Origin of the sequence: Ochrobactrum sp. MYb379 (assembly GCF_037479515.1) — a bacterium.
In the GTDB taxonomy this organism is placed as follows: domain Bacteria; phylum Pseudomonadota; class Alphaproteobacteria; order Rhizobiales; family Rhizobiaceae; genus Brucella.
Window position 1 is genome coordinate 1 of sequence record NZ_JBBGYW010000015.1, and the last position, 89,348, is coordinate 89,348.

Genomic DNA, 89,348 nt, shown 5'->3' on the forward strand with positions numbered 1-89,348 from the left:
CCGCAATGGTTCGCACTTAATAACGCGGGGTGGAGCAGCCCGGTAGCTCGTCAGGCTCATAACCTGAAGGCCGCAGGTTCAAATCCTGCCCCCGCAACCAAATAAAACGAATAATTCTTAATCAATTCAAATAGTTGGCTGATTTTTTTGTCTTCTAAAAAAATCCCAAAATCCATAAAATCTTATTTTATAAGTTATAACAGTGCCTTAGCTAAAATAGGTTCAAATCGAGGGTAATGAACCACGCAACCACATACAACCCTTAATGACCGTGATGCGCGGGCAGGGGCAATCCAAAAAGTGCAAACCTACGACATTCCCGCCAAATTTGCTCCTGATCCATATATTCTCCTAAGCGTCCGCCTACTTAGTCCTCTTTCATCAAGACAGCGCCGGTTACGGATGAATACGATAAATACGTATTGCATTTCGCGCTACAATTCATTATCTTCGGGATAAGGAGATCATCATGGCCACCACCGTCGAACGTAAGGAATACCCGATCTCGATGCGCCTGCCGGAGGCTGACGTCGCGATGATTGATCGCGCGGCCACATTGCGCGGCCGCTCACGCACTGATTTCGTGCGGGATGCTGCCGTGCGCGCCGCCGAGGAGGTCGTGATGGAGCAAGGGTTGATACGCATGAGTCCCGAAGGGTTCGCCGATTTCATGGATGTGCTGTCCCGCCCTGCGGTGCCGGTTCCGGAAATCGTGGAGTTGTCCAAGCGGACCGCGCCTTGGGAACCCGAATACGTCGCAAAGCGGTGAGTTGTGTCAGTATCGGCTCCTGAACCGCTTACTGAAGCACACGACGTATCGCAGTTCTCTTGTGGCAAGCCCACGCTCGACCATTGGCTTAGGACCCGTGCGCTCTCAAATCAGCAAAAGGGCTTCACGGCGGTTCTCGTGGTTCACGAAGCTGGGCGTGTTGTCGGCTATTATGGTCTGGCGCCAACGGCCGTGGTCCCTGCGATCCTGCCGCGCTCAGTTCGAACCGGGCAGCCACCCAATCCAGTTCCTTGCCTGCTTCTCGGTCAACTGGCTACTGATACGGGCTGGGCTGGGCACGGGATTGGCACTGGTCTCGTGAAGCATGCCCTTCAACGCTGCGTACAGGCGTCCACTCTGATCGGCGGTCGTGCTCTGATGGTCAACGCAGTCGATGAAGAGGCAATGCAGTTCTGGCAGCGCCGCGGTTTTGTCCCCAGCAAAGATGATCCCCTTGTGCTGTTTCGCTCGATCGCCGACATCACGGCCTCGCTCAGTGACCAAGGGCTTTCGAGTACGTAGGAAGGCACGCCATTGCACCGACACGTCCATGCCGACTACGCCCCAACCCGATCTTGGGAACAGTTCGAAGAATTGTGTGCCAACATATTCCAGTCGGCATGGCGGGATCCAGCTCTCGTCCGTCATGGACGGGTCGGCCAGCGCCAGAGCGGGGTCGATATCGTCGCTCGGAACGGCGCGCTCTATCCCATCGGCCTGCAGTGCAAAAAGCGCAAGCGCTGGCCCGTCAGCAGGATCACAACCGCCCAAATAGACACGGAAGTCGCTGGAGCTTTAGCCCTCTCGCCTGCACTCAAGGCTTTCTACATTCTGACAACCGCACCAGATGGACTTGCCCTGATTTAGTGGAGAGTTTCTGTCACTAATTTCCGGTTCATGGCCTCGAACTGGATCGGGGATTTATATCCAAGGGCAGAATGTCTGCGCACAGGATTATAGAAGCCGTCAATGTATTCGCCAATGGCTTTGATTGCATCCTTACGTGTGTAGAACACAGTTCGCCATATCAGTTTTGACTTGATCGTTTTTAAGACGGTTTCCACCATCGAATTATCGTAACAATTTCCTTTGCCGCTCATGGATGGAAGCATGCTGTGCGCTTCGAGAATTCTGCGATACTCATAACTGGCATATTGGCTTCCCCTGTCCGAATGCTGGATCAAGCCCGGCCTTGGTTGCCGGATTGCAATGGCCTTCTTCAAAGCACAGATGGCAAGGACCTTTTTCATCCGGTCCCGTGCTTCCCAGCCAATGATGCGACGAGAATAAAGATCGGCAACAATTACCAGACACATCCATCCTTTTGCGGTCCATATGTAACTGATATCGACACCCCATTTCTGATCCGGTCCATCACAGTTAAAGTCCTGATCCAGCAGATTGGGAGCGACAGGCTCACCATGATTGCCGTCGGTCGTGCGTTTGAAGCGCGTTTTCTGCCGGGCTTTCAAATCATTTTCACGCATCAGTCTCGCCGTGTGGTGACGTCCTACTCGAATACCTTCTTCATTCAGTTCAACACGCATTCGAGGGCTGCCATAGGTTTCACGTGATAGCGCAAACTGATTGCGAATATAGGCCAGGATAATCATGTCATCAAGCTGACGGCGACTGGGGCGCCGATGCTTCCATGCATAATAACCGCTGATGCTGACGCCTGCAAAAGTACACAGCCGCGACAGAGACATGTGGACCTTCTCCGTATCGATGAAAGCAAACTTCATCGACTTGTCTCCCGAGCGAAGAAGGCCGTCGCATATTTTTTTTAGTAGATCGCGTTGCTGGCGCAGGAGTTCGTTTTCTTTGCGAAGGCGAGCAAGTTCCTGGCTCATGTCCTCATGCGGACCAGAGAGCAAATCTTGCTCAGCAAAAATGCGACGCCAGCGGTCAAGCGTTGACTTGCCAATGCCTAGGTCGGCCGCGACCGATGAAATGCTGCGACCACTCGTCGTTAAAATACGAACAGCTTCGCGCTTGAAATCTTCTGTAAATTCTCGCTGCTTCAATTCTAAGTCTCCTGTCAATCTTGTCTAACAGAAGCCCTCCACTTTTGAAGGGGAAGTCCATTGAGCAATTGGTTGATTCCGTTGTTCTTTCGCTGAAGAAAGATCCAGTTTAAGTTTGAAATTGCTCAGACCTTTTCACAGTTTTTCCAGCGCTTGCTGAACGCGCAGACAATCACCTTATCAAAATGCTTGCAAGTTGACTTTGCATGAGATTAAACATGACTATGAGAGTCTTGTTTATTTGGAAAATGTGTCGTGATTGTTCTAGCCAGGCTGATGAGCATTTGGAGCGTATGCGCCCAATTACAGGCAACTTTGGCCAGTAAATGTCAATTTTCCCTGCTGGTATCAGGAAGGTTTTCTGATTGAGTTGGGATATTCAGGAGCTGTTTCGGCGCCACGCAAAGGGAATTGCGCACTCGTTGCGCCGAAAAGGCGTGGACTCGGAAACCGCAGCCGATCTTACACAAGACACATTCGTAAAAGTACTTGCGTCGCAGCCTTTTGACGGAGCGCCAAGGCATAATCCGAAGGCTTACCTGTATCGCATTGCGGCAAACTTGAGTGTCGATCAGGTGCGCCATGAGCGTGTGCTGGTTCGCGTGCATCTGTCAGATGACGATTTCATGGCAATCGCTGATCCTACGCCTTCAGCGGAAACCATTGTCTATGATCGCCAGAAGCTCCGGCTTGTCGATGAGGCGCTTGCGGAGTTGCCGCGCAGGGTAAGAGAAGCCTTCGAACTCCACCGTATGGGTGGTTTGACGGTTACAGAAGTTGCCAAACGGCTTGAAATGTCAACGACACGAACGTGGGTTTTGATCAGGGATGCTTACGAGCATCTGGAAGATCGGCTCAACGGGTTTTAACCAGATCGCAAAAACATCTTCTCGAACCAATTGGCTCCGTATAGGGATGTATTTGCATGGGTGATTGTAAATAGGCCCCATTTTGGATGATGAATGAACGAAGTATCGGAAGAGCGCAGATTGTTTCGTGAGGCAGCGGATTTGGCTATCCGTCTGCAAAACGATGCTGCCAATCCTGTTTCCGTTGATATCGTCCGCAGCTGGATCAGCCGTAGCCCAGCGCATGAAGATGCCTGGCGACGGGTAGCAACCCTACACGGCATGACTGGAAAGATACTAACGGATCGTCAGCGCGCGAAAACTGGCCCTAATCGGCGTAGTTTTATGGCGGGTGGCCTCGCAGCGCTGACTGTGGGCGGGATAGGATCATTAACTTTGCCGGGCCTGATCTTAAAAGCGCAGGCTGATCATCTGACTTCAGTTGGTGAAATAAAGACCGTTCCACTTTCAGATGGAAGCGTCGTAACACTCGGACCCGACAGTGCAATCGGGGTTGATTATACAGAAAAGTTGCGTCGCATCAGTCTTTTGGCCGGCATGGCTTATTTTGAGGTGGTGCCGGATAATGCGCGACCATTCATGGTGGAAAGCGCCTCTTTTAAGGCCAAAACACAAGCTGCGGCATTCGATTTTTCCAATGATGCGGATGTCATCTCAGTGTCCGTTGATCAGGGACTTATTGATATTACAGCCCCCGGCTTTCCTGCTGATGGAATAAAGCAGCTCGGCGCTGGCGAATGGCTTCAATTTGATCCGAACAATTCCACTCTGAACAGAGGAAATCTGGAGAATGCGCAGGTCGCTGCCTGGCGCAAAGGGATGATTGTCGCGGAGAAAGAAACAGTAGCCGCGCTCGTTGCTAAAATCGCGCGCTGGCAGTCCGGTAAAGTTATTATCGCAGATCGTTCTCTTGGATCGAAAATCGTCAGCGGCGTTTTTGACCTTAATGATCCAGTTCGGGCACTGGAGGCGGTCGTGCGTCCTTTCGGTGCGAAACTACGTCAAGTTGCCCCATTTTTGACGGTGATCTCCTCCGTTTAAAAAACTTGAGAAAAATTGGAAAATTTTCTGTCGCTATCCGTAATACACATTGAGGGCCGCGGAATACCCGCGATTTAACCCATGATATGTGAATAGCGGAGCGGTTTGGCGATGGGGCAAAAGTCTCGGATCAGAAATTTTAGCAATACGAGCCATAGACTGCTCGTTCTTGGACTTTTAGCGACAACGACACCAATCATTGTCGTTCCGACCAGCATAAATGCCTATGCTCAAACGACATATTCGGTTCAGGCTGGATCGTTAAGCCGTGCATTATCAAATTTTGGCAGCCAGTCCGGCACACAGATTTCCTATGAAGCGTCTATCGTTCAGGGAAAGAAATCGCCCGGCGTCCAGAAGGCCGCGACCAGAGAGCAGGCGATTGCGCAATTGCTGCGGGGAACTGGTCTTACCTATTCGTTCACAGATGCGTCATCCGTTGTTATCTCGCAGCCGTCATCATCCAGCACCGGCGCGGTGCCAGAGGGCACGACTGTTCTCAATACGATTACGGTTGCGGGCGGCAATGGGTCGACGACCGAAGGCACAAATTCTTATACGACCGGCTCAATGTCGACGGCAACGAAACTGCCAATGTCGATACGCGAGACGCCGCAGTCAGTTTCTGTTGTCACGCGCAAAATGATTGATGACAAAGACTATCAGACACTCGATCAAGCCATGGCCGACACGCCCGGCGTCACCACAAAAATCGGTGCGTCCAGTGTGCGCCATGAATACTGGTCGCGCGGTCTGGAAATCGATAATATCCAATATGATGGCGTTTCAAACAATGTTCACTATTTTGCCCGCGACAGCGATGGCCAGGACGATCTGGATATGTATGACCGGGTTGAGGTCATTAAGGGTGCGGCTGGTCTGACGACTGGTGCTGGTAATCCTGCCGGTGCGATCAATCTCGTGCGCAAGCGTCCTCTCGATGAGGAGAAGCTGACAGTCACAACACGCGCCTCTTCATGGGGCAATGGACGTGCAGTGGTTGACTACTCCAAACCGCTTAATGAAGCAAAAACCGTCCGTGCCCGTATCGTCGGAGCATTCGGAGGTGGTGATAGCTACAAAGATTATTACTCCAACCGTGACGGCATGTTTTACGCGACTATTGATGCCGATCTGACAGAAGATACCACGTTAAATATCGGCTACAGTTATCAGAACCAAAAAATCGACGGGTTTGACTGGGGCGGTTTGCCAGCGCGTCCAGACGGTTCTTTTTATGATGAGTTCAGCCCGTCGACATTCCTTGGCAATGACTGGGACTATTTGTATCGTCGTCAGAATACCTTGTTTCTTGATCTGGAACATCGCTTTGACAACGGCTGGAAGCTAAGTTTCGACGGGCGCGGTGCGTGGTCAAGAGCTGACATGCGCGGTGGTTATACCTGGTGGATCGGTGACGATCTCTGGTTCTATCCAGGTCGCTTCCCTTACGCGAATGATGTTTATTCGTTCGACGTCAATGCGTCAGGACCGATCGAAATCTTCGGCAGAGATCACGACTTTGTCTTTGGTGTCAATGGCTCAAGAACAAACCTCTGGGTTGGTGTCTCAAACTATGCGTCATCTATCATGGATCCGACCACCTGGGATCCGGGTGCAGAACCTGCACCTGAAGATATTGCTTTGACCAGTGGGAGTGATGAAAAGACAGACCAGATTGGCGGATATGCTTCGGCACGATTTAGCCTTACAGACGATCTTAAGCTGATTGCCGGCGGCCGCATATCATGGTGGAAGTGGGACAAGGAACAGACCTCTTACACAAATGGCGCGACAAGCAGCTCTGATTACAGTGCGAACGCAAACTTCGTTCCTTATGTCGGTCTTGTTTATGATGTCACATCTGACCTTACTGCCTACGCAAGTTACACCGGCATTTTCAAGCCGCAGAACTATTATGGGCGCAACGGTGACCTGCTGAAGCCAATTGAGGGAACGAACCTCGAAGCTGGCGTCAAGGCGGACCTCTTCAACGGACAGCTTTCTGCTACTGCCGCAGTGTTCCGCACGATGCGCGACAATGTGGGGCAAAGGATTATCGGGATTTCCTATTGTAATCCGCTATCGAGCAGTTGCTATGAAGGTGTTGACGGTGTCGAGAGCAAGGGCATTGAGCTTGAGCTGCGCGGTGCAATTACTCAACACTGGAATATCATGGCCGGTTACACCTATGCGGTTTCCAAATATACGGAAGGAAGCATGGATGGTCAGCGCTTCAACACGACCCAGTCTCCTGAAAACGTATTCAAGCTCTATACGTCCTATTCTTTGCTTGAAGACAAGCTGACGCTCGGCGGTGGTGTGCGCGCGCAGAGCAAGATTTATTCCAAGACTGCAACTGTCGATCTGGAGCAGGGCGCATTCGCAGTCGCCGATGTGATGGCCAAATATAATATTAGTGACAAAACGGCTATCCAGTTCAACGTCAACAATCTCTTTGACAAGCGTTACTATACGTCAATCGATCCGACGGTGGGGCTGAACAACTGGATGGGCGCACCGCGCGAGTTCAGGCTGAACCTCAAGCATACGTTCTGATTTGGTGCCTGATGCAGCTTGCTGCATCACCCACAACCTGACTTTGGCATGATGAAGCTCATACGACTGATATGTCTGATACTGATGGGATGCGGAGCTTATAGCTCCGCTTTCGCGGATGGTGTTTTTCCAGTTGTGGTCAAACATGCGCTCGGATCGACGGTGATCGAGAAATCTCCGAAACGCATTATCACTATCGGCTGGAGCGGAGAAGACTCTGTTCTGGCCCTTGGTGTGACTCCAATCGCGATGCCACGATATACGACGTTCCCGAGCGGTATTTTCCCGTGGAACGAGGGAAAGTTGTCAGCAACACCAACGCTCCTTAACTTCGGCATGGATTATGAAGCCATTGCCGCGCTCAAGCCGGATCTTATCCTCGGCGTGTATTCCGGTATCAATGCAATATCCTACCAACGGCTTTCGTCTATCGCACCCACGGTAGCTTACCGTTCCGGCCCATGGCGCGCGGACTGGCGTGAACAGACGACGATCATTGGTGAGGCGCTCGGTAAACAAGGTGAAGCGGAAAAGCTTGTTAAGGGTGCGAATGATTATCTTGTCGCTCTCGGAAAGTCCCACCCGGAGCTTGCAGGCAAGACATTCACTTTTGGCACCTTTTTTCCGGGCTCTGGCAATCTCGTCGTTTATCTTCCATCTGATCCACGTGTCGCGGCCCTCCGTCTCATGGGGTTAGAGCTTTCATCAGGGGTGGAAGCACTTGGCAAAGAATATCCGGACGAGTTTTCAACTGGCGTCAGTCTCGAAACTCTCGACAGCATCGACGCGGATATTCTCATCTTATGGTTTGGCGACACCGCACGCGCTTCGCTGGAAACTCAACCGCTGTTTCAAGCGCTCAGCTCTGTTCAGCGCGGTTCTTATGTAGCGCTGGAAGACCCGATCGAAGTGTGGGCGACATCGGCACTGAGTGTTTCATCCATACCCTATGGTTTTCAACGGTTTGCAACGCGGCTGGCTAGTGCTGCAAGAATAACAAAGGATTAGATCATTGAACGCGCGCGCTGCAATTCAAACCACAACAGAAACCGAGACTGATCCCGTACCTTACGCCTATGATTGTTTCTGGGCGGATGTTGTCTCTTTGCAAGAGATCACGCCATCAATGACAAGGTTTGTTTTCAAGATACATGACGGGGATCGCTTTGTTCCAAGCCGATGTCCTGACGAATGGGTCAGGCTGAGTTTTAAGCCAAATGCCGAAACGCCTCTGTCGCTGCAAGTTCGTGACGGGAACGGTAAATGGCGATGGCCTGAGGGAGCAGAGCCATGCCCGGATCGGCCTTATACGGTTCGTCGCTGGGATGGTTCTCGTCACGAGATGACAGTTGATATTGTGGCACATGCCAGCGGCTTGGCAACAGAATGGGCCAAGTCAGCCCGTCCGGGCGATCGTGTCGGTATTTGTAACCCTGCAGGTCGCTTTCGCTTGCCGAAACAGACAGACTGGGTGCTGATGGTCACCGATATTACCGGGTTGCCCGCTGTTGCACGCGTAGCAGAGGAATTACCGCAAGGGATTAAGGCATATTTTCATGTTGAGTTACTGTCGGATGCCGACAAGCAATCGCTCCAGACACAGGCTGACCTTGACCTTACGTGGCACATTCTGGATGTTGAAAAGACAGGGAAAGCACACACGAAATTGGCGACTATTGCTGCCGAAATTACGACATTACCAGCGGGAAACGGCTATATTTATATCGCCGGTGAAGCGCAGATGGTGTCACAGAGCCGCAAGCATTTTCGAGACGCACTTGGCTTTGATAAAAACCGCATCGAGGCGATTGGCTATTGGATAGAGGGTCAGTCGCGCGGATGACGCGAAACAGCATAAGGTCGGTGCGGATGATACAATTTGGTTCTATTGTTTCCATTTTGGAAGAAGTAAGCTTCGTCACCCCCCGCTAATCAAGGCGACGATTTTTAGACATAGTGCACCTCAACTTCACATTCTGAAATGAGGCTATCGTGATCGACAATCGTACCGCTCCTTATGCAATCTTCCTTCTGCGTCTTGCACTTGGCATTCTCTTTCTGGCCCATGCCGGACTGAAAATTTTCGTTTTCACGCCTGCTGGCACTGCTGCTTTCTTCGGATCACTCGGTCTTCCTGGCTGGTTTGCTTATGTCACCATTCTCTGGGAACTGGTCGGCGCAGTCGCGCTGATCCTGGGCATTTTCCCACGTATTGCAGCTGTAGCCCTTATCCCAATCCTTCTCGGCGCTATCTATACCGTTCATGGTGCAGCAGGCTTCTTCTTCACCAATCCAAATGGCGGCTGGGAATTCATCGCACTCTGGATTGCTGGCCTTGCAGCCGTCGCACTCGGTGGAAATGGCGCATATGCTCTTAAACCGGGCAAATAAGTGACATCACCACGGGGCACCGCCCCGTGGTTCCAAACGGTTTTTAGGGATGGATACCATGCTGGTAGACGGAAAATGGACAGAAGACTGGCAGCCAGTTCAGGCCAAAGATGAAAAAGGCGGATTTGTTCGTCAGATTTCTGGCTTTCGCAATTGGGTTACACCCGATGGCAGCGCCGGTCCGACTGGCGAAGCAGGCTTTAAGGCCGAAGCGGGCCGTTACCATTTATATGTCGCCTATATCTGTCCATGGGCTTCTCGCACGCTGATCGGCCGCAAGCTCAAAGGTCTGGAAGACGTCATCTCCCTTTCCGTTGTCGAGCCTGCGCTGACTGATCAGGGCTGGCGATTTGGCGACTATCCCGGTTCCGACCGCGACAGCCTGAACCATGCCACCTTCATGCATGAGATCTACACAAAAGCCGATCCACATTATACCGGTCGCGCGACGGTTCCCGTGTTGTGGGACAAGCAGAAGAACACCATCGTCAACAATGAATCCGCCGATATTCTGCGTATGCTCAATTCCGGCTTTGGCGATCTCGCACGCAACACAATCGACCTTTATCCGGAAGCTCTGCGCGCTGATATCGATGCTCTGAATGAATATATCTATCCGCGTCTCAACAACGGTGTTTATCGGGCAGGCTTTGCCACCACGCAAATCGCCTATGACGAAGCCTTTCACGATGTGTTCACAACGCTCAATGAATTGGAAGTAAAGCTCGCAGACAAAGGCCCGTTTCTGTTTGGTAATCAACTGACTGAGACCGATATTAGGCTGTTTGTAACACTCGTGCGGTTTGATGCGGCCTATTTCAGCCTGTTCAAGTGTAACTTACGCCGTATCGCTGACTATCCGGCGCTGCAAGCATGGCTGATGCGCGTTCTGGAAATTCCCGGCATCCGTGAGACGGTCAATATCGACCATATCAAGCGTGGCTATTATTCCATCAAGGCACTCAACCCAACAGGCATCGTGCCCGTTGGGCCTGATCTGCCAGGCCTCGCTCCTGTCAAAATTTGAAAGATAACGTCATGGATTCGCTGATTATCTTTCTGCATGGTGTCGGAAGCCGCGGTGCCGATATGGCGCCGCTCGGAGAATATTGGTCACAGGCATTGCCGGGTGCCTCTTTTGCTGCACCAGATGCGCCCTATCCCTTTGATCAGGGTGGTGCAGGCCGACAATGGTTTAGCGTAAGTGGTGTAACGCAAGAAAACCGCGCGCGGCGGATTGTGGACGCCCGTCAGGCTTTTGACGAAACATTGCAGACGATCATGACGGCAAAGGGCTTTGTTGATAAGCCGCAACGTGTAGCACTTGTGGGCTTTTCCCAAGGATCGATTATGGCGCTCGATACACTGGTGACAGGCCGCTGGCCATTGGGTGCTGTTGTCGCATTTTCCGGGCGGCTCGCATCGCCTAAGCCTTTTAAGCCGTCACTTTCAACAGCTACGCTGCTTATACATGGTGGTGCTGATCCCGTCATTCCGCCAAGTGAATCTCAACACGCCCATGAGCAACTCAGCGAAATCGGCGTTAACTCGACGTGCCATATTCTGCCGGGCATTGGGCACACAATCTCTGCCGAGGGCGCCACTCTTGCAGTCAGTTTTCTAAAGCAAATTCTGCATCTTGGATAATTTCCAAATTCAGCTATTTTCACGCTTACAAGCTCGAATAATAGCTGAATTGGAAGTAATTATGGATCGGCTCGATTGTGAGCGCATGTTCGTCGCGGTGCTTGATACGGGCAGCTTTTCCGCAGCCGCCCAACGATTAGAAACAAGCAGCGGTCAGGCATCCAAACTTGTATCGAAGCTTGAGGTTGATCTTGGTGTTCAGTTAATCAGACGGACGACGCGTGCATTGTCACCGACAGAAGTAGGCTTTGCCTATTACGAGCGAATGAAAGGCTTACTACAGGATTTCGATGCGCTCGATGCCTCCGTTCGCAATGCTTCCGGCGCTCCTACTGGCCGCATCAGGCTAACCGCTCCCATGTCCTTTGGCACATTGCGTCTGACGCCGGTTCTTCTCGATTTCGCGCAGTCTTTCCCCGATATTCAGATCGACGTCAGCTTTTCAGACAGGATCGCCAGCCTCGTCGATGAAAATTTTGACATTGGCGTTCGGATCGGCAAGCCACTCGATAGCAGCCTGATAGCGCGACGAATTTGCGATACGCGTTTGGTTCTGGTGGCGTCAGAGTCCTACATCGACAAGCACGGATCGCCACAGGAGCCCCGTGATCTGATTTCGCATAATTGCATCATTGATACCAATTTTCGCGAACCATTTGTGTGGAGATTTGCACCTTCTCCCGAAGGCGAACCACGTGCAGTGAATATTGCTGGAAAGTTGCAATTTTCAAATGGCGAAGCCTGCCTTCAAGCAGCAATAGCCGGGCTTGGAATTGCCCATGTTCCAAGCTTTATTGCTGGCCCGTTCATTCGCGAGGGCCGCGTGCGGCAGCTTTTAAAGACATATGAAGATAAGCCGCTTGGGATTCACGCGGTTTACCCTCCGGCGAGGCATCTCGCGCTTAAAGTGCGTGCGCTTGTCGATTATCTCGCAGACCGCTTTCGCGGCCTACCGAATTGGGATCAGGGTTGGTAGTTTTGTTGAACAGCAAGGATGTATCTGTGACTAACTTCTCTTTGGTTCAGAAATAGTTTGGGCTGCGTTCTGAATCAGTGGTCCAAAGCTTTCGCTAAATTTTTCAGGTGTCCATTCCTGTAAGCTCCCGGCCACGTGAATAGCTCCGACCGGCGCTCCCTTCCAATCCATGATGGGCGCGCCAATAACAACCTCATGGCTGAGCAACTGCCTGCACAGAAGAGAGTGTCCCCGTTCGCGTGTGGCGCGAACATAGTTCATCACACCTTCCAAATCCCTTACAGTATGCGGTGTAAATGGGGTCATGTCAGAGCGGCTGACAATATCTGCAATGTTGTCGTCTGACAGTCGCGAGAGAATTGCTACCCCGCCAGCCGTGCAATAGGTCGGGACAGCATTACCAACAATGGTTGCACTAAAGACCTCATGTTTTGAGGGCATACGCAACGCGTAGATAACGCGAACATCGTCAAAAAGAGAGAGATCAACACGCTCGCTTACGCGGCGACGCAGCTCCAGCATGACTGGATTAGCTCGCTGTAACATCGGGTTGAGGCGCAAAAGATCATGAGTCATGTCAAGCACACGCAGCCCCGGCAAATAACCGCGATCATCGGGGTCACGAGCCAGCATGTTCAGTGCAAGAAGTGTGTGAATAATGCGCTGTGCTGCACTTCTATCGATGCCCGCAGCAGTTGCAACCTGACTAAGAGACAATGGATGTCGCGCAGTTTGAAAAGCAGACATGACCGCAACTGTCCTTGCGACGGAGCGCAGAAATAGCGGGTCGTCCTGAAACGCTTCCGCTTCGTCCGGATCAAAAGTTGAAATGCCGCGCAAGTCCCGAAATGTGTTCATAAGAAAAAGCTTTAATCCAGATTCAATGATTGACAAGCGTCAAAGTTGGTCCCTATCATAAAAAATCAATATAGATGTATCGCTGACAGATACACGTAATGGCCCGAGGGGGCAAACCAGGAAAATGGGAGTACGCTCGTGTCAAAACGCGTGGCTGTAGCTGGCTTTTTGCATGAAACAAACACTTTTGCGGCCAGTCCCGCAACGTTAGAAGCGTTTGTTCAGGGCGGCGGATATATCCCGCTTTCGCGTGGCGACGCGATTTTCAAAAATGCGCAGAATGTCAATCTTGGTATCGCCGGGGCGCTGAAATTTGCGCGGGAAGCGAACTGGGAAGTCGTGCCGATCTTATGGGCCGGCGCTATTCCTTCCGCACCTGTTACCAAAGAAGCCTATGAGACAATTGTTTCTGAAATCGTTGCTGGGTTGACAGACTGTGGCCCGCTTGACGGTATATTCATTGATCTGCATGGCGCTATGGTTGCTGAGCACATTGATGATGGCGAAGGCGAACTGCTTGAGCGCGTTCGTGCGGTGCGCCCAAGTGAGCCGCTATCCGTAGCGCTTGATCTGCATGGCAATATCACAAGGCGCATGTTCGACCACGCGGATGTCATGGTTGGCTTCCGCACCTATCCGCATATTGATATGGCCGAAACCGGTTATCGTGCAGCAGAAGCATTACAGGCGCTGATGATCAAGCCTGAGGGCTGGCAAAAAGCAATGCGTCAGGGCGATTACCTTATTCCGATCGCCTGGCAATGCACGGACGAACAGCCCGCCAAAGGCCTTTACGGCATGACCATTGATCTGCCGGAAGGCGTTGAAACGGCTTCATTGTTTATGGGTTTCCCGGCGGCTGATTTTGCCGAATGTGGCCCATCGGTGTTTACGTATGGCTGGGACAAACAAGCTGTTGAAGCCTATGCCGATCAGATACTGGAAGCATTGGCTGCGGCAGAACCTGCATTCGCAGGGACAGCATATTTGCCAAAAGAAGGCGTTGAGAAGGCGATAGAGCTTTCCCGCGATGCAAGCCGCCCAATCGTCATTGCTGATACGCAGGATAATCCCGGTGCCGGTGGCAGTTCCGACACGACTGGCATGCTACGTGCGCTTGTTGCCAGTGGTGCAAAGCGAGCCTCAATCGGCTGTATGCATGACGCGGAAGCAGCGATGATTGCACATCAGGCAGGCGAGGGTGCGGAAGTTGAAATCGCACTCGGCGGCAAGTCGGGCATTGCAGGTGACGAACCATATAAGGCTAAATTTACGGTCGAAAAGCTGTCTAACGGTAAGGCGCACGCAACGGGCCCTTATTATGGCGGAACATGGCTCGACATGGGACCATCCGCTTGTTTGCGGCTCGGCGGAACGAGAGTTGTCGTGACCACAAATCTCGCACAAATGGCGGATCGTGCGCTCTATCGCATGGTCGGCATCGAGCCTGAACAGGAAGCCATTCTGGTCAATAAGAGCTCGGTGCATTTCAGGGCAGACTTCGCGCCGATTGCCGAAAAGCTGCTGGTTTGCACTGCTCCCGGTGCGATGCCGCTTAGTCCAGCAAAACTATCATGGAAGAATTTGCGTTCCGGCATTCGGCTGGAGCCACTCGGAGAACCATTCAAATAAAACAATAATAACAACCTTCAGAGGAACCAAGTATATGACGTTTTTTAAACCACCACAGACTAGGACTATCCTCCGCAAGTTTAAATATGGCATTGCCGGTTCGCTGATTGCGTTAAGTGCCGGACATGCCGCAGCAGAAACAACACTCACTGCTGTTATGCATTCGGATCTGCGTATGCTTGATCCGGTGATCACCACCGCGCACATTACGCGCGATCATGCCTATATGATTTATGACGTGCTGATTGCCGTTGATGAAAACTTCAAGCCTCAGCCGCAAATGGCAGAGTGGACCGTCTCCGACGATGGCAAGACCTATACTTTCACGTTGCGCGATGGTCTCAAATTCCATGATGGCGCGCCGGTAACGGCTGCGGACGTTGTCGCTTCGCTTGAACGCTGGGCTAAGCGCGATACGGGCGGCCAGCTGATCATGGACATCACAGATTCGCTCAAAGCAAATGACGATAAAACAATCGTCTGGACGCTAAAGGAACCTTTTGCACCGTTCCTCGATACGATTGCCAAGCAGTCCGCATTACCTCCATTCATTATGCCAGCGCGTATCGCAGCAACGCCTGCTGACACAGCGATTACCGAACATATTGGTTCGGGGCCGTTCAAGTTCGTACCCGCCGAGTTCCAGCCCGGCGTTGGCGTGACGTACATAAAGAACGAAGATTACGTACCTCGCAGCGAGCCAGCCAGCTGGATGGCAGGCGGTAAGGTCGTCAACGTCGATAAGGTGCGTTGGGTCACGATGACCGATGCTCAGACGGCCGCGAATGCGCTGACAAGTGGTGAAATCGACTATATCGAGCAGGTTCCTGTTGATCTTGTGCCGCTTTTTGAAGGCGATGATACAGTCGTTCTGGAACAGCGCGATCCGCTCGGCTATCAGACCATGGGCCGCCTCAATTTCAAGCATGCGCCTTTTGATAATCCGGATATTCGTCGAGCGGCGTTCCTTGCCATGTCGCAGGAGCCAGTGCTGGCAGCCCTGATGGCTGATCCAAACTACTACAAGGTTTGCGGTGCGATTTTTGGTTGCGGCACCCCCAACGCCACAGATGTCGGCTCTGAAAGCCTCGTAGCAAAGGGCAATATCGAAGAAGCAAAAGAGCTTCTCAAGAAGGCTGGCTATGATGGCAAGCCGGTTGTCCTGATGCAGCCAACCGACGTTTCCAGTCTGTCACCACAGCCCGTTGTTGCAGCCCAACAATTGCGTGCAGCCGGTTTCACCGTCGATATGCAGCCCATGGACTGGCAAACACTTGTTGGCCGTCGCGCATCGAAAGATGAGCCTGCAAAGGGCGGCTGGAATATGTTCTTTACAAACTGGCAGATTCCGGAAATTGCGACACCATTGAACTCAGTCATGCTCAATGGCCGTGGTGAGCAAGCCTGGTTTGGCTGGCCCGAAGATGAAAAGATCGAGGCTCTCAAGAAGGAATATATCTCGGCCAAGACACCTGAAGAGCAGAAAGCTGCGGTAGAGAAGATACAGGCGCAGACACTGGAAAATGTTCTCTACATTCCACTGGGTGAGTATAACCCGCCGCAGGGCCGCAGAACCAATGTCGTCGATATGCTTGGTTCGCCTGTTCCGGTCTTCTGGAATGTGAAAAAGACTGAAGAATAATCCGCCCGCAGCTATCGCGCTTCGTGCGATAGCTCCCAGTTCAATGTGGGGCCGGCTTAGTACCGGCCCCACCTCAAGCGGGACGCGCATATGGCTGTCTATCTGTTAAAACGTATCTTCGCACTTGTGCCGGTGTTGTTGCTGGTATCGGTGTTTGTATTCCTCCTCCTGAGACTGACGCCGGGTGATCCGGCGGCAATTCTGGCTGGCGACGCCGCCACCACCGAACAGCTTGAACGCATCCGCGAAGCAATGGGCCTTAATGAGCCAATCCTCACCCAGTATTTCACCTGGATGGGTAAGATTATGCAGGGTGATCTCGGCGTTTCGCTGATTTCAGGCGTGCCGGTTATTGATATGGTTTCGCAACGTATTGGCCCCACAATCTCTATCGCTGTGCTGACCATTATCATTGCAGTGCTCGTCGCTATTCCAATGGGTGTGGTTGCTGCATGGCGCCACCGGTCATGGGCCGACTATCTGGTGATGAGCTTTTCAGTTCTTGGCTTTTCCGTTCCGGTCTTTCTGGTCGGCTATGTGCTGCTGTTGATTTTCTCGGTCAATCTTGGCTGGCTTCCGGTACAGGGTTTCAAGCCGATTTCATCAGGCTTGGGTGGCTTTCTGGAGCGCGCAATTCTGCCAGCTCTTACACTTGCTTCGATCTACATCGCGCTGATTGCCCGTATGACCCGTGCGGCAATGCTTGATGTGCTTGGCGAAGATTATATTCGCACCGCGCGCGCCAAAGGCGTGAGTGATCGCCGTCTGCTGTTTGTCCATGCATTGAAAAATGCGGCCGTGCCGGTTGTGACAATCATTGGCACCGGCTTTGCTTTGCTGATTTCCGGCGTGGTCGTAACGGAGAGCATCTTCAATATTCCGGGCATCGGGCGCCTGACGGTCGATGCAGTTCTTGCGCGCGATTATCCGGTTATTCAGGCGATGATCCTGCTGACGAGTGCGCTTTATGTGTTCGTCAATCTGCTGATCGACCTTTCCTATACACTGTTCGACCCAAGGATTCGTTATTGATGCGCTCAGAAAAAACATCAGCGGGTATGCACTGGATGCTCCGCATGTTCTCGCTGCCGCACGTTGCACGCGTTGGTATCGGGCCGATGATTGCCGCCATTCTTCTTGGTGCAATCCTTCTTCTCACCCTCATTTCCCCGTGGATTGCTCCCCACGATCCGCTCGCCATGAACCCCATGATGCGGCTTAAGCCGCCATCGGATGAATATCTGCTTGGAACGGACAATTATGGTCGTGATCTGTTTTCGCGCATGATCCTCGGTGGGCGTATTTCGCTGCTGATCGGACTTCTGGCAGCCGCCGCATCTATTGGTGTTGGCGTGATCATCGGCCTTATTGCCGGTTTCTTCCGTACTGCAGATGCCATCATCATGCGTATGATGGATGCTTTGATGGCGATGCCATCGATCCTGATCGCGATTGCTCTGGTCGCTCTCAACGGCCCATCGATTGGTTCTGTCATCATTGCGATCACCATTCCGGAAATTCCCCGCGTCGTGCGTCTGGTCCGCTCTGTCATTCTGACCGCGCGTGAGGAACCGTATGTTGAAGCAGCCTTAGCACTTGGTTCTAGTACGCCGAAAATTCTTTTCCGGCATCTGCTACCCAACACCATGGCACCGCTGATTGTGCAGGGAACATACATCATCGCGTCGGCAATCCTGACCGAAGCAATCCTGTCGTTTCTCGGTGCTGGTATCAGCACGGAAATCCCGACCTGGGGCAACATCATGGCCGAAGGCCGTCAGTTCTTCCGCATCAAGCCATCGATTGTTCTCTGGCCGGGTCTGTTGCTAACACTCTGCGTTTTGTCGATCAATCTATTGGGTGACGCAGCGCGCGATACACTCGACCCACGTCTGAAAAAGCGGGAGGGCTGATATGGAACTGTGCAATCGTGATTTCACAAATGAGCCTGTTGTTTTAGAAGTTGAGAACCTTATCGTTGCACTCCCGGGTGGCACGCCAGTTCTTCGCAGCGTCAGCTTTGACATTCGCAAGGGCGAAACCGTTTGTCTCGTGGGCGAATCCGGTTCAGGCAAGTCGGTAACGTCGCTCACCGCGATGGGACTCTTGCCAAAAGATGCACTTCTGGTCAAAGAAGGGGCGATCAGGCTCGACGGCACCGATTTGCTCAAGCTGTCGGCAGCGGACATGAAAAAGATGCGTGCAACACGTATCTCCATGATCTTTCAGGAACCGATGACGGCGCTTAATCCTGTTATGCGGGTGGGTGAGCAGATCACTGAAGTGCTGGATGTCCATACCAGCCTATCGTCAGAGGCCAAGCGTGCCAAAGTCATCAACATCATGGAGCAGGTACATCTGCCCGATGTAGAGCGGATTTATCAGAGCTATCCGCACCAGCTTTCAGGCGGACAGCGTCAACGCATCATGATTGCTATGGCGCTCATTCTGGAGCCGGTGGTTCTGATTGCCGATGAGCCAACCACTGCTCTCGATGTCACCACACAAAAACAAATCCTGTCACTTATTGCGGAATTGCAGGAAAAGCATGGAACAGCGGTGCTGTTCATCACACATGATATGGGCGTAGTTGCCGAAATTGCTGATCGCGTCTGTGTCATGCGCAGCGGTGAGATCGTGGAACGCGGGACCATCCGTGACGTTCTGACATCGCCACAGCAGCAATATACCAAAGACCTGCTTGGCTCGGTGCCAAGCCTCATTCCGCGACTGGCGCGTGAACCACAGGGACATGCATCGGTCATCCGCGTTCGTGACCTTGGTATGACCTATAAAACCGGCGGGCTGTTCAGCACCAAGCCCGGCGTTAAAGCCTCGTATGAAGTGAATTTCGAGCTTCAGCCCGGAAGAACACTTGGAATTGTCGGCGAATCTGGTTCCGGAAAAACCACTGTTGCGCGCTCGATCATGCGTCTGATCGAACCGACTGAGGGTGAAATCGTCGTAGATGGGCGGGACATTGCGCATCTTGGAAAACGTGAAATGAAGCCGTTCCGTAAGAAGCTTCAGGTTGTGTTTCAGGACCCGTTTCGCTCATTGAACCCGCGTTGGACAATTGAGCAGAGCCTAACGGAAGGCCCGGTCAATTATGGTGTTCCCTATGACGAAGCTGTCGCTGAAGCAAAGCGTCTTCTGAAGATCGTTTCGCTGCCCGAAGATTCACTCAAGCGTTATCCGCACCAATTTTCCGGTGGCCAGCGGCAGCGTATTGCTATTGCGCGTGCGGTGGCGCTTCGACCAGATATTCTGGTGGCCGACGAGGCTGTGTCGGCGCTTGATGTTTCGGTACAGGCGCAGGTTCTCGAACTTCTCGCCGAATTGCAGCGCGATACTGGCATCGCCATCATTTTTATCACCCACGATCTGCGCGTGGCCGCGCAGATTTGCGACGAGGTACTGGTGATGAAACGCGGACAGGTTGTCGAGCAGGGCAATGCTTCCGACGTGCTTGGCAAGCCTTCGCATGAATATACGCGCTCTTTGATAGAGGCGGCGCCTGGTCGCTTCTGGGATTTTGCGGCGGGACGTCCGGCCGCTTGAATTATGTTTAGTATTTCAGACAGGAATGAAATCATGCCCATCATACCGTTTATTGAGGAGAAAGCCGGCGAGATGCGCGCGGTTTTCGAAGATCTGCATCGTCATCCGCAAATTGGTTTTGAGGAGCAACATGCTTCAGGCGTTGTAGCAGAACTCTTAGAAAAATGGGGTTTTGATGAGGTGCATACCGGCATCGCCAAAACTGGTGTCGTTGGCATTCTGAAAGGACGAAACCCGGGCAATCGCCGTGTGGGTCTGCGTGCAGATATGGATGCGCTGCCAATCGATGAGATTTCGGGTGTGTCTTACACGTCGCAAAATCCCGGCCGGATGCATGCTTGCGGGCATGATGGTCATACAACCATGCTGCTTGGTGCGGCTCAATATCTTGCTGAGACGCGCAATTTCGAAGGGACTGCAGTCTTTGTTTTCCAGCCCGCCGAAGAAGGTCTTGGTGGAGCACGCGGCATGATCGCCGAAGGACTGTTCGAACGTTTCCCTTGTGACGAAATCTATGGAATGCACAACCAGCCCATGGGCACACTTGGCAAAGCACTTATCCGCAAGGGTGCGGCTATGGCTGGCGCAAGCTTCTTCGACATCAAACTGACCGGCAAGGGAAGCCATGCAGCCCAGCCGCACAATGCCCGCGATGTACTGGTCATTGGTGCGGATCTGGTTGGACAGTTGCAGACCATCGTGTCGCGCAACATCCCGGCAACCGATGCCTGCGTAGTGTCCTGCACGCAGTTTCATACCGGAAGCGCCTATAACATCATCCCTGAAGTGGCAACCATCACCGGCACCATCCGCTATTTTGAGCAGCGTGTCTGCGATCTTGCGGAAAGCCGTATCCGTGAAATTTGTGCAGGTGTTGCTGCAGGTTACGGCATCACGGTCGATGTTGATCTTCGCAACGTCTTTGACGTCCTGCGCAATGACCATGATCTTTCCGACGCTTATATGGCTGCAGCGCGCGATGTGCTGGGTGAAGACAACGTCAGCGATGACTGTCCGGCCTTTATGGGCAGTGAAGATTTTGCCGACATGTTGGCGCGTGTGCCGGGTGCGTACATTAATGTGATGCATGGCGGTAAAGCTGCGCTGCATAATCCGGCTTTCGTGCTTGAGCCTGAAACGCTGCCAATCGGAGCGTCGATCTATGCCCGGATCGTGGAAACCCGCCTGCCAGTAAACAAGGACTTAGCAGCATGAGCATGCATGAATTGCCATTTAACCTCGATGACATGATCGGGCGTCTGCGCTCCTGGATTGAAACGGAAAGCCCGACTTTCGATGCAAGCGCCGTGAACCGCATGGTTGAGGTTGCCGCCTATGATTTTGCCGCGGCAGGTGCCGCAATTGAATTCATTCCGGGTCGCATGGGGTTCGGCGGCTCCCTGCGCGCTCGTTTCCCGCACAAGGATCAGGGCAAGCCGGGTATTCTGGTGTCAGGTCATCTTGATACGGTTCATCCGCTTGGTGTGATCAACATCAATCCCTATCGCCGCGAGGACGGTAAGCTTTACGGCCCCGGTATTCAGGATATGAAGGGTGGCAACTTCGTGGCCCTTGAAGCCATGCGTGAGATCGCCCGCAGCGGGCTTGCAACAAAGCTTCCCGTTACGTTTCTTTTGACACCGGATGAAGAAGTCGGCACACCTTCGACCCGTGATCTTATTGAGCAGGAAGCACTCAAGAACAAATATGTTCTGGTGCCGGAGCCAGCATTGCGTGATGGCGGTGCGGTTGTCGGTCGTTATGCAATCGCGCGATACAAACTTGAGACTGTCGGCAAGCCAAGCCATGCCGGTTGGTTGCTCAAAGAAGGCCGCTCGGCAATCCGTCGTATGGCCGAAAAAATTATCGAGATCGAAGCACTCACCACAGAAGATTGCACCTTTTCGGTTGGTGTTATTCATGCGGGCCAATGGGTTAATTGTGTTTCTTCAAGTTGTAATGCTGAAGCGCTGAGCATGGCGAAGACCCAGAAAGATCTGGAAGACGGCGTTGCGCGTATCATGGCGCTGGGTGGAGACAAAGACGGAGTTGAATTGATTGTCACCCGCGGCGTCACGCGTCCTGTTTGGGAGCCAGGTCAGCCACAGGATATGAAGCTTTTCAACTTCGCGAATAATATTGCAAAAGAGATCGGCTTCACCATGTCGGTCCAGAGTTCGGGCGGCGGCTCAGACGGCAATTTTACCGGCGCGCTTGGTGTCCCGACAATCGATTCCATCGGGGTGCGTGGCGAAGGCCTGCATACGTTGGGCGAGCATATTTTCGAAGACAGTCTGGTCGAACGGGCCCGCCTTCATGCGGGTCTGTTTCTCTCACTGGAATAACAGCCAGAGGTGCGGCCATGGCCGATGCTACAAGATCAACAGCAACCCGCATTTCGGGTTTGCTAAGCGATGTCACGATCAATGTGGATCAATGGGGCGTCGCCCATATCAGGGCGGAGAACCTGCATGATCTGTTTTTCGCACAGGGTTTTAACGCCGCGCGCGATCGGCTCTGGCAGATCGATATAGCGCGCAAGCGCGGGCTTGGTCTGCTGGCGCGCGATTTTGGCCCCGGCTATCTTGAGCAGGACAGGGCCGCGCGCCTGCTGCTATATCGCGGAGATATGGCACCGGAATGGAAGGCTTACGGACCGGATTCTGAACAGATATGCACGGCTTTTGCTGAAGGTATCAATGCATATATTGATGCCTGTGAAGCAGGCGAGCAGCCACTTCCGCCGGAGTTTGCGCTGCTCGGACACAAGCCCGATCGGTGGTGTGCTGAAGATGTCGTTCGCGTACGCACTCATTCGCTGACACGTAATGCATCATCCGAGCTTCTCCGCTCAAAGGTTATGGCAAAGGCGGGTGTGGAGCTTGGTGGTAAGCTTGATCAGCTGCGCAAGGAATTGTCGCATGACGTGGTGCCAAAGCCGGTCGATGGCTTTGATCCGAACATCATGACCGACAGGGTTTTACGCGACTTCCAGCTTGCTGTCAGTCCTGCCACCTTCTCTAAAGAACGCTTGGCTGCAACACTTGATGAAGCAGGTCTCTGGACGGTTGTTTCGGCGTCCGGCGACATCGCGCGCGCCTCTTTTGAAGAGGGTTCTAATAATTGGGCAATCGCAGCTGAAAAGACCTCGACTGGGCGACCGATACTGGCACTCGATCCCCATCGCACCCATGGCTTGCCATCCATCCGCTACGTCGTTCATCTGATCATGCCTGGCCTTGATGTGATCGGCGCAGGCGAGCCTATGGTTCCTGGAATTTCCATGGGGCATAACGGCACCGCAGCTTTTGGCCTCACGATTTTTGGTGCCGATCAGGAAGACATTTACGTTTATCAAACTGATGAAAACAACCACGACCAATATGCCTATCAAGGCAATTGGGAGAGGTTCACGACGATTACTGAAGCCATCCCCGTTAAAGGGCATCCTGATCAAACCGTCGAACTCAAATTCACGCGGCATGGTCCTGTGCTCTATGAGGATAAAGCGAACAACCGCGCCTTTGGTCTGCGTACAGTCTGGATGGATGCGGGCATGGCACCTTATATGGCGAGCCTTGCCGTCATGCGGGCTGAAAACTATACTGACTACGCCAGTGCCCTGGATGGTTGGGGATGCCCGTCGGTCAATCACATCTATGCAGATACAACAAACACCATTGCATGGAAGCCTTCAGGTGCGACACCTGTTCGCGAGAACTGGGACGGACTTTTACCTGTCCCCGGCGATGGGCGTTATGAGTGGAATGGCTATCTGGCTCCGCAGTCTGGCCCTGTTGAAATTAATCCAGAACGCGGCTTTATCGCGACCGCCAACGCCATGAATGTGCCTGATGCGTGGACAGCCACCAATCCGGCCATTGGTTATGAATGGCTGGATAGCAGTCGTCACGACACCTTGCATCAAGCCCTGTCGCGCAAAGCGCCAATATCGCTTGAAGACTGCGCGCGCCTGCAAGCCTCCACTTTTTCACCCATTGCCGCGCGGGCACTAAAAAGCCTCAAGCGACTGTTTCCGCATAGTGATGATCCGGCTCAACTGCTTCTTCGCGATTGGGATGCGGACCTGTCGGCAAAATCTGCACCGGCGGCGCTTTTTGAAATCTGGTTGAACAAGTATCTGGGACCGCTTGTTGCAAAAGCCGAGGGCGCTGTCGCAGATGTGATACCGCTGCTTATGCCATTTGATTCACCGAGCATTGTGTCATGGCTGGAAAATACGGCAGCATCGTCCAAGCATACCGCGGCCATTCAGCAAAGCCTCACCGATGCCTGGGCTGAGTGCGGCTCGTTGATGGGGGCGGATGCTACGCAATGGGCATGGGGTACCATTCATAAGCTTGAACTCCGCCATCCCTTGCAGCCGTTGACAGACAATGATTGGTCACTGAAGCCCGTAGCGCTTGGCGGCAGTAGTTCAACACTCAACTATGCAACATACCGATTGCACGACTTCTCGGTTGTTGCAGGTCCATCTGTCCGAATGGTCATCGATGTTGGCGACTGGGACAATAGTCTCTTCGTCAATAATCCCGGCCAGTCTGGTGTGCCGCTTAATCAGCATTATGCTAATTTATCAGAGAATTGGCGTAATGCTAAGCCTTTACCACTTCTATATTCATGGGAACGAATTCAACATAACACTGAGGAAAGAATTATATTGAAGGCGCCTCTTTGAGGCTGCAAAGGTCACGCGACGATGTAGAACATGTATAATGATGCAGAGCGCCTCCAATCACCGATTGGGAGCGCCTGCTAATTTTACCGTCATGATGCAGAACAAGAGGCACGTTACCGCTATTAAAACCATGCATAGAAGCCACCAGATCGAGCTTTGCTGAACCAAATATGCAGCGAGTGGCGTAGCGGCGGCACCGAGCATAAGCGGCAGCGCGCCCAATATAGCTGCACTTGAACCCAACGCTTTATTTCGCGTAGCGAGGGCTATGGACATCAAAGTGCTCTCGGCTATTCCTAAGCCCGCCAACGATACGAACATTCCAATGACAATCCCATAAAAACCCATGGGTGTCATGGATGCGGTGAGGGCGATACTTGTTCCAATGAAAATTGCCAATGAACCAATTAGCGCCAGTTTTTGAACAGCCATGTGAATAGCGAAACGTGCACTGAGCATGGCACCGAGCAGAACAGCGAAACCAGTTCCGCCAAATACTAACCCGAAATGAGATGGCGATAAGCCGTAGTGTTCCTGATAAGCAAACGCAGAGCCCCCAATATATACAAACAGAAAGACGAAAGTCAGAGTCAATGCAGTCGCTGGAACCAGAAATTTCGGGTCGGACAGGATTTCGGTATATGTACGAAAAATCTCGCCGAACTCTAGTTTTGTTCGTTTTTCAGCTGGAAGCGATTCAGGCAACATTATCAAACTACTGATTAATACCAGAATGCCAAGTGCGGCTAAGGTTAGAAAAATAGCGCGCCAGCCAAACGCTTCGCCAATAAGTCCACCAATTGCTGGCGCAAAAACTGGACCAAGGCCCTGAACGGTCATTAGAAGTGCGAAAATCTGTGTCGCACGAGCGCCCTCTGCGACATCCCGAACACTGCTCATGGCCGTTACGATTGCCAAGGATGCAGCCAGCCCCTGAAAAAAGCGCGCGATTATCAAGCTTTCATGTGTTGATGCCCAAGCAGACCATACAGATGTGAAAACAAATATTATGATTGCGGTGAGCAGGGGGGCTCTGCGCCCGAGGGCATCTATAATGGGCCCAAATATGAGCTGCCCACCACCCATAGCCAATAAGAACACGGTCAAAGTGAATTGCATGGTCGTATAGTTAGTGCCTAACTCGTTTGCCATTACGGGCAACGAAGGCAGATACATATCGATTGATGTTGGCCCAAGTAACGTTAGAAAGCCCAAAGCAATGGCGACACCAAAGGGCGCCGTGCCTGGATGAGTTACGGTTTTCATTAAATCCTCTTAAGGCCGCCAGAGCGGTTTTTGGGATGAGTTATGGCCGACTAAGTCGGGTCAGTTTTAGCATTCGACTTCCGCAACGTCGCCTCAGCATGATTGACAACAGAGAGCCATTCTTCGTGGTCAGGATCAATCAGACCCAGACCACGCAAGAAAAATAAGCCTTCGATTGCCAGAATTGCCTGACGAATATCGCGGCCTCTTTGCGTTGATCCATCAAAATGAGCGAAAACTGAGCGGTAGAATTTCCGTGCAGGCTCCGATACTTCGGGCGCATTAGAAAGTGCTGTCATCAGCAATGACGCCGTTCTTAAATGTGTTTCTTCCTGACTTTGGATCTCGGCTACATAAGCATTGAGCATTGCAAGCGGGGACGTATCAACTGGGTCTGCTTTCGCATTCCAGCAAACAGTGAAACGGTGCAATTCCCGTGCTAGTGCTGCGGCAATCAACTCATCCTTGCTTGCGAAGGCATAGACCAACCCACCTTTGCTGACGCCAGCACGTTCTGCAACCGCATCAAGTGTAAAACCACGCCCTTCACTTTCAACCATAACGGCTTCGGCAGCATCGAGAACGCGATCGTGGTCTATCTCTCTTGGGCGGGCCATTTTTATCCCTCATGAAATTGGTTTGCTACAGCCTGGTGTAGTTGATTTGAAGTGCCTATCATGTGTGTGTTTTCACTTTTCGGAACTCCATATCCCTAAACCATACTAGTGACGGAACACATACTCAGAACCATCCGTAAACCGATTCAGGCGATAGATCGATGAATCCGCAGTCGTTTTCTGCCCGGCAATCATTTGTGCGATCATTTCACCAGATGCGGGCGCTGTGGTAAGTCCATTTCCGGAGAATCCGGTTATGATGAATAGACCTGGCACTTCGGGTACTTCGCCAATATACTGGGTAGAGTCAGGCGTAGCGTCAATCATGCCTGCCCATCTTTGTCGAACGATAGCCTTCTCATACTGCGGATAAGCTCTGCGAAGGCTTGTTAAAGCTCGATCAGCTTCTTGTGTGTCAACATTTGCGGAAAGCATCCGTACTTCCTCAAACGGCGATATTTCATCTGCTTTCCAGTTCGATTTAACCTGCAACGATGAAAAGAAGTCGCTTGAAGTGCGAACGTTAATTAGCCCGCTCGAGTGTTTCAAAGCTGGCAGGAAGTCGAATACATACCGGAAGCTATCATCGGTAATCGGTGAATTGTTGCTGGAAACTCCAATGGCCGTTTCACCATTTGCCATGTGTCGCCAAGCAAAATCTGGCCCATATCCTGCACCGGGCAGGGCGTCTTCGATTTTGCTAACTCTTTGCATTGAAGAGTTAATAGCGAGTTGAGGCAGGCTAATTCCGGCATTGCGAGCGAACAGAGATGACCATGCGCCACCTGCAATAACAACCGCTTTTGCTTTGATGTAGCCGAGTTCGGTGTGAACGCCTGCTACTTTTCCAGCTTCTCGCTCTATAGTCCTTGCTGCTACAGGTGCGTAAATTTTTACACCTTCGCGGAGTGCTCCTCGTGCTATGCGGGACACAGACCAGGTTGGCTCAGCAGTACCGTCACTGGCCTGATAAAGGGCAGCGAGAAACTTCTCCGACGCTCCCGGAATAAGCGCGTCAAGATCGCTCCCCATGATAATGCGTGCATCCATTTGCGGCTGTACTTCGAGAGCGCTTTTCAGCCATGCATTGCTCGCTTCAACCTCTTCATCGCTGCTTAAAAGCGAGAAGTTTCCCGATTGTCGAAAACCAATATCTTCTCCAAAGCGGGCCGCAAAACCCCGCCATATAGCTTTTGATCTGTTGCTAAGCTCAAGCTTCCCCAAATCCCAGCCGTTTGAATAAATCCATCCAAAAGCCCGGCTCGATTGCTCTCCTGCTACGACACCTTTTTCGAGGATAACAGTGCTTAAACCGCGCTCATTGAGGAAAAGCGCGGTCGATATGCCGGCAATTCCACCACCAATAACGACGACATCAGCACTTGCCGGTATGGTTTGCGTTGTTTCTACGGGTTCGGCCAACGGCACATGAGATGGCGCGCGCCAACCGGGTGCCGAAGCGAACATTGCCCCACCTGTCGCACCAACAAGTGCACTACCCAAGATCACACTGCTGTTCTTGAGAAATCTTCTTCTCGATATTGTCACGAGCAACTCCCTGATTGCGCGAACGGAGTCTCCGAGACGCAATAATTTTGATGGGATGCGATATATGACTGATCAGTCGAAAATGCAAACACAGATGAGTTCACATAATTGCGAGGAATATTAGATCACTGTTTTTATTGTCTTTTAAGTTGAATAATTGCTGTTAAAAGCGATCTTTCCCAGCTTCCGCTTATATGCAGGTTGGAAGAAAGATAGTCGGAATATGGACCTATAATATCGTGAGGCCCACCATCAATGTCAGTCAAGGAAGCTCCTTAACGGCAATGATAGCAGGCCCCAAAATATGACCTTTGAACAACTGTATGAGCGGCTATTTTAATTGAATTGTTGCAGCTTCAATATCCGGCTTCTGAGGGATGATAGCACTTTTCACATACCACTCAGCAATCTTGTTAAGTTGTTCTGTATCATTAGCAGTAACAGGGGTTGTTGGAACTGCATTGCTATTACCGATAGCATCTCCCAGTTCTAAAGGAATATTCATTTCCTTTGCCCATATCGATCCTGCTTCCGTCTTGTTGGCAACCGCCCAGGCATTATCATTTTTCAACACGTCAAAAATTGCCTGCAAGTCATCGGTTTTATCGTTTGCATATTGGCGGCTAGAAACCAGAACGACTGCATTGTCAGAGCCTATAGCAGCGCCATCTGCAATGACTTTTCCGTCATAGGACTTCTCTGCGATCGCGACAAATGGGTCCCATGTTGCCCATGCATCTACGTGCCCTTGTAAAAAGCTTGGACCACTATCACTTGGGCTCAGATAAACACGTTCGACGCTGCCAGCGTCTACGCCATTTTTTTCCAGTCCCTGCATCAGCAGATATTCACCAGTACCGCCCCGATTGACCGCAACTTTTTTGCCGACCAGATCTTTGATTGACTGAATTTCTGACTCTTTTTTCGCAACAATACCCTCAGAAGTTGGCGACATCTTCTGATAGCCAAAGATAGTGAGGGGGATGTTTGCAGCCAAAGCGGCAATTGCAGAAGTTGAGCTTCCGGCAGTGATATCAATGCTGCCAGCATTCAATGCTTCAAAAGCCGGCGCTGCGGCAGGGAATGGACCTGCCCATTCCACTTTCACGCCGCGTTCAGCCAATGCTTTTTCCAATGTGCCACGCGATTTAGCCAGTGTAATGTCGTTTGGTCCGCGAAGCCAGCCAATCCGAACGACCTGATCGGCAGCGAAGCTGGTTGTGCTGGTAATCAACATAGCCGCACCAGTAAGCGCCGCCAGAACGTAACGTTTTTTCATGAAGATCTCCGCTTAGTGCGCACCCCGAAAAGTATGAGATGGTTTTCGGATAAAGATGCGTGTTAAAATAAATGATTAGAGCATTGGTCTGATTCAGTCAGCTCAATGCTCTAATGGGGCAGGGGTATGTGCCGGACGCCAAGCGCTTCCAGCAGTTCAGCTTCTATGACGGCTGCGCGTTTGTCGGTTCGCTGCCGTGGGTGATCAATGTTAACTCTCAAGTCGTGCGTAAAGCGCCCCTGATCCAGAACCAAAATACGGTCTGCCAAGGCTACCGCCTCCCATATGTCGTGCGTTACCAGAAGCATTGAAGGTTTGTGCTTTCGCCAAAGGTCGAGCACCAGAGCGTGCATGTGCATGCGCGTGAGGGCGTCTAGTGCCGCAAATGGTTCATCAAGCAGCAGCAGTTCTGGCTCACGCACCAAGGCTCTCGCCAAGGCCGCACGCTGTGCTTCACCGCCAGAAAGTGTGAGCGGCCATGCGTCCAGCCGATGTAGCAAACCTACATCGGTCAGTACCTGCTTCGCTTTTCCGGTGCTGTGTGATATTGGAGCGCCGAGTGTCACATTGTCGATGACTGTCTTCCACGGCATCAGGCGCGGTTCCTGAAAAACAACGGCTCGACGCTGTGGTATGGTCAATTCATTTGCAGGCGCACTATCAAGGCCAGCCAAAACGCGGAGCAAGGTTGATTTCCCGGAACCACTTCTTCCAAGGAGTGCTACAAACTCGCCGGCTTTGATGGTGAGGTCTATACCATTGAGAACCTGCGGGCCGCCGAAGGAGCGTGACAGGTCACGAATTTTGACGACTTCACTCATGATACCACCGCAGGACGCCAGCGCAGGCTATAAGTCTCAATGGCACGAACCAGACCATCTGTTAGAAGCCCCATAAGCGCGTAGACCAGCAGGCAAACCACAATCACGTCCGTCTGTAAAAAATCACGCGCGTAAGTGAGTATATAGCCGATGCCGCTCGACGCATTGATTTGCTCGGCGACGACCAGACTTAGCCACGCAATGCTTAATCCATAACGGATACCAACAAGCAGAGACGGCATAGCTCCGGGGATAATTATATGACGAATGATGTCTATTGTACTCAAGTCAAGAGTGCGCCCTGCTTCAATGAGCTTGCGGTCAACGCTGCGTATGCCGCCATAAAGTGTTAAATAGATCGGGAATACAGAACCGAACGCCACCATCCCGATTTTGGGAGCCTCTCCAATACCATACCAAAGAATGAACAGTGGCAGCAGGCCCAGAAAAGGCATTGCTTTGAGCATTTGTACGGGGGGATCAATGATGGCCTCCCCAATACGGGAAAGGCCAGCTAAAAGCGCAAGTACAATGCCAATCACAAGCGCAATTGAAAACCCGGCAAGTACACGCAGAAACGAGACCGCGAGGCTGGTCGCAAGTTCACCAGACATCAAAAGGCGCAATGCCGTTGCCGCGATTTCGAGTGGTGACGCCAGCGTGCGTGGCGATAGGAGACCTGACATGCTTGCCAATTGCCACAATATCAAAATGATAATGGGCGACAACAGTCTGAGCAGCCATTGTGGTGTAATGGCTTTTAGTTTGCCCTGGTCGTTTTTGCTGGATTGAAACTTTCCTGTTTTTTCCAGAGCTTGCGCGTCAGCCATTGGCGCCCTTTCCAGTCAGATCTCTGTCAAATAGAGTCGACCAGGTGAACTGTTTTCGTTCATTCACAGGACGTTCAACGGGGAGGCGTGGAAGAACAAGCTCTCCAAAACGATAGGCTTCTTCCAGTAGGGGCATGCCAGATAAGATAAACGTGTCAACGCCGACAGCCTGATAAGCCTCAAGCGTTCGGATAACCGTATCAGGCGAACCGACAATTGCCGTTCCAGGGCCGGGGCGCACCAAGCCGATGCCTGCCCACAGGTTTGGAGAAATTTCAAGATCACGCAGATTGTCGGGTTTCACCCCACCATGCATGGCCGTCATTCTCTGCTGTCCAACTGAATCGCTATTGGATACAAAGCGCTTGTTGCCAGCCATAGCTGCTTCGTCCATTTGATCGTAGAGATCAGCGGCGGCTTCCCATGCTTTCGTATCTGTTGAGCGAACAATTACGTAAAGACGAATGCCATATTTCAGCTCACGTCCATATGATGCAGCCCGCGCTTTGACTTGCTTTACCTTTTCACCCATTTGCTCCGGCGTTTCGCCCCATGAGAGATAAGTATCGACGTGTTTTGCTGCGACATCGATAGCACTATCAGATGAACCACCAAACCAAAGTGGGGGTGGTGCGATGGAAGAGCCAGCAGGCAGCGCAAGCTTTGCGCCTTCAGTCTGAAAATACTTTCCCTTATGAGTTACGCTTTCGCCAGCCATCAAGCGATGCCATAGAGACAAATATTCGTCTGCCATCACATAACGTTCGTCATGAGGAAGCATCATGCCATAAGCACCGAGCATTTTGGCATCGCCGGAAACCACATTCAGCATTAAACGGCCGTTGGAAAACTCCTGAAAAGTGGCTGCCATTTTTGCCAGAAGCGTGGGGGCGACAAGGCCTGGGTGAAAGGCAAGCAAAAACTTCATGCGCTCAGTGTAAGGCAATAATGCACTTGCCAGTGGCCAGACGTCATGTGCACCTGTTGCAAACAACGCACCCGTATAACCCAGATGATCATAGGCTTGCGCTAACTGTTTATAATAGCCGTAATCGACAACGCGTGAGCCTTCTGGTTTCCAGGGATAAGCACCATCGGGTGCGCACATGTACCACAGCACATTCATGCTTCTACTGCCTTGCTATTCTCTGTCATAATGTCGATTTTTCTGCTGATCGCATCGTGTCGGAGCAAGATGTCCGCTTCCGCCTGCTGTTCTTGCAGAAGGGTTGAGCCAGAAGCCAGAATTCCCCAGTTCCGTTCCGAAATAACTCGCGTCCAGGCACGACGCTCATTGTCATCTGAACCTTTGGAAAGTAATGCCGCTGCCTGAGCGGGATTTGCAATGATCTCGCCGCTAATCCTCGTGAGTTCTTGAGTAAAAGCCTGAAAGACATCATGCGGCAGCTTCCGCTGCGCAATTGTCCAGAACACCGAACGATTGGGAATGGTGGTTCCACAATGTAATATTGGATGAAACTCGCCACTGGCTAACGCTTGTTCCAGATGCGGAGCCATAGCTATCCAGGCACTAACTTCGTCTGAACGCAGGAGATCGCGCGATGGGCTGGCTAAAAGGTCGTGGCGCTTCACATCATCAAGACGAAGCCCAACCTGTTCGAGACTTTTTGCCAAAAAATAAGTGTGAAATGATCCATCAACCAGCGCAATATCTAGCCCTTTGAGATCAGAAAGTGTCTTGATGGGACTATCTTTGCGGACTAAAATTGCGCCGTTGGCCGGGCGTTGTGCTGAAGCCGCGACATAGATTACGGGCAAACCACTTTCTGCAGCCAGAATGGGGGGAGTTGAGCCTGTGCCGCCTATATCGATTGTGCCAGACTCCAGCATTTTTGCTGTGTCCCGACCTTCAGCATATGGAATAAATTCAGAGTTTAATTCCGCAAAAGCACCCGGCCAGCGTGATGCCAGCGTCAGATGAAGATTGTTGGGATGGACCCCAATTTTAAACGCCATGAAAATTCGATCCGGTTGCAAAGTCGTTATATAAAATTATATAATGAGAACGAAGCGGCGATCCTAGAAAGGCGCGATTAAACATCGGCACAAACGTGGAAAATTATTCTTAAAACGACACGATCTTTAGATGAGATGATGGGGCACAATGTAAATGGATCAAAAAACTGGTGTAAAAAACACTGTTCCAAAAGTGAAATGCCAGGCGATTGGTGAGGCTTCAGAATTCTTAAAAGCGCTCTCAAACCCTGTTAGACTATCAATTCTCTGCGTATTGTTAGAGGGAGAATCTACGGTCAGCGATATAGAAGAATTGCTCGACGTTCATCAGCCAACCTTATCCCAGCAATTGGGTGAGTTGCGGGAAGCCGGAATGATTGAAGGTAAACGGGTTGCACGTGCAGTGGTTTACCGAATTGCTGATGCACGTGCGGGTCAGCTCATCGGTCATCTGCGTTTATTATTTTCTTCACCCGGCGCATCACCAGTTTGGAGAGGCGCGCAATTGAATGATGATGGTCATGTCAAAATGTCAGACATGTCGTAAGCACAATTCGGGCGAACAGCACGATTATAATTTGTCACTGGTATTGCGCACATTTTAACGAGGTATAGCGGCTTGGAAGTATGCCTTTTTCTTCGCGAAAAACCTTGCTGAAATGGCTGAGATTATCAAAACCAACAGCATAGGCAGCTTCAGTCACGCTCACACCTGATTGAAGGAGGGCTGCGGCTGCATCAAGCCGCGTTGTGCGCAGACAATCATGAACCGATCTGCCAATTTCAAGACGAAACGCTTGCTTGAGACGACGTTCATTGAGGCCAACTTCGCGGGCAAGTCTCGGTATTGTCCAATCGGCGCTATATTGTTTCTCAATAATTTCGACTGCCTTATGCAATTTGAGCATTTCTTCTGAGGTAATCGGTTTGACGGGCTTGCCCGTCTGACCACGCGAAACCGTATCAAGGCCAATACTCAGTGCTTCAATAGACTTGCTGTAAAGATGCAGCTGTCTGGCGAGCCCCGGTTCATAACGGCATTGAAAAAGGCTGTTTGCAGCGGCAAGCAATTCTGGCGGAGCCTTGAAGCCTACCAAAAAGACATCCTGCTCTGGCAGACTGTGTTCGGTCATCACAGAGCCGCCGAGTTTTGAAAGCGAAACGCCCCCCAGTTTTTCGAGCAATGCGGCCTCGAAACGAATATCAACAACGCGCAATCTCTGGTTTGCCTGAACGAAATTCTCGCCGCGCGTCGTTCTGTTGCAAGCAAACAGCACAGCAGAACCGGACTTCAATGCAAAGGGTGCTGCTCCATCGACGGATAAGGTTCCAAGACCATCGAGGAATACGGAGAGGGAAAACGTTGCTGGTCCTTCAGGGTGGAAAACCGTATCTGCAACCGGCGTCACATCGATCATGAAAACGGTGATGTCACTATCCGGCTGCTCGACTTTTGTGAATGCACGCCAGCCCAGTTGATCAATTTTTCCATCAACAGCTTCCCGCCAATGATCGTCTTCTTGCTCATGGTGCAATGGATCGTTTGAAAATGTCATCTGCGATGCAGCTTTCCGGCAATTAGTCCCGTTTCCGTTAATCGACGTTCAAAAAACGTTAGCTCATAAATCCATAAAGTGGAATAGAGACGTCAAGTTTAACTTGGCGGTTCTGGTGGATCAATATGCTCGACGTGAGAAAGATTGTTTTGGCAAGTTCGGTGTGCTTCACAGGCATAACGGGCAATGTAGCGCTCGCTCAGGAGAGTGGCGGCATCGTTCTCGATACAATCACCGTTACGGCATCCAAACGCGAACAGACATTAAATACGATTGATGCGTCAGTCTCGGTTGTGTCCGCCGCGCAACTGGAAGAGCGCGGTATCCGCACCGTCGACGATCTCCAGAAAGTCTTTCCAGGCTTGAGTATCGCCAATCGCGGCAATCGCATCTATTCGAATTTTACAATTCGTGGTCTCTCATCACCAGACTATTTTAACCCAACCGTTCAGATCTATGTCGATGGTGCACCGCAGACGCCTTCGACCTTTTCACAGATGCTGGTCGATGTAGATCGGGTTGAACTCTTGCGCGGCCCGCAAGGCACCCTGTACGGCGCCAACGCCTATGGTGGCGTGATCAACATCATCACCAGGAAGGGTGATAAAAACCGATTCTACATTCAGTCTACCATTTCTGCACAGGAACCATCTGTTCAGATTGGCGGCACTGCTGTTCTCACGCCTGATACGCTGTTCCTTGATTACGCTGGCACGTTCGCGCATTTTTCCGGTGATTTTGATGATCGCACCACAGGCGACGACAACATCAATACGTCGGATAACGGCTTTGGACGCGCAACCTTGCGTTATGCGCCAACCGGTGGTGATTTCGATGCTTCAATCACCTATTCACATGAGTGGTTGCGCTCACATGAAGAGGTGTACGCTTTTCAGCAGGACGTCGATGATCGTATCTATGACAGCGGTCTGTATGGTGAACTTCCACTTCTCAAGCGCAAAGTCACAAATATCTCTGGCCAGTTCAATTATCGTTTTGGCGATTTCACGCTTTCCAGCATTTCAGCCTATCAGGAAAGCGACGTGATGCGTAATTTCTCGTCCGGTGCTGGCTCAAGATATTTCTGGCCACAAAATGATAAGCTGTTCACGCAAGAAGTACGACTGGCTTATGACAGCGAGATGTTTAGCGGCGTGGGGGGTCTTTGGTACAGCCATGATGACTTCACTGGAACCAAAAACGGCTATACTGGCTACTATGGTGACTCCAGCAACAATGTCGTCAATGACAGCATTGCAGCCTTTGGTGAAGTCACATGGCATGCGACCGACAAACTGGATCTGACCGGCGGCTTACGTGCTACCTATGACCGCTCCAGTATCGATGCCTATCGTGAAGATACATATGCAACTGGCTATGGCTTTGATTTTGATAACAAAGCCCATTTCACGAGCATTCAGCCAAAAGTCGCGATTGGTTACGAAATTGCGCCTGATACCCGATTGTTTGGCGTGATCTCTCGCGGTTATAAACCGGGTGGTTTCAATCACAGTATTTCGTCGACCATTGATGCTTCACCCTATGAAGCTGAATCAGCATGGAATTTTGAGACTGGCGTAAAATCGACGCTGTTAGGCGGCGCCGTGGATGTATCGGCGTCGGTTTATTATATCCGCTCGACTGACAAGCAGATCTATATCGGAATGATTGGCCAGCAGTTTATCCGAAATGCAGGTGAAGCCACCAGCGCAGGCATTGAGCTGGAAGGCACATGGCGGGCTACAAACCGTCTGACACTGACTGGAAACGCTGCTTTTGGACGATCAGAGTTTACTGATTTTACGGACCCTTACACGGGCGTAAGCTATGACGGAAATCATGTGCCCTATGCACCCGACGTCACCACACATATCAATATTGCCTACATACTCAGTGAAGATATCCTCAACGGTACGCTAACGGCAAATGCCGGTGTCAATTACAACTCGAAGGTCTATTTCGACGAAGCCAACAGCACGGGGCAGGATGGATTTTCGACCTTCGATGCAAGTCTCGATTTCGGCAATACATCTGGTTTTAAGGCACAGCTTTATGTGCAGAACATGGCCGATAAGAGCTACAAAACCTCTGGCTTCGTAAACGGCCCTTATGAGTTGGGTACATTGGGTAAAGGCCGCACCTTTGGCTTGACCCTGCGCAAGGATTTCTAAGCGGATGCCCAATGCTAAATCCTCCAGCCTGCCGCGCATTCTTATCGCGGCAGGTGGTATCTACACAGCGCAAAGTCTGATCGGCGGTCTCACTTTTATGGGGATTCCCGCCGTTCTGCGCGCCAATAATGTCGCCCTCGACAAAATTGGTCTGATCTCGCTGGTTATGCTTGTTTGGGCCGTTAAGTTTCTTTGGGCTCCGCCGCTCGAACGTTTGCGTATCAGGCCCAATGGCAATCGCAGATCGCGAAAAATTATACTCATTGGGGAAGTGATAACTGCAAGCTTGCTCGTTGCGCTGGGCTTAACTGGGTCTGCAAGCTTCACCATCGTTATTGCGTTGCTCCTGCTTATGGCTGTTGCATCAGCAACCATCGACATTGCCTGTGATGCCTTCATTATCGAGCAATTGACACAGAATAAACGCGGAGCAGGCAACGTTGCTCAGGTTGGCGGAGGATATCTCGGCCTGATTTTCGGCAGCGGCCTGTTTGTTACGACCCTGGCCGTCTATGGTTGGTTTGCCGCCTGTATTCTACTTGCTTGTCTCGTTCTCCTGATGAGTGTGCCAATGGCTTTGGCGCGTGAGGCTAATGTGCCGCCCGTTGAAGCTTCTAAAAGTCCCAGTCTTCGCGATGCATTCCAACGCTTCGACATTCGGACTGGCCTTATAATGGCCGTCGTATTTGAAATGGGGGGAAGACTAACGCAGTCGTTAACAGGTCCGTTCCTTGTTGATGCGGGCGTTCCCCTTTCGCTGCTTGGCATCTTAAACGGAGTGGGTGGTGTGATCGCTGGCATCTTTGGTGCTGCTGTTGGCGGCTTGTTGGTCCATCGCTCAGGCTCAATCAAAGCCGTCCTTTACATTGCCACTGTCCACGTTATCGCACTTTGCGGTGTCGCTTTGATTGTTGTGTTTGGGGTTCGGGATATTCCTGTTCTTGTCACCATATTCATTCTTGAAAGTGCCGTGATGGCCGCGGGCTTTGTCGCCATTTACTCACGTCTGATGGGCCTCGTATCTCCATCACAACCGGGCGTCGATTTCACACTATTCCAAAGCGCCAGCGCCGTTGCAGCCGCCTTATTCGGAACTGCCGGTGGCATTCTTGCGCATCAGGCTGGCTATGCCGCGAGCTTCGTCATGTCGGCGGGCTTAGCAATCGTTACGCCACCACTTCTTATGCTTCTTGAACGTCGCCTTACGAAGGGAACATCCTAGTGAATAAGCCACTTGCCATCATCAATGGAGCCGGAGTAGCGGGTCTTGCCGCCGCTTGGTGGCTGGATAAAGCTGGCTGGCAGTCCGTCATTATCGAACGTGCAGAAAGCCTGCGCGAAAATGGCTACATGCTCGGCCTATCCGGGCTTGGCTACGAGACAGTCGATCGCATGGGGTTGCTGAAAACATTGCGTTCAGCTTCTTACACGATCAATGAGAATGTCTATAAGGACAGCAAGGGTAAGGAGTTGTTGCGGCTACGCTATCGCGACTTTATTCGCGACCTTCCCTATCTCGCACTGCGTCGTAACGATCTTGTGCGTGCGCTTGCCGATACGCTTCCTGATACAGTTTCAATTCGCTTTAACAATCAAATCGAGAGTTTCATCGATAAGGGTAACGGTGTTGAAGCAAGACTTGCGAGCGGCGAGGTTATTGAAGCCGATTTGCTGATTGGCGCGGACGGCTTTCGCTCTTCGACACGACAAAAGCTCTTCGGAGCCGACACCTCCGACAATGGTTGTTTACAACCCCTTGGCTATTATTTTGCAGTTTACGATGTTGATGCACCGCGCAGTTTTGACACGGATTTTCTATCCTATGCTGAACCCGGCCATCTCGCAGAATATTATTCGCTGCATGGCGGCCGACTAGCGGCAATGCATGTCTGGCGCGACGCGCGGGCGGGACTGGAACAAAGCGAAGATCGCTATGACTTGTTAAAGAAAGTCAGTGGTGGAAGTCATCCGGAAGTGCGGCATTTGCTTGATCAGGCCAAACAGGAAAGGTCAAACATTCTCATCGACAGCCTTACTATGATTGATCTGCCGAATTGGTCAAAGGGTCGGGTGCTGTTGTTAGGCGACAGCGCACATTGTCTGACACTGGTTTCTGGTCAAGGGGCAGGAATGGCGCTGGCCTCTGCGGAAATATTAGGAAAGGCGTTGCTAGCAGAGCCGGATATCAACAAGGCATTAGCTTCGCATGAACAGAAGTTGCGGCCAGTCATTGAACGGTTGCAGGCACGCAGCCGCAAAATGGCGGCAGTCTTCATTCCGCAAAGCGCCTTTGCATTTCACTTACGCAATTTCATCATGCGCAAAATGCCCCGCGCTTGGCTCGGTCGCTATTTTACAAGTGCAATCAAATCAGAGATTGCATTGGCAAAATCAACTGAAATTTGAGCCATATCCCGACGCCATCGACACGAAGTATGTTTATGCTTGCATTGATGCTTTTGTCTTACAAATAATTATGGCTCAGTTTCGATGAGATAACTGAACCATAATATATGAGCTAAATCATGGGCTTTTGTTAATTGAGTGCTTTACCGTGCCGCCCAATTTGCTCCACGTCGAAAGATCGTCTGCATTTGAGGTACGGAAAACTCTTTCGCCTGATGGCCAAGCGCGGAATAGAAAACGCGGCCCTTGCCGTATTTACGCTTCCAAACAACCGGCATCACAACGCCGTCGATCCACCAGGCATGATCTCCCGTAAAGGTCGTGGTAGCCAGGACTTCGTTTGAAGGGTCTACATGCATATAATATTGCTCGGATCTATATGGAAAGTCGGAGATTCCCTCCATAAGTGGATCATCCGGACGTGTTATGTTGACATGGTAATCGATAATGTCGCCTGGATGGGCAACCCATTGCCCGCCGATCATGAATTGATAGTCAACACATTCGCGGAAACTATCACCGGCACCGCCATGGAAGCCTGCGATGCCAACACCATTCTCAACGGCTTTGGTAAGGTTTTTGATTTCTTCCTTTTCGATTTTCGACATTGTTACAATGGGAACAACAAGGCTCAAATCGTGTACCGAGGGATCAGCAAAAGCCTCGGTACTGTGCTCAACATAGACCTTAAAGCCCTCTTCTTCGAGAATGTCTTTGACGATTACGGAGCATTCTTGTGGCTCATGACCGCTCCAGCCACCCCAGACAATAAGCGCTTCTTTCATCATTTCCTCCTCAGGATTACTTTGCAATCTGGTTATTAACCAGAGACTCTTCTAGCGGTGCTGGCCGTTCGACCCCGGTTGTAATCGTTATGGTTCTTTCCGTATCAGATGCGATTTGGAATGCTTCCATCACTTCCAACACGTGAAGTGCGAGAGAACCATTTGCACGATGCGGTCGGTTGCTTCTGATGGCATGCGCCATATCGGCTATACCGAGCGAACGGTAGTTGTCGTCGGCGTAAGGCTGCGAAACGGTTTGCTGCTCGAACTCGCCCCCCTTTTTCAAAAGCAATACATCGCCACCAAAATAATTGGGATCCGGGACAATGAGCGTCCCTTCTGTGCCATAAATTTCGAGTGGAACGTGTTTGTGGCCAGCAACATCGAAGCTCATTGCTACTTGAACAATGGCCCCGTTTTTAAATGCAAGAACGCCGGCGACATGTGTGGATACATGCACTGGAATATGCTCGCCATTGCGCTCAGCACTTGTAATAACGCGCTCTTTGCGTGGTGCTGTTGCAAAGCTTGCGACCTTATCAACTGGGCCCAGTAAGTTAACAAGGTTAGTAATATAATAAGGTCCCATATCGAGCATTGGCCCGCCGCCGACTTCATAATAAAAAGCGGGGTTAGGATGCCAGCGCTCATGGCCCGGGCACATAAATGTTGCAGTTCCACCTACGGGCGCACCAAGCACACCCTTATCAATCAAAATACGCGCAGCCTGGTGGCTTCCACCGAGAAATGTGTCTGGTGCAGAGCCTATACGCAGGTTCTTTGCTTTAGCGGTGTCAAACAGATGCTTTCCTTCAGCAAAATTGATACCCAGCGGCTTTTCAGAATAGACGTGTTTTCCGGCGTTCAGTGCTCTCAATCCAACTTCCACATGCGCTTTGGGAATGGTGAGATTGACAATAATCTCGACTTTTGGATCGTTGAGCAGTTCTTCCACCGTCCGGGCTTGCACGCCAAATTCATCGGCACGTTTTTGCGCGGTTTCCGCATTCATATCCGCAATGCCGAGGATGTCGAGAATGGGGAATCTCGCCATAGCCTTGAGATATGCGCTGGAAATATTCCCGCAACCAATGATGCCGATGCCGACCTTATCCATGATGTTTCCTCCCAGAAATGTATGTCGAGATGTGTTTAAGCTGCTGGACCTGTTGTGCTCCATGGAGATTCATAGAGTTCGTGCAGCGCAACAGCCGCTGCCCCCTGCGCCCATAACTCGTCGCTCGCAATGTCAAAAATCAGCTCTGCGACGCCTTTCAGAGATTGAGGCACGGCGATATGGTAGTTTTCGCGAATGCTCTGAATGAACGGTTCGCCCAATTCAAGACTGGTGCCGGTGATGATGACGCGTGGTGGCGCAAATAGCGTGACAATGTTCGCCAAGGTCAGGCCAACTGCTGCACCTGCACGTTGGGTCGCCGATATAAGCTCCTCATCCGCTCCCTCTATGAGTGCACGCGCATGTTGCACACCGCGTCCGAGGCGCATGGCTTCTGCAAAGCGCCCGTCTGTTGGACGAATTCCCAGAATAGCGCTTTCTCCCGCATGATTTGCCAATCGAATAGTGGTGTTGTTTTCGTATCCCAGAACAAGGTCGCCGAGGTTCTGGCTCAATCCATCCGCGCCACGAAACAGCTCATTTCGATGCAGCACCCCAAGCCCCAGTGTTTGTTCAAGGGAAATGAGAACCATATCTTCAAATTCGCGCGCATGACCGAACCAATGATGTCCCAGCGTTATTGCATGAGCATCGCTTTCAATGATTGTGGGTGCGTTTAGGCGTGAAGTCATTTCGGCCGCAAAATCAATGTTTTGCTCACGCAAAATCGGCGTGCTGCGGATGATACCAGTTCGATGTTCAATAACCCCCGGAATGCCGAGACAAATCATATCTATGTCTTCAAGCGACAAGCCAGCGTCAAGCACACATCTGCGCACACCGTCTTCAATGAGATCAGCGATTACACCTATCGGCTGTCTATCAACGCGGATAGGCAGAGAGAGATTGGAGAGAATGTCACCGCGAAAATCGGTGACAACGAAAATCATTCGGTTGGTTGCTATTTTGGCGCCAACCACGCGCGCAGCTTCCGGGTTAAGCTCCAGCATAACGCGCGGTCTGCCGCGTGTGGTTTCATTGCGAATATCACCTTCGTGACGTGTCAATATAAGGCCGTCATCGAGCAGAGATGCTGTAATTGCAGACACCGTTGTCGTTGACAATTCTGTTCGTTCGCTAATCTCGACACGGGAAATAGGACCGTGACGACGGATCGTATCTAATACGCTCAATCTGTTGATTGCACGCATGAGTTCGGGGTCTGCGGTCTTCATGGGATCCTGTTGCGATCAATGTTGATCAAATCTTATTTAAATCGGAATGCGGATTAAATAAGATTGTTTTGACCCCCCATGTCAAGTGCAATACCCAATAAATTGGAAAATTGCCTTGACATCGATGAATATGTCAGCTGAATTAATCCGTATTGGGGAATAAATTGTGAGGATGACCCCAAGGGAGGATCACAAAAATGACCTATTGGCACGCAGGCGCAAGCCTGAGCGGCAAGTTGATTTCTTATGCCGCAAAGACCAGCATAGCACTGATGCTCGGCACCGCAAGCGCTTCTGCGACCACAGTCGTTAAATGGATGCATGTGGAGCTGGATCCCAAGGCGGTGGCCGTATGGGAAGAAATTGCAAGGGACTACGAAAGTCAGCATCCTGACGTAAAGATACAATTACAGTTTCTTGAGAATGAAGCTTTTAAAGCTAAGCTTCCCACGCTTCTTCAGTCTAATGACGTGCCTGACTTTTTCTATAGCTGGGGCGGCGGCGTTTTGGATGAACAATCAAAGACTGGCGTTCTTAAAGATCTGACAGAAGATTTTGATGCCGATGGTGGCAAACTAAGACAAGCATATAACGCTTCTGCTATCGATGGCTTGTCGTTTGATGGCAAGCTGTGGGCTATTCCTTATAAGGTTAATCTCGTTAGTTTTTTCTATAATAAAGAACTTTTTTCGAAAGCTGGCGTTGATGCCAATGGTATTCAGACCTGGGATGATCTGAGCGCAGCGGTGCGTAAACTCAAAGATGCAGGCATTGTGCCAATTGCCGGCGGCGGTGGTGAGAAATGGCCTATTCATTTCTACTGGAGCTACCTTGTCATGCGCAATGGTGGTCAGGCTGTATTTGAAGCTGCAAGCAAGGGAGAAGGCGAGGGTTTTATGGACCCCGCAATTCTTAAAGCGGGAGAACAACTGGCTGAGTTTGGCAAGTTAGAGCCATTTCAGCCAGGTTATCTTGGTGCATCCTGGCCGCAAGCACTTGGTGTTTTCGGTGACGGAAAGGCAGCAATGATTTTGGGCTTCGATAATACTGAAGCCAATCAGATCAAAAATGCGGGAGATGGAAAAGGTCTTGCGTCTGATAATATAGGCCGGTTTGCATTTCCTGTTGTTGAAGGCGGCGTCGGCAAGGCAACAGACACTTTAGGCGGCTTGAACGGCTGGGCTGTTACGAAAAATGCATCGAAGGAAGCAATCGATTTCGCGCTTTTCCTGACAAACAAAGCCAATGAAGAAAAGATGGCCGCGGCTGGAATGATCCTACCAGTGGCGAGCGGTGCTGATAGTGCAGTAACAAATCCGCTACTCGCCGATTCAGCCAAACAACTGGCCAGTTCGACATGGCATCAGAACTTTTTTGATCAGACTCTGGGCGCCGCTGTCGGGCGCGTTGTGAATGATGTGTCAGTTGAAATCGTCTCCGGGCAGATGAGTTCGGAGGAAGCTGCGCAGCAAATTCAGGATGCATTTGAGTTGCGCTAAGCACAGATTGAGTGCGCTTCGACGAGATAAGGCGCACTCTGCATCTTCATAGTCTTATAAAGAAAGCGGAAAGATGGCTGATATGTCCATGACTTCGGCATCCTCGCCCCGACGCAGAGTGTCATCAGTTAAGAAGAAACACAGTTCAGTTGCTCATGACCGAACTCTCACGCTATTGGTTTTTTTGCCTCCCGCGTTATTGCTTTTCACGCTGTTTGTCATCCTGCCTATGGGAGAGGCGGCATGGTATAGTCTGTATCGCTGGAACGGGTATGGTACTCCAACCGAATTTGTGGGCCTAAAGAACTTTCAAGTCCTCTTTAACAATGCAGCGTTCTCGCAGGCTTTGTTCAATAATGGTCTGATCATCTTTATTTCCGTTTTGATTCAAATTCCGCTCGCTATCTGGCTTGCTATGATGCTGGCGCATCGTATTCCGGGCGTCGTTGCATTCAGGCTGATTTTCTTTTTACCCTATGTCCTGGCGGATGTTGCAGCGGGTTTGATTTGGCGCTTCGTTTATGATGGCGACTATGGCCTGTTTGCAGCAGCTTCAAACTTCTTTGGCTTTGCCAATCCCTATGTCCTCGCCGATAAGGATGTGGCGATTTATGCTGTACTTGCGGTCATTGTCTGGAAATATTTCGGCTTTCATATGATGTTGTTTATTGCCGGCCTTCAATCTGTCGATAAGGCCGTTCTGGAAGCCGCAGAAATTGATGGTGCCACCGGGTGGCAGAAATTTCGCTATGTCACATTACCCATGTTGGGCTCCACAGTTCGACTATCGGTATTCTTCGCTGTGATCGGTTCACTGCAACTTTTCGATATGATCATGCCGTTAACCGGTGGCGGGCCGTCCAACTCCACCCAAACTATGGTGACCTTCCTCTACACATATGGCGTTATGCGTATGCAGGTAGGCCTTGGCAGTGCCGTTGGTGTGGTCCTGTTCGTAATCTGTGTGACGCTCGCGTTCGGTTATAAAAGGATTTTCATGCGCCATGACTGATACATCAAATGCCGTCCGCATGACGATACAAACCAGGCTCTACCTTTATGTTTCGCTGGGGTTCATAGCTGCAATTGTGCTGGTTCCACTTTTGACCACAGCCCTTGGTGGTTTCAAAACACTCGGTGATCTTCGCGTTAATCCGTTTGGTCTTCCGGATGAGTGGCAATGGGCGAACTATGGCGACATTCTGCTGGGCCACCGTTATTGGCTGCAAATATTTAACTCACTTGTTATCGCAGTATTGACGGTCTTTCTGACACTAGTTGTTTCAGCTATGGCTGCCTTCACTTTCGCGCATGTGAAGTTTTTCGGGTCGTCATTCTTGCTGAATTACTTCCTTCTTGGTTTGATGTTTCCGGCTGCAACGGCAATCTTGCCGCTATTCATTCGCATACGTGACCTTGGCTTGCTGGATACATATTGGGGTGTAGTGCTGCCACAAGTCGCTTTCGGTCTTGGTATGAGTATCCTGCTTTTCCGGAACTATTTCCGAAATTTGCCCGAAGAGTTGTTTCACGCAGCATTTGTCGATGGTTGCGGGTATCTGCGCTTTTTCTGGCATATTTCACTTCCACTCTCGCGACCAATTCTGGCAACGGTTGGCATTGTTTCATTCGTTGGCAGCTGGAACAGCTATCTTTTGCCTTTGATCATGCTCAATTCGGAATCGAAATATCCATGGCCTCTGGGAATTATGGTCTATAGAGGTGAATTTGGCACTGAATGGCAGCTCGTTCTTGCTTTCATAACACTGACAATTTTGCCAACTGTCATCGTGTTCTTCCTCGCACAAAAACACATCATCGCTGGCTTGACAGCCGGTGCAGTCAAATCCTGATCGGGAGACACAATTATGGCTTCAGTAGAGCTTATCAACATCCATAAGTCTTATGCATCTCTCGATGTCATTCACGATATTTCTTTATCGATCAATGATGGGGAGTTTGTTGCACTCGTTGGCCCATCAGGCTGCGGTAAGTCTACACTTTTGCGTATGGTTGCAGGGCTTGAAGAAATAACCGACGGTGAAATTGCAATCGGCGGACAGGTGGTCAATGGTATGACGCCGCGCGAGCGCAATATTGCTATGGTGTTCCAGTCTTACGCCTTATATCCTCATATGACTGTAGCTCAGAATATGGGATTTAACCTGAAACTTGCAGGGCAGCCCAAAAATATTATTGACGAACGGGTTGCCGAGGCGGCGCGTATGCTTGATCTTGGGAACCTGCTTGATCGAAAGCCATCACAACTTTCAGGTGGCCAGCGCCAGCGCGTAGCGATGGGTCGTGCTGTGGTGCGTAATCCCTCGGTGTTTCTATTCGACGAGCCTTTATCCAACCTCGATGCAAAGCTCCGCGTGCAAATGCGAAGTGAAATCAAGAGCCTGCACCAGAAGGTAGCCACCACTTCTATTTATGTCACTCATGATCAAATAGAAGCGATGACATTGGCTGATCGTGTTGTGGTTCTCAATCAAGGGCGCATTGAGCAACAGGGCACGCCGCTTGAACTCTATAAGACGCCTGCAAATGTGTTCGTCGCCGCCTTTATTGGTTCTCCTGCAATGAATCTCCTTCATTGTGTCATTGATGCTGATGCAAATGCGCCAGTAGCGCGTCTCAACGATGGAACGGCAATCCGGATTTCTGCTGAAAAGAGCGTAAAACGCGGGCAGGAGGTTACCATTGGTCTAAGGCCAGAACACATTGGGTCGGCCACAGCTGGGGACATCCGTTTGGAGGGCAAGGCTGTTTTGGTCGAGCCGACAGGTGCTCAAACACATGTGGTTTTTGAACTCGGCGGGGATCAGATAACTGCTGTTGTGGACGGTGAGCAACATGTGCGCGTTCATGCACCATTCGCAGCGACGCTTAATCACGAGCGTGTGCATGTTTTTGACCGTTCAAGCGGCCTCGCACTGTAACTGCTGTGCAATGAGGAGTTTCTTCTGATGAATGAAAAAGCTCAAGTTGCGGTTTTGGTTTGAGAAAATTATCGAAGCTATTGATGATACTGAATTTTCTAAATCTGGAAGATAGTAATTCAGACAATCATAGTGGTTTAAAAGTGTCTCGCATTCCTACGATATCTTTTGGAATGCTTAACTGAATTTGCGTTATCTTTGGAGGATTTTTGATGAAGACGATCAAAGGGCCTGGGATTTTTCTCGGGCAGTTTGCGGGCGATGCAGCTCCATTTAATAGTTGGGATAGCATCACCAAATGGGCCGCTGAAAAAGGCTATGCGGGTGTGCAGGTCCCAACATGGGCAAGCCAATTGATCGATCTCAAAAAGGCTTCTGAATCCAAAGACTATTGCGATGAATTTGCCGGTGTTGCGCGTGAGAATGGCGTTGAAGTCACCGAGCTCTCGACGCATTTGCAGGGCCAGCTTGTTGCAGTTCATCCGGCCTATGATGAGGCTTTTGATGGCTTTGCTGTGCCGGAAGTGCGCGGCAATCCGAAAGCGCGGCAGGCATGGGCTGTTGAGCAGGTGAAGATGGCAATCCGCGCTTCCCGTAATCTTGGCATTGGCGCACATGCTACCTTCTCAGGTGCTTTGGCTTGGCCGTTTGTCTATCCGTGGCCACAGCGTCCGGCTGGTCTGGTTGAGACCGCTTTTGATGAACTGGCGCGTCGCTGGCTGCCGATCCTTGATCATGCGGATGAGCATGGGGTTGATATTTGCTACGAAATCCATCCCGGCGAAGACCTGCATGATGGTGTGACGTTTGAGATGTTCCTTGAGCGCGTTAAAAATCATTCGCGTGCAAACATGCTTTATGATCCATCGCATTATGTGCTGCAATGTCTGGATTACCTCGATAACATCGATATTTACAAAGACCGCATCAGGATGTTCCACGTCAAGGATGCGGAATTTAATCCGACCGGACGTCAGGGCGTTTATGGTGGCTATCAGGGCTGGGTCAATCGCGCCGGTCGCTTCCGTTCGCTCGGCGATGGTCAGGTCGATTTTGGTGCTGTATTCTCCAAGATGGCAGCCAATGACTTTGACGGCTGGGCAGTTGTTGAGTGGGAATGCGCACTCAAGCATCCTGAAGATGGTGCGCGCGAGGGTGCGGAGTTTGTCAAACACCACATCATTCGTGTGACGGAAAAGGCATTCGACGATTTTGCCGCAGGCGGAACGGACGATGCCGCCAATCGCCGTATGCTGGGATTGTAAAGCGTATCCCGAAAAGTGCGTAGCGGTTTTCGGACAAGATACACGAAAAAATATTAAGTAAGAGCGCCGATCTGATGAAGTCAGATCGAGTGCGCTCGGAGGAATAGCTATGACCATTGAAGCAAAGACCAAGGAAACAGCCAATCCGCGCATCCGGCTTGGCATGGTTGGTGGCGGCGCAGGTGCTTTTATTGGCGGTGTGCATCGCATGGCGTCGCGCCTTGATAACCGCTTTGAGTTCGTGGCAGGCGCACTCTCGTCCTCAGCCGAAAAAGCGCAAGCGTCGGGCCGTGAATTAGGACTTGCGGAAGATCGCATTTATTCAAGCTATAAGGACATGGCGATCCGCGAAGCGCGCCTTAAGAATGGCATTGAAGCCGTGGCAATCGTTACGCCAAACCATGTGCATTATGATGCTGCGAAAGAGTTTTTGCGCCGTGGCATTCATGTGATCTGCGACAAGCCACTGACCTCGACTTTGGCTGATGCAAAGAAGCTTAAGAAAGTCGCTGATGAAAGCGGGGCATTGTTTGTCCTGACTCATAATTACACCGGCTATCCGATGGTGCGGCAGGCGCGCGAAATGATCGCCAATGGCGAGCTTGGTGATCTGCGTGTGGTGCAGGTGGAATATGCGCAAGACTGGCTGACCGAAGCGGTTGAAGAAACCGGCGCTAAAGGTGCTGTCTGGCGCACAGATCCAGCACAGTCTGGGCTTGGTGGAGCAACGGGTGATATTGGCACGCATGCCTTCAACCTTGCATCCTTTGTGACTGGTTTGACGCTTGAAAGCTTAGCAGCCGATCTCGACAGCTTTGTTCCGGGGCGCCGTCTTGATGATAATGCGCATGTCATGCTGCGATTTGCGGGTGGCGCCAAGGGTATGCTTTGGTGCAGCCAGGTTGCGCCGGGCAATGAAAACACCCTGCGTCTACGGGTCTATGGCACAAAAGGCGGCATTGAATGGGCGCAGGAAGATCCGAACCGTCTGTGGTTCACACCACTTGGTGAGCCAAAGCGCCAGATCACGCGTGGCGGTGCAGGCGCTGGAGAGGCTGCGACGCGTGTAACCCGCATTCCGGGTGGCCATCCTGAAGGTTATCTTGAAGCCTTTGCAACGATCTACACAGAAGCCGCAAATGCAATTCAGGCCCGACGTGATAATGCCACGGTTGATAGTGCGGTTATCTATCCAACCGTTGATGACGGGGTAAGAGGTGTATCGTTCATCGATGCCTGTGTTCGATCATCCAATAAAAATGGCGGATGGGTTCATATGGCATGATTTGTTGCAATCTGCTGATAGCTCACTGCATCGAGAAATGGCTGCAATAAATACGGCAATGCTCCCGGATTTGATCCGGGAGCATTGTTTTTGGATTATGCGTTGTTCCTTACCAGTTCACTTTGAATCCGACATTGCCTTTGATTGCATAGCTGTCAGAGAAATGGTTGAGCGCTGTGTTGATGGAGCCTTCGCCATACAGAGCATATTTGTTGTTTGCCCATGCATAGGTGCCACCTGCACCGATACCACCCCATGTGTTGTCTCTATCGGTTGCCATATGGGTTCCTGCGTAATTCATACGGGCGTCACCCATCAGTTCCTGATAGAGATTGGCAATGCCATAGAGTGAGGTATTGACCATCAGGCCGTCCTTGCCTTTCCAGCTATTGGCATAGTTGGCAGCAAGGCCGATACGGGCATTCAGACTGTCACCGTTTCGATTGGAGATACGCGCACCATAGGTATCGGTAAATGTATCGAAATCAACGGATGACCATGTAAGCTGTGCTTGTGGTGTCAGCGACCAATACGGGTCGAGATCAAAGCGCTGCCCTGCTTCAAGGCTGAGTGCATAGCCAAAGCCTTTGTTGCCATTGGCAAGCGTTGGGTTGGTTGCATCGACACCAAGGTCACTGTCATACCAGTTGGCTTGTGCCTGTGTGTCGAGATAGAAGCCGGAGGTGCCATACCAGGTGGCGTTCGCACCAAGTCCCCAACCCTGTGTGGTAATGCTGCCCGATCCATCGCCAGTGCAACGCTGACTGGAACGAAACTATCTGTCATAAGATGGTAAATTGCGATTTGCGGACGGAATCGTTCAGCAAAATCTAAAACACTTGAGGCGTACGAATGGCTGAGCAGATTAAAAAACAAGGCCCACGATTTACTCGTGAATTACCAGCTGTACGTAAGCGTATGTTAGTCGAAGCTGCTACTCGTTGCCTTGCTCGCGGCGGGATTACCGCATTAACGACGGATAATATACGCAAGGAAGCAAAAGTATCTATTGGTCTCGTTTCACATCACTTCTCGGGCAAAGATGAAATTCTTTCTGAAGTGTACCAGGTTTCGCTTTATGATGATGTTCACCACCAGATAATAGAAGCCCAGAAAAGCCGTGACGATGATTCCAGCAGTCCAGAGCAGCGGTTAAGCACACTCATTCAGGCACAATTTTCAGAGAAGCATTTTTCAAAGGATAACCTTCACATATGGTTATCGCTTTGGGGTGAGATCGATAAGAATGAAGCACTGAAAACCCAACACAGAAAGCTTTGGCAGGCGTATCGCGAAGCGCTTCAGTTGGATATAGCTGCACTCGCTGCACAACGTAATTACGAGATTAACACGAAACGGCTGGCCATAAATTTTATTGCGCTATTTGATGGGCTTTGGCTGGAGTGGTGCCTCGACCCAACAGCTGTCTCAAGAGAGGATGCTATCGAGGGGTGCTATTCTCTTCTCGAGGCTCAGCTTGGCCCCCTTAGCCGCCTTCATCCAACGCCCGGAAATGTGTCAGAGTAAGAAACTGGCTGACGAACAAAATCTTGATAAGTTATGCGACGCCTTTGGCTGCTGATTACGCCTTTATGGGGCAATGTCGCCAGGATAAACCCTAGCAACCTGATGTGGCGGATTAAATCTGAAAATCGTATGGACGGATTCATACATGCGTTTGTGCGTTAATGTTATCTCATTGAGAATGACCTAAATTGAACACTTAAAATATTTGTTTAAATAATTGTTTTAAAATAGACAATTTCTCTTTCTTTACATTTTGTATTGCATCAGCTTATCGAAAAATAGAACGATAAATTCTTATTGAAAGTATTTTCAATAAGCGTTACATCTCATTACAGACCCGTTAAAATGATGGGGGCGCACAAAAACAATTACCGGAGACGGATGGGGGTGACTTGGTGCTTGTGCACCTAAATTGTGACACGCGACCCAATCCAAGTTCTATGAAACACCAACTGAACCCGGTGTTTTGTTACCCATGTTCGCTATCTGTCGGTGGAGGATGGAGAAAGCTATGCAAATGGCCCCTAAATATAAGTCAAGATCGGGGTGGGATGCACTCTTGCCGCCAAGAGTAACAAAAACAGATCTTCCAACCTCCAGACGATATAGAAGCATTGTTGTAGGCGCCGGTTACACTGGCCTTGCCGCTGCGAGACGTTTGGCTGAATTATATCCCGATGAGCCGGTACTACTTCTGGAAGCTTCAACAATCGGGGAGGGGGCATCAGGTCGAAACTCGGGCTATTTGCTAATTAATCCGGGCGAACCCAGCGCCAACGCTGAAGAGTTTACAGCCGGCTGGGCCACAAGGCAGATGAACATTGTTCAGGCCGGTTTGGATGAGCTGAAAACACACGTCAACCGTTATGCGATTGAATGCGATTGGGATGAAAACCCCTTGGCGATCACCGCCGCGGCGACCCGGCGTGTTGAGGAAAGTGCCAGAGCGACAGTTGCCACCTACCGCAAATGGGGTATGGATCCACGGGAATATTCTCAAGCTGAATTGTCTGCTATCATCGGAAGTGACTACTATCGATATGGGTTCGGGTCACTGACCAAAGTTTTGGTTCAGCCAGCATCCCTGCATAGAGGGCTTGCGGATAACCTTCCGCTATCGGTGCATTTGGTTGAGAATATTGTTGTTCTGTCGGTATCTAAGAGTTCGCCTTTTCACATTCAGACGAGCCGGGGTGATTTTGTTGCCGATCGTGTGTTTATCACAAACAACCTTCACGCACGCGAACTTGGGATTGTGCGCAATCGAATGATCGGTATTCTAACCTATGGTGCGTTTACGCCTGAACTTGATGACAATGAACTGGCACGTTTGGGTGCGCAAGCTAAATGGGGGATATTGCCCGCGCATCGAATGGGCACAACGATGCGGAAGACGAACCGCAGACTGCTTATTCGGAGCGGAGATTCTTATGAGCAAGAGCTTGCGCCAGAAAAAGCGCGGGCCATGTTGACAGCTTTATATCGAAACCGGTTCCCGCATATTCAAAACCATGAATTTGAATTCGTATGGGGTGGATTTACTGCAGTTACACATAATGGCGGCTTCTATTTTGGTGAGGCCTATCCAGGGATGTTCGTATCGGTAGGGTGCGGTGGCGCAGGTGTGCTTCGTGGGACAAGTCAGGGCAAACTCCTTGCGGATCTTGCTGCAGGCGTTGGTTCACAGCTACTAACGGATCGACTGAATATGACTGGCCCCAACTGGATCCCACCAGACCCCCTCGCGAGGATCGGTGCGAAACTGCAAATTGCGTTTGAGCAATTCCAGGCCGGAAGAGAGCGTTGAAAGACGCATAAGTGACTTTACGCTGTGCGGAGAGGTATTACCAGTTTGTTTGAGCCTGGCGTTTCCGGTATCGATATCGCATGAAATCACCCAGGTCCATTCCCCGGGCGAAGGAGGTTCGTTTTCCGGTTTAATTATTGCCTACGTTGTCTGGACCTATCACCGATTTGCTTTAAGCACGGGCGATGTGGAAGATCTTAATGCTGAGCGTGGTGTGCTTGGCAGCCGGGAGACCGTTTGCGTATGGATTAATCGCTTCGGCCGCCATTTGGACGACTGTATCCGCAAGGGTCGACTACAGCCAAATGACAAAGCGCACATCGATGAGGTCGTCATCATGATCAGCGGAAAGAAGTTCTGGCTTTGGCGGACAATTGATGCAGACGTCGATGTTCTTGGTATTCTGGTTCAAAACTTGTCGTAACACTAAGGCTGCCAAACGGTTTTTCCCCATACTGGTGAAGCAATTCGGTCGACCATGTGTGGTTGTGACGGATAAGCTGCACAGTTACATTAAGCCGATACAGAACCTTTCACCAGTTGCGGATCACCGGGCCCATAAAGGCCTGAATAACGCCATCGAAGTTTCGCATAGGCCAACACGAAAACGGGAAAAGATATTTGGGCGGTCCAAGGCAGCGCGACATGCACAAAGGTTCCTTGCTGCTCACGATCCGATTAACCTGATTTACCGTTCGCGTCGCCATAAACACACAGCTCGTGCCCACCGCCATGCACGTAATGATGCATTTGCATTTGACATAACTACACCGCTGAAATGACCGCATGAGCGAAAGCTCAAAGCGTTCCTGCGGCCTGCCTCAAACAATTTGGCAATACCGTCTCACTACTGGAACCGGAGAGCGAACTCTACAACACAAGAATTGTAGACGTTTCGCATCGTTACCCAAAGATGTAGGTGGTGGGGCCGCAATTTATTATCCCAATCATTATGCTTTTACGAAATGCGGCAATGAACTCAGGGAGGTACAAAACTGAACTAGCATTGGTGAAAGTACAAAACGTCGACATTCCCAATTTCGAAAGCAAGCTTGACGATTTCAAATCAGCGTTCGGGAGAAACTGTCTTCTGGCCTCAGACGGTTTTGAAGAAGCAATGAAGCGTATTGATGAAGCGATCTGAGGACCTGACTGTTAAGCGACTGACGCGTGATAATCCGACTATGGCTACGAAATTTGCTGAACTCCAGTCCGGTGTCACGGACGGTGCTTGAGAGAACTGCCGGTTCTTGACCGGCTATCTAGGTCAGAGACTCGCGAACAAATATGCCTAGGTTGCGCTCTAGGCTTTTTCTAAAGGACAGGTTTTGCAGATTGACAATGAAGGGATGAAATATCGTAAGCAGCAGATGCGGCGCCTACGTTGTACTTTACCATCGTTATCAACGTATCGAACGGGTTCAAATAATGGATTGAGCGAACCGTCCTCAAAGCGGCGTGTTGCAAGATAGTTTTGTCCGTCGCGGACGCCCTGATGCTCTGGTCTCAGCAACGCAGCGCTGCGCTCAACCACATTTTCAAGTATGTTTCCAGCATTGCTCCAAAGCACCTTGCGTGGCAGCCCACTGACATCAGACAGAACTGAAATGACTGGTCTCAGATGATCGTCGGCAAGAAATGAAAAGCGTTCTCTGGAGTTATTCGCCGCGTTTTGAATGCCCTTGGACGGCAAACCAAAGCGCATATTGCCGCCTTCGTCATCCAGAGCGATGCAGATATTTGAAAGATCGAGCCTTAGTTGCCAGTCAAATAAAATGGCGGCCGCAGCTGCTGGCAGAATAAGCCGGGAGAAATAGAGTTTAGACCATTGCGAAGCCACAGCGCGGGGCTCAGGCTCTTCATAGCGTTTAGCGAAACTTTTCAGAATTTTGTCTAAGCGATCCTGATTAAAGATCTGAAGTGCGGGTTCAAAATCCGTTGTCGCTTCGCTGATCAGGAAGAAATTGGCAGCCAGTTCTTCGAGTGGCCCTGTAAAGTGATCTCCGAAAATTCTGATCATCGCCGCGCTACCGCCACGCAGAAAAATAAGCCGCCAATAAAGGTAGCGATCAACCCGGCCGGTATTTCCCATGGAAACGCGATATATCTGCCGATCCAGTCAGCGAGTACGAGAATTAACGCCCCGATCAGCGATGAACCGATCAGAAATGGTATGGGGCGCTGATTTCCGGTTAGTCGAGCGAGATGAGGTGCCAGCAAACCGATGAAACTGACTGGCCCGACAATGAGAACGGAAGTCCCTGTCAGTAGCCCGGTCAGAAGAATGACGAGCAGGCGGGCCCGCCTTAAACTCAACCCGAGCGAGCGGGAAACTTGCTGCCCTAATGGTAAAATCGCCATCCATCGCTGGAGCAACAATGCAACGCACAGGCCAGTGACACAGATTACTGATGCGATTACAGCATCGGACATGCGAACGGAATAAAGCGACCCGGACATCCACCCCATTAGCCGGGTTAGCCTCATATCGCCCAGAAAAATGACAATCGACATAAAAGAACCTGATAGTGCGGTGACCGCAATACCAGTCATCAACAGTCTTTCCGGCGCAAAGCCTGACCGTGCTGTCAAGCGCAATGAGAGAGAGAGGAAAAAAATGCTACCCAAGGCTGCAATCAAAATGCTCTGCGTTCGTCCAAGCGGAGGCAGAAAGAGAACAATTGGGATCATAAGAAGGGCGGCTCCGGATGATATGCCCAGCAATTCTGGGCTTGCCATCGGATTGCCGGTCATCCTTTGCATAAGACATCCCGCTATTGCGAGCATCGCTCCTGTCGCCGCGGCAGCTATTATACGCGCAGCCCGCCATTCAAAATAACTTGCCCATTCGCTGGCGATAAGAAGATGCCAGCCCCCCTCAGAACGCGTCATCACAAGGACAAAGAGCGTCAAAGCCATCAATGCAAACAGGAGCAAGAGGAGAAAGAACGGCGTCTGGCGTTTGTAGGATGCTCCGTCAGTTAGCGAGGCGGTCTGCGTCCCCAGCGACCGGGCTTTTCGCAGGATAATCAGGAGAAGTGGCGCACCAAGAATAGCCGTTAGGCTTCCGGCCGGAACATCCAAAGCTGGCAGGAGAAACAGTAACAATTGATCGGTTGTCAGCAATAAGCCCCCCGCAATCAGCGGAGCTGCAATCAACTGGTCTTTCAATCGCCTTGCTCCAGCAAAGCGGGCTATTGCAGCGCCCCCAAGGCCGATAAAGGCAATGACGCCGCAGGTAGATATGACAATCGCAGCACCTGTTACGGCAGCGACCAGCGTCACAGTGCGCACGAGTACAGGTTTTGAGCCGAGACTGGTTGCCACGGTCTCGTTGACGCCCATTGCTGTCAGAGGTCGCAATAACATAAATGCGACTAAACTAAGCGCCAGAGTTGCAATAAGAAGCAACTGCGTTCCGTTCCAGTTGTTCTGAGATAGTGACCCTGATTGCCAGACGATGAGTTCACCCAGATCTTCAAAATGCGCAATCAACAGCATCGTAGTCACGGCTTCAAAACAGAGCGAAAGCACCATGCCGTAAAGCACGATTCTGAGCGGAGCGAATTGCTGGGTTTTCGCGAGGAATAAAATGACTGTCAGCGCAATGCCGCTGCCAATAAGCGAGGGAAGAATAAAGCCGGAATTCGCTGCCGCAGGGAACCAGAGAACAGTGACAGCAACAGCAACGCGTGATGCAGAAAAGATACCCAAAGTGCCGGGCTCGGCAAGCGGGTTGGAAAGTACCTGCTGCAAAAGCGTTGTGCAGAGACCTAATAAAATTCCTGCCAGAACTGCTACGCTCACGCGTGGGAGATAGCTATAATAAACGAGCATATCCGTAAGACTGGTTGTATCAGGCGCAAATATCGCTCCGGTACTGGCAGGCCATATATCGCTTTGGTGTAGGTTAAGCATAAAAAGACACAGCCCCAGGCCAATCAGAGCAGCTCCAAGGGCAACGCTTATATTGCGGGGCTGATCTTTTTGGATCATCGCGGGTGTTGTGGCGTCAGACATTGGAAAGCCCTTCGCACATTTGCTCCGCCAGTCGTTCAGCGGAACGCACGCCTCCATTGGGATAAATGACCGGCATACGCACAATGCGGCCCGCTTGCACCGCCGGAAACGCGTTCCAGATAGGATTATGAGTGAGCCTGTCTAAAGCCGCGTCGGTTTCTGCACCTCTGTCAAAGTGGATAATGACTGCGTCAGAGTTCTCTGCAAGGCGGTTAAGCGCAACAGATGTAACGCCCGATGCATTCACACGACCCTCAAATGCATTCCGCAACGAAAGGCGCTTTAACATGTCACCGATCAGGCCATTGCCACCGAACATCGCCACATTCCGCCCATCGCGATTGAACCGGCACACATAGACAGCGCGATCAAAACCCGAAAGCGCGCGCGACGCTGTTTCAATCCCACGTTCGCAATTGTTGATCATGGTGTCTGCAACAGCGAGGCGATCTGTTTGCATGGCGAGACGGCGGAGAAGTATCTGAACATGTTCAACCGCAGGCGTTTTGCCTGCGAAGACCGGATAGGCTGTTACCGGAGCAATTTTCCTCAGCACTTCAAGCGATGAGGCCTGCCAGTCGGCCATCAAAATATGATCGGGTTTAAGTGAGAGCATGTATTCAATATTAGGCTCATTTAACGGCCCAAGATCGGCAACAGTGATATCAAGCGCAGGGTCACCGACGAGGCGCTGATAAAGAGGCACGTTGGCCGTCGCGATTGGCTGCAGACCAAGCGTTACGAGTAATTCAGTAAGCAGCAGATCCATGCTGACGATGCGTGACATAGGCGGCATGCCGCCTGTTTGACCAGCTTGCCCGGACGGGATCGTAAACGCCAAAGGAGCGGCAAGAGCCGCCCCCAGTATGCCTCGACGCGTGATGCTTCTGTTGGTTACCATTTATATCCGACGGTAGCGGTCACGGTAAGAGGTTCGCCATAGCGGCATCCATCCTGAGCAACGCAGGTGTAATATTTTTTATCAAAAAGATTACGTGCATTGATCGTCAGAGAAGTTCCCTCAAGCTCGTTCTTGAAAGCGCCCAGATCGAAACGAAGCATCGCATCGACCATCGTGTAGGCTGGAACGTCCTGTTCCATGTCTGGCAGGTTGGTCTTTCCGACATAACGAAGACCCGCTCCGACATTGACGCCCTTAACACCGACCTTGTCGAGATCGTAATCGGCCCAGATCGAGAAACTATGGCGTGGAACCAGCGCAACCTGTTCGCCGATTTCGTAAGGCTTGGCGCTTTGTTCGATCGTTGCATCGGTAAATGTATAGGCGGCAATCAGACCAAGATCGCCAACCTGTCCCCGCGCTTCCAGTTCAAGGCCACGCGATTGGACTTTACCCTGCTGAAATGCGTCGCCAAATGCATTGTAGGTCACGACATTCTTTTGCGTGAGATCGAACACTGCCGCGCTTAGCATAAGGTCAGTTCCATCGGGCTGATAACGAAAACCAGCCTCGTATTGCAGTCCCTTGTTTGGCTCCAGCGCATCGCCATTCACATCCGCACCAATCTGCGGATCAAACGACTGACTGACACTGACATAAGGTGCGATGCCATTGTCAAACACATAGACGAGGCCAGCGCGCCCGGTGAACGCGCTGTTCTTCTGGTCTGTAACCTTGCCATTCTGATATGTTGTTGTTGTGCTTTCTGACCAGTCATGACGGCCGCCAAGCAACAAGGTCCAATGCTCATCGAATTTGATCTGATCCTGCAGATAAAGTCCGTATTGGTTGCCGATCGCTTTCTGACCACGATTAACCGCATAGCTCACGGCAGGGCTGCCGGTATATTGGCCGGTTTCAAGATCAAGTACGCTATAACCAGTGCCTCTGTAGCGGTTTGAATCGTAGGACCTGCGATAATAATCAAAACCACCGATAATCCTGTGTTCAATCGCACCTGTATTGAAAGCATATTCGAGTGAAGTATCCGAGGTGGCACCATAGGATGTTTCATAGCGTTCACTGGCAAGCCGTGTAAGCTTCCCGTTACTCGATGGTGCCAGATTGCCAAACATGTAGTTCCACTCAACATCAGAGTGGAAATAGCGATTGTTGCTGCGCAGCTTCACGCCGTTTTCAAACTGGTGTTCGAACAATCCGCCAACCGTATACATATCGACATTATATTTATCGAAGCCTTCAATCCCCAAAAAGCGGTCACGCGGGATTGTCCCCTGGCTGACATCTTCATAGCGTAGCGGCGTAGCGAAACCCGTTTTGATACGCTGATAGCTTCCGAGCACAGTGAATGACGTTGCCTCATCCGGTTTCCAGGTAAGAGCTGGTGCGATGTAAAACTTATCATCAGGCGTATTATCAACCCAGTTGTCCGCGTCGCGGAAAAGTCCCGTCAGACGATAGGTCAGACTGCTATCACCGGTAACTGGGCCGCCAAAATCAGCAGAGACCTGCTTGCGGTTATAGCTGCCATATTCGACATTCACTTCGTGCAATGGTTTATCAGTCGGGCGCTTAGAAACGCCATTGACCACCCCGCCCGGCGAAAGCTGACCATAAAGCACGGAAGACGCGCCGCGCAGAACTTCCACACGTTCCAGGCCATAGGGCTCCTGTCCACCGTCATAAACATTTGATTGCAGTTTCATACCGTCGCGCAAAGTTCCGCTATTACCAGATGCAACATTGAAACCGCGAATAGTCAGATCATCCACCAAGCGGCTGAATGAGCCTGATTGGGCGGATACACCCGGGGTGTAGCTCAGCGTCTGAGCGATCGATGTTGCTTTCTGATCACGTACCTGGTCAGCTGTTACTACAGTGACTGATTGTGGTGTTTCAATCAGCGGTGTGTCCATCTTTGTTGCAGATGAGGAACCGACTGCGAGATAACCATCAATGGGACCAAATGCACTTTGCCCCGCGCTTCCTTCAACCGTAATTGTATTAAGCAACACGGAGCCATCGGGTGCAACTCCGACCGCATTGGCAGATTGCTGCGCTGATATCGTAACGGTATTGCCACGCAGACTATATGTGAGACCAGAGCCGGAAAGAATGTGGTTCAGTGCTTCTGGACGTGTCAGCGAACCTTGCGCACCGCCAGAGTTTTTGCCACGTACAATGCTTGCATCAAAGAACAGTTGAACACCGGTTTGGTTGGAATATTGAACCAGCGCTTTGGACAATGGCTGTGCCGCAATATCAAATGATGTGCGCTGGACCTGACCATTTGGAGTGGTTTGCGCCCACACGACGTCCGGCGCAAATACCGTAATGCCAACCAATGCGCTGGCCGCAAGCAAATGCAGAGAGAACCCGGTTCTAAGACGAGCCTTAGAACTCTGGTGATGACGGCTCCGCATTCCGCTCCTAATATCGACGTGCATAAGGCTGATTTCCCGATGTCTGACGCCCTGCCAATGCAGGATTTTCCGATTACTTCTTGGCTGCAACGCAGCCCCTTACAGAACCAGACACCTCGGAAAGGCGATCTAATGATCGCAATTGTAAAAATTTTGATTTTTTTCGCTTATTATCGCCGCGTAATCACCGTGACCCAGCCGGCGGCGTTCAGAACCCTGATAGGCAGGGTTTCAGCGATGGTTGTAAGCGCCGCTTCAGCGTCACGCGTATCGAAAATAGCCGTTACAGGTATATTGCCGATTTCTGTGTCAGTGAGGAAGATACTGCCCCGACGATAGCGTTCAAGCTCTTTGAGTACCCGCTCAAGCGGAACATCTTCAAAGATAACCCTGTCGTTGCGCCACGCTTCCACTATCTGCCGATCGGCGCGCTGAGGAAGGGGTGCTTCCTCAGCCCCATAAGTCATTTGCCAGCCCTCATTTAGCCGCAGCGGGTCAATCTGGCCGAAAGCTACTGAAACAGCATGCTCGAGAACAGACACAGTCACTGCCTGATCTGTCAGTTTGACGTCAAAAGCAGTTCCGAGCGCGGTTATAGTGCCGCCACCCGCACTGACCACAAAGGCACGCGAGTGGTCAGAGGCGACCTGAAAGAATGCCTGTCCTTCATGAAGCACGAGATTACGGCGATCATCCGCAAAATCGACCGACAAAGCGGAATAGCTGCCGAGTTCGACTGTGCTTCCATCGGCAAGTTTGAAACTTTGGCGTTCACCAACATCTGTTCGATAGGTCGCAAACAAGCCACGGCGCGACATGATAAAAGCACCGGGAAGGAGAACAAGTGCTGCGAGGCCGCCCAGCACAACGCCACGCCGATCAACGCGTTTCGGATGGCGAAGGCGATCATACTCAGGTTTAACAGTATCAAAGCGTTGCCACAGTTTTTGTGCGCGCTCATAGGCCAATCGATGCGCGGGATCAGACGCGATCCAGACTGAAAACGCATGCCGATCATCCGCGTTGACGGTTTTATCCTGCAAAAGGACAAACCATTCCAGCGCTTTCATGTAAACCGGATCGGTTTCAAACTCCTTCATGCGCGTCCTGATGTTTCCGCTGATAACTATTCCGAAAGCTGTCTGTCGAGTTCAGCTAAGGCTGACACGATCTGGGTTATAACCGTATTTCGGGAAATGCCCATACGCTCGGCGACTTCATCGTAGCTCAAGCCTTCGATCCGGTTGAGAATAAAGGCTTCGCGCCTGCGGGGCGGAAGCTGCGCAATCGAGTGTAAAAGACGATGCAGCTCACTGCGGTAAAGCACAGTCATTTCGGGGGATGGACTGGTATCGGCGAGGTGCTCTGGCTCATCGACAGCAATCTCGACATCTGACCTACGCCGGGTATTGCGCAAATGATTAAGTGCCAGATTACGCGCTGTTCGTTTTAAATAAGCTGGCCCGGGCGCCTTCTCTGTATCGTCATATCTCGAGAGCAGGTTCAGGAACGCTTGTTGAACGACATCTTCGGCTGTGGCGGTGTTTCCGACAATACGGCGCACAAAAGCTCGCAGATTAATCTGCTCACTTTCATAGAGTTCTGTCAGATCCCACAATCGGGAAGTCATTCTTAAGCGCACTCCGGATAAGATACTTTGGGCATCTGCGAACAGACAGAACCCTGCTCACGCCTTAAAGGTTTAAAAAATATCGCGCAATCGCAGTGATTTAGAAGAATTCCAGGCTGACAGATAAAATATGTCTAAATTACTCATCTTTTTCTTGTCAAAACAGGGGCTTCGACGGGTAAGATCGCTTCTTTGCTTGTTTGAAACTGAAAGACATCTCAAATCTTTATCCTAAAGATGTGCCTGAAATGTCACATTTACACTCGTTAGTATTACCGTGAATTACTATTAAATCGAACCAAAAAGACCGGGTCGAAATCGTCATCGATAAGTAATAATGACGAACAGATACCGACCGAGGTCTATGGCCAATGACTTTTTAGACGGCCATTCAGGGTCACACAGAATTTGATCTTCAGTGAAGTTGCATATTCGCGTTTAAGACAACGAAGCTCGGTTATTTGTAGTCTTGATCAGCACCAGGAATCTTGACTGGTCATCAATGTTTTCACCCAGTTGAGTAACTAAACAATAGAGTTCAAAATCCGTGAAACGCCATATCGAGCGCGGATACGATCTCGTCATGTGAAACAGAAAGGTTTGTGACTGGGTTCTTTAATATGGACACCGGAATTGCGGACATAAACTGTGTAACCAACACATGCTCGTCTCCCTCAATCTCGAAGCTCGGATTGAGCCGTTTCGCCGGGATGGGCGCCATCTCTTCAATAATGAGGGGGACGACAATACGTGTTTTCAGTTCATCTAGTAGATCAGCCTGTACGTCGAGCACATAGCCGCCACCCGGATTTGCGTAAACGTCATATCTCGCCATTAGAATTGACGATAGCGTTCAAGAGGTAAGCCATTTGCTTCGACGTAAGCATTAGAACTTTGTATCGCTGAACGATTATCTTCTTTCCAAAGTAATGACTTCGCAGCAGCGAGTGCCTGTGCAATTCCACTTTCGGCTGCACGTGAAATATTTATCTTATGTCGGCGCGCTTCGGAAAGAAGCTCACTATCGATTGAAAGATTGGTTGCGCGCTTGAATGTCCGGGCAGGTTCCGGTTGTGGCATAAGACGTGCTCCTTTGAGCTATAATTATATGCGCATATTTATGTGCATTCAACCGATATCTCTGTAACGCGTAAGCAGAGAATGTATGCGAATTAGCCGTATTTATATGTATGGTCACTGTCTCACATCGTATCAACCCGCACACGATATAGGAACAACCAACGGATTCGGTCGGGAGCGAGATACGCGAAACTCCGACTGGTTATCAAATAATGGGTTTGGTTTTGACTGGCTTTGTTTGTAAGAAGCTTAGCTCAGTCGACCTCTAAAATTTTCCATTAATGAATTTTACTTTTTATCATGTCGGCTATTTTCTCAGCGATCATGATGGTGGGCATGTTTGTGTTGGCACAAGGTATTGCAGGCATGAGGGACGCATCACAAACACGAAGTCCATCAATGCCGTGAACTTTGCCGCTCGCGTTGGTGACGGAAAGTGAATCATCTGCCGTGCCCATGCGGCATGTGCCTGAAGGGTGCCATGTACCGCCAACATGCTGACGCACAAAGCTGGTGAGTTCTGAATCATCTTCCAAGAGCGATTTAATACTCACACCGGATGTAATAGCAGTATGAATGAGTGCTGTTCGTAACGGCCCTGCCGCATCAAGCATGGCTGAGAGAGTGCCACGTTGAAATGCATTCCATGTTCCGGGCGTGGCAACTTTTGCCACCCGAGGCGTATAGCTTGAGGGGAAAACCGTACCAGCAAACTCGCGCATATTTTGATCAGATAAGACTGTGGCGCCTTTTCGGACAGCATCCTTCAAACGCGTCAGATCGCGTTCATCGCTCAACATACGGAAATCGACATCTGGTTCTGCGTATTCATCAGGTGATGAGAGCGAAACGGCTCCACGCGAATAGGATTTGTTGACCCAGAAGAACAAACTGCCGATACGATTGCCGACCGAATGCCAGCCAGAGCGTGCAAGAATTGCAGCATGCATATCACCGGATGGCGCGCCGGGGAGGTCAGATGAGTAGCGCCAGATCGCTTGCTCATGGTGTTCAAGTGCATCCCGGTTGCGTGCCGCTGGTGGCAAATAAGCTGCGACCGCGATGGAAGGATGCTCCATCAGATTTTGGCCTAGGCCTGCAAGGGCATGGATAACAGGAATTTCAAGGCTTTGAAGGTGCTGACCGGGGCCGATACCAGAGCGCATCAACAGCGCTGGTGAATGTATTGCACCTGACGAAACGATGACTTCATGCGCGTAAAGTTTAATATCATCAGTGTTTTGGGTATTGCTTCTGATAATAGCGCCGGTAGCTTTTTTTCCGTCAAACGTGATCTTTACGGCTGTAAAGCCGGTCATGATTTTAAGATTGGGGCGCTTGCGAACCTCGTCGGTGAGATAGGCGACAGAAGTGGGCAGCCGCTGCCCCTTATCACTGACGGCGATAGCCCCGCGATAGGTCCCATCGCGCCATTGGCCATTCTGATCCTCACCAATCGGCCAGCCATTTTTATCTATTGTGTGCATCACCCGATCAACGAATGGCGATATGCTTTTATTGTCGATACGACGGATCGAAATCGGTCCATCAAGCCCATGCAGAGGCCCAGAAAAATCTCGATCTGCTTCAATTTCACGAAAATAGGGAAGACAGTTTTCCCATTTCCACCCTTGCGCGCCGAGCGTCTCCCATTCGTCATAATCGGTGGGTGCACCGCGATTGGCCATCAACGCATTGATGGCTGAACCACCGCCGAGAATTTTTGCCTGTTCATAGCGGCGTGAGGCTCGCTTATCGCCATTATGACCAAAGCCACCCATACGGGCTTTTAGTTTCGCCCAGATATTGTTTGTGTCAAGATAGGCTCGCCCTGGATAACGGCTGCGAATGGCATCGGGCATGTCGGATGCGCTGATGTCGCGGCCTGCCTCAACAAGTATCACGCGGCGATTGGGATCTTCCGACAGACGAGCAGCCAGAACGCAACCCGCCGAACCGCCGCCAAGTATGAGATGATCGGCAATCATGCGGCGGCATGCTCCTTACGCTGTCGACCGCTACTCAGGGCCGCGAGCATGACGACGATAAAGGACACGGCGGTCAGGAGAGAACTGATCGACGCAATGGTTGGATCAATTTCGTCACGAAGTGCTGTGAACATGCGCTTTGTCAGTGTCTGATATTGTCCACCGGAAATAAACAGCGACACTACTGTCTCATCAATTGCGGAAATGAATGCGAACAAAAGACCAGAGATAACGCTCGGTTTGATTTGTGGCAACGTGACCGCAAAGAAGGCCCGAAAACGGTTCATACCGAGGCTACGTGCAACCATCTCCTGTGTTGGATCGAATTTGCGCAAGCCGACCAAAACTGACGTGACTACATAAGGAAGGCCGAGCATCACATTGGCGAGGATGAGGCCTGAAAGTGTTGCCAGCAATCCGACCTTCGCAAAGACAAAGAACACGCCGACAGCAGTGATAACGATGGGCACAACAAGCGGCAGTAACAAGACCACCTGCATGCTGCGGACAAGCCGGGAGGATGTCAGATTGAGCGCGTAAGCGGCGGCAGTGCCGATGATCGTGGAAAGAATCGCACTCGCTATTGCAACAATCAGGCTAACTTTGGTTGCCTGCATCCATGCACTGCTGGCCAGATAAGCTTCATACCAGCGGAATGACCAGCTTGGCGGAGGAAACGTCAAAAAACGTGCGCCGGAAAAAGACATCGGTACGATGATGAGGATCGGAATGATCAGCCAGATCAGGATGAGCGATACGACAGTGATGAGGATTGCGCGGGAAACTGACATGATCTTACTTCGTCCCCATAATGCGTTCAAACGGGATCACCATGCTGGTCAAACGGAAGATCATGAACACACAAATCAGCAGAACAACACTGATTGATGATGCAGCCCCCCACTCGTGATAGACCTCGATGTTGCGCGAAACGAGCATGGAAACCATATAGGTCCGCCCGCCGCCAAGCAGTTCCGGTGTGATGTAAAAACCCAGTGTAAGCACGAACACCAGCACCATGCCCGCAATCATTCCCGGCAGGGATAGAGGCAGAAAAACACGCGTGAAAACATAAAACGGTGTGCCGCCGAGGCTTGATCCTGCCATTGAAAGCTCACGCGGGATTTTCTGCATGGTTGCGTAAAGCGGTAACACCATGAACGGCAACAGAATATGGATTGTAGCGATAACAGTACCGAACTCATTATTCACCAATGGTAGCGGCGCATCGATCAAGCCCATTGATTTGAGTGCCGAGTTGACCAGCCCTGTTCGTTGCAACAGGATCAGCCATGCATAAGCACGCACGAGCACGCTGGTCCAGAACGGTAGGATGACCATCGCCAGAATGACGATGCTCCATTTATGCGGGACGGTTGCAGCGAGATAAGCAATCGGATAGCCAAGCAAAAGGGCCGCTATTGTGACGATAAATGCAATCTTGAAGGTTTGCAGAAATGTCATCCAATAGACGTTGTCGGTCAGAAAACGCTGATAGTGAACAGCGGTAAAGCCACCATCTTGCCAGATGGATTGCCAGGCAAGCCAGCCAAGCGGCACAATCAGCAGAGCGGTGACGACTGCCAATGCGGGCGCCAGAAGAAACAGCATCAGCCGCATTTCTTTGCGTCGGTAGAGTTCACTCGGATTTAGGGCCAGACTGCTCATTAAGATCACCGTGACATGCTGTATCGCTCAACTGCGAAAAACGCGCACACCAGAACTGCATGCGCGCTTGCTGATGTTATTTCTGGATAAATTCAGCCCAACGCTTCTGAGCTTCTTCACCTGCTGGCGAACTCCACCATTCATCGGAAACGAGAACCTGTTTGGCTGCATTATCTGGTGAACTTGGCATTTCGGTTGCGCGTTCAGGTGAGATCTTACCTGTCTTATAAGCAGCAGGGTTTGCCGGGCCATAATCGATATAGGCTGGGAAGTTCGCCTGAATTTCAGGGTCCAGCGCTGCGTTGATGAACTTCACGCCAGTTTCAAGATTGGGAGCGCCTTTCAGAATGCAAAGCGACGTATATTGCAGGAAACCCTGATTGAAGGTGTAACCAATCGGCAGACCTTCTTTCACCACAGCGGAAACGCGACCGTTCCACGCCATTGTCATATCCACTTCGCCATCGGCCAGAAGCTGCGCCGATTGTGCGCCGGACGTCCACCAGACGGTAACAAACGGCTTTATTTCCTCAAGCTTTTTAAAAGCGCGATCGACATCAAGCGGGTAAAGCTTATCCATTGGAACGCCATCTGCAATCAGAGCGGCTTCAAGTGTTGCCAGCGGGTGATTGCGCAAGGCGCGGGTGCCGGGGAATTTCTTAACGTCCCAGAAGTCTACCCATGTCTTTGGTGCATTATCGCCAAACTTGTCTTTATTATAAGCAAGTACGCTGGAATAAAATTCATAAGCGACCGAATATGGCGACTTATATTCAGCTGGCATGTCCTTGACGTTCGGCAGCTTGGAGAAATCGAGCTTTTCGATCATGCCTTGCTCGCCGCCGCGAATGCAGTCTTTTGCTGGCGTATCAATAACATCCCAAACCGGTTTTCCGGTTTCAGTCTGCGTTTTGATCACAGGCCATGCATCTGGTGAACTATCCTGATTGATCGTGATGCCAAGCTTTTCCGCAACTGGATCCAGAATAGCTTTGGTCTGTGCTTCCTGATAGGCGCCGCCTTGTGAAACAAAGGTGATCTGTTCAGCAGATGCTTGACTGATACCAGTGACAAAAGCCACTGAGGACAGGAGGACTGCGAGAGTTGGTATGCGCATGTTCGTTCTCCTCTGTGTGGACCTTCCGGGTCCATTCTTGTCTACCGGCTTGATTAAGCAGCTGCTCCGGCGCACAGCTTCGATCTCCCTCAACGTCCGATGGCGTCGAGAAACTGATACCAGCCTGCAACCACACGAACGGCTGGTGCGCGCAGACCATAAAAAGGGATTTGTTTGAGCGGGAGTTGCGTGAGCAGACCCAGATCAACCTTGTTGCCAGCCACAAGCTCAGCCACATGCTTGCCAATATATGACGACATGGCGACACCCGTTCCGTTATAACCTAGCGCGTAGACAATCCGGTCATCGATACGTCCGACATGGGGAAGACTATCGAGTGTCATAGCAACAAGGCCTGACCAGCGATGTGTGACCTGAACGGATTGAAGTTCAGGAAACTGTTTGACCATCGCTTTGTGCAAGGCGGCAAATGCTGCTTCGGAATCCGTTTTGCCAAACGCGCCGCGTCCGCCATAAATAAGTCGGTCGCCGGACTTGCGAAACCAGCGCATCATGCGCCGGGTTTCGGTATAGCTTCTCCCGTTTTTAAGAAGGCTTTCGCCTGCTGTGCCAGTGAGTGGTTGCGTTGCAATCATTGCCGAGCGGAATGGGATGATTGCCTTTCGCACAGGTGCGGTGGCTTTAGTCAGATCAGAATAAGAGTTGGTTGCGATGACAACCGTCTTTGCACGAATGGCAGCATTTTGTGTTTCGACAATAACGCCGTTTGTTTCCCGTTTGATGCCTATTACAGGTGTATTTTCAAATATTGTGATGCCTTCGGCCTGCACACCGCATGCCAATCCCAAGACAAAATTGAGTGGATGAATAATGCCGCCGTGGGTGTTGAGCATGCCGCCAAGAAAGTCATTTGACCCCGTCTCTTCTGCCACTTTCGAAGCGGATTGTATCGAACAAGCCGTGTCGCCGAGTGCTTCATTCAGCCAGGCGCATTCCGCTTTGATTGCATCAAGCGAGACCTGATTATGGGCGCACCGGAGAGAGCCTGTGGCGTGATAATTTGCATCTTTGATAGCGTAATCGCGGACCAGTTCGCCGACATGTTCTACCGCTTCAATGCTGATATCGTGCATAAGCCGGGCGACATCGATGCCGAAGCGGCTGGCAATATCGCGATATGCCAGCCGGAATTTAGCAGAGACGACGCCACCATTGCGTCCACTCGCGCCCCATCCGATACGGCTTGCTTCCAGCACGATCACTGACAGGCCTTTGCGTGCCAAGTATCGTGCTGTTGAAAGGCCGGTATAGCCACCTCCGATGATCGCGACATCATATTGGCTTCCGCCTGCAATCGCTGAAAATTGCGGGCGCTCAACGGCTGTTGCTTGCCATAGGGATTTGATGTCATCGAAGGGTGGGCGTGTCGTCATGGTGGGGTGACGCTCCGATCTATGCTGCGTTTGCGACTGAAGCTGAAAGGAGTTCAGCGTCAATTGCGTCTGCAAGCTGCTTCAATGTCGAAAAGTGGAAGTCAGGCTTTGTTACGCCCTTGGGTGTCGGCGTACCGCCAAAGCCGGTTTGTCCCTGACGGCGCTCGATCCAGCAGGTTGTGTAGCCCAGCTCTTTTGCTATGCCGATATCGTGGTATTGGCTCTGAGCTACGTGCAGGATTTCTGATGGTTTGAAGCCAAACGCTGATTGACGGCCTTTGTTGTAAGCAAAGAAACTCGGATTTGGTTTTGCATATCCGGTTTCATCGCAGGTCACGCTGTCATGGAATGGGTTTTCGAGTGTTTCCGAATAGGCTGAGAACGTAGTGCGGTCAGCATTGGTCATGGCGACGAGACGGAAGTTTTTGCGCAGACGCTTCAGTGCTGCAATGGAATCTTCAAAAGCGGGGTGATGCAGAATGGCGAACTGGAACAAGTCTGCGGAAGCCTGATCGTTGTTGATACCGAGTTCCGTTGCCATGTGAAGGTAAACATCCTTCATCGCCGACGAAGAACGACCGTAAAATTTATCGCGCCCGCGAATGTATGGGCCGAAGATTTCATCGTCGCTCAGCTTGGCAGCCTTTTCGCCGCCGACTTTGCGGGTTGCATTCAAAACGCCACTTTCAAAGTCGATCAAAGTGCCCACGACGTCAAAGGTCATCACTTTAAAATCTGTGATCTTCATTGCTGTTTTCCTCGTAATACTTATGCGTGATCGTTAGTTGGTTTGTGGCACAATCACCGTGTCTTCCGGGTGAAGTGCAATTTCGATTTCTTCGCCGGGGGCGCGCAGTTGCGCACGACCTGCGTGATTGGTCGGCAGACGGAAACTTAATTTTTCGCCAGAGGGTAGCTGCATGAAAACGCGGATGCTTTCGCCCTGATAAAGTGCGTCAATAACGGTGCCACGCAGACGATTTACATGGTCGCTTCCGGGCTGGTCGTTGACAGTCAGCTTTTCGGAATGGAGTGCGAGATAGAGTTTTTCGCCTTGCGGAATCGGGTAAGCTGAGCGCAGCGTCGTGCCTGCAAGGCTGACACTATTGTCACCATTTCTAGTGACGGGTAGAAGCGTAGCTTCACCGATGAAGCTGGCGACGAACGAATTTATTGGCCGGTCGTGCAGCATTTCCGGCGTGTCGATCTGCACGATTTTGCCCTTGTTCATGATCGCAACGCGGTCACTCATGGTAAGAGCTTCGCGCTGGTCATGCGTGACATAAACAATCGTTGCACCAAGCTTGCGATGCAGCTGTTTGAGCTCAATCTGCATGTTTTCACGCAGCTGCTTGTCGAGCGCTGAAAGCGGCTCATCCATCAAAATGAGGCGCGGCTCAAAGATCATTGCGCGGGCAAGAGCGACACGCTGTCGTTGGCCACCTGACAATTCGTCAATCTTGCGGCCTTCAAGTCCTGTCAGTTCAACCATTGCCAGTGCATCGCGCAGTTTTTCTGGCCACTCCGATTTTGGCATCCGGCGTGCACGCAATGGAAATGTGATATTGTCGGCGACGTTCATGTGTGGAAACAGGGCATAGTTCTGAAAGACGATGCCAATGTCGCGTTTGTGCGGTGGCTCCAATGTAATATCGCGATCACCCAACCATATGGAACCGGATGTGGGCTGAACAAATCCGCCAAGAATGCCAAGAAATGTTGTTTTACCGGAACCGGATGGCCCCAGAATTGAGACGAATTCACCGGGCGCAACATCAAGACTGACTGAATCAAGTGCGCAGAAAGCTCCATAGGTCTTCGTCGCGGAACGGACGGAAACTCCAACACTTGACGATTTTTTGGTTTCAGTCATTTGATTCCACTAAATATTTTATCGACTGATCAAATATTGGTCAGGGTCGATCTGCTGCATTCAATGGAAGAGCTAAACATTAGTTTTGCGCATAACTGCTTTGGCACTGAGCGCTTACAAATGCTTTGTTCCCCTGACGATAATGAAGGATATTCTCCTTTCTTGATTAGTAGGAGAACAAATAACTGCGACGGGCGCAATTGAAAAAAGCTTGAGACGATGTTACAAAATGTAATGACGATTTTGCGACGCGCTCTTCCTTCGATGAATGGCCTTTTCACATTGGAGGCAGCAGCACGGCATGGAAATTTTTCCAAAGCAGCTCAGGAGCTGAACGTGACGCCAGCCGCTATCAGTCGTATGATCGGGCGACTTGAAGAGCATCTGGATGTACAGCTTTTCATTCGCACGACGAGCGGTGCCACACTGACCGAGTACGGTAAGATTCTACATGATGCGATTGACCGGGGCTTCGCTGGCATTGAACAGGCATTAAGAGAAATCAGCGACCGAAAACAGGGCGTTCAAACGGTTACGCTCTCGCTTTCAACCGGGTTTACGACGCATTGGGTGATGCCGCGCATGGCGGCTTTTAAGAAGACTTTTCCCGGCGTTGATCTGCGGTTCGAATTAATTATGGGGCCGCTGGCTGGCCCAGTGAATGACGTTGATCTCGGTATGAGATTTGTAGAAGGTGGTGATGATAATCATGAAGCCACTTTCGTTATGCCCGAAATACTCGTGCCGATTTGTAGCCCGACCTATCAAAGAGAGTATGATGAAGCGACTTCGGTTCTGGATCAGCCCGCGACAACGCTTATTAATCTGAGTGAGGCGCAGCCTAACTGGCCGGATTTTTTCCTACCCGCGCGCGGTCGGGCAGCTCACGATGAAATGCTGTTCTCTGACTATGCTATTGTTGTTCAGGCCGCATTGCTGGGGCAGGGGGTGGCGATTGGCTGGTTAAATGTCGTTGCGCATTGGCTTCGGACAAACGCTTTAATCCCAGCTCAAAATCGGCTATTACCAACGCGTCGCAAATGTCATCTCGTGCGTCTGCGGGGCAAGCCTGTTCGTCCCATTGTGGCGCAGGTTCGTGACTGGCTTATCACAGAATTGATGGATGATATCAGTGCTATCACAGCAATGTATCCGTCGCTGGGGCTCGAAGAGACCTTACAGTCTGGGGTATAACTGAATATAAACAGAAACTAAAAAGAAGTGATTGTTATTAAACAGCATAAGACTATTTTAGTGCCACCTCTTTTTCGATCACTTATGCTTAGAATGCTTCAGGCGCGCTCAATGTCAGTGTGCACAAAATCATTGCCTTTAAAGAGGAGCGGCAAATGATTGGCAGTGGCACAGGCATAGGCAAAACAATCACCAAAATTAAGCTGTGCTGGGTGAGCAACAAAGCGGCCATATTCAGAAGCCGCAGCAATAGCGACCTTTTGCAGAGATCCGTTGATGGGCAGCTCTTTCGCGCCGATGATACTCAGAAACTCTGTCACATCGGTTTGTGATTGTTCAATCATGGCAAGCGGCGTCGGTGAGTTTGCGCCATTGTGCGAAACGGATTCTTTGCGCGCGATAGTAATGACAGCTTCAAAAATCGATAGCGCTGAGACATAAATCGGCTTCTTACTGGCTTCGATCTTAGCAAGAAAATATCCGCCGTCTTCCTCGCCAGTCAGAATGGCAACAATAGCTGATGCATCCAGAAACATTACGAGCCCCACATATCATCAGCAAATTTCTTGGGGTCGAAATCTGTTTGATTTTGGCCCATTCTGGCTTTTATGCGCAGAGTAATTTGGTCTACTCTGTCCTTCAGAGGAACGGTTTTGCTGCTACGTGCCAACTCGTGCATCAGCGCACGACGCACAGCTTCCGTTTTATTGGGTGCTTTGGTTATATTCATGACCTTGATAGCCAGGGCATCAACTTCATCGTCGCGAATATAGAGGGGCATTGGTCCTCATGTATATCTATTGGTGTATATCCAGATATATTATATCGTATATCCCGCAATGACAATGCCTGTTTCCACTATTGATAATTTATGTTTTGAGGATTTTGACAGGCGGCTGATGATTATACTGACATTCATCGCTGCTTTGAACCTGTCTGCGCTGCACAGTGCCTTAGCTCAATCAACCGACAACAATACGATAGCCAGAAACCTTTTGTTTGGCGGCGCATTAATTGGTGGCACGGTGCTGACCATTGATGCGCTCAAACACAAGCACCATAAACATCATCACCAGGATCAGCCACCCATGATCCCGCTGGCTCCGGGTGCGGTTATATTTCGTCATCAAATCAACCTTCCATCGGGGACGGTGTTGCGCCAGATAGACGAGGGCTACTTCTATCACCAAGGGTATCTGAGTATAATCCGTACAAGTGGATCTGGACTTCAAACGGACACTGGCGGGCGTGTTGTATGCCCGCCTTAGTTTGAAGAAGCCCGCATCATGGTTTCTGCACTACGCATAGCGTTTCGCATAAAGCCTGTCGTTATGGACCCCATAAATTCATCATTCGCAACTCTTGTGACTTCATGCGTAAACAGGTCATGATTAAGGTGGCGCGCACAATGGCGTAAAAGCGGCCGATCGACTGGGATCAGGCGTGATAGCCGTCAAAGTCTGGTATCTCCGTGTCCCGAAAGCTGTTGCGCTTGATCTCGCGATAGATCGTCGAGCAATGACGAACCATTGGTCGCGCTATGTCGCCGAGAGAGACTTTAAGCTGTTTAAGTTCGGAAAGACGACACCGTTCGGACAAAGTGATCTGTGAATAGCAATTTGACATCCAATTTCCTCCATGGCTAACCACATGAACTCATTGGCATGTTGCATGCTTATGATAGAATGCACCCCCAACGCAACCGGCCATTAACCACCGGAAATAGCGTTGTCGCCTGACACTGCTGCCGTTGATATGTCATCAGCTTTTTGAAGATTTTTAGCTAATACTGCCAGGATCGCAGCACTTCCTGCCAGAAATATACTTGAAATCATAAGTAGATGGCTCGACGAGATGCCCGTTGACAGTGCCAAACCCGCTGCCCACAAGGCGAAAATAGACGCGAGCCTTCCACCACTTTTTGCATTCGCCAAATACTGTCTAAAATGTGGGCCCCGTAAACGACCTAATATGACCTCAGACAGAAGCGGAATGGAGACACCGTACGCAAGTCCAATAACAGCCACTACGATTGCGATGGCCCATGAGTTCCCTAGTATGGAAAGAATGAGTAGCCCTATCGCATTGAAAAAAAGAAACCACGTTACTCCGGTGGGGAGCCTGCTAATGGTTTCCATACGCAAAAATCCAGTCAGCACAGCTATTTGAACAATAAAAAATGCACCATAAAGGATACTGGAATATATGGGTCCATAATAATTTGGGTCAATTGCGATCAACACGAAAGCCACAGATCCTTGCGATAGGTTCACCAAAACACTAAAAACGACATACCACTTTCCCCATGCGTCACTGTCGTACAATGCTCCGTTTGACGTGTTAGTAGCATCGCTTTTCTTTTGTGCTGGTTTTTCAAACTCATCTTGCACCAATGCAACGACAAAGGGATAGACCAGACCGAGAAAGGCAGTCAGGGTAATGAGTGAAACCCAAAACATCCCATGGTTCGAAGCTACCAGATACGCCGCAACGACAGGCGTTACACTCTGGAAACCGCGGCCAAGAAAATTACCAAATGCAGTTGCCGAGCTAAACTGCGTGGCATATATATCCTTGGCAATTAAAGGAGCATCGCTCGTCAAAACTTGATCAAAACACAAGACCGTCAAAAGGAATACATATGAGAATATCACGTATGTTTCGTCCTGCAAGACAACATAAAGGGTTGTCAGAACCGATACAATCAATAGCGATCTTGTTACATACTGTATTTTTATAATATTACCTCTTGAAAATCCCTTTAACAACTTCGCGACGATTGGTGAAACTACAATGGTTATCACAAACGGAAGCGCAAATATTACAGAAGATAAGAGTGGACTTTCATTCCGTAATGTCGAGATACCAATAATCGTTGTTATCAGCATTCCGAGGGATGCTGGATAGAAGGCACTAAACAGAAATACAATGGAACTTAGGTTCATAGGAATGGACTCCTGATCTCCGATAAATTCCGCGTTACATCTAGTGCATCATCAGAAAATGCACGAACAAGAATTATATTTTCTTTCGAATATAAGTATGAATAATAGCAATTCGGAATTGTAGTTTCATTAAACTCATGGTCAAATGAACATTTAGTGAGTTGTTTGTCATATATTGATCTGCAATAGCTTTCATCAAAAAGAAATCTATGCCTGTTGCTGATTTTCGTACTATCAGCCATATCGGTTTGGTCTGCCCCCTGAAAAGGGATCCTTCATGAAGTATGGCTTATGAGCTGGAAAAGCTACTGTGAGGTCATGCTGAAGCGCGACTTTTCGGTTTGAGTTTACGCAAAACGATGTCTGTTTGCGAAGAGTTTCTGCCGAAAGACTTCTGCAGGTGTTTTGTACCCTAAACATTTGCGCGGCGTATTGTTGAGGCGATGACAGATGAATGCGAGGTCTCGATCACTGAGGGTAAGTGGATCAAGGTCTCGGGGTAGCCAATGTCTTGTGCGTCTGTTGGTGTTTTCAACGGTGCCTTTCTGCCAGGGTGATTGCGGATCACAGAACCAGATTTGCGACCCTATCCCATTCTGCAGATAAGCCCATTCTGTGAACTCAGTACCACGATCAAACGTAATCGATCGGCGGGCCATTTGGGGCAGGGGCTGGAGTGCTCTAATCACACCTTCCATCAACGGCTTTGATTGACGATCATTATTGCGCAACAAAACCGTGAAGCGGCTCACGCGCTCGACCAGAGACGTTACATTGGCGTTGCCAAACCTCTTGCGAAACTGGATAGTGTCGCCTTCCCAATGACCGAACTGCTTGCGCCTAGAAACCATGTCTGGACGATAAAGGATGCTCAGTTCCGGTGGAAAGCGGCGTCCATGATGACGTCGGGCATGACGTGGACGTCGTTTGGCACGACGTTCGGGCAGATGTTTCCAAAGCTCTTCTTTTCGACCGTCGGTGGAATACACAAACTGATAGATTGTTTCATGACTGACAGAGATGGGATGCCGCTCCAGCCGCATTCTCCCGGCAATCTGTTGCGGTGACCATCCATCGCTGATGTGATCGATCACGGACTTCCGGAGCTCATCATACCGGATGAGCTTGCGTTGCTTCGAACGCCGCTCGCGGCATTTCTGGTCAGCAATCGTGCAGTAATAACCGTTTAAATCCTTGATCTCATCATCGGTAAACTGATTGCGCTTAAGTTCACGAAAAATGGTCGAGCGGTGCCTTCCAAGTCTCTCAGCAATAACGTCAACGGAAAGCTTTGCAATACGCCAGCGCGCTATTTTGCGGCGTTCATCCAGATCAATATGCGAATAGGTGCGGTCCATGACAGGTTCCTTGCATTCGATAACTCATTGTTATCATTTGCAAGTCGCACTTCAAACTAGAACCCACCCCCGTTATATTTGTTAGTCGCATAAGATAGGTTATGGAACTTAATTTGAGATTTTGGATCTACCTTAAGACAGCCACTGCTGATTATTGAACCATTCATCAAGCTGCAGTCGAGCATGCTCTTCCTTCAGGCCATAACGATCCTGAATTTTTACATTCAATGCGTCGCGGTCGCCACCAGCCTGCTCCAAGTCATCTTCTGTCAAATGGCCCCACCGCTCTTGAACTTTAAATTTCATACGATGCCAATCATCCTCAATATGTTTCCAGTCCATTCAAGACTCTCCAGATTAAATCGAGGTGGTGGTTAGTTGCGACTAGGATACTATTGTATGAATATACTATTGGACATCAGACGTGCCGAACAGCTTAAGCCGCGACCAAACGCCTGACTGCAAGTTCGGACTCATGCTCACGCGCTTTCGCCAATTCATAGCGTGCCTGCATGCGCATCAACGTTTCTGCTTTCACACCAAAGGCATTTTCGAAGCGAATAGCCATGTCTGCAGTTAAAGCATAGCGTCCGTTCAGAAGGCCACTAATAGCCTGCCTGCTAACACCAAAGGCTTCCGCTAGATCACCTATCTTAATTCCGTGACCTTCTACGATTTCAGATTTAAGCCATTCACCAGCATGAATTGCAAAAGAAGAATGAATTTTTATAGCCATCAGTGATAATCCTCCAGGTCCAAACCGATTCATTTCTCTTATGTCAGGCAAGCCCCTCTTTCGCAAAGCGGTCGTCGTGACATTTGATGAGACACGTTCTGTTATTGCGCTCTTTCTTTCGCAACTTTGTACACATCACCTTTATCGCGCTTACCAACCGCGATCACCAAAACCGTAACTTTCTCGTCATCCACTCTATAAACCAAGCGATATCCAAGCTGGCGAAGCTTAATTTTGTAGTGATCTTTCATGCCATGAAGGGCCGCACTTGGCATGCGCGGAGAGATAAGGCGTTCACGAAGCTTTTTCTTGAACTGTTCCTTGATGCTGGATCCGAGCTTATCCCACTCTTTGCGTGCCGATGGTATGATCTCGAGCTTAAAGGTCATCGAGATTTACCGGCGCACCTTTTTCCGTTACGCGCTGGATAACAATTTCTGAAAGGTACAAGTCGTCTAATCTCTCGAGCATTTCCTCGTAGATTTCTGCCGGGACCATATATGCCATGATCCGGTTATGGTTTAGCACAGCTACAGTCTCGCCCTGCGCCTGCTCCATCACGGCCGAGGGGCTTTTTTTGAGATCAGATACGCTTACAGCGACGTTCGCTTCCACACGCTGCATAATTAACTCCAGTGAAATAAATAACACTATTTTCAGTACCATATTCGATACGTAAATAATTTGCAATTATCAAAATATCGGTTGAACTTATCGTAAGGTCCCGCTGAAGACATAAGCCTTCAATCCAGGTTTCAACATATGGCAAAACCCCACCTTTTCCATATATTTTGATTGAATTGGCATAACGGAAATAATTTCGTCCGTCGTCAAGGTTATTGCGGTATTTGATGTCTATGAATGAGCAGGCCACGTCGTATAGAAATCACCGCTTTTCAATCTCAATCGTAGCGCGTGCAATCTGGCTATATTTTCAGTTCAATCTCAGCCTGCGTGAAGTTGAAAAAATGATGCTTAAGCGCGGCGTTGATCAAGATGGATATGAACGCGATGAGATAGTTCAAGCCCGCCGCAACGCCAAGGCAGCCAAGCGTTTACTGGTTCGGTTTTTGAAGAAACAAGGTTGTGCACCTAAACGTATCGTCATCGATAAGCTGCGATCCTATAGCGCAGCCAGACGCCAAGTAATTCCTCAATTCGATCATCGCTCAAACAAAGGACTGAATCTAAGAAGTCTTTGTTTTGACTGGTGTATAGCCTCTCTTGAGTTTTTGACGATGCTATCGATCAAGAATTATATATGCATCTAGTGCGTTATCGAATGACTGGTACTTTGATTGCCCAACACATCCAATTCGCCCCCAATTGCGTGATAGAATCCAGATACCAAAAAAATCGACCTGAATAGACAAGCCATAGAAACGAGCCATAATTTGAGATGGATAGCGGCGTTGCAGATCAATCTGCCATGAGTTTAGTGTGTTCATACGAAGGAATGTGATTCATCCCCTCGCTAATATCCAATGAATGTTTTGAATCAATTGAGCAAGATTGATTCAAATTAGTGGTGTATTTGGAGTTCCAACATGAGAAAATAATCTGATGATAAGAACACCAAATTCAACACACTCGCAATAACAGCTTGGTCTGATTGGCATCAATAAACGTCGCGCAGATAGCGCTTTTCACGACGCAGGCCAGCGACATAATCGGTGGCTTTATCTGCACTCATATTGCCATGTGTCGCGATGATTTCCGTCAGTGCCGTATCAACATCACGCGCCATACGGCTTGCGTCACCACAGACATAGAAAGACGCCCCCTCCTCCAGCCATGAGAACAGCGCCTTGCCATTCTCTTTCATGCGGGTCTGGACATAGATTTTCGCGTCCTGATCGCGTGAAAAAGCCAGATCAAGCCGGGTCAGCAGACCGTCTCTGCTCATATCGCTCAGCTCGTCCTCATAGATGAAATCATTGGCCCTGTGCTGATCGCCAAAGAATAGCCAGTTGCGGCCCTTTGCATCACGCGCGCGCCGCTCCTGCAAAAAGGCACGGAACGGCGCAATGCCGGTGCCCGGTCCAACCATAATCATCGGCGCGTCATTGTTCGATGGCACACGAAACGCCTTATTCTGTGACACGAAAACGCCAGCCGTGGCATCGCTTGCCATGCGATCGGCAAGATAGGTTGAGCAAACACCACCGCGATCGCGGCCATCGGCATGATAGCGCACGCTTGCTACCGTCAGATGCACATGCGTGCCTGCTGCATGCGGACTGGACGAAATGGAATAGGCACGGTGCTGCAATGGCTTCATCAAAGCGACAAGCTCGGCGGGCGATATTGCCACCCCCTGATTGAGCATCAGCAGATCGTAAATATCCTTGCCCCATAGATAGGCGTCGAGCGCCTCCTTATCGCCATTGCGCAGAACAAAGCTCAGCTCGTCATTGCCCGCACAGCGTTCAATTTCAGCAATGAGATCACGAGACGGCGTTGAAATTTCGAAGCTGCTCAACAAAGCCGCGCCAAGGGTCGTGTCGCCCAGCGGCGTCTCCGCATCGGCACCAAGACGTTTGATCAGCAGATCGACCAGCGCCGGATCATTGACCGGAACAACGCCCAGCGCGTCACCCGCTTCATAGTTGAGGCCGCTATCCGCCAAATCAAATTCGTAATGGCGGATTTCCTTGGACGAAGCCGAACCCGACAAAAGCCGGTTGACCGCTAGCCGCGACGCAAACGGGTTCTTGCGGTTCCAGCTTGAGGCTGCACGCGGTACTGCGACCTCCGTTGCCGCTTGTAGTGCGGCCTCGGACTGATCGCCGGTTGAGGCCAGCGGCAGCGTATCATTGAGCCAGCTTGCAGCTGCATCTTCAAAATCAATGTCGCAATCAAGCCGTGCGGCAAGACGCGTTGCACCAAGCTGCTCGAGACGCATATCGATCAGCTTGCCCGCCTGACAGAATCCATCATAGCTGGTGTCGCCCAAGGCAAGCACGGCGAAATTGAGGTTCTCAAGACGGGGTGCATCCGACGATGACAAAGCATCCCAGAAAAGCTGCGCATTGTCTGGCATTTCACCCTCGCCATAAGTCGAGGTGATGATGACCGCACGTTTCACATCGGCAAGCTTCGCCATGTCCATATCATCAAGGCCGAGCACTTCAGGCGCAAATCCGAGACCACGCGCCGCGGCGGCGGCGTCACTTGCTACCATTTCGGCATTGCCGGTCTGTGTGCCAAACAGGATATGCAGAGGCGTCACAGACTTTGTAGCCGATGATATAGCAACTGCACTGGTCTCACCGGCAATTGCAAGGCGTGAATGCAGACCAGCCAGAAAGCCGGACAGCCATGCGCGCTGATCGGTGCTGAAGGGGGCATCTTCCGGGATATATGGGAGTTTCATGATCTGCCTCACACCTGCTTCTTTGTGACCGTCAGATTTTCCATCGATTGGCGGGCGAAAAGCTCTTCAAAGCTTGGGATGCGCCCTATCCTCTCGATGTTTTTCTGTGTCTGATGAATGATCCAGCCATAGGTGCCAAGACTATCAATGGAAAGCGTGTTGCGGCCTTGCAGCGCTTCCTTGTAATCGCGCAACCGCTTGGCTGCGACCATGACAGCGAGTGCTTCATCGTCATAATCGGCAACTGCTTCGCGCGAATAACGGCTCAGCCTGTGTAACAGCGAAAAGTCTTCGGTCAGCACCAGATTGCGCACGGCTTTATCGACCGCCGGATCAGATGGTCCGCTGGCATTTGGCACACGCGCCATGGCAACGGCCTGCGCCATGCTCAGCACCGTGTAATTGTTGAGAAGCGTGTACATTTCCTCAGTATCGGTTTCGCCATAACCAGGAACACGTCCGTTCAGAACCGCCTTGCGATTGCGATAGGCAAGCTTGAACTTACGGAGCTGATGCGCTGACAGGGCGGTTGCGAGTTCCTCAACCAGATCCTTGCGGCTCTTTGCTTTAAGGATCGCATCGCTATCCTGATAGAGCAGCAGCGCACGAGGCATGCCATAGACGAAATTGTGCTTCTCGCTTTCCCAGTTCTCAATCAGCCATTGCGCCTTTTGGGAACCTGTGGCTGCGACATGCCATTGCAGCATCTGATAAATGGCATCGGCGTGGAAGGCACATTGCGGATCGCCTTCAACATCCAGACGTCCGATCAGGATCGAGTCATGGCTGATCTTAGCGCCCAGTTCGCCATAAGGGTCATATTGATAGGCAAAACCGCCGCTCATCCCGTTACCAAAACCCTTGCCGAAGCCGCCAAGATTAAGCACCGCGCCGTTGGTCATGTATTCGCAGCAGAAATCGCCAACCCCCTCGACCACAGCCGAAGAGCCGGAATTACGCACGGCAAAACGATCACCGGCCTGCCCTTCGACAAACAGCCTGCCACCAGTTGCGCCAAACAGCGCGAAGTTGCCAATCAGGACATTTCCCTCGGGCCCTTCCGAACCGCCACCCGGCGAACGAACAGCGATGGTGCCGCCGCCCGCACTCTTGCCCACGCCATCATTGCAGGTGCCAATATGGGTGAGCGCCATGCCGTCGTTACAGAAGGCACCAAAGGACTGCCCCGCAGAACCGGAGGTGAAAATTTTCACGCTCTCAGCATCAAGATAGCGTCGTCCGCGCCTATCGGTCAGAACCGCGGGCGCTTTGGCTGCCTGCTCGTCACTGATCTCATAATTGAGCATCCGCTCAATATCGACCGCAAGCTGACCGCCAACACTCTTGTTGCGATTGTTGAGGAAACGATTGCCACCGAGCGTCACAGATGCACGCTCACCATCAATCAACGCATGACGCAGCAGCTCGATAAAGCCATCATCGACCGAATAGTCCTTTTCCATGTAGACCGGATCATCGATGCGAACTTCATGGACCACAGCAAGCATGGCGCGCAAATCAAGCTGGCCTACGCTCGACGGATGATCAAGCAAGTGCAGCAGATCGGACCGGCCACGCGCTTGTGCCAGCGATACCAGGCCAAGCTGCGCCAGAGTTTCACGCGTTTCATGGGCGATGTTCATCAGATATTGCGCAAGCGCACGCGGATCGCCGCCAAAGACTTCCTGATTGGTGGTAAGGCCAGCCGGGCATTTGACGTTACAGTTCTTGGCCATGACGCATTTGAGCATCATCAGTGCCGTGGTGCCGAACTCGAAACTGTCACCGCCAAGCAGCGCCGACTTCACCACATCGCTGGCCGTCTGATGTGCGCCCGAGCAACGCAGCTTGACCTTCTGCCGCAGACCATTGGCGCAAAGCGCCTGATGCACTTCTGCAATGCCGATTTCCGCCGCACGACCGGTATATTTAAGGCTGGTCACGGCCGCAGCACCCGTGCCGCCGGTATTGCCAGCAACATTGATAACATCTGCGCCCGCTTTGGCGACGCCAACTGCGATCGTGCCAATGCCTTCCGATGATACAAGCTTGACGATGACGCGAACGCGCGCTGCCTTACAGTCATGGATCAGCTGCGCAAGATCTTCGATGGAATAAGTATCATGGTGTGGGGGTGGCGACACCAGTTCGACGCCCGGAGTGCCGCCACGCGCTGCCGCGATTTCCACCGTCACTTTTTGGGCTGGAAGCTGACCGCCCTCGCCGGGCTTTGCCCCCTGCCCGATCTTGATTTCCAGCTCCTCCAGCATCGGATCGGCAAGATAGCCAGCCCAAATGCCAAAACGGCCCGAAGCAAACTGCTTGATGCGCGAGGCGCGGATCGTGCCATAGCGTGAAATATGTTCCCCGCCCTCGCCCGAATTCGACATGCCACCGACCATATTGGTGCCATGCGCAACCGCTTCATGGGCGTTGGAGACCAAAGCGCCATGGCTCATGGCACCCGATGTCAGAAGTGGCGTTATTTCGCAGGCCGCCTGCACGGCATCAAGCCCGATGCTGTCGGGGGCTGAACGTATCAGACCAAGATAATCAAGCGCCTGCCCTGCCGCATGAACGATCAGCGCACCGCCTTCAAGCCAGTGACCGAGAATATCGGATTTGAAGCGCATCACCAGTGACTGACCAAGCGCCGCAAGCCGTGCAAGATCTCCACCCAACAGCCCCGTAAGCTTCAACCGGAACTGATCATCGGCCAGCGTTTCGCAGCTTAAGCCGCGCACCATGAAGCTATTATTGCCCTTGCGCGAAAAGCGACCCATTTCCTTTTTGAAATCTTCAGGCGCGGTCAGGAAGGTCAAATCTGCGGGAAAAGACAGTACGTCGCGTAGTGCTGCCGGACGGCGCGCACGCTCTTCACTCATCATGCGGATGAAGGACCGATAGCCCGGCGTAATGTTGAAACGATCAATCGCATCATTCGACAGCCGGTCATAGCCACTGGCGCGATAAGCCGTGTCATTGATGCCGAATGCATCTTCCAGACGGCCGAGCGTAAGTAAGCGCAGGAAAGGATCTTTTTCGGCCACCGCACCGTCAAAGCTGATTTTTTCTTCCGTCATATCGACGAAGCCGCGCACCGCCGTGGTGCCGAACGAATGCCCTGCCCCTTCTGCGCGCTCCTTGAAAAGACCGAGTAGCGGGATTTCATTCTCACCACCAACCGTCAGTGCCTTGGCGTGCCAGTCAGCTACGGCCTGCGCGATAACCTTAAAAGTCACGCCACCAACCGGAGTTTTAACATTGGGGAAATAACGGCGCAAAACAGGATCATTGGTATCGAGGAAATTCGGCTCGAAAAATTCACCGCCGATATAGCTTTCAGCAGTGCACAGCCCGACCTTGCCCATGGTCTTCATCAGCGACTTTTCAGACGCTTTGGCAAAACGCTTGAAAGCCTTGTCGGCTTCATCGCCGAATTTTTCTTCAGCACGAAACTGCACACCCAGCGGATAGACTGCCGCCGCGCCAAAACCCAGCACGGTCGCCACATGATGCGACGAAGCCACCTGACCGCTTTCAACAATCAAAGACATGCGCAGGCGCAAACCTTCTTCAATCAGCTTCTGATTGATTGCGGATACCACAATAATCATCGGCAGAGCGGCACGCTCACGTGATACATGTCGGTCTGTTACCACCGCAATGCCGCCTTCACTGCTGGCAAAACCAGCAATCGCCGTGCAGAGATCGTCAATCGCCTTTTCCAGTGCTTGCGCATTGGCCGCCGCATCGTTGAGATCAGGCGTATAAAGCATTTCAAAACGCTTGAGCGGCGTTTCTTGCTGCTCGCGCAGCCGCAGCATGTCGAGATGCGTGAGGATTGGCGATTGCACAACGATCTGGCGCGCAGCCTTTGTCCCAAGATTTGGCTTTGCACCCAATGCAACACGGAGCGTCATACCATCAGCTTCGCGGATAGAATCGAGCGGAGGATTTGTCACCTGCGCGAAACGCTGTGAGAAATATTTCGCCACGCCGCCTTCCTGATCAGACAGCGCATTGATCGCATTGCCATAGCCCATGGCTGAAATCTTTTCGGCACCCGTGGCCAGCATAGGGTCCATCAGAAACTTGAAGCTTTCCTGATTGAGCGAATAGGCGACATAACGCTGAGACCGTTCAAGATCGCCATTATAGCGGAGCGGTGAGCCCTGTTTTTCAGCGGGAATTTCCGGCAGTTCTTCCAGCGTCACACGCGCATCACGCAGAAGCGCCTGATAGGGCCGCTGGGCGGCGAGCAGTTCCAGCGCTTCATTGGTGCCAAAGGCACGCTTTTCCGCATGATTATAATAAAGCATGCCGCCCGCTTCGATACGTCCGCGCCGAATGACGGTTTCCGGCGGAAAAGCAATCTGGCCCGCTTCCGACATGACGCAAAGATAATCACGCGTTTCGACGCTGCGGAGCGGACGCAGCCCGAGACGATCAAGACGTGCGCCTATAATGTCGCCATCGCCAAAGATCAGCGCTGCCGGGCCATCATTCTTCTCTTCCTGAAGCGAAAAGAATTCGAGCATCGCCAACACGCCTGCCGACAAGGTTTCGTCATTTTCCCATGCGGGCGGCATCATCGAAACAACAGCCGTGACCAGATCAAGCCCGTCTTCAACGACGCGCATCTGCAAGGTCTGGTCGAGACGGCAGCTGTCGGACTGGCCCTTCGGGCGAATGATGGATGCGTTCTTTGCCAGCGCAATCGCTGCTTCAGACAAGCGGTTCTTGCGGTCGGTGTTTAATTCGCCATTATGCGCCATAAAGCGGAACGGCTGTGCCATCGATGGATGCGGATCGGTATTGGTCGAAAACCGCGTATGGAAATAGATCGTGTGGATCGTGTGATCACTATCGACCAGATCACAGAAATAAGGAATGACCTCGTCAGAGTTAAGCCGTCCTTTGAACACTTGAGTGCGCGCACTCAGCGACAGCGGATAAAAGCCGGTAAACTCCGGGCGCGTATAGGCCTGCGCCTCAATGGTCAGCAGCGCTTTGTGAATGCGAAGATCAAATTCAGCCTCGCTTGCCATCTCGTCATGGATAGAGAACACCCATTGCCGGATTGGAAGCTGATACTGCACAGCTTTCGGCCGGATGACGTCATTGTTGACAGGCACGTCGCGCATCAGAAACAGCGTAAAGCCCTGCTCAGTAAGCGCGGCTTCGATGATTGCTTCTGCCTCCGGATGCAGAGACGTGTCTGCTGGCAGGAAGAAATTGCCGACACCATAACGGCGATGCGCGAGATCATCCTTGCCTGTGAGCTTGCGGAAAAAGCTAAGAGAAAGGTCGACAGAAACACCAGCGCCATCGCCGACGCCTTCTGACGACATGCCACCGCGATGTGGGACCGCACAAAGCGCCTCATGAGCCTTGAGCAGAACATCATGCGTCTGCACGCTGTCTTTTCGCGTAATGAAACCTACACCACAACTGCTCCGGTCTTCGGACAGATCATAAAGGCTGAGATGCGGTTCCAACTGGCTCACAATGCTTCCTCCTAAAATTGGTCAGCATTGTTGTCCTAATTTAACATGATGGTACGAGTCAAGTTTCTAAACGCAAGATTGTTATGATTTGTGCATTTATTTCGTTTTATAATGTTCAAACGACCCCATCTTTCAAAAGAAAATTATAACCGCACGTTCCAGCCAAAGCACCGCGGCGGTTTTGTTGGACAACAGGCCAGCGAGGACACATACGCTTACAATCTATCAAATTGGCAGTAGATGTAGAAAATTTGGTCCAGTACAGAGGCAAGCAAGCTCAATTGTCTGAGTTTGCGGCGCAGCTTGGCGCCCACAAAAGGAAAGACTATCGCCCTCCCCCCGTCTATATCGAAACTGATAATTGGAGAGGCAGCGTTAAAGGAGATCTCGTAAACTAATCGAGGCCATATCTGGAAGAAAAGAAGCCCAACCCAATTCGGATCAACGGCTCAATTTCTGACAATGCAGTTTTATCACACTAACTTTCAGAGCTGCCTTTTAGCTTCTCACCAAGCAGCAGCATTAGCTGCTTATTCTCAGCTTCAAGCGCATCAAGTACCTGATCGGTAACAAGTGCATCGGCTACATTTTGCTTGGGCAAACGACTGGGCTTTTGAGTTGATGCGAGAGCGGGGGGAGCCACCACATTTTTTGCGGCTCGTTGCTTAACCGCCTGCTTCTTCGCTTTGGTCTCTGGTGTTTGATTAGCTTCTTGCTTGTTGACGGTCGTTGAAACTGCTTGGTCGTCTCCGACAGCTAAAGCTGCGTGCGTGTTCTCACGCGACACATCCAATTCTTCTGTCGTGTTTTGAGCGGAAGTCTCATCGCTGTTTGCGAGGACCTGGCGAACAGCGGTATCATCGTTGAGCAATTTGCGCGCATCGGATTTGGCTTTAGGCTTACTTGCTACCACGCCTTCAACGATTGGAGGGGCATCAAAACTATCGTCGGATTTCTTCTGTGAAACGGGCTTTGTAGCTATCGCGTCAATGCTTTCCGACGCGGGCTCAATCGGTTGGTCTCGCTTATTGTCTTTGCCAGGCGATGTAGGATCTTCATTCACGGGATGTTCAACGCTTACGGCGTCTTCAACCTCAGTGTCGTTATTGCGCAGTCTCCAGTTTTTCAACTTTGCAACGAGACGCTCACTTAAAGACTTCATGGTCAGATATCCTCGCTTTTAATAAGAGCGACCTTGAGTAAGGCTGACAGAGCTAAATCAAATTACGGCAACACCAACACTAAAGCGCATTTACGTTCGGATGGAACCCGCATTGATCTCCACCATGCCAGCGAAAAATAAATCAATCGACTCATTCTAAATCTTGCGTCTGGTCCGAATTTCCAGCCTTTTAAGCATCGCCAGAAGGGCCTGATTTTCTTTTCGCAGCTTCGTACTCAATTCACGCTTGAGGTCAGTATTTTCCATCACAAGATGAGACAACTCAGCGCGAATTTCGTCGTCGCTTGAGACGCGTTCGATAACGCGCTTTTTGGGTTGAACTGCTTTCTTGTTGCGCGCTTGCGATGGTTGCTCTTCAACGATACCACTCGCTTCTGCTTTTTCAGATGGGATCTGAACTGGTGGCGCTGGAACTGGAGTGGATGTTATAGCAACAGCATCTACAACAGACATGTCATCTCTAATCGCAACTTCTGCGGTGTCTTCTTTAACGGATAGAATACGCGGTGGAGTTTTCGCTAGTTTGGACGTGGTCTCAACGTCATTTTTTTTCGATGACGGTTGCACTGCGTCACTCTCAGCAGGCGATGTGACAATAAGTGCATCTACCTCTTCTGCAATCGACTTCAAGTCAAGGTTGCCCCAAAGGGATGCGCTGTCCTTGCGACTACGCCTGTTCTTATATTCAACAACAACATTGCGGTTTGGAGTTTTCATCCGTAAACTGTTTTCCTAATGAAAAATTAGAGTAAGATAGGAGGAGCATTTTTAGGTGCTCTTTGTTAACTTGTATCAGATATTAATCCTATAATACAGGCTTTGATTGAAACTTAATATCAGCATTTGTTAGACCAATATAAATCATGATATCCTCTTCATATATTCAGATTCAAGACCGATAATCATCGAAAGCTAAATCAGGAGACACCTATCGTGGCAGATGAAAATACCCCAAATACAAATTCTACCGTAACAGAGACACCTCCAACTGTTAAGTCTGCTAAGCCGCGCAAAGCAGCAGCAAAAGCAGCCCCTGTTGCAGAAGAAAAAACAACAGCTAAGCGTAAGAAATATACGCCAGAACAACGCGCCTCTATCATGTCGTCCATTGAAGCTGCGACAAAAAATGGCAAGCAGACACTTAAAGCTGCATTGCAGCAAGCTGAAGTGAGCGAGCAGACATACTATAATTGGAAAAATGCCGCTGAAAAAGTAGCTCCAACGTCTGCTCCAAAGTCCACTCCAAAGTCGGCTCCGAAGCCAGCTTCAAAGGCCGTGAAAACTGCATCGGGCGATGATCTCGCATCATTGGTCTCATTGGAAGCGGAAAATAACAAGTTGCGCAAAGAACTGGCTACCAAGCTCCGCGAAGAAAACGCCGAACTGCGTCGTCGTCTTGGCAAGCTCTGAGGCTGACGTTCTTAAGCGCAGTTTATAGACACTATATCTGATCTATCAAGCACCTTGCCTGTGTCTTCCTTTAAGACCCATGCGAGGTGTTTGAATATGGGGCTGAAAAAGCGATGATAGGCGCGAACATTTTAGCGCCGGGCGCTGTGCTCCTGAAACCTCTCCATACATTACAAGTATGCAACTGCATGCTCTTTTAGTTTGCGCCCTGAAAATTTATCGTTCTTGAAGTATGGCTTATGCGCTGCAGAACGTCATTGAAATAGCAACAAAGAGATACACGACATAATAGATTGTCACGAAGCTCGGTCGGGTTGACGTGTTGAATGCGCGGGCAAGATCGATTGCTCAAACTGACCCTTTTGATAGGTGCTGCGGAAGCAATCTTACTGGTGGCGGTCCGGATACCGCGGATTGAAGGGCGATTGGGTTATGCGGCTGAAGCAACTGCGCGTAGCGAATGCCTGGCTTAGGGGGACTGTTTCTGACCTCACAATAGCAAGACGTTCCATGCGAAGGCCGCCACGGAAAACTTCTAAATCCCGTCCGTTGCCGCGCTCACGTGGTCCATGTGATTGATGAGTTCACGTGCGAGTGTATTGCAGCAGTTGGTGGCGAATTCGACTACATCATGCCGGGCAATCTCTAAGCAAGTGGTCATTGCGAGAGGTTAAATTCGAAACGTCATGACGAGCGGCTCCGGCATTTCGCGCTGGCAATCCGTGAAGACTATACAATTATTTGCATGATCCGCGCGAATGGAGGGTATAATACATTTTATTGTCTTTGAAACATTCGCGGATATGGATGAGTAAAATAAAAGGATTCCAATATCGGCGAATATCAAAACAATCTCTTTCTTGATTTTACATATTGCAGTATATTTTTATATAGATTTTGTATTAATTATTATTAAT

Annotated in this window: 80 protein-coding genes, 1 tRNA gene and 2 pseudogenes; 39 read left to right on the forward strand and 44 right to left on the reverse strand. The window is 50.8% G+C overall.

Features of this window, described 5'->3' with window-relative positions:
- Positions 1 to 23 precede the first annotated feature (23 nt).
- The 4 genes from WH356_RS19670 to WH356_RS19685 all read left to right on the forward strand — a co-directional run bounded on the left by WH356_RS19670 (position 24) and on the right by WH356_RS19685 (position 1,636).
- Positions 24 to 100: transfer RNA gene (locus WH356_RS19670), tRNA-Met, on the forward strand.
- Between the two features lie 369 nt (positions 101 to 469).
- Positions 470 to 769: a type II toxin-antitoxin system TacA family antitoxin gene (locus WH356_RS19675; RefSeq protein ID WP_339513846.1), complete on the forward strand. Its 300-nt coding sequence runs from the start codon at positions 470 to 472 to the stop codon at positions 767 to 769.
- 3 nt (positions 770 to 772) lie between these two features.
- The gene (locus WH356_RS19680) at positions 773 to 1,291 is read left to right on the forward strand and encodes a GNAT family N-acetyltransferase (protein ID WP_339513848.1); all 519 of its coding nucleotides are present in this window, start codon (positions 773 to 775) and stop codon (positions 1,289 to 1,291) included.
- Positions 1,292 to 1,303: 12 nt separating this feature from the next.
- Positions 1,304 to 1,636: a restriction endonuclease gene (locus WH356_RS19685; RefSeq protein WP_339513850.1), complete on the forward strand. Its 333-nt coding sequence runs from the start codon at positions 1,304 to 1,306 to the stop codon at positions 1,634 to 1,636.
- On the opposite strand, the gene WH356_RS19690 is transcribed toward WH356_RS19685, so the two are convergent.
- Positions 1,633 to 2,814: an IS3 family transposase gene (locus WH356_RS19690; protein ID WP_339513852.1), complete on the reverse strand. Its 1,182-nt coding sequence runs from the start codon at positions 2,812 to 2,814 to the stop codon at positions 1,633 to 1,635. The two genes, WH356_RS19685 and WH356_RS19690, sit on opposite strands and share 4 nt — an antisense overlap.
- A 347-nt stretch (positions 2,815 to 3,161) precedes the next feature.
- Here WH356_RS19690 and WH356_RS19695 point away from each other — a divergent pair, with 347 nt between their 5' ends.
- The 9 genes from WH356_RS19695 to WH356_RS19735 all read left to right on the forward strand — a co-directional run bounded on the left by WH356_RS19695 (position 3,162) and on the right by WH356_RS19735 (position 12,279).
- Complete coding sequence (locus WH356_RS19695; protein WP_339513854.1) at positions 3,162 to 3,665, forward strand: RNA polymerase sigma factor; 504 nt, start codon at positions 3,162 to 3,164, stop codon at positions 3,663 to 3,665.
- 93 nt (positions 3,666 to 3,758) lie between these two features.
- A complete protein-coding gene (locus WH356_RS19700) occupies positions 3,759 to 4,706 on the forward strand; it encodes a FecR family protein (RefSeq protein ID WP_339513856.1) in 948 nt (315 codons plus the stop codon).
- Between the two features lie 111 nt (positions 4,707 to 4,817).
- Positions 4,818 to 7,265 carry a TonB-dependent siderophore receptor gene (locus WH356_RS19705; RefSeq protein ID WP_339513858.1) on the forward strand — a complete coding sequence of 816 codons (2,448 nt, stop codon included), beginning with the start codon at positions 4,818 to 4,820 and terminating at the stop codon, positions 7,263 to 7,265.
- A 48-nt stretch (positions 7,266 to 7,313) separates the two neighbouring features.
- Entirely contained in the window at positions 7,314 to 8,273 is a 960-nt protein-coding gene (locus tag WH356_RS19710) for an iron-siderophore ABC transporter substrate-binding protein (RefSeq protein ID WP_339513860.1), read from the forward strand.
- A gap of 4 nt (positions 8,274 to 8,277) precedes the next feature.
- Positions 8,278 to 9,108 (forward strand): siderophore-interacting protein, encoded by an 831-nt coding sequence (locus tag WH356_RS19715; RefSeq protein ID WP_339513862.1) that lies wholly within the window; start codon positions 8,278 to 8,280, stop codon positions 9,106 to 9,108.
- Positions 9,109 to 9,257: 149 nt separating this feature from the next.
- A complete protein-coding gene (locus WH356_RS19720; RefSeq protein ID WP_339513864.1) occupies positions 9,258 to 9,656 on the forward strand; it encodes a DoxX family protein in 399 nt (132 codons plus the stop codon).
- 58 nt (positions 9,657 to 9,714) lie between these two features.
- Positions 9,715 to 10,683, forward strand: a complete 969-nt coding sequence (locus tag WH356_RS19725) for a glutathione S-transferase family protein (RefSeq protein ID WP_339513866.1) — start codon at positions 9,715 to 9,717, stop codon at positions 10,681 to 10,683.
- Positions 10,684 to 10,694: 11 nt separating this feature from the next.
- Complete coding sequence (locus WH356_RS19730; protein ID WP_339513868.1) at positions 10,695 to 11,303, forward strand: alpha/beta hydrolase; 609 nt, start codon at positions 10,695 to 10,697, stop codon at positions 11,301 to 11,303.
- Positions 11,304 to 11,364: 61 nt separating this feature from the next.
- Positions 11,365 to 12,279 carry a LysR family transcriptional regulator gene (locus WH356_RS19735; RefSeq protein WP_339513870.1) on the forward strand — a complete coding sequence of 305 codons (915 nt, stop codon included), beginning with the start codon at positions 11,365 to 11,367 and terminating at the stop codon, positions 12,277 to 12,279.
- Between the two features lie 30 nt (positions 12,280 to 12,309).
- On the opposite strand, the gene WH356_RS19740 is transcribed toward WH356_RS19735, so the two are convergent.
- Entirely contained in the window at positions 12,310 to 13,137 is an 828-nt protein-coding gene (locus WH356_RS19740) for an IclR family transcriptional regulator (protein ID WP_339513872.1), read from the reverse strand.
- Positions 13,138 to 13,275: 138 nt separating this feature from the next.
- Here WH356_RS19740 and WH356_RS19745 point away from each other — a divergent pair, with 138 nt between their 5' ends.
- The 8 genes from WH356_RS19745 to WH356_RS19780 all read left to right on the forward strand — a co-directional run bounded on the left by WH356_RS19745 (position 13,276) and on the right by WH356_RS19780 (position 24,671).
- Entirely contained in the window at positions 13,276 to 14,769 is a 1,494-nt protein-coding gene (locus tag WH356_RS19745) for a M81 family metallopeptidase (RefSeq protein ID WP_339513874.1), read from the forward strand.
- Between the two features lie 34 nt (positions 14,770 to 14,803).
- Positions 14,804 to 16,411 carry an ABC transporter substrate-binding protein gene (locus WH356_RS19750; protein ID WP_339513876.1) on the forward strand — a complete coding sequence of 536 codons (1,608 nt, stop codon included), beginning with the start codon at positions 14,804 to 14,806 and terminating at the stop codon, positions 16,409 to 16,411.
- Positions 16,412 to 16,501: 90 nt separating this feature from the next.
- The gene (locus WH356_RS19755; protein WP_339513878.1) at positions 16,502 to 17,443 is read left to right on the forward strand and encodes an ABC transporter permease; all 942 of its coding nucleotides are present in this window, start codon (positions 16,502 to 16,504) and stop codon (positions 17,441 to 17,443) included.
- Between the two features lie 35 nt (positions 17,444 to 17,478).
- Complete coding sequence (locus tag WH356_RS19760; protein WP_339513988.1) at positions 17,479 to 18,324, forward strand: ABC transporter permease; 846 nt, start codon at positions 17,479 to 17,481, stop codon at positions 18,322 to 18,324.
- 1 nt (position 18,325) lies between these two features.
- Positions 18,326 to 19,972, forward strand: a complete 1,647-nt coding sequence (locus tag WH356_RS19765; RefSeq protein ID WP_339513880.1) for an ABC transporter ATP-binding protein — start codon at positions 18,326 to 18,328, stop codon at positions 19,970 to 19,972.
- A gap of 33 nt (positions 19,973 to 20,005) precedes the next feature.
- Positions 20,006 to 21,187 (forward strand): M20 aminoacylase family protein, encoded by a 1,182-nt coding sequence (locus WH356_RS19770; protein ID WP_339513882.1) that lies wholly within the window; start codon positions 20,006 to 20,008, stop codon positions 21,185 to 21,187.
- Positions 21,184 to 22,317: a M20/M25/M40 family metallo-hydrolase gene (locus tag WH356_RS19775; RefSeq protein WP_339513884.1), complete on the forward strand. Its 1,134-nt coding sequence runs from the start codon at positions 21,184 to 21,186 to the stop codon at positions 22,315 to 22,317. Before WH356_RS19770 ends, WH356_RS19775 begins: the two co-directional genes overlap by 4 nt.
- A 17-nt stretch (positions 22,318 to 22,334) precedes the next feature.
- The gene (locus WH356_RS19780) at positions 22,335 to 24,671 is read left to right on the forward strand and encodes a penicillin acylase family protein (RefSeq protein ID WP_339513886.1); all 2,337 of its coding nucleotides are present in this window, start codon (positions 22,335 to 22,337) and stop codon (positions 24,669 to 24,671) included.
- A 57-nt stretch (positions 24,672 to 24,728) separates the two neighbouring features.
- On the opposite strand, the gene WH356_RS19785 is transcribed toward WH356_RS19780, so the two are convergent.
- The 8 genes from WH356_RS19785 to WH356_RS19820 form a co-directional block, all read right to left on the reverse strand.
- Positions 24,729 to 25,937, reverse strand: a complete 1,209-nt coding sequence (locus WH356_RS19785; RefSeq protein ID WP_339513888.1) for a multidrug effflux MFS transporter — start codon at positions 25,935 to 25,937, stop codon at positions 24,729 to 24,731.
- Positions 25,938 to 25,987: 50 nt separating this feature from the next.
- Positions 25,988 to 26,554 (reverse strand): TetR/AcrR family transcriptional regulator, encoded by a 567-nt coding sequence (locus WH356_RS19790; RefSeq protein ID WP_339513890.1) that lies wholly within the window; start codon positions 26,552 to 26,554, stop codon positions 25,988 to 25,990.
- 105 nt (positions 26,555 to 26,659) lie between these two features.
- Positions 26,660 to 28,057 (reverse strand): FAD-dependent oxidoreductase, encoded by a 1,398-nt coding sequence (locus WH356_RS19795; RefSeq protein ID WP_445253701.1) that lies wholly within the window; start codon positions 28,055 to 28,057, stop codon positions 26,660 to 26,662.
- A gap of 376 nt (positions 28,058 to 28,433) precedes the next feature.
- On the reverse strand, positions 28,434 to 29,381 hold the full coding sequence (locus tag WH356_RS19800) for an aliphatic sulfonate ABC transporter substrate-binding protein (RefSeq protein WP_339513892.1): 948 nt from the start codon (positions 29,379 to 29,381) through the stop codon (positions 28,434 to 28,436).
- Positions 29,382 to 29,491: 110 nt separating this feature from the next.
- Positions 29,492 to 30,202 carry an ABC transporter ATP-binding protein gene (locus WH356_RS19805; RefSeq protein WP_339513894.1) on the reverse strand — a complete coding sequence of 237 codons (711 nt, stop codon included), beginning with the start codon at positions 30,200 to 30,202 and terminating at the stop codon, positions 29,492 to 29,494.
- Complete coding sequence (locus WH356_RS19810) at positions 30,199 to 31,032, reverse strand: ABC transporter permease (protein ID WP_339513896.1); 834 nt, start codon at positions 31,030 to 31,032, stop codon at positions 30,199 to 30,201. Before WH356_RS19810 ends, WH356_RS19805 begins: the two co-directional genes overlap by 4 nt.
- Entirely contained in the window at positions 31,025 to 32,158 is a 1,134-nt protein-coding gene (locus WH356_RS19815; protein WP_339513897.1) for an LLM class flavin-dependent oxidoreductase, read from the reverse strand. The genes WH356_RS19810 and WH356_RS19815 overlap by 8 nt, the downstream gene beginning before the upstream one ends.
- Entirely contained in the window at positions 32,155 to 33,009 is an 855-nt protein-coding gene (locus WH356_RS19820; protein ID WP_339513899.1) for an ABC transporter substrate-binding protein, read from the reverse strand. The genes WH356_RS19815 and WH356_RS19820 overlap by 4 nt, the downstream gene beginning before the upstream one ends.
- Positions 33,010 to 33,163: 154 nt before the next feature.
- On the opposite strand from WH356_RS19820, the gene WH356_RS19825 reads away from it, so the two are divergent.
- On the forward strand, positions 33,164 to 33,556 hold the full coding sequence (locus tag WH356_RS19825) for an ArsR/SmtB family transcription factor (RefSeq protein WP_339513901.1): 393 nt from the start codon (positions 33,164 to 33,166) through the stop codon (positions 33,554 to 33,556).
- A gap of 34 nt (positions 33,557 to 33,590) precedes the next feature.
- On the opposite strand, the gene WH356_RS19830 is transcribed toward WH356_RS19825, so the two are convergent.
- On the reverse strand, positions 33,591 to 34,565 hold the full coding sequence (locus tag WH356_RS19830) for a helix-turn-helix transcriptional regulator (protein WP_339513903.1): 975 nt from the start codon (positions 34,563 to 34,565) through the stop codon (positions 33,591 to 33,593).
- Between the two features lie 125 nt (positions 34,566 to 34,690).
- Between WH356_RS19830 and WH356_RS19835 the strand changes: the two genes are divergently transcribed.
- The 3 genes from WH356_RS19835 to WH356_RS19845 are packed head-to-tail and all read left to right on the forward strand — an operon-like array spanning position 34,691 to position 39,142.
- A complete protein-coding gene (locus tag WH356_RS19835; RefSeq protein ID WP_339513905.1) occupies positions 34,691 to 36,736 on the forward strand; it encodes a TonB-dependent receptor in 2,046 nt (681 codons plus the stop codon).
- A gap of 4 nt (positions 36,737 to 36,740) precedes the next feature.
- Positions 36,741 to 37,958, forward strand: coding sequence for an MFS transporter (locus tag WH356_RS19840; protein ID WP_339513907.1), 1,218 nt, complete (start codon positions 36,741 to 36,743; stop codon positions 37,956 to 37,958).
- Positions 37,958 to 39,142 (forward strand): FAD-dependent monooxygenase, encoded by a 1,185-nt coding sequence (locus WH356_RS19845; protein ID WP_339513909.1) that lies wholly within the window; start codon positions 37,958 to 37,960, stop codon positions 39,140 to 39,142. The genes WH356_RS19840 and WH356_RS19845 overlap by 1 nt, the downstream gene beginning before the upstream one ends.
- Before the next feature lie 143 nt (positions 39,143 to 39,285).
- On the opposite strand, the gene WH356_RS19850 is transcribed toward WH356_RS19845, so the two are convergent.
- Genes WH356_RS19850 through WH356_RS19860 form a run of 3 tightly spaced genes read right to left on the reverse strand, consistent with a single transcriptional unit; the run spans position 39,286 to position 42,279 of the window.
- On the reverse strand, positions 39,286 to 39,927 hold the full coding sequence (locus tag WH356_RS19850; protein ID WP_310014419.1) for a ThuA domain-containing protein: 642 nt from the start codon (positions 39,925 to 39,927) through the stop codon (positions 39,286 to 39,288).
- Between the two features lie 16 nt (positions 39,928 to 39,943).
- On the reverse strand, positions 39,944 to 41,044 hold the full coding sequence (locus WH356_RS19855) for a Gfo/Idh/MocA family protein (RefSeq protein ID WP_339513912.1): 1,101 nt from the start codon (positions 41,042 to 41,044) through the stop codon (positions 39,944 to 39,946).
- A gap of 35 nt (positions 41,045 to 41,079) precedes the next feature.
- The gene (locus WH356_RS19860; protein ID WP_339513914.1) at positions 41,080 to 42,279 is read right to left on the reverse strand and encodes an ROK family transcriptional regulator; all 1,200 of its coding nucleotides are present in this window, start codon (positions 42,277 to 42,279) and stop codon (positions 41,080 to 41,082) included.
- 197 nt (positions 42,280 to 42,476) lie between these two features.
- Between WH356_RS19860 and WH356_RS19865 the strand changes: the two genes are divergently transcribed.
- The 6 genes from WH356_RS19865 to WH356_RS19890 all read left to right on the forward strand — a co-directional run bounded on the left by WH356_RS19865 (position 42,477) and on the right by WH356_RS19890 (position 49,270).
- A complete protein-coding gene (locus WH356_RS19865) occupies positions 42,477 to 43,778 on the forward strand; it encodes an extracellular solute-binding protein (protein ID WP_339513915.1) in 1,302 nt (433 codons plus the stop codon).
- 82 nt (positions 43,779 to 43,860) lie between these two features.
- A complete protein-coding gene (locus WH356_RS19870; RefSeq protein WP_404989657.1) occupies positions 43,861 to 44,790 on the forward strand; it encodes a carbohydrate ABC transporter permease in 930 nt (309 codons plus the stop codon).
- A complete protein-coding gene (locus tag WH356_RS19875; protein ID WP_339513918.1) occupies positions 44,783 to 45,631 on the forward strand; it encodes a carbohydrate ABC transporter permease in 849 nt (282 codons plus the stop codon). The genes WH356_RS19870 and WH356_RS19875 overlap by 8 nt, the downstream gene beginning before the upstream one ends.
- A 15-nt stretch (positions 45,632 to 45,646) precedes the next feature.
- Entirely contained in the window at positions 45,647 to 46,720 is a 1,074-nt protein-coding gene (locus WH356_RS19880; protein WP_339513920.1) for an ABC transporter ATP-binding protein, read from the forward strand.
- A 212-nt stretch (positions 46,721 to 46,932) separates the two neighbouring features.
- Positions 46,933 to 47,985: a sugar phosphate isomerase/epimerase family protein gene (locus tag WH356_RS19885; RefSeq protein WP_339513922.1), complete on the forward strand. Its 1,053-nt coding sequence runs from the start codon at positions 46,933 to 46,935 to the stop codon at positions 47,983 to 47,985.
- Between the two features lie 109 nt (positions 47,986 to 48,094).
- A complete protein-coding gene (locus WH356_RS19890; RefSeq protein ID WP_339513924.1) occupies positions 48,095 to 49,270 on the forward strand; it encodes a Gfo/Idh/MocA family protein in 1,176 nt (391 codons plus the stop codon).
- 109 nt (positions 49,271 to 49,379) lie between these two features.
- Here the strand turns inward: WH356_RS19890 and WH356_RS19895 are convergent, their stop codons facing one another.
- A complete protein-coding gene (locus WH356_RS19895; RefSeq protein WP_339513992.1) occupies positions 49,380 to 50,003 on the reverse strand; it encodes an autotransporter outer membrane beta-barrel domain-containing protein in 624 nt (207 codons plus the stop codon).
- Between the two features lie 119 nt (positions 50,004 to 50,122).
- Here WH356_RS19895 and WH356_RS19900 point away from each other — a divergent pair, with 119 nt between their 5' ends.
- The 4 genes and pseudogenes from WH356_RS19900 (at position 50,123) to WH356_RS19915 (ending at position 53,748) form a co-directional block, all read left to right on the forward strand.
- Entirely contained in the window at positions 50,123 to 50,797 is a 675-nt protein-coding gene (locus WH356_RS19900; RefSeq protein WP_339513926.1) for a TetR family transcriptional regulator C-terminal domain-containing protein, read from the forward strand.
- Positions 50,798 to 51,296: 499 nt separating this feature from the next.
- On the forward strand, positions 51,297 to 52,604 hold the full coding sequence (locus WH356_RS19905; RefSeq protein WP_339513928.1) for an NAD(P)/FAD-dependent oxidoreductase: 1,308 nt from the start codon (positions 51,297 to 51,299) through the stop codon (positions 52,602 to 52,604).
- A gap of 80 nt (positions 52,605 to 52,684) precedes the next feature.
- Positions 52,685 to 53,394 (forward strand): annotated as a pseudogene (locus WH356_RS19910) (IS6 family transposase).
- 183 nt (positions 53,395 to 53,577) lie between these two features.
- Entirely contained in the window at positions 53,578 to 53,748 is a 171-nt protein-coding gene (locus WH356_RS19915; RefSeq protein ID WP_339513994.1) for a DUF2130 domain-containing protein, read from the forward strand.
- Between the two features lie 159 nt (positions 53,749 to 53,907).
- Here WH356_RS19915 and fhuF read toward each other — a convergent pair whose 3' ends face one another.
- The 15 genes from fhuF to WH356_RS19990 all read right to left on the reverse strand — a co-directional run bounded on the left by fhuF (position 53,908) and on the right by WH356_RS19990 (position 70,719).
- Complete coding sequence (gene fhuF / locus WH356_RS19920; protein WP_339513930.1) at positions 53,908 to 54,624, reverse strand: siderophore-iron reductase FhuF; 717 nt, start codon at positions 54,622 to 54,624, stop codon at positions 53,908 to 53,910.
- Positions 54,621 to 56,624 (reverse strand): Fe(3+)-hydroxamate ABC transporter permease FhuB, encoded by a 2,004-nt coding sequence (fhuB, locus tag WH356_RS19925; protein ID WP_339513932.1) that lies wholly within the window; start codon positions 56,622 to 56,624, stop codon positions 54,621 to 54,623. The genes fhuF and fhuB overlap by 4 nt, the downstream gene beginning before the upstream one ends.
- On the reverse strand, positions 56,617 to 57,525 hold the full coding sequence (locus WH356_RS19930; RefSeq protein ID WP_339513934.1) for an ABC transporter substrate-binding protein: 909 nt from the start codon (positions 57,523 to 57,525) through the stop codon (positions 56,617 to 56,619). The genes fhuB and WH356_RS19930 overlap by 8 nt, the downstream gene beginning before the upstream one ends.
- Positions 57,519 to 59,993: a TonB-dependent siderophore receptor gene (locus WH356_RS19935; RefSeq protein ID WP_339513936.1), complete on the reverse strand. Its 2,475-nt coding sequence runs from the start codon at positions 59,991 to 59,993 to the stop codon at positions 57,519 to 57,521. The genes WH356_RS19930 and WH356_RS19935 overlap by 7 nt, the downstream gene beginning before the upstream one ends.
- 146 nt (positions 59,994 to 60,139) lie before the next feature.
- Positions 60,140 to 61,069 (reverse strand): FecR family protein, encoded by a 930-nt coding sequence (locus WH356_RS19940; RefSeq protein WP_339513938.1) that lies wholly within the window; start codon positions 61,067 to 61,069, stop codon positions 60,140 to 60,142.
- Positions 61,070 to 61,095: 26 nt separating this feature from the next.
- On the reverse strand, positions 61,096 to 61,599 hold the full coding sequence (locus WH356_RS19945; RefSeq protein WP_339513940.1) for an RNA polymerase sigma factor: 504 nt from the start codon (positions 61,597 to 61,599) through the stop codon (positions 61,096 to 61,098).
- 538 nt (positions 61,600 to 62,137) lie between these two features.
- Complete coding sequence (locus WH356_RS19950) at positions 62,138 to 62,434, reverse strand: CcdB family protein (protein WP_339513942.1); 297 nt, start codon at positions 62,432 to 62,434, stop codon at positions 62,138 to 62,140.
- Positions 62,434 to 62,679 carry a type II toxin-antitoxin system CcdA family antitoxin gene (locus WH356_RS19955; protein WP_310014295.1) on the reverse strand — a complete coding sequence of 82 codons (246 nt, stop codon included), beginning with the start codon at positions 62,677 to 62,679 and terminating at the stop codon, positions 62,434 to 62,436. Before WH356_RS19955 ends, WH356_RS19950 begins: the two co-directional genes overlap by 1 nt.
- A gap of 278 nt (positions 62,680 to 62,957) precedes the next feature.
- Positions 62,958 to 64,667 carry a GMC family oxidoreductase gene (locus WH356_RS19960; protein ID WP_339513944.1) on the reverse strand — a complete coding sequence of 570 codons (1,710 nt, stop codon included), beginning with the start codon at positions 64,665 to 64,667 and terminating at the stop codon, positions 62,958 to 62,960.
- A complete protein-coding gene (locus tag WH356_RS19965; RefSeq protein WP_339513946.1) occupies positions 64,664 to 65,458 on the reverse strand; it encodes an ABC transporter permease in 795 nt (264 codons plus the stop codon). Before WH356_RS19965 ends, WH356_RS19960 begins: the two co-directional genes overlap by 4 nt.
- Before the next feature lie 4 nt (positions 65,459 to 65,462).
- Positions 65,463 to 66,335, reverse strand: coding sequence for an ABC transporter permease (locus WH356_RS19970; RefSeq protein ID WP_339513948.1), 873 nt, complete (start codon positions 66,333 to 66,335; stop codon positions 65,463 to 65,465).
- Between the two features lie 76 nt (positions 66,336 to 66,411).
- Positions 66,412 to 67,452, reverse strand: a complete 1,041-nt coding sequence (locus tag WH356_RS19975; protein WP_339513950.1) for an ABC transporter substrate-binding protein — start codon at positions 67,450 to 67,452, stop codon at positions 66,412 to 66,414.
- An 89-nt stretch (positions 67,453 to 67,541) separates the two neighbouring features.
- Positions 67,542 to 68,846, reverse strand: coding sequence for an NAD(P)/FAD-dependent oxidoreductase (locus tag WH356_RS19980; protein ID WP_339513952.1), 1,305 nt, complete (start codon positions 68,844 to 68,846; stop codon positions 67,542 to 67,544).
- Positions 68,847 to 68,865: 19 nt separating this feature from the next.
- Positions 68,866 to 69,594 (reverse strand): HAD-IA family hydrolase, encoded by a 729-nt coding sequence (locus tag WH356_RS19985; RefSeq protein WP_339513954.1) that lies wholly within the window; start codon positions 69,592 to 69,594, stop codon positions 68,866 to 68,868.
- A 33-nt stretch (positions 69,595 to 69,627) separates the two neighbouring features.
- Entirely contained in the window at positions 69,628 to 70,719 is a 1,092-nt protein-coding gene (locus WH356_RS19990) for an ABC transporter ATP-binding protein (RefSeq protein WP_339513956.1), read from the reverse strand.
- Between the two features lie 234 nt (positions 70,720 to 70,953).
- Here WH356_RS19990 and WH356_RS19995 point away from each other — a divergent pair, with 234 nt between their 5' ends.
- On the forward strand, positions 70,954 to 71,913 hold the full coding sequence (locus WH356_RS19995; RefSeq protein WP_339513958.1) for a LysR family transcriptional regulator: 960 nt from the start codon (positions 70,954 to 70,956) through the stop codon (positions 71,911 to 71,913).
- A gap of 98 nt (positions 71,914 to 72,011) precedes the next feature.
- On the opposite strand, the gene WH356_RS20000 is transcribed toward WH356_RS19995, so the two are convergent.
- Positions 72,012 to 72,449 carry a type II toxin-antitoxin system VapC family toxin gene (locus tag WH356_RS20000; RefSeq protein ID WP_339513960.1) on the reverse strand — a complete coding sequence of 146 codons (438 nt, stop codon included), beginning with the start codon at positions 72,447 to 72,449 and terminating at the stop codon, positions 72,012 to 72,014.
- The gene (locus WH356_RS20005) at positions 72,449 to 72,694 is read right to left on the reverse strand and encodes a type II toxin-antitoxin system VapB family antitoxin (protein ID WP_339513962.1); all 246 of its coding nucleotides are present in this window, start codon (positions 72,692 to 72,694) and stop codon (positions 72,449 to 72,451) included. Before WH356_RS20005 ends, WH356_RS20000 begins: the two co-directional genes overlap by 1 nt.
- A gap of 64 nt (positions 72,695 to 72,758) precedes the next feature.
- On the opposite strand from WH356_RS20005, the gene WH356_RS20010 reads away from it, so the two are divergent.
- On the forward strand, positions 72,759 to 73,181 hold the full coding sequence (locus WH356_RS20010) for a hypothetical protein (RefSeq protein WP_339513964.1): 423 nt from the start codon (positions 72,759 to 72,761) through the stop codon (positions 73,179 to 73,181).
- A 169-nt stretch (positions 73,182 to 73,350) separates the two neighbouring features.
- Here WH356_RS20010 and WH356_RS20015 read toward each other — a convergent pair whose 3' ends face one another.
- The 7 genes from WH356_RS20015 to WH356_RS20045 all read right to left on the reverse strand — a co-directional run bounded on the left by WH356_RS20015 (position 73,351) and on the right by WH356_RS20045 (position 77,576).
- Positions 73,351 to 73,539: a helix-turn-helix domain-containing protein gene (locus WH356_RS20015; RefSeq protein ID WP_339513966.1), complete on the reverse strand. Its 189-nt coding sequence runs from the start codon at positions 73,537 to 73,539 to the stop codon at positions 73,351 to 73,353.
- A gap of 83 nt (positions 73,540 to 73,622) precedes the next feature.
- Positions 73,623 to 74,858 (reverse strand): hypothetical protein, encoded by a 1,236-nt coding sequence (locus WH356_RS20020; protein ID WP_339513968.1) that lies wholly within the window; start codon positions 74,856 to 74,858, stop codon positions 73,623 to 73,625.
- A 347-nt stretch (positions 74,859 to 75,205) separates the two neighbouring features.
- Complete coding sequence (locus WH356_RS20025) at positions 75,206 to 76,216, reverse strand: IS30 family transposase (RefSeq protein WP_339513970.1); 1,011 nt, start codon at positions 76,214 to 76,216, stop codon at positions 75,206 to 75,208.
- A gap of 132 nt (positions 76,217 to 76,348) precedes the next feature.
- Entirely contained in the window at positions 76,349 to 76,558 is a 210-nt protein-coding gene (locus tag WH356_RS20030; protein WP_339513972.1) for a CsbD family protein, read from the reverse strand.
- 94 nt (positions 76,559 to 76,652) lie between these two features.
- The gene (locus WH356_RS20035; protein ID WP_339513974.1) at positions 76,653 to 76,952 is read right to left on the reverse strand and encodes a HigA family addiction module antitoxin; all 300 of its coding nucleotides are present in this window, start codon (positions 76,950 to 76,952) and stop codon (positions 76,653 to 76,655) included.
- Between the two features lie 101 nt (positions 76,953 to 77,053).
- A complete protein-coding gene (locus WH356_RS20040) occupies positions 77,054 to 77,341 on the reverse strand; it encodes a type II toxin-antitoxin system RelE family toxin (RefSeq protein ID WP_339513976.1) in 288 nt (95 codons plus the stop codon).
- Positions 77,331 to 77,576 (reverse strand): type II toxin-antitoxin system Phd/YefM family antitoxin, encoded by a 246-nt coding sequence (locus tag WH356_RS20045; RefSeq protein WP_339513978.1) that lies wholly within the window; start codon positions 77,574 to 77,576, stop codon positions 77,331 to 77,333. The genes WH356_RS20040 and WH356_RS20045 overlap by 11 nt, the downstream gene beginning before the upstream one ends.
- A gap of 233 nt (positions 77,577 to 77,809) precedes the next feature.
- Here WH356_RS20045 and WH356_RS20050 point away from each other — a divergent pair.
- Positions 77,810 to 78,148 (forward strand): annotated as a pseudogene (locus WH356_RS20050) (DDE-type integrase/transposase/recombinase); the annotation flags it as partial.
- Between the two features lie 45 nt (positions 78,149 to 78,193).
- On the opposite strand, the gene WH356_RS24125 reads toward WH356_RS20050, so the two are convergent.
- From WH356_RS24125 to WH356_RS20070, 5 genes are all read right to left on the reverse strand, one after another.
- The gene (locus tag WH356_RS24125) at positions 78,194 to 78,400 is read right to left on the reverse strand and encodes a WGR domain-containing protein (protein WP_445253703.1); all 207 of its coding nucleotides are present in this window, start codon (positions 78,398 to 78,400) and stop codon (positions 78,194 to 78,196) included.
- 170 nt (positions 78,401 to 78,570) lie between these two features.
- Positions 78,571 to 80,331 carry a sulfite reductase subunit alpha gene (locus WH356_RS20055; RefSeq protein WP_339513996.1) on the reverse strand — a complete coding sequence of 587 codons (1,761 nt, stop codon included), beginning with the start codon at positions 80,329 to 80,331 and terminating at the stop codon, positions 78,571 to 78,573.
- Between the two features lie 5 nt (positions 80,332 to 80,336).
- On the reverse strand, positions 80,337 to 85,838 hold the full coding sequence (locus WH356_RS20060; RefSeq protein WP_339513980.1) for a glutamate synthase-related protein: 5,502 nt from the start codon (positions 85,836 to 85,838) through the stop codon (positions 80,337 to 80,339).
- Between the two features lie 478 nt (positions 85,839 to 86,316).
- A complete protein-coding gene (locus WH356_RS20065) occupies positions 86,317 to 87,000 on the reverse strand; it encodes a hypothetical protein (protein ID WP_339513982.1) in 684 nt (227 codons plus the stop codon).
- 156 nt (positions 87,001 to 87,156) lie between these two features.
- A complete protein-coding gene (locus WH356_RS20070) occupies positions 87,157 to 87,738 on the reverse strand; it encodes a hypothetical protein (RefSeq protein ID WP_339513984.1) in 582 nt (193 codons plus the stop codon).
- Between the two features lie 216 nt (positions 87,739 to 87,954).
- Here WH356_RS20070 and WH356_RS20075 point away from each other — a divergent pair, with 216 nt between their 5' ends.
- Positions 87,955 to 88,431: a transposase gene (locus WH356_RS20075; protein WP_339513986.1), complete on the forward strand. Its 477-nt coding sequence runs from the start codon at positions 87,955 to 87,957 to the stop codon at positions 88,429 to 88,431.
- Positions 88,432 to 89,348: the final 917 nt, after the last annotated feature.

What these genes read in the sequence shown, in the direction of transcription:
- WH356_RS19675 (WP_339513846.1), top strand. Translation starts at nt 470, where the DNA reads ATGGCCACCACCGTCGAACGTAAGGAATACCCGATCTCGATGCGCCTG.
- WH356_RS19700 (WP_339513856.1), top strand. Translation starts at nt 3,759, where the DNA reads ATGAACGAAGTATCGGAAGAGCGCAGATTGTTTCGTGAGGCAGCGGAT.
- WH356_RS19705 (WP_339513858.1), top strand. Translation starts at nt 4,818, where the DNA reads ATGGGGCAAAAGTCTCGGATCAGAAATTTTAGCAATACGAGCCATAGA.
- WH356_RS19710 (WP_339513860.1), top strand. Translation starts at nt 7,314, where the DNA reads ATGATGAAGCTCATACGACTGATATGTCTGATACTGATGGGATGCGGA.
- WH356_RS19725 (WP_339513866.1), top strand. Translation starts at nt 9,715, where the DNA reads ATGCTGGTAGACGGAAAATGGACAGAAGACTGGCAGCCAGTTCAGGCC.
- WH356_RS19730 (WP_339513868.1), top strand. Translation starts at nt 10,695, where the DNA reads ATGGATTCGCTGATTATCTTTCTGCATGGTGTCGGAAGCCGCGGTGCC.
- WH356_RS19735 (WP_339513870.1), top strand. Translation starts at nt 11,365, where the DNA reads ATGGATCGGCTCGATTGTGAGCGCATGTTCGTCGCGGTGCTTGATACG.
- WH356_RS19740 (WP_339513872.1), bottom strand. Translation starts at nt 13,137, where the DNA reads ATGAACACATTTCGGGACTTGCGCGGCATTTCAACTTTTGATCCGGAC.
- WH356_RS19750 (WP_339513876.1), top strand. Translation starts at nt 14,804, where the DNA reads ATGACGTTTTTTAAACCACCACAGACTAGGACTATCCTCCGCAAGTTT.
- WH356_RS19755 (WP_339513878.1), top strand. Translation starts at nt 16,502, where the DNA reads ATGGCTGTCTATCTGTTAAAACGTATCTTCGCACTTGTGCCGGTGTTG.
- WH356_RS19760 (WP_339513988.1), top strand. Translation starts at nt 17,479, where the DNA reads ATGCTCCGCATGTTCTCGCTGCCGCACGTTGCACGCGTTGGTATCGGG.
- WH356_RS19765 (WP_339513880.1), top strand. Translation starts at nt 18,326, where the DNA reads ATGGAACTGTGCAATCGTGATTTCACAAATGAGCCTGTTGTTTTAGAA.
- WH356_RS19770 (WP_339513882.1), top strand. Translation starts at nt 20,006, where the DNA reads ATGCCCATCATACCGTTTATTGAGGAGAAAGCCGGCGAGATGCGCGCG.
- WH356_RS19775 (WP_339513884.1), top strand. Translation starts at nt 21,184, where the DNA reads ATGAGCATGCATGAATTGCCATTTAACCTCGATGACATGATCGGGCGT.
- WH356_RS19780 (WP_339513886.1), top strand. Translation starts at nt 22,335, where the DNA reads ATGGCCGATGCTACAAGATCAACAGCAACCCGCATTTCGGGTTTGCTA.
- WH356_RS19785 (WP_339513888.1), bottom strand. Translation starts at nt 25,937, where the DNA reads ATGAAAACCGTAACTCATCCAGGCACGGCGCCCTTTGGTGTCGCCATT.
- WH356_RS19790 (WP_339513890.1), bottom strand. Translation starts at nt 26,554, where the DNA reads ATGGCCCGCCCAAGAGAGATAGACCACGATCGCGTTCTCGATGCTGCC.
- WH356_RS19800 (WP_339513892.1), bottom strand. Translation starts at nt 29,381, where the DNA reads ATGAAAAAACGTTACGTTCTGGCGGCGCTTACTGGTGCGGCTATGTTG.
- WH356_RS19805 (WP_339513894.1), bottom strand. Translation starts at nt 30,202, where the DNA reads ATGAGTGAAGTCGTCAAAATTCGTGACCTGTCACGCTCCTTCGGCGGC.
- WH356_RS19810 (WP_339513896.1), bottom strand. Translation starts at nt 31,032, where the DNA reads ATGGCTGACGCGCAAGCTCTGGAAAAAACAGGAAAGTTTCAATCCAGC.
- WH356_RS19815 (WP_339513897.1), bottom strand. Translation starts at nt 32,158, where the DNA reads ATGAATGTGCTGTGGTACATGTGCGCACCCGATGGTGCTTATCCCTGG.
- WH356_RS19820 (WP_339513899.1), bottom strand. Translation starts at nt 33,009, where the DNA reads ATGGCGTTTAAAATTGGGGTCCATCCCAACAATCTTCATCTGACGCTG.
- WH356_RS19825 (WP_339513901.1), top strand. Translation starts at nt 33,164, where the DNA reads ATGGATCAAAAAACTGGTGTAAAAAACACTGTTCCAAAAGTGAAATGC.
- WH356_RS19830 (WP_339513903.1), bottom strand. Translation starts at nt 34,565, where the DNA reads ATGACATTTTCAAACGATCCATTGCACCATGAGCAAGAAGACGATCAT.
- WH356_RS19835 (WP_339513905.1), top strand. Translation starts at nt 34,691, where the DNA reads ATGCTCGACGTGAGAAAGATTGTTTTGGCAAGTTCGGTGTGCTTCACA.
- WH356_RS19840 (WP_339513907.1), top strand. Translation starts at nt 36,741, where the DNA reads ATGCCCAATGCTAAATCCTCCAGCCTGCCGCGCATTCTTATCGCGGCA.
- WH356_RS19850 (WP_310014419.1), bottom strand. Translation starts at nt 39,927, where the DNA reads ATGAAAGAAGCGCTTATTGTCTGGGGTGGCTGGAGCGGTCATGAGCCA.
- WH356_RS19855 (WP_339513912.1), bottom strand. Translation starts at nt 41,044, where the DNA reads ATGGATAAGGTCGGCATCGGCATCATTGGTTGCGGGAATATTTCCAGC.
- WH356_RS19860 (WP_339513914.1), bottom strand. Translation starts at nt 42,279, where the DNA reads ATGAAGACCGCAGACCCCGAACTCATGCGTGCAATCAACAGATTGAGC.
- WH356_RS19865 (WP_339513915.1), top strand. Translation starts at nt 42,477, where the DNA reads ATGACCTATTGGCACGCAGGCGCAAGCCTGAGCGGCAAGTTGATTTCT.
- WH356_RS19870 (WP_404989657.1), top strand. Translation starts at nt 43,861, where the DNA reads ATGTCCATGACTTCGGCATCCTCGCCCCGACGCAGAGTGTCATCAGTT.
- WH356_RS19875 (WP_339513918.1), top strand. Translation starts at nt 44,783, where the DNA reads ATGACTGATACATCAAATGCCGTCCGCATGACGATACAAACCAGGCTC.
- WH356_RS19880 (WP_339513920.1), top strand. Translation starts at nt 45,647, where the DNA reads ATGGCTTCAGTAGAGCTTATCAACATCCATAAGTCTTATGCATCTCTC.
- WH356_RS19885 (WP_339513922.1), top strand. Translation starts at nt 46,933, where the DNA reads ATGAAGACGATCAAAGGGCCTGGGATTTTTCTCGGGCAGTTTGCGGGC.
- WH356_RS19890 (WP_339513924.1), top strand. Translation starts at nt 48,095, where the DNA reads ATGACCATTGAAGCAAAGACCAAGGAAACAGCCAATCCGCGCATCCGG.
- WH356_RS19900 (WP_339513926.1), top strand. Translation starts at nt 50,123, where the DNA reads ATGGCTGAGCAGATTAAAAAACAAGGCCCACGATTTACTCGTGAATTA.
- WH356_RS19905 (WP_339513928.1), top strand. Translation starts at nt 51,297, where the DNA reads ATGGAGAAAGCTATGCAAATGGCCCCTAAATATAAGTCAAGATCGGGG.
- WH356_RS19915 (WP_339513994.1), top strand. Translation starts at nt 53,578, where the DNA reads ATGAACTCAGGGAGGTACAAAACTGAACTAGCATTGGTGAAAGTACAA.
- fhuF (WP_339513930.1), bottom strand. Translation starts at nt 54,624, where the DNA reads ATGATCAGAATTTTCGGAGATCACTTTACAGGGCCACTCGAAGAACTG.
- fhuB (WP_339513932.1), bottom strand. Translation starts at nt 56,624, where the DNA reads ATGTCTGACGCCACAACACCCGCGATGATCCAAAAAGATCAGCCCCGC.
- WH356_RS19930 (WP_339513934.1), bottom strand. Translation starts at nt 57,525, where the DNA reads ATGGTAACCAACAGAAGCATCACGCGTCGAGGCATACTGGGGGCGGCT.
- WH356_RS19935 (WP_339513936.1), bottom strand. Translation starts at nt 59,993, where the DNA reads ATGCACGTCGATATTAGGAGCGGAATGCGGAGCCGTCATCACCAGAGT.
- WH356_RS19940 (WP_339513938.1), bottom strand. Translation starts at nt 61,069, where the DNA reads ATGAAGGAGTTTGAAACCGATCCGGTTTACATGAAAGCGCTGGAATGG.
- WH356_RS19945 (WP_339513940.1), bottom strand. Translation starts at nt 61,599, where the DNA reads ATGACTTCCCGATTGTGGGATCTGACAGAACTCTATGAAAGTGAGCAG.
- WH356_RS19950 (WP_339513942.1), bottom strand. Translation starts at nt 62,434, where the DNA reads ATGGCGAGATATGACGTTTACGCAAATCCGGGTGGCGGCTATGTGCTC.
- WH356_RS19955 (WP_310014295.1), bottom strand. Translation starts at nt 62,679, where the DNA reads ATGCCACAACCGGAACCTGCCCGGACATTCAAGCGCGCAACCAATCTT.
- WH356_RS19960 (WP_339513944.1), bottom strand. Translation starts at nt 64,667, where the DNA reads ATGATTGCCGATCATCTCATACTTGGCGGCGGTTCGGCGGGTTGCGTT.
- WH356_RS19965 (WP_339513946.1), bottom strand. Translation starts at nt 65,458, where the DNA reads ATGTCAGTTTCCCGCGCAATCCTCATCACTGTCGTATCGCTCATCCTG.
- WH356_RS19970 (WP_339513948.1), bottom strand. Translation starts at nt 66,335, where the DNA reads ATGAGCAGTCTGGCCCTAAATCCGAGTGAACTCTACCGACGCAAAGAA.
- WH356_RS19975 (WP_339513950.1), bottom strand. Translation starts at nt 67,452, where the DNA reads ATGCGCATACCAACTCTCGCAGTCCTCCTGTCCTCAGTGGCTTTTGTC.
- WH356_RS19980 (WP_339513952.1), bottom strand. Translation starts at nt 68,846, where the DNA reads ATGACGACACGCCCACCCTTCGATGACATCAAATCCCTATGGCAAGCA.
- WH356_RS19985 (WP_339513954.1), bottom strand. Translation starts at nt 69,594, where the DNA reads ATGAAGATCACAGATTTTAAAGTGATGACCTTTGACGTCGTGGGCACT.
- WH356_RS19990 (WP_339513956.1), bottom strand. Translation starts at nt 70,719, where the DNA reads ATGACTGAAACCAAAAAATCGTCAAGTGTTGGAGTTTCCGTCCGTTCC.
- WH356_RS19995 (WP_339513958.1), top strand. Translation starts at nt 70,954, where the DNA reads ATGACGATTTTGCGACGCGCTCTTCCTTCGATGAATGGCCTTTTCACA.
- WH356_RS20000 (WP_339513960.1), bottom strand. Translation starts at nt 72,449, where the DNA reads ATGTTTCTGGATGCATCAGCTATTGTTGCCATTCTGACTGGCGAGGAA.
- WH356_RS20005 (WP_339513962.1), bottom strand. Translation starts at nt 72,694, where the DNA reads ATGCCCCTCTATATTCGCGACGATGAAGTTGATGCCCTGGCTATCAAG.
- WH356_RS20010 (WP_339513964.1), top strand. Translation starts at nt 72,759, where the DNA reads ATGCCTGTTTCCACTATTGATAATTTATGTTTTGAGGATTTTGACAGG.
- WH356_RS20015 (WP_339513966.1), bottom strand. Translation starts at nt 73,539, where the DNA reads ATGTCAAATTGCTATTCACAGATCACTTTGTCCGAACGGTGTCGTCTT.
- WH356_RS20020 (WP_339513968.1), bottom strand. Translation starts at nt 74,858, where the DNA reads ATGAACCTAAGTTCCATTGTATTTCTGTTTAGTGCCTTCTATCCAGCA.
- WH356_RS20025 (WP_339513970.1), bottom strand. Translation starts at nt 76,216, where the DNA reads ATGGACCGCACCTATTCGCATATTGATCTGGATGAACGCCGCAAAATA.
- WH356_RS20030 (WP_339513972.1), bottom strand. Translation starts at nt 76,558, where the DNA reads ATGGACTGGAAACATATTGAGGATGATTGGCATCGTATGAAATTTAAA.
- WH356_RS20035 (WP_339513974.1), bottom strand. Translation starts at nt 76,952, where the DNA reads ATGGCTATAAAAATTCATTCTTCTTTTGCAATTCATGCTGGTGAATGG.
- WH356_RS20040 (WP_339513976.1), bottom strand. Translation starts at nt 77,341, where the DNA reads ATGACCTTTAAGCTCGAGATCATACCATCGGCACGCAAAGAGTGGGAT.
- WH356_RS20045 (WP_339513978.1), bottom strand. Translation starts at nt 77,576, where the DNA reads ATGCAGCGTGTGGAAGCGAACGTCGCTGTAAGCGTATCTGATCTCAAA.
- WH356_RS24125 (WP_445253703.1), bottom strand. Translation starts at nt 78,400, where the DNA reads ATGAACACACTAAACTCATGGCAGATTGATCTGCAACGCCGCTATCCA.
- WH356_RS20065 (WP_339513982.1), bottom strand. Translation starts at nt 87,000, where the DNA reads ATGAAGTCTTTAAGTGAGCGTCTCGTTGCAAAGTTGAAAAACTGGAGA.
- WH356_RS20070 (WP_339513984.1), bottom strand. Translation starts at nt 87,738, where the DNA reads ATGAAAACTCCAAACCGCAATGTTGTTGTTGAATATAAGAACAGGCGT.